Below are 114,278 nucleotides of genomic sequence, written 5' to 3'. Positions count from 1 at the left end.
TTGCGACAAAGCTCCATAGCGGCTCGCGCAAAACCCCGGCGACCACGGTTAGCGGATCGCCGATGATCGGCATCCAGCTTAACAGGAGCGACCATCTTCCATAACGGCGATACCAGTTCGTGGCGCGGTTGAGCCTCGCTGGACGCAGCGGAAACCAGGGCCTGTCCCGGAAGCGTTCGATCCCTCGACCAAGCCCCCAGTTCACCGCCGAGCCCAGGATGTTGCCTATGCTGGCGACGAGAACCAGCATTGCGGGTGAGAAGGAACCCGTAGCGAGGAGCCCTGCAAGGGCGGCCTCCGACTGCGCCGGAAGGATGGTGGCCGCGGCGAAGGCAAGAGCAAACAGGCCGCCGTAGATGGCAAAGATATCCATCTACGTTTCGCCTTGCGGAGCGGGCTTCAGGGTTGCACATCGATCACGACCGTCAGTCCGCCACCGCCCTTCTCTTCGACATTGTTGTTGGTCGTATGATGCCCGATGTGGCAGTGGATCAGCCATTTTCCGGGGCGACGTGCCTGCCAGACGACATCGTAGCGTTGCCCTGGTCCGACGTTCACTGTGTCGGCAAGGAAACGCGCCGACTCCGGGATAGTCTCGCCGTCCCGGGCGACAACTTCGAATGGACCGCCATGGATGTGCATCGGGTGGATAAACCCGTTATTGGTGCCGATGAAGCGCACTTTCAGAGTTTCGCCGACCTTCATCCTGATCGTGTCCGTCGAAGGATAGGCGCGGCCGTTGATGGTGAAATAATTCGGCTGCCCGCCGTCCATCGGCATCGACGGAAAAGTCAGGCCCTCCCGCATCAGCCATTCCTGAAGCTGAATAACATAGTCGTGGTCTGCCGCAATCTCGTCCTGGGGATTGGCGGGATCGATGATGAGTGCGCCGTAGAGTCCGAGCGCCTGCTGGCGATCGACATGGTCATGCGAGTGATAGAAGTAGGTCCCCGATTGGCCCGCCGTGAATTCATATACGTAGCTGCCGCCAGGCGGGATGGGCTCCTGCGTGATCTCGGCCGGGCCATCCATTTCGTTCGGCAGGATCAACCCGTGCCAGTGCAGGGTCGTGCTCTCCGGCAGGCGGTTCGTGACGTTGATGCGCACCCGGTCGCCTTGCCGGATATGCAGCCGCGGGCCCGGAACCTGACCGTTGATCGCATAGGCGTCGACTTTCACATCCGGCAGGATCGCCCAGCGGATGACCGAGGTTTCCAAATCGAACACCTTCACCCCGTTCTCCATCCTGGCTTGCAGTTCCCGGTCGCCGCGAACCTCCAAGCCATGGCTGGCCGTGATCAGGCGAGGATGCACGGCGGCCATGTCCAGCATCGCTGCAGCCGGCGTGTCGCGGTCCATGATCATGCCGGGCGGCATGATGGCGCCGCCGACGTCTCGCGCGCTGAGGGTGAGGTTCACCCAATTGGCCGGAGCGATCATGCCGAGCGCCAGCGCAAGCACGGACACGCCGCCGAAGGCCGCGAGTTGCGGGACAGTTGCGTCCGGCTCCATCCCGTGACCGCCATGCGGACCACGCGACCCGCCTCCCCCATTGCCGTGGGAAGAGCCATGGCCGGATCCATAATGGCCGCCGGCACCGGGGTTACCGCCTGGGCCGCCATGGCCGGGGTTGGCGTGCTCGTCGAGGCGCGCGTGAGCGTGACGGTGCCTCGCTACCCCGGCTTCCGCGCCGCCATGCGCGTGCTCGCGCCTGCCTTCCCTCGCCTTATCGAACTCCGGTTCGCGTTCGGTCATCAGCCCGTGCTTCAGGCCACGGACCACCATCCACACGTTGGCAGGATATGCAGTGATGAAGCCAACGATCACGCCGAACGACATCACGCCCCAGAACAGGAGCTCGGTCGGTTCCATGGCCCGCATGTCGCTGCCCATCATCAGGAAACTCATGACCGGAGCCATGCCCGCCATCATGAAATTCATGCTGATGAATTCCGGCATGAAGCTCTTGCGGACGTTCTCCCAATAGGTGCCGCCCATCATCGATTTCATGAACAGCGACTGAAAGATGAACAGGCCGAAGGCGAATCCGGCAACGTACTCCACGATGAGATCGATCCACATCGGCAGCCCAAGCGCGGCGGTGATTGCGGCCGCGAGGATGATGCCGGTGGCGTCTCCGGCGACGCAGTGGATCGTCGAGCCGACGCCTTGCTTCCAGAGCGGCTTCGTGAACGCCTCGTGTTCGCCCGGTCGCGGCTCCTTGTCGGCCAGCACGTAAATCAACAGCCCCAGCGGTCCCATATAGAGCGTGACCAGGATGAAGCCCCATTTCATCACCACGGGTTCGGGATTGTTGCGGAACTGATCCCACGCCACGTAAGCCGTACTGAGGGCCGCTAGAACGAACCAGACTGCAAGAAAGTAGTCGACGGGCTGTACGAACACTGCAGAACTCCTGTCGGTTTTCTCTCCACTGACCTAGAGCGACGGACTTTTCGGCCGCCTCCTTGAACGCGCCACGTCATAGGCCACTCCCTAGAAACTCCCGGAGATGGCGTTGGCGGCGAAACCACGCGATAAGCCTTCCCGTTGCTGGAAGGTCAAGAGTTGCCGTCCAGCCATGGCCGATCCGTCGTTTCCAAGAAAGTCACTGAGAATGAGTTCCATGGGCGTTCTCTGCTGCTTGACTCTCCGATTTTTTCGCGGCACTTTCGATCAATAGGTCAGACCAATTTACCGATCCGGGATCAGCCGGATGATTCTGTTGAAGTAGAACTGGGTGACAATGCCGATCCAGGCCGTTGAACCGCGTCGACTTTACCGACAGATCGCCGATCAGCTCAGGCAGCTGATCGACGCGGGCGAGTTCGCAGTCGGCGATCGCCTGCCAACCGAGCGCGAACTGGCCGATCAGCTTGGCATCTCCCGTCCGACCGTCCGTGAAGCGCTGATTGCGCTCGAGGTCGAGGGGCGCATACGCATCCGCGTCGGCTCCGGCATCTACGTCACCGACCGGCCGCGTGCTGACGTTTTGACGGCAGAGATGGATGAAGGCCCGTTCGAGCTGTTGCGGGCACGCGAGTTCATCGAAGGGGCGATCGCCGCCGAAGCCGCCCTCCATGTTCGGCCGATCGACATCGAACATATGGACGACGTGCTGCGCCGGATGGAGGACATACCTCACCCGACCAAGACGACGATCGCGCTCGACCGCGAGTTCCATACGATGGTGGCGGGTATTCTCGGAAACGCCGTCCTTGTGCGCTGCATCGGCGAGCTTTTCGACCAGCGCATGAACCCATATTTCGAACGCCTGTCGAGCTATTTCGAGAACAGGGAATCCTGGCGGGCCGCCGCGGAGGAGCATCGCGCGGTGCGCGACGCGATCGCGGCGCGCGAGCCCGAACGGGCCAAGGCCGCCATGCAGGAACATCTGCGTCAGTCGCAATTGAGATTCTCACGCAATTTCGGTGAGAAATCCGCGGCCAGGGAGGTCGCGGAATAGGAGTCAGCCGACCGGGAGGATCCTGTCGGAACAGTCAATTTCAATCACAGGGAGGAATATGATGTTGAGAAAATACGCCGTTCTGCTCGGCACGATCGCCGCAATCGCTCTGCCCATGGCTTCGGCCTCTGCACAAACCGCGCTGAAATGGGCTCACGTCTACGAAACGTCCGAACCCTTCCACACCGAGTCGGTGTGGGCGGCGGAAGAGATCAAGAAGCGCACCGACGGCCGCTATACGATCGACGTCTTCCCGGCCTCGCAGCTCGGCAAGGAAGCCGACATCAACCAGGGGCTGACCCTCGGCACGGTTGATATCATCATCTCCGGATCGAGCTTCGCCGCCCGCGAATTCCCGCCGATCGGCGTGACCTACTTCCCGTTCACTTTCCGCGACGCCGATCATCTGCTCGCTTACACCAAGAGCGACAAATACAAGGAGTTGACCGGCGGCTACGAAGAGGCGTCCGGCCATCACATCACGGCGACCACCTACTACGGCACCCGTCACACGACCTCCAATCGGCCGATCGAGAAATGCGCCGACATGCAGGGCCTGAAGATCCGCGTGCCCGATGTGCCGGCCTACCTCGCCATGCCGCGCGCCTGCGGTGCCAACACCGCGCCGATCGCCTTCGCCGAGGTCTATCTCGCCTTGCAGCAGGGCACGGTGGAAGCGCAGGAAAACCCGCTGACGACGATCGACGCCAAGAAGTTCTACGAAGTGCAAAAGCACATCGTCCTGACTGGGCACATCGTCGATCATCTCAATACGATCGTGTCGCAATCGCGCTGGTCGCAACTGTCGGACGAGGACAAGGCGATTTTTACCGAGGTGATGCAGGAAGCCGCCGCGCGAGCGACAAAGATCATCGTCGATCGCGAGAAAGCCTTGGTTGAAACCTTCAAGGAGCGCGGTCTCACCGTCACCGAAGTCGATCGCGCCGATTTCGAAAAGAACGTGATGGAGAAGGTGACGTTCGAGGAGTTCGGCTACCGCAAGGAGGATTGGGAGGCGATCCGCGCCGTCAAGTAACCCGCATCAATCCGGGCCCGGCGCGACAGGCGCGTCGGGTCTGTTGAGCCCGCTGTCCCAACGGTTTCCGGAGCTTGCCGATGACCCAAGAGGTCCACACCCAGGTTACCCCCGAAGAACTGGCGCATGCCTTCGAGGAAGAAACCGCACCCGTCGATCTGTCGCGATACGCGGTGGAGGACTGGGTCACGCTGGCCGTGTTCTGGGGCATGTCGCTCTGCGTGTTCCTGCAGTTCTTCACCCGCTACGTCATGAACAACAGTTTTGCCTGGACCGAGGAGATCGCCATCAACTGCCTCGTCGTCGTGGTCTTCCTGGGCTCGGTCATGTGCACGCGCACCACGCGCCACATCCACGTCGACGTGCTCTATCACTATCTCCCCGCTGGGGTGGGGCGCTACCTGGCGCTCGCGGTCAATCTGATTACCATTTGCTTCTTCGCCTATATGTCCTGGCTCCTCTGGCGCTATGTCGGGATCGTCCACCGCGAGCGGATGGTCACCATCAACCTGCCGCGCAACGTCGTCTTCTACGCCGTCTTCGCCGGTTTCGTGCTGATGATGCTGCGCGCCATCCAGGTATTCATCGGCAACATCCGCCGTGGCTACTCGGCGCTGGAGCGCCCCGCCGCGTTCGACGGACTGGGGGAATAGGCCATGCTGCTTCTGATCGGAGCCTTTCTCGTCCTGATGCTGGTCGGCGTGCCCGTCGCTGTGTCGATGGCGGTGTCGTCGCTGCTCTATCTCGTCTTCTATGGCGTGGCGCCCGACATCATTGCCGCGCAGCGCATGATCGCCGGTGTCGAGAGCTTTCCGCTGCTTGCCGTGCCGTTCTTCATCTTCGCCGGCAATCTCATGAACATCGCCGGCGTCACCGGGCGTATCTATTCCTTCGCGCTGGCGCTTGTCGGCTGGATGAAGGGCGGCCTCGCCCAGGTGAACATAGTCGGATCGGTGGTCTTCGCCGGCATGTCGGGCGCAGCCCTTGCCGATGCCGCCGGCATCGGCACCATCGAGATCAAAGCCATGCGCGACCACGGCTATCCCGTGGAGGCGGCCGTCGGCGTCACCGCGGCGTCCTCGACGCTCGGCCCGATCTTCCCGCCGTCGCTGCCCTTCGTTATCTACGGCATGATGGCCAACGTCTCGATCGGCGCGCTGTTCATGGCCGGCATCCTTCCCGGCGTCGTCATGACGGTGCTGATGATGGTGACGGTCGCGATCTTCGCCCACCGTCGGGGCTGGGGTTCGGACACGCCGTTCAAATTGAACCGGCTCGCCGCCGCGTCGATCGAGGTGGCCGTCGTATGCTGTTTTCCGCTGGCCGTTTATGCCCTTGTCGAGATGGGACTGTCGCTCAATATTGCCGTCGGCATCGCGCTCGTCATCCTGATCGCCTGCGACTGGTACTTCGACTTCTCCGCCGTTATGGCGCTCATGACACCGATCATCCTGATCGGCGGCATGACCATGGGCTGGTTCACGCCGACCGAAGCGGCCATGGCCGCCGTCATCTGGTCGTTGTTTCTGGGGCTCGTGCGCTATCGCACGATGACACTTTCAGCCCTGGCCAAGGCGAGTTTCGATACGATCGAGACGACAGCGTCGGTCCTCTTCATTGTCACCGCAGCGTCGATCTTCGCCTGGTTGCTCACGGTCAGCCAGGCGGCGCAGCTCTTCTCGGTCTTCATCACATCGCTGACCGAAAACAAATGGGTGTTCCTGATCCTGGTGAACATCCTGATGCTGGTAGTCGGCTGTTTCCTCGACACGATCGCCGCGATCACGATCCTTGTGCCGATCCTCCTGCCGATCGTGGTCCTCTACGGCATCGATCCGGTGCATTTCGGTCTGATCATGACGCTCAATCTGATGATTGGTCTCCTCCATCCGCCGCTCGGCATGGTGCTGTTCGTCCTCTCGCGGGTCGCCAAGCTATCGGTCGAGCGTACGACCATGGCGATTTTGCCCTGGCTCGTCCCGTTGATTGTCGCGCTGATCCTGATCACCTTCATCCCCGCCATCACGCTGTGGCTGCCGACGCAAATGGGACTGATCCGATGATCGACAGCGCAGTCGCCGCGACGCTGTTCGGCCCCGAGGATCTGCGCGTCGTCGAGCATCGGCTCGGCCCCCTCGCGCCGGGAATGGTGCGCGTGCGTTTCGGCGCAGGCGGCATCTGCGGTTCCGACCTGCACTATTTCCGCCATGCGCGGACCGGCGATTTTGTCGTCACATCGCCGCTCGTGCTTGGCCACGAGGTCGCCGGGGAGATTGTGGAAATCAGAGCGGACGCGCCCGGACTTGCCGTCGGTGATCGCGTGGCGGTCAACCCGTCGCGCTGGTGCGGACAATGCGCCCGATGCGCGGAGGGCCGCGCCAATCTCTGCGAAAACATCTACTTCATGGGTTCGGCGTCGAAAACGCCGCACATGCAAGGCGGTTTTGCCAGCGTATTCGACGCCACGCCTGCGCAATGCGTCAAGGTTCCGCATGATATCGCCTACCAGGCAGCGGCACTCGCCGAACCGCTTGCCGTCAGCCTGCACGCACTGGCGCGGGCCGGCGACATTGCCGGCCGCAACGTCATCCTGTTCGGCGCCGGCCCCATCGGGCTCCTGACCATGCTCGCCGCCAGGCTCAAGGAATGTGGCGAACTCACCGTCGCCGACATAGCCGAGGCGCCGCTCGCCTTCGCCAGCAAACTTGGAGCAAACAGGACGATCGACCTGTTCGGCGGCGACGACGAGCTCAAGGCGCTCGCGGCCGACAAGGCGATCGATGTCGCGTTCGAGATTTCAGGCACCGCAGCGGGCCTCGCGGCGGCGATCGCCAGCGTCCGGCGCGGCGGCACGGTCGTTCAGGTCGGCAATCTTCCGGGTGGTCAGATCCCAGTGGCGGCCAATGCGGTGATGGCCAAGGAAATCGACCTGAAAGGCACGTTCCGCTTCGGCACGGAATTCAACCAGGCGGTCGATCTCATCGTCGGCGGGGATATCGACGTCCTGAAGCTGGTGACCGCCGAACGCCCCCTTTCCTCGGCCCATGATGCGTTTCGCCTGGCCGCCGACCGCTCGCAGAGCGTCAAAGTCGTGCTGACCGCCGACTGAGGAGCTTTTTCCGGCGCTTCCCACCAGGGGTCGGTTCCGGTAGGGGGCGAAATGACACTCTAAGCGTTCTGCTCCTTCGGCCACAGATACTCGCCAGTCAGTAAAATGTGCGCCCAGCCCAGCGGCGAGATGTGCGCCAGAAGCTCCGGCGGTACATCGTATCCTTCTTTCCGTCGTTCCGCGACGGCATGGCCGAGGCGCGAGCGTCGCGCCATCAATGGCCGCGCGGTCACTTGGTCCCGATGCCAATATTGACGGGGTTTCTCAGGATGGCCGAGCCGTCATCGCCGGCCCGGTCGCGCACCATGCGATCGAGCGTCTGGCGAATGACTCCGCGCTCGCCTTCGCTCAACGCGAGGCTGCCAAGCACTTCCTCGACAATTGGATTGCTCCACACGATCCAATCCCATAGCTCAGCACCTGACTTGAACGCCGTGCTCTCGGTGATCGTCTCGACATTGACGTCCTTCAGTCCGGCCTTCGCCAGTTCGCGGGCAAGCCGCTCCGGATCGCTGAGCTGAAACGGCACTGGCGGCGGGTCCATTGGCGGACCATTAAACTCCGGGCGTACCGATTGAACAGCCCCAACCAAGAAAGCGAGGAAGTCAATTCGATTCGGGTCGCCATAGGCATTGACCAGCACCCGCCCTCCAGGTTTGACGACCCGCGCCATCTCCCGAATGCCCCTCGGCATGTCGGGAAAGAGCATGACCCCAAACTGAGATCCCGCCACTTCGAAGCTGTCGTCGTCAAAGGCGAGCGCATGCCCGTCCATTACGCGGGTATCGATTTCCAGGCTTTCCCGGCTGACGCGCTCTCGCAGCAGGCGGAGCATGACGGGCGACTGGTCGACGGCGACCACCTCGGCACCGATCCGAGCTGCCGGGATACTGAGCGCGCCGCTGCCGGATGCAATGTCAAGAAGGCGCATACCCGGGCGGAGCCCTGCCCTGACCAGACTCTCATTGCCAAGCCACATCTGTGTTTCGGTATTCGTACGATCGTAACCCGAGGCAATTCGGTCCCAAGCCTCACGTGTGTCCGGCAGCGCCTGAGGAGCCGCGGATTCGGCCTCGTTAAGCGCAGCGCGTAGCACCTTGACAAATGCGGCAGGCTGCTCGATCGGCGGATCGTCGGCTGCGCCGTCGATAATGTGGAGCGGCCACCTGTAGCCGGAGGCTCGCTGCTTCGGCTACAGGCGATGGAGTGGCAAGGTCATGCCGCCCCCAGATCAGGACGGTCGGGATTCTGATGCGCGCCAGTTCCTCTGATGGGATTGCAGGAAATCCAAATTGCTCCATCAGACTTTGCTGGGTCGGCTTCAACTCCGGCGCCTGCGCGCGATCGAGATTGTAGGCCCGCAGATGGTCCCAGCTTTCGCCCATCCGATCGCGCAGCGAGTCGAGGTCGAAGGCGCACCGCTGCCAGAGGCGATCATGGTTTTCCGGACTTGGCTCGATGATGAACGCGGAGAGCGCCGCGCCAAATTCAGGCGCCGGCTGAAACGGCGCGAGGCCGAGCGCATCCGACAGCACCAGGCAGCGGAGCTGGTTACCGTGCTTGGCGGCAAAGCGAGCGGCAATTGCGGCGCCGAGAATTTGGCCGACAAGAATGGGCGGTGTCGGGCAGGTGCGTTCGATGAGTTCGCCAAGCCACGCGAGAACACGATCGGGATGGACCGGACCCTCGATGGTCCCCGACGTGCCATGGCCCGGCAGATCCGGCGCGATCACGTGATGTGTTCTCACAAGATCCGGAAGAATTCGCAGCCACTTTGCTGCATATTCTCCTGGGCCGTGCAAAAGCACGACCGGTGGTCCCGCGCCGCCTTCCAGTAGCACGGTCGAGATGCCGGCCAATTCGAGCCGCCGTTCGGTAATCGACAGCCCGGCGAGCAACCGCTTGCGGGCAGCTTCTCCGGATATGCGGTTCGATTCAAATGCCGCCGGAGTGGCGGTGTAGTCTTCAACGTGAGTCATCAATGGCCTCCCTCATGTTGATAGGACGATTTCGTCTTGCACGTGCCGCCTGGCCTCTTGGGTTGCTCACGCGCTGGAGCGCGCGCTGCGAGCGGTTGACGCGCTGTTCTCGGCTCGCGCGAGCCCCAACCCGAACCACAACGTCCAAAGGGCCATCACGAAGGACGACGCAACCCAGACGAGGCTGCCCAGCCCGATTCCGAACCACATGCCCAACGGCCAGCCGACAAAGGCCGCAAGCCCGGCCACAACTCCGACCAGTGACGCCCAAGTCGGCGTTACCTGTTGCCGGCTCAGCGCCTCATTGCCGGCGATCACGGCAACTGCCAGACACAGGAACATAAAGCCGTTGGCTTTGCCTTCGGCAAACGCCCACCAGGTCGTGAATCGCGCCATATCGTTGGCGGCGACGGCATCGGCGACGGTGGTGGCCTCGACCACGGCGGTGGTCATCGTCCAGAGGGCGCCGACCGGCACCACCGCCCAGGCGGATAGGGTCCACCAGCGTTCGGTCAGGCGAGAGCCCGCGGTGAGCACGATCAGGCTCGCGACTACGAACAGCGACAGTGCTGTCGCGGCGGCCCAATGCACGACCACCCACAGGGTGACGCCATTGGCGATGACCTGCATTTGATGGGCGAGGTCGGGATGGATTGGCCCGTGGCCGATAAGGACCAATCCCAGGAGAACAGATGCGATCGCGAGCCAGGCGCCTGCGACCCGCATCCCGTTATCGGCATTTGACATCGCTTGCTCCTTTCGTTGTGGTCGGATGTTTGCAGCGCTATCACAGTGCGTCCCGCGATCTGTGGGCGACCCGCGCCGAGGCGCCGCGCGTCCATGACCGGTCAGTTTCAGGTGCAAGCTAGGTTAAGGCGGAAGGGAGGCGGCGCTTCGGGCGAACCACCCAATCGGCGCCGGCGATGCGTGGGTGATTCCACCCACGCCAGACGCGATCAGATGAGGCGGTGTTCGTAAGCCCAGGCGGTGGCTGCGGTGCGAGTGGGGACATCGAGCTTGTTGAAAATATTGCTGACGTGCCTGTCCACTGTCTTCCCGCTCAAATGCAGTTCGTTGGCGATTTCCTTGTTGGTTTTACCGGAAGCGATCAGGCGGAGAACCTGCAGTTCGCGGGCAGAGAGGCCGCGGGCTTCGTCCGGCCGCACGTCAAGCAGGCTATCGACGCGAGAAACGTCCGGCGTGGCACCGAGCTGCTGGAACACTGTCCGGGCTGCCTCCAACTCCAGTGCCGCACCGTCGTTGTCACCGAGCGCGCGGCAAGCCTGGCCTATCATGACGCCTACGCGCGCTGCTTCGTATGGCGCTTCGACTTGCTGCCACCCCTCGAGTGCCTGGCGCAGCCAAACCACCGCAGCCTGCGCTTCGCCTTCTGCCATTTCCACCGCCCCCCGCGCGTGGGCGGCAAGGGCGCGCAGCGGTTCGGTTCCGTAGCTTTCTGCAACGTCCGCCAGTTCGTGGCAGGCACCCCGTGCTTCCTCGATGTCGTCAGCCGCCAGCATGATCTCGACGTGAGCAGGCAGCAGCCGAATGCGCTTCACTTGGTCGGTCGTCGCCGCCATGACGCGCCGGATTGCGGCCGCAGCCGCATCGATGTGCCTTTCGGCCAACCGCAACAGGGCAAGGCCCGGCTGCGGTTCGAAGCCATATTGGCTTGCACTCCGATATGCCTGCTCGGCCGCGTCAAAGTCTCCGCGAAGGCGGTGTACTTCCGCCAGCTGATACCACGCCCCAGCAGTATCTTTCCGATTGTTCGACTGCGTCAAACGCTCTACGGCCTGCTGCGCTTCGTCGACCGCGTCCTGCCATGCGCCGCTGAGCCGCTTGATCTCGGCGCGATGCATCAGGCAGGTGCCGCTGAAACTGATCAGCTGGGACTGTTCGGCGCACCATCGCCCCAGGGCGGAGGTCCATTCGCGTGCGCGGCCCAGAGCATGGACTTGCTGACACGCTTCGATCACGCTGCAGTAGATCAAGCCGGTAAGCAGCGGCGACAATTCGCCGGCCGTGACCGAAACCATCGCCTCGTCGAGGAGCGCGAAACCTTCCGCGGTTCGCCGCTGTCGCAACAGAACACGGCCCTGCAAGTGCCGTGCACAGGCCACCAGATCCGCGTCCGCAAAGCGCTCGCCAATCTCGACTGCGCCGCTCGCCGCAGCGTAGGCCGCTTCAAGGTCGCCCAAAGCAAGATGCTGTTCGACGTGGGGCAGCATCAGGTAACCCTGTTCGGCACAATCATCTGGCTCGCGTTCGAGCAGCCGATGCGCCCGCCCAAACCAGCCGGCCGCCTGAGCCATCTCCCCGCGAAAGACAAGGCGCAGGCCAAGCCAGAAGGCGCAACGGGCGGCGCGATGACACTTGCCAGCGTCGAGATATGCACGATGGGTTCGCTCCAGCACCCGCAGGTACTCCTCGTCGCGCCCGGTCAAATAGGCCGACATCGCAAGCCGTTCGAGATCGTCCACTGCGAGCGGAGCCGCTTCATCGGCGTGCGAGAGGAACCGATAGGCGTCGTCCCACGCCCTTTCTTCGTAAGCCTCACGACCGAGGGCGAGCTGATCCGTCTCGTCCAAGGACCCGCTGTTGAATTGCTGTCGATCTGACCTGCCCATCGGCATTGGTTCCGGAGACGAACAGAAATCCTAGCCATCAATGGCTGCTTTGGAGCCAGGGTGAAGTATAGCATGCACGAACGCGAATGACCCGGAATGCACTTAAAAGCGCTCTGAATGGGAACGTCCCGGACGACAGCAATGAGTCGCACCATGCCCGTCTACTAGGTGCCCGTCCAATCACCGTTGTATGGCGGAAACCGGCCATATCCCCGTCGTGGGAACGTTGCCATGGCGCTTGGGGTGTCATTTCGCCCCCTACCGGAATCGACCCCCCACCATCTGTTATCAACCGCTTCAGACTCAGCGCGCCGGCCCGGTTTCCTTCCTGTCCGCCTGCTTGCGCGCCCGCGCAAACTGCAGCCCGGCGACGCCGGTGGCCGCAGCGAGCGCCAGGCCGATCGGAATGAGGCTCGAGGGCTGGTCGGCCTTTCTGAGCACGGCCACGACGTCATATCCGACATCCAGCCCAATGCGTTTGGCGTAGGATCCGAAATCGACATTGCTGATCATCAGCGCGTCGCCCGCTTGCGTGATGGTAAGACCGATGCCGCGCAGCCGCTCCAGCGGCTCGCCCGGCTCGCCGAGCGGCACGTTGACCGTTTTGCGTACATCTTCGCCCATGAGGTCGACGCCCTCGACGACGAAATTGATGCGGCCATCGGCCGGCGTCTGCGCGACCGCCGACAGGAACTCGCTCGCCGGCAATTCCTCGTAAGGCGGCGACACCTGATTGAGCCACCAGTCCGGCCGAAACAGCGTGAAGCAGATGAGCAGCAGCGCCGCACTTTCCCACAGACGGCTTTTGATCACGAACCAGTTCATGGTCGCGGCCGAAAACAGCAATATTGCAATCAACGACACGGTAGCCACCCAGATCGTCTGGGGCCAGGTGTCGACTCCGATCAGCAGGATCGCCGGATTGAAGATGAAGACGAACGGCAGGATCGCCGTGCGCAGCGAATAGAGCGCGCCCTGGAAGCCGGTGGCGATCGGGTCTTCCTTGGAAATCGCCGCCGCAGCGAAGGCCGCCAGCCCGACGGGCGGGGTGATGTCGGCCATGATGCCGAAGTAAAAGACGAAGAGATGGACCGCGATCAGCGGGATTGGCAGTCCGGCCTGCGCGCCGAGATCGACCACCACCGGCGCCATCAGCGTCGCGACCAGGATGTAATTTGCGGTGGTCGGAATACCCATGCCGAGCACAAGGCTGATCGCGGCGATGAGGATCAGCATCAGGATGACGTTGCCGCCGGAGATGAACTCGACGAGTTCCGTCATCATCAGGCCAAGACCGGTCAGCGTGATCGTGCCGACGACGATGCCGGCGGTGGCCGTGGCGATACCGATGCCGATCATGTTGCGGGCGCCGAGCGCCAGCCCGTCGATCAGGTCGTCCCAGGCAGCCCGCACTGAGGCGGCGAGGTTTTCTTTACGGAACACGGCCATCAGCGGCTTGCGGGTGGCGACGATACCGAGGATCGACAGGGTCGCCCAGAATGCCGAGAGGCCGGGCGACATCTGCTCGACCATCAGGCACCACAGAAGCACCGCGATCGGGATGAGGAAATCGAGCCCGGTCCGCGTGACGTCCCAGGCGCGCGGCAGTTCCAGGATTGGCGCGTTCGGATCGTCGAGTGCGAGGTCCGGATAGCGGGAGGAATACCAGACGGAGGTGACGTAGAGAGCGACGCCGGCGATTGCGAGCACCGGCGGCGCGGTCCCGCCGAAGACAGCCTGGATCGCAACGATGCCGTAATAGACGATACAGACGGCGAGAACGCTGCCGGACAGTCCCAGCCCCATCCGCAGCATCCGTTCTCTTGCCGGCGTCGGACGCTGCGGGATCGTCTTCAGGCCCATCTTTATCGCTTCGAGATGAACCATATAGAGCAGCGCGATATAGGAGAAGACCGCCGGCAACAGCGCGTGCTTGACGATCTCCGAATAGGGAATGCCAACATATTCGACCATCAGGAAGGCGGCCGCACCCATGACCGGCGGCATGATCTGGCCGTTGATCGAGGCTGAAGCCTCGATGGCACCCGCCTTGACGCCGGAAAGGCCGGTGCGCTTCATCAGCGGGATGGTGAAGATGCCGCCTGAAACCACATTGGAGACGGACGAGCCGGACACGACGCCGTTGAGAGCCGATGAGACCACGGCGACTTTCGCAGGGCCGCCGCGCAGATGGCCGAGCAGCGCGATGGAGATCTGCATCATCCAGTTGCCTGCGCCTGCCTTTTCCAGAAGCGTACCGAACAGGACGAAGAGAAAGACGAAGCTCGTCGACACACCAAGTGCAATCCCGAAGACGCCTTCGGTGGTCAGCCATTGATGGTTGAGAAACTTGTTGAGCGATGCGCCGCGATGCTGAATCACGTCCGGCATGTACTGGCCGGCAAAGGTGTAGAAGATGAAGACACATGCCACGACCACCATCGGAAGGCCGAGCGCGCGGCGCGTCGCCTCGAGAAGCAACAGGATGCCAACGGTGCCGGTAACGAGATCGAGCGTGGTCGGCTGCCCCGGCCGTCCGGAAAGCTGGACGTAAAAGAGAAAGAGGTAGGCGCCGGCAAACCCGCCGACCACGGCCAGCACCCAGTCAAGCAGCGGCACACGATCGCGGGGAGAGGATCTCAGCGCCGGATAGGCGAGGAACGTCAAAAACAGCGCGAAGCCGAGATGGATGGCGCGCGCTTCCGTATCATTGAGGATGCCGAAGCCGAACACGAACGGCAAAGGCGAAGCGTACCAGAGCTGGAAAAGCGACCAGGCAACTGCAACCCAGAGCAGGATTCGAGCGACTATTCCGCTCGGATGCCGGCCACCCGTATCAGCCTCCGCGACAAGCTGTTCGAGCTCTTCGAGATCGACGCCGGCCGGTTGTCCCCTCACTTCGCTCATGACGCCTCCTGTTGCGGATGGCCCGGCGGGTCCGCTGGATCCGCCGGACTGTCGTCAGGTCACGAAGCTTACTTCAGCCAGCCCTTCTCCTTGAAGTATTTTTCAGCGCCCGGATGCAGCGGCGCGGAATTCCCCTCCGACACCATCTTGGCCGGATCGAGATTGGCGAAGGCTGGATGCAGCGACTTGAACTCGTCGAAATTCTCGAACACCGCCCTGGTCAATTGATAGACGCTCTCATCGGGAACCTTGGCCGAAGTCACCAGCGTGGCGAGCACGCCGAAAGTCCCGGTATCGTCGGGATTGTTTGCGTAAAGGCCGCCTGGGATGATCGCCTTGGCGTAGTAAGGATTCTCGGCGACGAGCTTGTCCACGACTTCTCCAGTCAACGGCACCAGCTTGGCACCGCAGGTGGTCGTCGGATCCTGGATGTTCGCGGAAGGATGGCCGACGCCGTAGAAGAACCCGTCGATCTTGCCGTCGCAGAGCGCCGGGCCGTGCTCGTCAGCCTTCAACTCCGATGCGAGCGAAAAGTCGGCCAACGTCCAGCCCATCGCACTGAGCAGACGTTCCATGGAAGCGCGTGTCCCGGAACCGGGATTGCCGACGTTGAAACGTTTGCCCTTGAAGTCCTCGAATTTCGTCACGCCGGCATTCGGATGCGCCAGGACCGTGAACGGCTCCGGATGGATCGAGAAAACCGCGCGCAGGTCGGTATGGGCGCCACCGTCCTTGAATGATTCCAGCCCCTTGTAGGCGTTGTACTGGACGTCGGACTGGGCCATGCCGAAGTCGAGTTCGCCTTCCTTGATCGTGTTCACGTTGAATGCCGATCCGCCGGTCGATTCGACCGAGCAGCGGATGCCGTGTGTCTTACGATCCTTGTTGAGCAGGCGGCAGATAGCACCGCCGGCGGCGTAGTAGACGCCGGTGACGCCACCGGTCCCGATGGTAACGAAATTCTGCTGCGCCATTGCGCTGGCCGAAAACAGCAGCGCGGCCGACAAGGCGGCGATCTGCGCTCCATGGCGTGCAGTCCGGGCATGTTTCATCTGGTTCTCCCTTGGTACTTTGCGTGCCGTCGCGGCCGTCCGGTGTTTTAGTGTCAAGGCACGTCGATGCATGCTACGATTGTTGCGCTTTATCAATCAAGGGAAATGCTTGTTACAATGAATACGCGGGAGATGGGTTTCGACGCGATTCTGGCGCGCATATTGACCGAACTCCCCGAATTGAGCTCAGAACTGCGCAAGGCGGCGCGATTCCTGGTCGATCATCCCGACGAGGTGGCGCTGGTTTCCATGCGGGTTCTGGCCGCGCGATCAGAGGTGACACCGACGACCTTCGTGCGATTGGCGCGGCGGCTGGGCTTCGGTGATTGGGCGGCGCTGCGCAAGCCGTTCGAGGACCGGCTGCGCTCCGGCAAGGCGCCTTTCGCGGCAAGGGCCGATGCGCTTGTCAAGCGCGGGTCGGAGGCGATTTTCGCGGAATCGCTGAGGACGACGGTTGCCAATCTGGCGGCGGCCGAAGCGGCCAACGGCAGCGAAGAAATAGCAAGGGCTTGCGCGATACTGGAGAAGGCACAGCGCATACGCGTCGCCGGGTTCCGAAGCTGCCGCGCGCCCGCCCACGCGCTCGTCTATCTCTGCCGGATGTTTCGGCGCGACGTCACGCTGCTCGGCGGCGACGGCGGTGCGATCGAGGCGGAACTCGCAGCGCTTGGAAAGAGGGAAGCGGTCGTCGCGATCGGCTTTTCGCCCTATTCGCGTGAACTCGGGCCGGTGATGGAGGCTGCGCAACGACACAGCGTTCCGATTATCGCGATCGTCGACAGCGTGGCTGCTCCGATCGCGCGGCATGCGGACGTTACATTGCGATTCTCTACCGACAGCCCGTCTTTCTTCCCGTCGGTAGCCGCAGCTATGGCTATCGTGGAAGCGCTGGCTGCAACGATGCTGGCGCGCAGCGGGCCGGCAGCCGCGGCTCGTGTCAGGGAGACGGAATTGGAGTTACAGGCGTTCGGTGCCTATCTGCCGGAATGAAGGGCGCTGGCGCTATGCCACTGCAGCGTCTATCGCGTCGCCGAGCCGTTCGACAACCGCATCGATTGCTGCGGCGTCTATGATGAAGGGCGGCGCAAGCAGCACATGATCGCCGCGGACGCCGTCGATCGTGCCCCCCGCGGGATAGACCAGCAGTCCGCGCGCCATCGCCTCGCGCTTGACGCGCCCATTTAGTTTGCGGTCCGGATCGAACGGCTCTTTCGACGACCGGTCTTCGACCAGCTCAAGTCCCATGAAAAGGCCACGCCCGCGAATGTCGCCGATATGGGCATGGTTGCCGAACCGTTCGCCCAGTCGCCGCGAAAGGTGTGCGCCCATCGCCCGAACATTGGCGAGCAGATCGTCGCGAGCGATCACCTCCTGGACGGCAAGGGCTGCTGCGCAGGCCATCGGATGGCATATGTAGGTGTGGCCGTGCTGGAAAAAGCCGGAGCCTTCGGCGAACGCGTCGAAGATGCGGCGTGAAAGCAGCACCGCACCAATAGGCTGGTAGCCTCCGCCGAGGCCTTTGGCGATTGTCATCAGGTCGGGCGCGACACCGTCCTGCTCGCATGCGTGCAGCGTCCCGGTGCGGCCCATGCCGCACATCACCTCGTCGAGGATGAGGAGCACACCGTAGCGGTCACAGATTTCCCGGATGCGCCCGAAATAGCCAGGAACGGCAGGCACCGCTCCTGCTGTCGCGCCGACGACAGGTTCCGCGACGAAGGCCATGACGGTGTCCGGACCGAGTTCGAGAATTTTATCCTCGAGCGCCTTGGCGGCGCGCAGGCCGTAGGCCCCCTCGCTCTCACCGGCTTCCTGGAAGCGGTAGGCATAGCATGGCTCGACGTGATGCGTGTCGATCAGCAACGGGCGGAATTGGGCGCGGCGCCACTCATTACCCCCGACAGCAAGAGCGCCGAGCGTGTTGCCGTGATAGCTTTGTCGGCGGGCGATGACGTTTCGCCGCTCGGGTTTGCCAGTTTCGACGAAAAACTGCCGTGCCATCTTGAGCGCCGCCTCCACCGCTTCGGAGCCGCCGGACACGAAATAGGCGTGGCTAATACCTTGCGGTGCGCCAGCGACGAGCTTGTCGGCCAATGTCTCGGCCGGCTCGTTGGTGAAGAAGCTGGTGTGGGCATAGGCGAGCTTGTCGGCCTGTGCGTGGAGCGCGGCCGTCACGTCGGGATGGCTGTGGCCGAGGCAGGAAACCGCCGCGCCGCCTGACGCGTCGATATAGGCGCGGCCATCGCGGTCGAAGAGTTCGATACCCTTGCCGCCAGCCGCGACGGGCAGGGTCGCATGGATCTGGCGATGCAGGATGTGTGTCATGCTTTCCTCGATTGACGATGGCGCGATTTGGAGCGAACCTATCATGCAACATATGTTACATAGTGCGCAATACTGAAACGATTGGACTGCACCTATGACCGTCGACAGGGACGTGACCGGCCCCGGGTTTATCGCACCGACGGCGATCGCCGTTGCGCCGAATGGTGGACGGCGTGGCAAGCAAGACCACCCTGCCCTGCCGATCGACCCCCAGGAACTGGCCCGGACCGCCGCCGCCTGCCTCGAGGCGGGTGCCGCTATGATCCATACGCATGTCCGCGATCGCGATGGCGGCCATTTGCTCGACGCGCACGCTTATCGCGAGACGACGAAAGCGATACGCGATGCGGTAGGCGAGCGGCTGATCATCCAGATCACCAGCGAAGCGGTCGGCCGATACCAGCCGGCCGAGCAGATGGCGATTGTTCGCGCTACCCGCCCTGAGGCGGTTTCGCTGGCGCTGCGCGAACTGGTGCCGGACGCTGCCCACGAGACCGCTTTCGCGGAGTTCCTGTGGTGGCTGAAGAGCGAGCGGATCGCCCCTCAGATGATCCTCTACGCGCCCGAAGAGGCTTCGGCCCTAGCCGCCATGCAGCAGCGCGGGCTGGTGCCTTTCGACGACATCCCGGTGCTCTATGTGCTCGGCCGCTACACGCCGGGACAGGTTTCGCGACCGGCCGACCTGCTTCCCTTCCTTGCGCATGACCGCCCACGCTTCGCGCACTGGATGGTCTGCGCCTTCGGTCGGGAAGAAACCGCTTGCGTTACGGCCGGTGCGCTGCTGGGCGGCCATGCCCGCGTCGGGTTCGAGAACAATTTTACTCTGGCCGACGGCACAACCGCCAAGGACAATGCCGCGCTCGTAACGGCGACCAAAGGCGCCCTGACTGCTTGCGGCCTCAGGACCGCCCAGGCCAACGACCTGCGCGCCGCTTGGTCCATCCAGCGCTAACCCTCGCCCGTCACCTTGACGCAGGTTTCCTTTTCTCATCAAGCGCGGCGGCAAGATCTCGAGATGTAAGCGATCCGTAAGCGGCCTTCCGTCAATGCCGACCCCGACGGATGAGAGCTTGGGCCATCTCTGCCGTTCTCGGAACGGCCGAGCAGCGGCCTCGTCGGTTCGTCACATTTGTCAAAAATCTCTTTGCTACGCTGCAACCGAACGCTTTGACCGACGTTAAAGTTGCAGCGGGCCTGGGGAGGCATTATGCGGACATACCTCGTCGAACAAATGGAGGGCGATGATGTGATCGCGGCGCGTATCATCAACGCGCCGAGCCCCTTCAGAGCCGCCGCCATGTCGACAGATCGACATGTTACTCTCCGAACGTGGGAAAAGGATTGGATTCGCGTAACTGACGAGAACCGGGGACATATCTTTGCATACTGCTTTGTCTCCGCCGAAGACTCAGACACCAGCGGGCCTACAAAAGCACCGAATAAACCAAGAAAAGGCCAAAAAGCTGATCAGAGGGCCGGGTAAGCGCAAACCACTGATCTTTTTGCCCCTCGCTGCGTGATATCGCCCAGAACCGCGAACGCGACGAATTAAGCCAATAGCGGCGTCGCTGGCGGTACGCCAGGCGCGATCGGCTGCGCCGCGATGTGACAGCCAACGGGAAGCAAGCGCGGCCGTTTGGCGAAGATCGCGGCTTCATCAGAATGATCGATGAAAAGATTTCGGCCGGGGGCGATGGTGCGGTCGAGCAGATCCGCCGCGCTCAGTCTGCGGGTCATATAAGACTTCTCGGCCATTCGCTCGGCGGCGCGGTCGCATTCGAAGCTGCGGCACGAATGCTGACAGCTGGGGCGATCCGTGAAGTTCGTGGGAATCCTGGCGTTCCGGACGAGTTGTTCGGACAAGCGGTGAAAGCCTTCGTCGTGATCGAGCAAGGAAGAATCGTCGGCGAAAGGCAGTTGCAGAAAGAATGCCAGAGACGATTGGAAAACTTCATGGTGCCGAAGTCCATCGTGATCGTACCCAGCCTAACGATGACGGACACGGGCAAACTCAAAAAAACGGCACTGTCATGAGGCGGTTTCTGGATGAAATTGATCAGCATTCATCGTTTGTATCGGAGGAGAATTCAATGTTGTCTACCAAGGATAGAGCCGAAACCTGCAAGGATCAGATCCGCGCTTTCCTGGCGTCGAATTTCTACATGGCCGACGCGGATGCTCTGGAGAGCCACACGTCCCTTCTCGACCAAGGCATCGTCGACTCGGCAGGGGTACTCGAGGTTATCGGCTTCATCGAGGAGACCTTCGGTATCACCGTCGAAGACAGCGAACTCCTGCCGGAGAATCTCGATTCCATCCAAGGAATTGCGCAATATATTCTCCGCAAGCAAAACTGATTGCCGACATCTTGCCTAGCGTTGTTCTACGCCGCCGACAGCGTAACAGAGCCTGCCGCAGTCTCGCCACGCTCACGCTTGCGGCGTGGTATGTCCCATAACCACCCTGCCCTCGCCGGCTTCGTTCGTGACCACGCGGATAGTTTCGTACGCCTTGGAACGCTCCAGCAGACTGATGACCTGCCGGTCCTGGCCGAGGCCTACCTCAAAGAGCAGGATGCCTCCGCGCCGCAAGTAACGTGGCGCGTCCTTGATCACCCGCATATGGATGCTCAGGCCGTAGGGACCGGCCGCAAACGCTTCCCGCGGCTCGAGTTCGGTCAGATGCGCGCGGTCGCCCTCGAGCCGCTTTTCCGAAATGTAAGGGGGGTTGCAGATGATCACGTCCATCGTGCCATCTAGCTTCAAGCCCGAGAAAGCACTGAACAAGTCGCCCTGAAGCACCGACACGCGATCCGCCATGACGTGATGGGCGACGTTGCGGCGCGCGACTTCGACGCATCCATCGGTGAGATCGCTCGCCCAGACAAGCGCGGTGGGGGCGTAATGCGCGATGGCGCAGGCCAGATTGCCGGCCCCGCAGCACATGTCGATAACGCGCGGCGCCGGCAGGTTCATTTGACTCAGAACATCAAGTGCGGTCGTGCCGAGCAACTCCGTCTCCGGCCGGGGAACGAGCGCACCGGGCGCGATGAGCAACTCCAGCCCCATGAAGATGGTGCGGCCTTTGCTGTAGGCTTCGGCGACACTGATCTCTTCGCTCACTGACAGACCCCCTTCCTGACTTGCCGGTCCCGGTGTCCGACAATTGCGTACCCATTAAGTGTATCTCAAATTCATTAAAATTCTCGATGGGCAATCGAAAAACACTCGTCGCCATAGGCTTGAAGACATGATGCAACGGAAGGGGTGATCACAAGCCTCTCATCTGTCGCATGACTAGGAATATTGCCTCATGATTGGGGATATCAGCTTTTCCCACCTCCGCTATCCCAGCCTTGTAAAGGCAATCCCAGAATTCTCGGTCCTGCGTCACGATTTTGCTACATTTTAATCAAAAGGCACATATACGTAAGCAAATCATAATGTTTCGGTAGCTAACGGAAAGCAGCCGCTTCCCGCAAAGGCGAGAGGGTTTACCGATCATCGACAGGACCAACAAGTTCGCGCCGCAATTTCGCACGAAAGATCGCAGATCATGAAGCCAACGCAAGGGCGCTCGCTCTACGTTCCACTGTGTTCGGCTCAATGCGCGGGCTGATCGGCGGCACCGGAACCGGGAAGTCGCACCTGGCCATCGCCACAAGGGGGTCAAAATTGGACGCCGATCGGGGGCCAGTTTTGCAAGCCGTTTGACACATGCGACGACGTCAGCGGCTCTCGTTCACAGGGTCAAAAAAAAGAGGAGCCTTACCTGTTATTTAGGATTATATTAACAATCTGACGCGTGCGGTGTTGGGGCACCGCGGCGTTGACTGGATGAATCGACGAGTGATTGGCCACGACTTTAAGGCCCATGACCGTTCCATCCGTCTAGGTTTGGTTGGGGTAGTTCAATGTATCGAATCGTCATCGCCGACGATCACGGCTTGTATCGTCGTGGCTTGCGATTGGCACTGACCGCAGGCATTCCAGGTGTGGAAATATTTGAGGCGTCGTGTTTCGATGCCGTACTCAATCTGTTGGCGGAACAGGCGTCCGTTGATCTTGCGATCTTGGACTTGAACATGCCGGGATTGTTCAATCAGGAAGTGCTCAGCGGCATTCTGTCGGCTTATCCGGATACGCGATTTGCGATTGTTTCCGGAAACGATTCACGCTCGGAGATACTCACGGCTCTCTCGATCGGACTTCACGGCTATATCGTAAAGTCGCAAAGAGACGAGGAGGTCGTTATGGCCGTCAACGAAATCCTCTCGGGCCGCATCTACGTGCCTGCACTTTTGTCGCGCCCGGGTGCCGCGCAGGCAACTCACGTACCTACTCCCTCCGAGCATATCCCACCCCGACGTACCACCAGTGGCAATCTTGGCAGGCTGACCTCTAGGCAAAAGGAGGTCCTCAAGCTGATGGCGGAAGGGTACTCGAATAAGGAAATTGCGCGCGATCTGGAAATCGCCGAAGCGACGACGAAAATTCATGCCGCTGCGGTTCTGCGTGAGCTTGGGGTACGGAATCGAACAGAGGCTGCCGTTATGCTGAAGACCTGGCTAACGAGGGATGTCAATTAGAGCGCCGCATCCTGGACGCGCAAGGGACGCTCTAAAGCTTTGAACCTGCGCGTTATGCCTTCTAGAAACGAGCCCGATTTTTGCGTCAAAGCGTTAAGGGCCGATTTCCTTGCGCGACAGCCGCAGCGAATATCGCAGCCCGTGATCCGACATTTCCAACTTAGGCGAGTAACCGACAAGCGGCGCCCCATCCACTCCGATTATCATGGAACCGAATCCATGACGGACAACTTTTGAAGTCCGCCGCCGCCCCGATTCCACCCACTCGAACACGATGTCACTGCGTGCGTCTTCAGACGCGAATGTCCAATTTACCTCGACCCGGCCTTTTGAATCGCCAAGCGCTCCATGTTTCAGGGAATTGGTCGCAAGCTCGTGAACAATCATCGCAAAGCTCTCGGCGGCGCCGCCTGACATCGCAACGGAGGGACCGCTGACTGATATATCGCGTGTCCCCATGTACGGTTGCAACTCCTGAACAACGAGATCGTGGAGCATTCCCGACGCGCTACTGTTGCCTGAAAGGAGCAGATGCGTTGCCTCAAGCGAACGAATCCGGTCGATGAGCGTCTCCTTGTACTTGGCGACATTGTTCTCCGGAACATTGACCATTTTCACCAGCGCCGTGATCACAGGAAATAGGTTGCTGAACCTGTGGCGTTGTTCGAGCATAATGCGCTCCCGCTTCTTTGCCGCGGCGCGCAGCAGCGTGGTTTGTCGTCGCTCGGTCAGGTCGGCGGCCACGCCGAGCCGCTGTAGACGATCATCGTATTTCTCTTCCCTTCCGCGCAGGGCAACCCAGCGGATATGTCCGTCCGGTCGTCGGACGCGAATCTCGACGTCGTAGTTCGTGACTGATGCGAGCTTTCTCGATGCTACCAGCTTTGGCCAGTCCACCGGATGGACGACGGCTGACAGTTCCTCCAAACGGCGGCTAGCGGCCGGGGGCAGGCCGAGAATGTCCCAGAACGTGCCCGAGCCGGTGACGATCCCGTCTTTAAGGTCGATCCGCCACGTGGCCAAACGTCCGGCAGACAAAGCGAGATCCAGCCACTCCTTCTGAGCCCGAAGCGCTTCGTGTACGGCTCGTCGTTCCGAGATATCGTCGACCACCACGAAGATGCTCTCTGAGAGAACCCCGTCAGGCACGGACGAAGACAGGGTTAGCCGCGCCCAGAATGCCGAACCGTTCTTTCTTAACAGACGAACCTCCGAAGCGAACGAAGCAGAGTCGTTACCCAGGCCCGCCAGCAACTGCTCCAAGGCATCACGGTCGTCCGGATGAACGAGTGTCTCGAGCCGCAAATGGGCAAGCTCCTCCTCCTCGTAGCCAGTCATCTCACTGAGGCGTCTGTTGGATTGCAGCAGCTCACCTTTCTCGTTGGTGTTTGCGAATCCCATGGCGGCGCGTTCGAAAGCCCAACGGTAGCGGCTTTCAGTTGCTTCGACGGCGGCGAGTCTGGCTTCTGCTACTTCCAGCAGCTCACGCAAGTCCTGCCGCAGCCGATGAAACGTCACGGCAATCACGCCGCCCGAAACCACAAGCAAAATGGCGCGCGCCCAATCTTCGCTGGATATCTGACCATGCAGGGTGCTTCGTGCCCATAGGCCGGCAGCCACCATCAGGATTGTCGCCGCAAGCGCAGGCCCACGGTCTTCAAGGTAGGAAATGATAATAATAGCTGGTATAAACTCCAGAAAACTCGATCCCTCCCCAATATATACTGACGCTCTTGTTTCAAAAATCAGTGTAGCAGCCAGCACCAATACGGAGGCAATGTGAGTTAGCAGTCTGACTGATGGGTTCGAATCCGACCTGCGCGACTGCGAGTTCATGGGCATAGACTACAACCTTTTGACTAGGCCGTCGAGACTAGAGCAAAAAACGTACAACCTAGTACGACTGCCGGATTGCCATACCACTATCACAGCGCGCATTTTATCTCGCGGGGGGAGCATGACTTGGTCATAACTCCTCAGAATAGATCGAATTTCAAGGTAGTAGGGCCCGTTTTTTTACGAGCCCTTTGCAAGAAGACTGTTCGTAAATCACGAACGATTTACTACGGGCTGACGAACCTTTGGGGAGGTTAAAAATGACTATGATCGAGAGACACAGTGATGCCGTCGCGGGCAACCGGAACGTTACAATAGGAGCCAAGTATAACCCAGGCGCAAAGATGATGCGGCCGGCATATGCTTATCATTCGATTGGTGCATCAGATCGACCGGACGCAGGGGTCGACGAACCGCGGAGACGCAGCCTGGAATCCGTCACCGGGATGCTTGATCGCATCGGCTGTGGCTATCTCGTACTGAACCGCGAAAGAAAAGTCATCGAATGGAATGCCGCCGCTCAAACCACGCTGGAGCGCCAGGGCGAGCCGGCTGATACAGCCAGCGAGCTTTCGGTAGCCCTAAAACGGCTGATCGCGAATGTTCCGGCCCATTTCCTGCCGGGCTCCCTCTCTTGGGTGGTGATCCGCAGCAGAGGTGACAGGCCGGTGGTACTGAAAGAGAACGGCCTTATCGCTCCTGACGGAACGAGCATTGTGGCATTGTTGGACCGTGAGAACAGGTCGGGGCCAAATCCTCAGACACTGCAAAGGATGTTTGGCTTGACGAGCGCAGAAACGCACCTTGCGCTGCGCTTGGCTCAGGGCGATGCGCCGTTGGAGATCGCCCGCAGTTGGCGCCTCAGCCGCACCACGATCCGCTCCCAGCTCGCCTCGCTGTTCGCCAAGACCGAAACGAGACGTCAGGCGGAACTGGTGGCTCTTCTCGGGCGCATTTCGGTCTTGCCATAAGGGCCGGCTTGGATCCAGGCACCCGGGCATCGGCCCTGCAGATCGCGCGTCGCGTTGCGCGGTTCGGGGGCACCGGCTTGCTCAGCTAAGCCAGGCTCCGACAAGCAGAGGCCAACCTCAGCAGTCGCGACGTCTATCGCCTCGGCGCGTATACGCTGTCCATCTTTTCGCCGCCCATCGGCAGCGCCATGTCGTCATCCAGCAGCCGGGTGATCCGGGCAAAGCCCGTAAAAGCCTTTCTTGCTTCCTCGGCAGACATCTGGCCCGCCAGAGCCGCAGCGCAGCAGTTCAGCGCGCATTGGTACACCGGGCCGCGCCGCCCTTTCGGCCAATGGCGCAAAAACGTCATCGCTTCGTTGACACTGTCGATTTCTTCGACAGGTTTCCCCTGCCCGCACGAAATTCGCACCGGCGTAAAGAACTGCAGGCGATTCATCGTTTCCTCCCGGTCGATCGCGATGCGTTCGATCGAACCTAACTAAATTCACGGCCAGCCAATTGGTTCCCGGCAAAAAATGCCCACCCTTGCTAAATGGCAACGGGTCGGCTGAGTGAATCGCCAGTCATCGCCCGACTTCTTGCCGTGGCGGGAACGTTCGGGGGGGTGATGCATTTCGACTTCAGCGATGATCTTTGAGGGAAATGCCAGACTATGAGAATAGCCCATGTGGCGCCGCTCCATGAATCCGTACCGCCTCGGCTCTATGGAGGTACGGAGCGCATTGTCTCCTATCTGACCGAAGGATTGGTCGAGCTTGGCCATGACGTAACCTTGTTCGCCAGTGGCGATACAAAAACGTCGGCAAAATTGGTGCCGTGTCGCGAGCGTGCGCTGCGTCTTGACCCACGCCCGCTGAAATCCGAGACAGCCGCGCACCTTTCGATGCTTTCCGAGGTGAGGAAACGATCTCAAGAATTTGATATCATTCATTTTCACCTCAGCCATTTCCTGCATTTTTCTTTTTTCGAGCACATGCCCGAGCGGACGGTGACGACGCCGCATGGCAGGCTCGACTATGTCGATCTGGCGCCGGCCTATGAGCGTTTTCCGCGCTTTCCGATGATCTCCGTTTCCCGTAGCCAAAGAACGGGGCTCGCCAACGCCAACTGGCTGACGACGATCCACCACGGGCTGCCTATCGAGCTCTACAAACCGGTTTTCGAGCCGAGCCCAGGGGAGCCCTACCTCGCCTTCCTTGGCCGGATGTCGCGCGATAAGCGTCCGGATCGTGCCATCGAGATCGCGCTGCGCTCGGGGCTGAAACTGAAGCTTGCGGCAAAGATCGGCGACGACGACCGCGCCTATTTCCGAGAGATGATCGAACCGCTGGTCGACGGTGACCGTGTCGACTATGTCGGCGAGATCGAGGAGGACAAGAAGGCGGAATTCCTCGGCAAGGCGGCCGGCCTCGTATTCCCGATCGACTGGCCCGAGCCGTTCGGTCTTGCCGTCATAGAAGCGATGGCCTGCGGCACGCCGGTGATCGCCTGGAATTCCGGCGCCATGCCGGAAATCGTCGATCAAGGCATAACCGGTTTTATCGTGGATTCCATGGAAGGCGCCGTCGCATCGGTGCCGGGCATGCTGCGGCTCGACAGGAGGAAGGTGCGAGCTGTTTTCGAAACGCGGTTTTCCGCCAAAAGAATGACCCGCGACTACGTTTCCGCCTACGCGCGCCTGATTGGTGCCTCGGCCGAAGCAAGAGCGGTCGTGAGCGGCATTACCTCGGGGGGCGAAACGAGAGAGATATGTAGCGAATGGCCCAACTCGACGAGCGCAAGCTTGATCCCGCCGTAGCACTTGCGTCCCTGGACGCCACCGCACCTCGAGAGCCGCATCGGCTGTTCGCCCTCAAGCAAGGCGATTGCTTCGCCGTGGCCGACGCCTACGGCGATATCCGCGGCGCCGGCGACGGTTTCTTCCGTGACGACACGCGAGTGCTTTCCGAATTCCGGCTGACCGTCGGCGGCCGGCAGACATCGCTGCTTGGTGCATCGCTCAGCCAGGACAATGTGCTCTTCACCTCCAACCTGACCAATCTGCCGATGCAGAGCGTCCGCGGCCGGGACATTCCGCAGGGCGCGATCGATATCGAACGCGTCAGGCTGCTTTGGCAGGACCGGCTGTTTGAACGCATCAGCCTTTCCAATTACAGCCAGGAACACTCCACCATCCGCGTTTCGCTGCATTTTGCCGCCGATTTCCGCGACATGTTCGAAGTGCGCGGCTCGACAAGGCTGAAGCGCGGCATGGCCCATACTGCCGAGATGGAGGCGAGCTCCGTCCTGCTTCGCTACGATGGGTTGGACGGGCTGGCGCGGATGTCGGCGATATCGTTCTCGCAGGCGCCGGACCATCTGACGGCCGACCGTGCGGATTTCCTGATTGCCGTGACGAGGCGCAGCAGCAAGGTGCTGTATGTCGAAGTCGGTCCCGAAGTGGCGGAAGCGCCGAACCGCGATCGCTTCCGCGCCGCCGCGGCCCGGGCTCGCTTCGGCATGCGGGCCAAGCGCCGCCATGGTGCCACGGTGCACAGCTCCGGGCGCGTCTTCAACGATTGGGTCGAGCGCGCTCGCGCGGATGTGGCGCTGCTGACCACGGAGCTTTCGACAGGACCCTACCCCTATGCTGGCATTCCTTGGTTTTCGACGGCGTTCGGCCGCGACGGCGTGATCTCCGCTTTGCAGATGCCGTGGCTCAACCCGGGCCTGGCGCGAGGCGTGCCGGCCTTCCTTGCCCAGCACCAAGCCACAGAGACATCGCCGTTCAGCGATTCGCAGCCGGGCAAGATCATGCACGAGACCCGCAAAGGCGAAATGGCGGCGCTGCGGGAACTCCCGTTCGGTCGCTACTATGGCGGTGTCGATACGACGCCGCTCTACATCCATCTCGCCTGCGCCTATGCGGACCGCACCGGCGACATAGCCTTCGTCGACAGCCTGTGGCCGTCGGCGGTCCATTTCAACATGCGGCTGCCCGAACTGTTCTGCGGTTTTACCCGCGCGCCGGGCGAAGCGCCGATCGCCTATCCCGTCGCCTGCTTGCCGCAGGCGTGGTCGGCTGGGTCTGCCTTCATGCTGATGCAGGCCTGCCTCGGCCTGCAGATCGACGGCTGGGACGGCGAAATCCATGTCACCCGGCCCAGGCTGCCGATTGGTATCGACATGCTCACGCTGAGGCATCTGGGCGTTGGCGCAAAGGCGGTGGATCTCACCTTCCAGCGCGTCGGCGACAGGATCGTCGCCTTTCTCGCCGACCGGCACGAGGGCTTAGTGCCGCTCATCGTACGGACCTAGTTTGGCTTTGCGCATCGAATTGACCGCGTCGCTCCAACTACCGGAACCGATGGCCCCATCCGTGCGTTGCAAAACCATGCCGGCGCACAGCGGCCTGTCACCAGTGGCCGGCTTCGAAAAAACAAGAAAAACGGCCGACCGGCCGGAGGAAAATCGTTGTTCTGATGTCGGACTATGGCTTAGAGGTACCATGGTTTCTGATCCTTGCAAGCCTGGGCCTTTCCGTTGTTGCCGTGGTGTTCTCGATATTCCATCGTCGCCACCGCCACACACCAGCGGTCTCACACACCGCCGGCGAGGACGTGGCTTCGGAAGCGGCTCGCAAAGTGCTGCGGGAGTTTGAAAAGAACGGCCACTCGGCCGATGCAGCGCTGATCACATGGTCACCGGACACCTTGCGCAAGATCCTGGCCGACGATCTGCCGGAGACGCAGGTGATCGTGGTATCCAACCGAGAGCCCTACATCCACAACGTCAAGGATGACGGCGTCGAGCTCTTGGTACCGGCCAGCGGGCTGGTTTCGGCGCTTGAGCCGATCACCCGAGCCTGTGCCGGCACCTGGATCGCCTATGGCGGCGGAACAGCGGACCGTCTCACGGTCGACAAGAACGACCGGATTGAAGTGCCGCCTGGCAATCCGTCCTACGCGCTGCGAAGGGTCTGGCTGACGGAGGAAGAATACCAGGGCTATTATCTGGGCTTCGCCAATGAAGGTCTGTGGCCGCTTTGCCATATCGCCTTCACCCGCCCGATTTTTCGCGCGTCGGATTGGGAAGCCTATGAGGCCGTCAACCGGAAGTTCGCCGATACGGTGGTTGCCGAAGCGCGCAACGAGCGGCCGATTGTGCTGGTCCAGGACTACCATTTCGCGCTCTTGCCGCGCATGATCCGCGAGCGCCTGCCCGAGGCAATCGTCATCACTTTCTGGCATATCCCGTGGCCCAACTCGGAAGTGTACAGCATCTGTCCATGGCGTGAACGGATCCTGGAAGGCTTGCTCGGCAGCTCCATCATCGGCTTTCATACCCAGTTCCATGCCAACAATTTCGCTGAAAGCGTCGATCGCTTCCTGGAAAGCCGTATAGAGCGTGCCGATGCGGCGATCTCCTACGGCGGACGGACGACGCTGGTGCACGCCTACCCCATCTCCATAGAATGGCCGGCCGAACTTTTGGCGAAACTGCCCGATGTCGGCGAATGCCGCGCCCGCGTGCGCGAGAGGATCGGACTGAAAGCGGATGTCAAACTGTGCGTCGGCGTCGAGCGTCTCGACTATACGAAGGGTATTCTCGACCGTTTCCAGGTGCTGGAAGAATTGTTCACGAGACATCCCGAATGGATCGGGAAACTAGTTCTCCTGCAGATCGCAGCGCCCAGCCGGGGCACGCTCCCGGCTTACAAGCAACTCCACGATGAATGCCGCCGCTATGTCGAACAGCTCAACCAACGCTACGGCAGCGAGGACTACAGTCCTGTCCTGATGGTGGACAAGCATCACAACCAGGAACAGGTCTACGAGATCTATCGAGCCGCCGATATATGTATGGTCACCAGCCTGCATGACGGCATGAACTTGGTGGCCAAAGAATTCGTCGCGGCGCGCGACGACGAACAGGGCGTGCTGTTGCTCAGCACCTTTGCCGGCGCTTCGCGCGAACTTCTGGAGGCATTGATAGTCAATCCCTACGATACGGCCATGACGAGCGAAGCGCTGCTGCAGGCGCTGACCATGACGCCGGAGGAACAGCGCGAGCGTATGCGGCCCATGCGCGAGATGGTCCGCGACAACAACGTCTATCGCTGGGCCGGCAGCATGCTTCTGGATGCGGCCCGCCTTCGCAAGCGCGGCGACCTCGACCGGGTGACGGGCAACGGCGAGCGGCCATCAAACAACAATGTGATTCCCATGTTCGAGCGGGCAAGAAAGGCAGTGTCGTGACGAGCATTCGCTGCCGCTGCGTCATGTTCCAGTTCTCCTGGATACGGCGCCAGTTCGACGTTCTGAGTTAAGTTAACGGTTCGTATTTCGACTGCAAGCGCCAGGCGTGCTTGAGAAACCCCATAAGGAAGGCGCCAAGGTGACCTCGATCGGATCAACGCGCCCTGCCCATCGCCTCGGCCCGCTGGAGAAGCTGATCAGCCGATCTTCCCGTCCACGATGTGAAAGCGGCGATCCATGCGCGCCGCCATGTCGAGATCATGCGTAACCGCCACGACGGTCTTGCCGCGCTCGCGCACAAGATTCTCCAGGATTGCGAAGACCTGCTCGGAGCTCTTGCTGTCGAGGCTCCCCGTCGGCTCATCGGCGAGGATAAGCGGCGGGTCGTTGGCGAGCGAGCGTGCCACCGCGACGCGCTGACGCTGGCCGCCCGAGAGCTGGTCGGGCCGCTTGTCGAGATGTTCGCCGAGCCCCAGGGATGAAAGCAGCTCCCCGGCCCGTTCGCGCATCTGAGGCCGCGCCAGGCGGCCCAGCTTGCGCATTGGGATTTCGACATTTTCGCGCGCCGTGAACTCCGGCAGCAGAAAATGAAACTGGAACACGAAGCCCAGCATCGAAAGCCTGGTCCGCGCGCGCTCCCTTTCATTCATCGGCTCGGTGTCGCGGCCGCCTATTCTCAACGTCCCAGCAGTCGGCCGGTCCAGCAGGCCGAGCAGATAGAGCAATGAGGATTTGCCGGACCCGGAGGGACCGGTGACGGCGACGAATTCTCTCTCGTTGATCGCGAGCGTGATGTCCTTGACCAGCGTGACGGGAACAGTCTCGGGCAGCACGCGCGTCAGTTTCTCGGTCTCGATGAGTGCGCTCATGACGCGCCTCTGATGATCTCAACGGGGTTCAGGCGCGCCGCGCGGCGCGCCGGCAGGTAGCCGGCCACTGCCGCAGAGCCCAGCGCGAAAGCCGACGCGATGACGTAGTGCATCAAGCTCCAGGCGATCGGCAGCTGGGTCATCTCCTGGCCGGTCGCGGCGATCTCGAAACGCACCAGCGACAGTGCATAGGTCATGGAAACTCCGAGCAGCCCGCCGAGCACGGACCCGGCCGCGCCGATCACCACGCCTTCCAGCAGAAAGAGCCGGCGCATGTCGGACTCCGGAAAGCCAAGCGACTTCATGATGGCGATGTCGCGCGCCTTCTCATGCGTGATGGTGGAGATGATGTTGTAGATGCCGAAGCCAGCCACCAGCATGATCGCGCCGACAACCGTGTACATGATGACGTTGCGCACGACGAGCGCTTCGAGGATCGATTCATTCGCCTCCTGCCACGCCACGGCCTTATAGCCCAGTTCGGCCTCGGCACGCTGCGCCACCGCCGGCGCGCGGTTGGGATCGTTGAGCTTGATGCGGATCTCGTTGATAGCGTTCGGACGCGCGGAGAGGATCTGCGCGTTCTTCAGAAGCACATAGGCCTCACCTTCGTCGCGCGCAGTGGTGCCGGTGTGGAACAGACCAGCGATCTTGAAGTTGCGTGTCAGCCCCTCGGAAGAAACCGCCGTTATCGTGTCGCCGAACCCGGCGCCGAGCCGGCTCGCCATCGTGTCGCCGATGAGCACGTTATTGCCGCCCGCGGAAAGTGCCGAAAAGCTGCCTTCGACGAAGTTTCCTACGATCGGCGACACGCCGGACTCGCGCTCCGGTTCGATCCCAATGATCGCCGCACCCACTTCGCGGCTGGAATAGCGGATCACACCCTGCGTTTTGAGGCTTGTCGCGAACCGGCCGGGAATCCAGCTCTCGAGCCAGGAAGTCGCGGCGGTCGGATTGATGATGCCGCGGCGATCGTCACGCGGCCTGAGCCCGGAGATCGCAACTGTCGCGAAGGCATCCTCGGCTGGCTGGCGGCGGGCGGTGCGCTGCTCGTCTGTGATGTCGACATGCGGCATCGTGTCGACGAGCTGCCTGACGAAATCGTCCTGCCCGCCCTGCATCAGCGCCGCCATGGCGATGGAGAATCCGACACCGACCGCAACGCCGATCACGGCAACCAGCGTCTGGCGACCGCGGCCGGCAATATGCGTGATGGCGATGTCGAAGATGAGAGGCATCGTTGCTTTATCTCTCCTGAGCGGCGGTGATACTTACGCGCCCTCCATCGGCGAGGTCGGCGGGATAGGGCGAGATGACGCGAGCCTTCTCATCGACACCCGACAGAACCTCGATGCCATTGGTGCCGCGAATGCCCGTTCGGATTTCACGTCGCCAGGCCTTGTCGCCTTCGACTACGAACACCTTGTTCCCATCCATCGCAGCGGACGGGATCAGCAGCGCATTTTTCGAAACGCGGATGACGATGTTCACGTCGGTCGACATGCCTATACGGAGCGGCGTATCGTCCGGCAGGCGGAAACGAACGCGATAGGTCTTCGTCACCGGATCGCCCTTGGGCGTGATGCTGTCGACCACCGCTTCCAGGTTCTGCCTGAGGAACGCATCGGATTTAAGCAGCGCGCGCTGGCCGACCTCGACCCGGGGTATGTCCTCCTCGTTAACTTCGGCGACCACCAGGAGCGGCTTCGGCTCGCCGACCCAGAACAACACCGTGCCGAGCTCGGCGACCTCACCCACCTCGCCGTCCTGCCTGAGCACGACACCGGCGCTCGGCGCACGTAACACGTAGGTGTCGAGTCGCGCTTTCTGTCCGGCAACCAGCGCTTCGATCTGGCCGAGCTCGCTCTGCGCACGATCGAGCGCCTGCTGGCTCGCCGCACGCCTTTCGGCAAGCACGGTCAGCCGCCGGAGCTCTTCCTGGGCAAGTGCCTGACGCGCTTCGAGCTCGCCAAGCACGGCCCGGGCCTCGCTGTCGTCGAGCTTGGCGAGCACGTCGCCTTGTGCAACCCTCGACCCCTCGCAGTTACACTGCTCGACGATCCTCTCGCGGACCACGGGAGTCACCTTGGCCCAGGTTCGCGGCTCGACGGAGCCACTCGCGTAAACGATCTCCGCCGCGTCGCCGCGTTGTGGTATCACGACCGAAACCTTGGCCGGCTGCCACAGATACCACCCGCCGACAGCAGCAGCAGCCGAAATAAGAACGATGCCGACACTCCAGCGTATCCGTCGCAAGAAACTCTCCCTTCATCATCGAATCCGAACGTCGAGCGGTGGCAGACATAGCACCAGACCGACCGTCGGTCTATAAAAGTTGCATAAAGAAACGGTTCGTGCTCCTCTTGCTCCACCTGTTCCTTACGAGGTCGATTTTGCCCCGAGTGATAAAGCTGCCGGAAATACGATCCGCCGAGCTCCTCGACTGCGCCCAGCGGCTTTTCTTCGAGCATGGCTACGACAACACGACGGTGAACGACATCATCCGCGAGGCCGGCCTGTCGAAGGGCGCGTTCTATCATTATTTCGCATCGAAAGAGGCCCTGCTGGAGGCGCTCGCCGCACGTCTCGCGCGTGACAGTTTCACCGAGTTGCAGCCCGTGCTCAACGATCCATCACTTGACGGGCTGGGCCGGCTCAATGCGCTCTTTGCCGGCTCGCGGCGGCTGAACGTCGAGCTGGCCCCGCAATTGCGCAAGACATTTTTCGTGCTGTTCCGGCCCGAGAACCTTGCCCTCTTCCATCGGGTCGACCAGGCGGCCAGGGAATTGGCCATGCCAATAATCACCGAGCTGCTCAGGAAAGGAAGCGAGGAAGGCATCTTCGACGTGCCCGACCCGGAAGCTTTCGCCGAGATGTTTTTGCAGCTGCGGCTGATCTTTCGGGATGTAATGCACCGCGCCTTGCTGAAGGCCGAGCAGGGCAATATCGACGAAGCGGCGCGGCTGCTCGACGACCGGCTGCGGCTCTATGGCATCGCAATCGACCGGCTTTTGAAGCTGCCCGATGGAACGATAGAAGCAGCGCAACCCGGATTTGCCCGGGCTTTCCTCGAAGCAGGCCCGTGAGCCGCCGAGCCCGCCAGGCAGCGCAGCAGCAATTCACCGCGTCTTGGTAGATCGGGCCCCTCGCGGCAAGGTGCAAATATGAACGTTCATCGCCTCAGCGCATGCACGCTATCAATATTTTGGCCGGCCATCGGAAGTGCCATGTCGTCTTCGAGCAAGCGTGTGATGCGGGCGAAGCCGGCAAAAGCCTTCCTTGCTTCCTCTGCCGACATCCGTCCCGCCAGAGCCGCGGAGCAGCAATTCACCGCGCACTGGTAGACTGGCCCACGCCGGCCCGTTGGCCATTTGCGCAAGAACCCCATCGCTTCGGCTACGCTATAAATTTCTTCGGCAGAGCTTTCCTGCCCGCGCGAAATCCGCACAGGCGTAAAGAATTGCAGGCGATCCATCGTTTCCTCCCGGTCGATCGCTACGTGCCTGATCGAACCTTGTTAAACTACGGCTGACAACTTGGTTCCGGCAAACAGGGCCCGACGCTAAAAAAGACCGGGCCAAGACGAAGTCTCTCATATCGTTCGACCGAAATCGAATCACCAAACGTGACAAACGTGCGACGAACGTTGTGCTCCGATAAGCGCGAGTTTCATCGAATGCCTATAAGGCCTAAGCCGGCAAATCAATCGGTTGCCGGTTCCCTCGCGTCGAGGCTCTCTACAGGGAAAATGGCGAGTTCCGCCGGAGCCGGGGCGGCGAAGGCATGACATAATTTCCCCCTTCTCCCCTTGCTTGTGGGAGAAGGGGAAGCCCTATCCACCGACCATCTCGGCCAGCCTGCGCACTGTATTCCAGTTGCGCGAGGTGCCGACCCCGAGCCGTTTATGGCTTGCCGCTGCACAACCGCGAACTTGGCGTCTCGTGGGAAAATGCGATCCAGATGTCGCCGCCGACCGCCTGCATCCGCTCATCCTTACCGACATAGGCCTCCAGCGCCGCGACGGCCTCAGCGGGAACGGGCTTGCGCATCACGCGCACCGCTACCTGATCGGCGGCGGCAGCCGATTCGGCGGGAAACGGATTGCCGGCCGCAAGCTTCAACCAGTCCTCCGCGCGGCGCACGATGATGTCGACATGGCGGCCGAAGGTCTTTTGGAACGCCGTCTCCAATCGGCGCTCCAGCGCGGCAATTTCTGTCTCTTTCGTCTCGAAGACCAGATTGCCGGTCGCCACCAGCGTGCGCGGGTTGTTCAGCCCCAGGCCTTCTGTCATGGCCCTGAGATCGGACATGACGACACGCCGCCCCTCGCCCAGGACGATGCTGTAAAGCAGAGCGACGTAGGTTTGCATGGTAGCCTGTCGGTTTAGACCAAGCGGCTCTGCTCCACCGCCGCTTCGATGAAGCTGGCAAACAGCGGGTGCGGGTCGAGCGGCCGGCTTTTCAGTTCGGGATGATACTGCACGCCGATGAACCAGGGATGGTCGGGGTATTCGACCGTTTCCGGCAGCACGCCGTCCGGCGACATGCCGGCAAAGACCAGGCCACAACCCTCGAGCCGCTCCTTGTAGTCGACATTGACCTCATAGCGGTGGCGGTGGCGCTCGGAAATCTGCGTGTCACCGTAGATGTCGGCGATTTTCGAGCCCTTGGCGAGGTCCGCCTGATAGGCACCGAGCCGCATCGTGCCGCCGAGGTCGCCGGTTTCCCTGCGCTTCTCCAGCATGTTACCTTTCAGCCATTCGGTCATCAGGCCGACGACCGGTTCCTCGGTCGGGCCGAACTCGGTCGACGAGGCATGCTCAACGCCGGCCAGCGAACGCGCCGCCTCGATGCAGGCCATCTGCATGCCGAAGCAGATGCCGAAATACGGCACTTTTCGCTCGCGGGCAAACTTCGCTGCCAGGATCTTGCCTTCCGCGCCGCGCTCGCCAAAACCGCCGGGGACCAGAATGCCGTGGACCTTTTCCAGCCACGGCGCCGGATCTTCCTTCTCGAATATCTCGCTCTCGATCCAGTCGAGCTTGACCTTGACGTGGTTGGCGAGGCCGCCATGCGACAGCGCCTCGATCAGCGATTTGTACGCGTCCTTGAGGCCGGTATACTTGCCGACGACGGCGATGGTCACCTCGCCTTCCGGATTGTGGATGCGGTTGGACACCGCTTGCCAGGGCTCCATGCGCGGCTTCGGCGCCGGATCGATGCCGAAGGCGGCCAGCACTTCCGAATCCAGCCCTTCATTGTGATAGGCCATCGGCACGTCGTAGATGTGCGGCACGTCGAGCGCCTGGATGACCGCGCTCTCGCGGACATTGCAGAACAGCGACAGTTTGCGGCGCTCTTCCTTGGGGATGGGGCGGTCGGCGCGGACCAGCAGAATATCGGGTGCGATGCCGATGCCGCGCAATTCCTTGACCGAATGCTGGGTCGGCTTGGTCTTCAATTCGCCCGCCGTTGGAATGTAGGGCATAAGCGTCAGGTGCACGTAGACGGCGTTGTTGCGCGGCAGGTCGTTGCCGAGCTGGCGGATCGCCTCCAGGAACGGCATCGCCTCGATGTCGCCGACGGTGCCGCCGATCTCGCACAGGACGAAGTCATAGTCGTCGTTGCCGTTGAGAATGAAATTCTTGATCTCGTCGGTGACGTGCGGAATCACTTGCACGGTGGCGCCAAGATAGTCGCCGCGCCGCTCCCGCTCGATGATGTTCTTGTAGATGCGGCCTGTGGTGATGTTGTCCTGCTGGTTGGCCGAGCGACCGGTGAAGCGCTCATAGTGGCCAAGGTCGAGATCGGTCTCGGCGCCGTCGTCGGTCACGAAGACCTCGCCATGCTGGTATGGCGACATCGTGCCGGGATCGACGTTGAGATAGGGATCGAGCTTTTTGATGCGTGCGCGATAGCCTCGCGCCTGCAAGAGAGCCCCAAGGGCCGCTGCAGCGATGCCTTTTCCAAGTGAGGAAACCACGCCGCCTGTGATGAATACATATCGCGCCATGGGAGTCATCGCTTAACGCGGCCGAATTGATTCCGCCAGAGAAAAAACCACCGCGAAGGCTTTTTCCCAAGAAGGCGCTCTGGTGGTGCGTGAACCAAAACAAAAGGGCCGGCGAGACCGGCCGTTTTGGGATGACCCGTTAAGGCGTCAGATGATGACGACCTTGGTGCCTACTTTCACCCGGCGGTAAAGGTCCATGACGTGCTCGTTGATCATGCGGAAGCAGCCGTTGGAGGCGCTCGTTCCGATCGACTGCGGCGCGATGGTGCCGTGAATGCGCAGATGTGTGTCCTTCTTGCCGTCGTAGAGATAGATGGCGCGCGCGCCGAGCGGATTTTCGCCGCCGCCGGGCATGCCGTCCTTGTACCGGCCGTAATTCTTCGGCTCGCGCTTCTGCATCTCGAGCGTCGGGATCCATCGCGGCCACTCCTGCTTGTCGCCGACGGCGACCGTGCCCTTGAACTGCAGGCCGTCACGACCGACCGCAATCGCATAACGGCGGGCGGTCCATGAAGATTCGACGAGGTAGAGGCGGCGCGCGCTGGTATCGATGACGATGGTACCGGGGCTGTAGCCGGTGAACTCGACCTCTTGCGGCACGAACTCCGGCTTCACCTTGAACTGCTTCTTGGCTTCCTTCCTGGCGAGTGCGGCATCGAGAGCGCGGGTCTCGGGGAGCAGCGACATCGACGAGGACGTGCCGCCGAACAGGCCGGCGAACAGCCCGACGCTCTGCGGCTTCTGTCCAACCGGCTCGCTGCGCAATTCCCCGTTGTTGCCGGTCAATGCGACGTTCATGGCCTCGGCGGAAACTGGCTCGGCCGACTGGATCGGTGCCATGGGTTGAACCGGTTCGATGATCTTGACGGTCGTCTTCTTAGCCAGCCGGGCAGCGGACGTATCCTTCCTGGCAAGGCCCTTCTTGGCAAGAAATGCCTGCCGTTCCGCGTCGGCCTTGGCTTTGGCTGCCTCGCGCATCGCCAGCTTCCTGGCCTCGAGCGCCTTGGCTCGAGCGGCCTCCTTGTCGGCCGCGATCTTGGCTTCGATCTTGCTGATCTGGGCAAGATCGTCCGCGGTCGGGTTTTTCTTCTTCTTGAGGAGCCTAAGTTGCGCCGCATCGCTTTTGGCGGCGACGTTGACGACGTTAGTTGTTACTGCGGTTTTAGAGGCCGAATTACCCGCCGGCATGGCCGCGTAAGCGGGCGCACCAAGGCTGAGCACGGCACAAAGGCCGGCTAAAATGAAGCTGCGAAGCTGCATAGCGAAGATCCGATCGTTCAATGCTTGTTGCCCACGGCGTCGCCCGGCGTCCCCCAAGGACCCCGAAAGTGCCGCGCGCAATCTATAGTCGATTAATCGGAGACGCCTCAAGCGCCCTGTCGTGCCGTGCCCGGTCGAATCCTCGCGATCGTGCGGCATTTGCCGCGACTGTGTTCAAACAACAACAGATCGCGGCGCCGAACGTCTGCTGATTACTGGTTTGGAACCTGCGGCGTTACTGGCAGGGTGACGCCGTTTGTGGCCGGCGGCGTGGTCGAACCCGCCGCAGGCGGCGCAGCCGGCGCCGGGGCTGCGGCATCATTTCCGGAAGGCGGCGTTGGCGCCGTATTGCCGGTAGGCGGCGTTGTCGCCGTATTTCCAGAAGGTGGTGTCGGCGCCGTGGTGCCAGGCAACTGGTTGAGCACGCCGCCCGCACCGTTCGTCGCAGGCACACGATCGAGAATGTCGATCGGCTTTTCGCCATAACGGGCGACGATCGACAACGTCAGCGAGGTGGCGAAGAAAGCCGCCGCCAGGATCGCCGTCGCCCGCGTCAGCGCGTTGGCCGCGCCGCGCGCGGTCATGAAGCCCGATCCGCCGCCGATGCCGAGGCCGCCGCCTTCGGAGCGCTGCAGCAGCACCACGCCGACAAGAGCGAGCACGACCATGAGGTGGACGACGATCAGTACGGTTTCCATAGTTTACCCTGGCAAAGCCTTGCGCGGCCGCGGATACGGCCGGTGATTTGGAGGCGGCTCAATACAATGCTTTGACGGCATTTCCAAGCCCGTGGCCGGAATATGGGAAGCAATGCGCCCTTTGCAACGATTTCCGCTGCGGCACAGCCTATCCGAAGTGCCCGACAGCCTTTCGATGCTACGAGATATTTCGATAGGCTTCGGCGATGCCGAGAAAGTCCGCCGCCTTCAGACTGGCGCCGCCGACCAGCGCGCCATCGACATTTTTCACGCAGAGCAGTTCGACCGCGTTCGACGGCTTGACCGAGCCGCCATAGAGGATGCGCATCTTCGCCGCCGCGCTGCCAAGCTTTTCCGACAGTTTTTCGCGAATATGCGCATGCGCCTCAGCAACGTCGGCGGCGGTCGGCGTCAGTCCCGTGCCGATCGCCCATACCGGCTCGTAGGCGATGACGGTATTCGACGCCGTGGCGTCGGGCGGCACCGAGCCGGCGACCTGGCGCGACAGCACGTCGAGCGTCGCGCCTGCCTCGCGTTCGGCTCTCGTCTCACCGATGCAGATGATGGCTACCAGTCCGGCGCGCCACGCGGCGGACGCCTTGGCCTGTACAATGGCGTCGTCCTCATTGTGATCGGCGCGCCGTTCGGAATGGCCGACGATGACGTGGCTGGCGCCCGCATCTTTCAGCATCTCGGCCGAAATACAGCCGGTATGGGCGCCGCTCTCCTTGGTGTGGCAATCCTCGCCCCCGGCCCGAACCGGGGTGCGCGACAAAATCTCTGCGGCATGCGCCAGCAGCGTCGCCGGAACGCAGACCAGCGCTTCGGTCTCCGCATCGAGCCCGCTCATGAAGCCGTTGCCGATCATCCTGAGTTCGTTGAGCGAGGCGCTGGTGCCGTTCATTTTCCAGTTGCCTGCGACCAGCGGGCGGATTCCTGGCGTCATGGGATTTGTTTCTCCGGGCAATATTCGGCTGCGTCCTCACTACCAAACTCAGCCCACAAAGCAATCGACAGTGGGCCGGAAGGACGCTATTGCGCTTGTTTCAGACTCGACGCATGCGAAAATGCGCAAAAATCGGAAGTGACCATGCTTAGTATCTTGAGAAGCGCGGCGGGGACCTGGGTCGCGAAGGCGCTGTTGATATTGTTGGTGTTGAGCTTCGCCGTCTGGGGCATTTCCGGGCAGATGGTCGGTGGTTTTGCAGGCCACGACGCAGTTGTCACGGCCGGAGGCACCAAAGTGTCGATCAACGAATATCGCCTCGCCTATGATCGCCAGATCAGCGTGATGTCGCAGCAATTCGGCCAGCGCATCAGCCGCGAGCAGGCGACGGCGCTCGGCCTCGACAACCAGGTGCTGGCGCAACTCGTGTCGGGCGCCGTCCTCGATGAGCAGGCGCGCAAGCTCGGGCTGGGGCTGTCCAAGGACCGGCTGGCCCAACTCACGCATGAAGACCCGGCCTTCAAGGGTCCCGGCGGCACCTTCGACAGAAGGACTTTCGAATACATACTGCAACAGGTCGGCATGCGGCCGGAAGACTATCTGAGGAATCGCGCCCAGGTGGCTGTGCGCCAGCAGATCGTCGAGGCGGTTTCGGACGGCCTCAAGGCTCCGGATACTTTCTTGAAGGCAGTCGCGCTTTATCGTGGCGAAGATCGCACCATTGACTATCTGACCTTGCCGAAATCGCTGGTCGAGCCGATTGAAGCGCCATCCGACACTGCGCTTTCAGCTTATTTCGAGGAAAACAAGAAGACCTATGCGGCGCCCGAATACCGCAAATTCTCCTATGTCAGGCTCGAGCCGCAAGACATCATGGATCTGAGTGCCGTGACCGACCAACAGGTCAGCGACGACTACAACAAGAACAAGGGGCGCTACACCACGCCGGAAACGCGCACCATCGAACAGCTCGTGTTCAAAACGCCTGATGCCGCGAAGGCCGCGCTCGATTCACTCAAGACCGGCGCGACCTTCGACAAGATCGTCGCCGCCGAGAGCAAGACGCAAGCCGACACGCTGCTCGGCACGCTGTCCAAGGACAAGATCGCCGACAAGGCGGTGGCAGATGCGGCGTTTGCGCTCAATGTCAACGAAGTCAGTCCGGTCGTTCAGGGCGCCTTCGGTCCCGTGCTGCTGCGCGTCACCGACATCAAGCCCGAAGTGGTGAAGCCGCTGGCCGAAGTGTCCGCCGATATCCGCAGGGATCTGGCGCTGGGCGAGGCAAGCCGCATTCTGTTGGACGTGCACGACAATTACGAAGATATCCGCGCTTCGGGCAGCACGCTCAAGGAAGCGGCCGAAAAACTCAAGCTGAAGGTCGTCACCATCGACGCGATCGATCGCACCGGCCTGAGGCCGGACGGCACCATCGTCAAGGACCTGCCGGAATCGCCGGAACTCATCAAGGCGGTATTCGACGCCGAACCCGGCACCGAGAATCCCGACCTCACCACCGCCGACAACGGCTTCGTATTCTACGAGGTGGAGTCGATCACGCCGGCCCGCGACCGCACGCTGGATGAAGTCCGCCAGAAGGTGGTGGCCGACTGGACGGCTGCGGAAACGACCAAGCGGCTCACCGCAAAAGCGGGCGAACTCGAAAAGCGTCTCGATGCCGGCGCCACGCTCGATGTGATCGCGAGCGAGCTCAAGCTCGAGAAGCAGACCAAGCGCGGCGTCAAGCGCGAGGCGGACGACGTCGATTTCGGCAAGGAAGGGGCGGCTGCGATGTTCGGTGAAGGCCAAGGCGGGACCGGATTGATCCCCTCGCCCACCGGCGACGGACAGATCCTGTTCAAGATCGCCGAAGTCTTCGAGCCTGCCGGAGCCGACGCCAGCTCGGTGCCGGATGAGGCGCAGAAATCGTTCACCGCCGGCATGTCCGATGACCTGCTCGACCAGCTGGTGGCGCAGCTGCAGACGCAATATGACATTCGCATCGACCAGACCGCCGTTGCCCAAGCCCTGACCAGATGAGCGCGCTCAAGACCCATATCGCCAAGGTCGCCGCAGGCAATTCCCTTTCCTTCGAGGAAGCGCGCGAGGCCTTCGACATCATCATGTCGGGCGACGCTACGCCCGGCCAGATCGGCGGCTTCCTGATGGCGCTGCGCGTGCGCGGCGAGACGGTGAGCGAGATTTCCGGCGCCGTCGCCACCATGCGCGCCAAGATGCTGCGCGTCGATGCGCCCGCTGACGCGATCGACATCGTCGGCACTGGCGGCGATAATTCGCACAGCGTCAACATCTCGACTGCATCCGCCTTCGTCATCGCCGCCTGCGGCGTGCCGGTGGCCAAGCACGGCAATCGTGGACTGTCCTCGCAGACCGGCGCCGCCGACGTGCTGACCGCGCTCGGCGTCAAGATCGATATCCCGCCGGAAACGATCGGCCGCTGTATCCACGACACAGGCGTCGGCTTCATGTTCGCGCCGGCGCATCATCCGGCGATGAAGCATGTCGGTCCGATCCGCGTCGAGCTCGGCACCCGCACCATCTTCAACCTGCTTGGCCCGCTCTCTAATCCGGCCAGTGTGAACCGGCAAATGGTCGGCGTCTTCTTGCCGGAATGGATCATGCCGGTGGCCGAAACGCTGAAGGCACTGGGCGCCGACCACGCCTGGGTCGCCCATGGCGACGGCTATGACGAGATCACCACCACCGGTGAAACCCAAGTGGCCGAACTGGTCGGCGGCGAGATCCGCACCTTTACGCTGACCCCGGAAGCGGTCGGGCTGAAACGGCACACCAAGGACGAGTTGCGCGGCGGCGACGCCGCCTACAACGCCCAGGCGCTGCGCGATATGCTGGGCGGCGCTGCCGGCGCCTTTCGTGATACGGTGCTGATGAACGCCGGCGCCGGACTGGTGGTGGCGGGCAAGGCGACGACGCTTACCGACGGCATGGCGACGGCGGCGCAAGCCATCGACAGCGGCCAGGCGTTGAAAGTGCTCGACCGGCTGGTCGAGATTTCGAACGGATAGAGCCGTGTCTGATATCCTGCGCAAGATTGAAGCCTACAAGCGCGACGAGATCGCCGCGGCGAAGGCGCGCGTGCCGCTTGCCGAGATCAAGGCGCGGGCGAAGGACACCGATGCAGCGCGCGGCTTTCTCTCGGCTCTTGAAGCCAAGCGCAAATCCGGCAGCTTCGCGCTGATCGCCGAGATCAAGAAGGCGAGCCCGTCCAAGGGCCTGATCCGCGCCGATTTCGATCCGCCAGCGCTGGCCAGAGCCTATGCGAAAGGGGGGGCCGCCTGTCTTTCGGTGCTGACCGACGCGCCGTCCTTCCAGGGCGCGCCTGAATTCCTCACCGATGCGCGCAATGCTGTGACATTGCCCGCTTTGCGCAAGGATTTTCTGTTCGAGCCTTATCAGGTTTTCGAAGCCCGCGCGTGGGGCGCGGACGCCATCCTGATCATCATGGCGAGCGTCGATGACGCCGTGGCCAGCGAACTCGAAACGACGGCTTTCGAGCTCGGCATGGACGCGCTGGTCGAGGTGCATGACGAGGCCGAGACGGAACGCGCGCTGAAACTGTCATCACGGCTGATCGGCATCAACAACCGCAATCTCCGGACGTTCGAAACCAGCATCGAGACCTCGGAGCGGCTCGCGACCATGGTGCCGGCCGACCGCCTGCTGGTCAGCGAGAGCGGTATTTTCTCGCACGAAGACTGCCGCAGGCTGGAACGGAGCGACATCGGTACGTTCCTCGTCGGCGAGAGCCTGATGCGGCAACAGGACGTGGCCACTGCGACGCACCTGCTTTTGACGGGCAAGGCGCCCGCCATTGCATCGGCCCGAAAATCGGAATCGATTTTCGGAGAGCACGATGCATAGATTCAATGCATTGGAGCGTACTTTGCGCGTCCAGACGGACGCACGTCGCTCTAAGGTGACCTGACGATGACGGCCGCCCTCACCCATCTTGGCGCGAAAGGCGAAGCCAATATGGTCGATGTCGGCGACAAGGCGGAGACGACGCGCACGGCAATCGCCGAAGGTCTTGTCTCAATGCGGCCCGAAACGCTGAAGATGATTCTCGACGGCGATGCCAAGAAAGGCGACGTGCTGGGCACGGCGCGCATCGCCGGCATCATGGCGGCCAAGAGGACGCATGAGCTGATCCCGCTCTGCCATCCGCTGCTGTTGACCAAGGTATCCGTTGACATCGAACCGGACGCGGCGCTGCCCGGCCTGAAGGTCACGGCGCTGGCCCGCGTCACCGCCAGGACCGGCGTCGAGATGGAAGCGCTGACCGCCGTCTCGGTCGCCTGCTTGACCATCTACGATATGGCCAAGGCGGTCGACCGCGCCATGGTGATCTCGGGCATCAGGCTGGTGGAAAAGACCGGCGGCAAATCCGGCGACTACAAGGTAGGCGCACAAGAGGCAGGCCAATAATGGCACTGCTTCCGGTCGCCGAGGCGCTCGAGCGCCTGCTTGAGGATGCTGCGCCCTTGCAGGCTGAAAGCGTCGCCCTGATGGACGCCGCCGACCGCGTGCTGGCGGAGCCGCTCATAGCACTTCGCACCCAGCCGCCGTTCAACGCGTCCGCCATGGACGGCTTTGCCGCGCGGGCCGAGGATGTCGCGTCCGTGCCCGCAAGACTTTCGGTGATCGGCATGGCGCCGGCCGGACGCGGCTTTGCCGGAACAGTCGGCCCGGCGCAGGCAGTGCGCATCTTCACCGGCGCGCCGCTTCCCGCAGGCGCCGACACCATCGTCATCCAGGAGAATGTCCGCGACCTCGGCGGCGGCAGCATCGAAGTGACCGCGTCGACAGTTGAAGGCCGCAACATCCGCCGCCTCGGGCTCGATTTCTCGAAGGGCGACGTGCTGCTGGAGAAAGGCCGCCTGCTTGATCCAGCGGCATTGTCGCTGGCGGCGTCGGCCAACCACCCGCAAGTCAGCGTGGTGAAACGGCCGCTGGTCGCCATCATCGCCACCGGCGACGAATTGCTGCCGCCGGGCAGCGACCTTGGCCCCGACCAGATCATCTCGTCCAATGCCTATGGCGTCGCCGCCGCGGCCCGCTCGGTCGGCGCCAGCGCGCTCGATCTCGGAATCGCCCCCGACCGCAAGGAGGCGATCGCCACGCTGGTGAAACAAGCGGTCGACGCAGGCGCCGACGTCATCGTCACGCTGGGCGGCGCCTCGGTCGGCGACCATGACTTGGTCCATGACGTGCTGACCGGCGAAGGCATGACGCTCGATTTCTGGAAAATCGCCATGCGGCCCGGCAAGCCGCTGATGTTCGGGCGGCTGGGTGACATCCGCTGCATCGGCCTGCCTGGCAATCCGGTGGCGAGCCTGGTCTGCACGCAGCTCTTTCTGAAGCCGCTGCTTGCGCGGCTCGGCGGCCGCGCCTTCCGGCAGGACATGCGTCAGGCGCGGCTCGGCGCCGCCATGCCGGCCAACGATCTCAGGCAGGACTATGTACGCGCCGTGGTGAGCGAAGAAGCCGGCACGCTGCTGGCGACCCCGTTCGGCATCCAGGATTCCTCGATGCTCAAAATGCTGGCCGACGCCAACGGGCTGATCGTGCGCGAGCCGTTCGCTCCCCCAGCCGCGACGGGCGCCGCGTGCAGCGTGCTGATGCTACGCTGAACAAAACGTCAACACATTCATTAAATTTTAAACGGTTGCGGAACACAACTGGAACAGATAGTGTTTGTTCTGGGTTTGTTTTTCTGATTCTGTTGGGGGTCGCGATGCTGACACGCAAACAACATGAACTGCTGATGTTCATCCACGAGCGGCTGAAGGAAAGCGGCATTCCGCCCTCGTTCGACGAGATGAAGGAAGCGCTCGACCTCGCCTCGAAGTCGGGGATCCATCGGCTGATCACTGCACTGGAGGAGCGCGGTTTCATTCGCCGCCTGCCCAACCGCGCCCGCGCGCTGGAGGTGCTGCGCCTGCCCGATTCGATCGCGCCCGGCCTCAATGCGGCGCGCAAATTCTCGCCAAGCGTCATTCAGGGCAGCCTTGGGCAGGGCAGCCTCGGACGACAGATCAAACCGGCGCCTTCGCGCATGCCCGCGGCCGGCAATGACGACGACGTCGTTGCCACCATCTCCATACCGGTGATGGGCCGCATCGCTGCCGGTGTGCCGATCGACGCCATCCAGCACCAGACGCATTCGATCTCGGTACCACCGGACATGATCACCGGCGGCACGCACTACGCGCTGGAGGTCAAGGGTGATTCGATGATCGAGGCCGGCATTTTCGACGGCGACACGGTCATCATCCGCAACGCCGACACCGCCCAGCCTGGCGAGATCATCGTCGCCTTGGTCGACGACGAAGAAGCGACGCTGAAACGGTTCCGCCGCAAAGGTGCCTCGATCGCACTGGAAGCCGCCAATCCGGCCTACGAGACACGCATCTTCGGGCCGGACCGGGTCAAGGTGCAAGGCAAGCTCGTCGGATTGATCCGGCGTTACTGAACGGCAGGCTTTTTGGGTCTCTCGGCCCTGCGGTATGGCGGCAGGCCCCTTGCCTCGCGCGAAAATCTCCGCTGCTCATGCCAAGGCCTATATGGCTGTCTGACGGCAAAGCGAATTTCTGCGCGCGTCGTCGCCGATAGCGGATCGAAGAAGACGGCGGCACTGCCCATGCGAGCGAGCTGCCGTTTGGTGACGACGAGAACCAGCGGATTGCGGCAGGGATTGTAATAGGCTGTGGCATCGTCGATGACGATCAAATCCGCAAAGGCACAGGCTGGCCGTGCGGTTTTGCGGTCGTCGGCGAGCGCGATGATCGCGCCGGACGGGTGCCGGGCGAGGCACAGGCCGGCAGTGCAGTAGAAGGGTGCTCCCGGCGGCAGGTCGGCCGGGTCGGCGATATCGAACCGCACGTCTCCTTTTTCGAATGTCTCCGGCTCGACAATGGTCGCTGAAACCAGCGCATGTTTCCAGTTGTCGGTGGTGAATTCGTTCGAACGCACCCGGTTGACGGCAAGTTCGCCGCCGCCGATCGGCAGCGCCACCAGATGTGCATCTTCCGAAATCAGCACGTCGGGGGTGCGCGTCTCGGAAATCGTCAGCAGGCCGGCGAGCGCAAAGGGAAGTGCCGCAAGCCGCAACCATGTCGTCGCCATCGTGGCGATGACCAGGGCGACCGTCACCAGCAGAACCGACTGCAACGAGATCAGTCCGACTGCATCGACCGGCGACCGCTCGGAGATCCATCCCGATATTGCAATCATGGCCGTCAGCCCCTTGCCCATCATGTATAGGAAAGGGCCGTCGAAGCCGAACGGCATTGCCAAGGCGCTGACGACGGCCAGGAACATGACGACCGTGACGATCGGCATGACGGCCAGATTGGCGAACAGGCTGAGCGGCGAGACGCGCTGGAAGTGCCAGATGGCGAAGAGCGCGGTGGCGCTGCCGGCAATGATGGAGGTCATTGCGATGGTACCTGTCCCAGCGGCGAGTTTTCGCGTGACGAAAGCGATCGTTGACCGTCGCTGTGGCGGCGCCGTGGCCTTGTCGGCACGATAGTCGGACCAGCCGGCATAGGCGCCCACGAGAGCAGCGGTCGCGGCGAAGGACATCTGGAAGCTTGGGCCGACCACCTCGTGCGGCGACACGACGATGACGGCGATGGCTGAAATCGTCAGATTGCGCATGGTAAGTGCCGCCCGGTCGAACAGCACGGCGACAAGCATTACCGCCAGCATGATAAAGCTGCGTTCAGCCGCTACCACGATACCGGAAAAGACCAGATAGGCAGCGATGGAAACGAGTGCGGCAGCAGCCGCATATTTTTTGACCGGCCGGCGCGACGAAAAATCGGGGACCAGCGCAAAGGCGCCGCGCAGCAATCCCATGATGGTGCCGGCGACAAGGGCCATGTGCAGGCCGGAAATGGAGATGATGTGGTAGATGCCGGTGCGCCGCATCGATTCGTTTATCTCTTCGGGAATGCCGGCACGCACGCCGACGATCAGCGCGGCGGCAATCTCCCCCTCGGCACCACCGATGCTGTCCCTGATATGGTCGGCGATGGTTTCGCGCGCTTTTTCGATCGAGGAAGAAAGGCGCGCGGCGAACGGTGCATCTTCGGAAACGACGATCTTCGGATTGCCGAGGAAAAAGCCACTGGCACCGATACCGGCGAAATAGCTGTCGAAGGAGAAGTCATAACTGTCCGGCCTAACCGGGCCAGTCGGAGGCAGAAGCCTCACATAGCCGGTTGCCACCGAGCCTGAAGTCATCTCAGCGGGAATTTTGCGTGCCGAAACCCTGACACGTTCCGGCGCATAACGCAGTGTCGGCCGGGCGGTCGACATCACGTCGATGGTCAGCCTGATCCGGCCGTTCGCCATCTGATCGAGCCTAACGACACGGCCGGTGAGCTGGGTCTGGATTTCCGAACCGAGCATCTGCGTTCCCACGCGCCAGGTTTCAACCTTGGCGGCGAGTACACCGAGTGCGCACAGCAACGCTGCCATGAAGCACAGATGCGTTTTGCGCCATGAGCGCGTCACCGCCGCACACAATGCCGTGAGGACCACGACGGCAATGGGCTGCGCAAAGTCCGGTTCAACTGCAAGCGAAAAATAGACGATCACCCCGCATGCCAGAAAAACCGGCACCAGCAGGAAGGCGACGCCGCGGTCTAGTTCCAGGCCGGCTGCCGAGGCCACGCTGTTGCGGATACCGGATGGTGAAAGATGGCTGAGCTGTCGGCGGAAACGAATGACAGGCCCGGGTGTTGGAGCCGGTGTTGGCGCGGCGCGGTCCGGCGAAAGAGGCTGAATGCCCGGGTGCGACGCAGGCAGCGAAACGGGTAGCGGCTCGGCGTGGGGAACGTCGGCAAACAGCGATCGTTCGCTGACGCTTGTGGTCGCGCCCTCGCTCTTGTCCGCGCCGCGGCCTGGTCCAGCCATCGGGTCTGCCCCTTGCGCCCTTGACCTCCTATGCTACATGAACGCGCGACGCGCGAAAGTCCGCGCAATCACATCCGTTTCCTGCGCTTGCCTGAGAGTTCCATGTCCGACAAGGTCGTCACCCGTTTTGCCCCCTCGCCCACCGGCTTCCTGCATATTGGCGGAGCGCGCACGGCGCTGTTCAACTGGCTGTATGCGAAACACACCGGCGGCACGATGCTGCTGCGCATCGAGGACACCGATCGTGAGCGTTCGACCGATGCGGCAACCGCCGCCATCCTCGACGGGCTCTCCTGGCTCGGCCTCACCTGGGACGGCGAGCCGGTATCGCAGTTCGAGCGCGCGCCGCGCCACCGCGCGGTCGCCGAGGAACTGGTGCGCATGGGCAAGGCCTATTACTGCTATGCGACGCCGGCTGAGCTGGAAGCGATGCGTGAGAGCGCGCGGGCCAGGGGCTTGCCTCCCCGCTATGACGGCCGCTGGCGCGAGCGCGACCCGTCGGAGGCGCCGGCCGGCGCCAAGGGCGCGATCCGCATCAAGGCGCCGGCCGACGGCGAGACGGTGGTGCATGATCTCGTGCAGGGCGAAGTCCGCTTCCCCAACAAGGATCTCGACGATTTCATCATCCTGCGCTCGGACGGCAATCCGACCTATATGCATGCCGTCGTCGTCGACGACCATGACATGGGCATCACCCACATCATCCGCGGCGACGATCATCTGACCAATGCCGCCCGCCAGATGGTGATCTATCGAGCCATGGGCTGGGACGTGCCGTCGATGTCGCATATCCCGCTGATCCATGGCGCCGACGGTGCCAAGCTGTCGAAGCGGCACGGCGCCCTAGGCGTCGAAGCCTATCGTGCCATGGGGTACCTGCCCGAGGCACTGCTCAACTACCTGGCGCGGCTCGGCTGGAGCCACGGCGACGACGAGGTCATGTCGATCGCCGACATGATTGCCTGGTTCGACATCGGCGACGTCAACAAGGGGGCCGCCCGCTTCGACTTCGCCAAGCTCGAGGCGCTGAACGGCGTGCATATGCGCCGCATGAACGACGCCGAATTGCTCGATATCTTCATCAACACCTTGCCCTATCTCGAAGGTGGCCCGGCAATCGCAGCGCGCCTCGACGACACGCGCAAGGCACAGTTGCTCGCCGCACTGCCAGGCTTAAAGGAGCGCGCCAAGACGCTGGTCGAACTGGCCGACGGTGCGGCCTTCCTGTTTGCCGAGCGGCCGCTGCCGATCGACGAGAAGGCGACTGCATTGCTCGGCGGTGAAGCGCGCGAGATCCTGCGGGGCGCCCACGCGGCGCTGGAGGCGATTACAGGGGATTGGACGGCCGAAGCGGCGGAGGCTGCGATCCGGGAATATGCGGTGGCCCGCGGCCATAAGCTCGGCGCTGTGGCCCAACCTTTGCGCGCCGCGCTCACCGGCAAAAGCACCTCGCCCGGCGTGTTCGACGTGCTTGCCGTGCTTGGCCGTGAGGAAAGCCTGGCGCGCGTCGCGGATCAAATCGATTAGCAAAACTGGCCCAAGAAGATTGGCATTGAAAGGTGGGTTTCGCAGTGCAACATTAGGTCCTGGCCCAATTTGGCACGCAAATCCAATTGCGGGCGCAAACGCGCGAACTCCGATGCTTTCGACGTGTTGCGTTGCAGATATTTCGCCTTTGCCGGCATGAGAAAACCAAAAGGAGTTTGCAATGTCCGAAGCTGCGACAAAGATGGAATTTGGCGGCAAAACCCACGCGTCGACTGCTAAACTTGAATTCGGCGGCAAAACTCACGAGCTCAAGGTGCGAAGCGGCTCGGTCGGACCTGATGTCATCGATATCGGCTCGCTTTACAGCACCACCGGGGCGTTCACCTACGATCCCGGCTTCACGTCGACGGCAAGCTGCGAGTCGGAAATCACCTTTATCGATGGCGATGCCGGCATCCTTTTGCATCGCGGCTATCCGATCGACCAGTTGGCCGAGCACGGCGACTTCCTCGAAGTCTGCTATCTCTTGCTCTATGGCGAATTGCCGACCAAGGCGCAGAAGGACGATTTCGACTACCGGGTGACGCGCCACACCATGGTGCACGAGCAGATGTCACGCTTCTTCACCGGCTTTCGCCGCGACGCACATCCGATGGCGGTGATGTGCGGCGTGGTCGGCGCGCTGTCGGCCTTCTATCACGATTCCACCGACATCTCGGACCCGTATCAGCGCATGGTCGCATCGATGCGGCTGATCGCCAAAATGCCGACGATCGCGGCGATGGCCTACAAATATCACATCGGTCAGCCCTTCATTTACCCGAAGAACGAGCTGAATTTCGCTGCCAACTTCCTGCATATGTGCTTTGCCGTGCCGTGCGAGGAATACAAGATCAACCCGGTGCTGGCGCGTGCGATGGAGCGCATCTTCATCCTGCACGCCGATCACGAGCAGAACGCCTCGACCTCGACCGTCCGCCTCGCCGGCTCGTCAGGCGCCAACCCGTTTGCCTGCATCGCCGCCGGCATCGCCTGCCTGTGGGGACCGGCCCATGGCGGCGCAAACGAGGCGGCCTTGAACATGCTGGGCGAGATCGGCCATGTCGACCACATCCCGGAATTCATCGCCCGCGCCAAGGACAAGAACGATCCGTTCCGGTTGATGGGCTTTGGCCACCGCGTCTACAAGAACTACGACCCGCGCGCCAAGATCATGCAGAAGACCGCACATGAGGTTTTGGGCGAACTCGGCATCAAGGACGATCCGCTGCTCGACATCGCCATGGAACTGGAAAAGATCGCGCTGACCGACTCCTATTTCATCGAGAAGAAGCTTTATCCGAACGTCGATTTCTATTCCGGCATCACGCTGAAGGCGCTGGGCTTCCCCACCACCATGTTCACCGTGCTGTTCGCGGTCGCCCGTACCGTCGGCTGGATCGCACAGTGGAAAGAGATGATCGAGGATCCGCACCAGAAGATCGGTCGCCCGCGCCAGCTCTATACAGGTGCGCCGGAACGCGACTACGTGCCGATTGCGAAGCGGTGAATGGTGAATGGTGAAAGAACTATTCACTATTCACCACCGCTTGATACACTTCATCACGACCCCCGCAGCGATATCGCCGGAAGGTCTGTCGACAGCCATGCGTCTGGCCACCTCGGCAAAACCGTCCTTCTGCCATGCGCGATAGGGGGTATCGGAAAAAAGCGCCTCCAGCTGCCGCGCCAGATAGTGCGGCCGCACATATTCGTTGTAGCTTTCCGGCACGATCGGGCGATCGGCGATGAGATTGGGCAAGGCGGCGCTCCATACGGTGATCAGGCGCTGGGCCATCCGCATGACCGGATCGAGCCGGTAGCAGGAGATCATCGGCACCCCCGACAGCGCCAGTTCCAGCGATACCGTTCCCGATGCGACCAGCGCTGCATCGGCTTTGCCGAAGGCCTGCCATTTGCGTTCGGGATCAAGGATGATTTCCGGCTTCTCGTCCCAGCTTGCCACCGAAGCCCTGACCAGGTCGGCGACATGCGGCACCGTCGGCAACAGCAGGCGCAAGCGGTGTCCGCGTGCGCGCAGGATCGAGATTGTCTTGCCGAACGGGCCGACTAGCCGTCGCACCTCGCCGCGACGCGAGCCGGGCAGCACAAGCAGTGTCTTCACACGATCGTCGGACAGGTCGCGCGGCAGGCTTTGCGCCTTGGCAGCGCCGATCACGCCCGGATCGTGCGTAAGGCGATGGCCGACATAGGTGCCGGGCGGACCACCGAGGCGGGCGAGTTCCTTCACCTCGAAGGGCAAGATGCAGAGGATATGATCGACATACGGTTTCATCGCCACCGCCCTGCCCGGCCGCCAGGCCCAGACGCTCGGGCAGACATAGTGGACGATCGGGATTGCCGGATCGGCGGCACGCACCTTCTTAGCCACGCGCAGCGAAAAATCCGGGCTGTCGATGGTGATGAGACAGTCGGGCTTTTCACCGGCGACCGCATTGGCCGTCTGGCTGATCCGCCGCATCAGGCGCGGCAGGTCGCGCAGGATGGCGCTCAGACCCATCAGCGCGATCTCGCCGCTGTCGAAGAGCGGAGAGAGGCCGAGCGCCTGCAAATGCCGGCCGCCGATGCCGACGAGCCGAACCTCGCGGCCGGTCGTGCGCTTCAGCGCCGCTACGATGTCGGCGCCAAGCAGGTCGCCGGATTCTTCGCCGGCGACGATGGCGATCTTCAGCGGTTTCTCAGTCGCCATGCGCCGGCTCCGCAGCAGGCAGGCCGATCACGAACAGGCCGAGCGCATTGGCACGAGCGACGACCGTAGGGCCTTCCAGAACCAGCGAGCGACCGGCCTCGACGGCAATGCCGGCAAGTCCGGCGGCATGCGCCGCCTCGACCGTCTGCGGGCCGATGGAGGGCAGGTCGGCGCGCAACTCCTGGCCGGGCTTGGCGCATTTGACCAGGACGCCGCGCGTTCTGCCGGCCAGCCTGCCATGGCCGCGCAACTGCTTTGTTCGATCGAGCAATCCGTCAGTGCCCTCGACGCCTTCCAGCGCGATGGCGCGGCCGCCGATCGCAACAGCCGCCTGGCCGATATCCAGCGCGCCGATGGCCTTTGCCGCCGAATGCGCCGCTTCGATGTCGCGCCAGTCGGATTTCCGCGGCACAGCCCTGGTCAGCGTCCCTTCGGCCGCGACCAGTTCCGGCACGATCTCATGGGCGCCGACAACCTTGATCCCGCTGCGCTCGACCCTTCGCACGAACAGTTTCAACACGGTGTCGTCGCCTTGGGTTACACCGACAAGAAGGCTGGGCACCCAGGCGAGCAGGCCGAGATTGAGGCGCATGGCGCGCAGCCTGGGGCGGCGTGTGATATGGCCCGCTGTCACCAGATGGGTAACATGATGGTTCTTGAGCGTCGGCAGCAGTGAGCCGACATCCTCCAGCCTCAACGTCGCCTGCTCGTAGGCGTCGAAGTCGGCTATGCGGTCGACCTCGCCCGCCACTATTACCACGAAGGGAGACTTGCCTTGCCCAGCAAGCGCCCTGGCGACTTCGACCGGCAAACTGCCGCCGCCGGCAATGATGCCGACCTTGGCGTCTGGCGCTAGATCAAGGCCCGTCCGGGTGGCCTCAATCTTCGTCATCTGCATCGTCGCCGTCGCCAGCCTTGAGCGACGGGACGGCATAGTGCCGCTTGCCGCGACTGACGATGAAATCGATGATTTTCATGGCGGTCGGTGACGAGGCGAATTCCGCCTTGGCGAACTCGACGTTTTCGCCGACGGTTCGGGAGCGATCGAAGATCGTCCTGTAGGCCTTGCGCAGCGTGTGGATCTCGGAGCGCGGCAGGCCGGCGCGCTTCAGGCCGATGATGTTGAGGCCGCGAAGGCTGGCGCGATTGCCGACGGCGATGGCGTAGGGAATGACATCGCCGACGAATGCCGAGCAACCGCCGAGAAAGGCGTTGTCGCCGACGCGGACAAACTGATGAACGGCGCTGAGACCACCGATATAGACGTTGTCGCCGATCTCGCAATGGCCGCCCAACGTCGCCTGATTGGCGAAGGTGGCGTTCTTGCCGACAATGCAATCATGGGCGATGTGGGCGTAGGCAAGGAAGTTGCCGTTGTCACCGATCGTCGTCTCGCCGCGGCTGGAATCGGTGCCGAGGTGCATGGTCACGCCTTCGCGGATCGTGCAGTTCTCACCGACGACCAGCGTGGTGCGGCCGCCCTTGTGCTTGGTATTCTGCGGCGGCGCGCCCAGTGTCGCCATCGGATACACCTTGGTCGACGCACCGATGGTGGTCGCGCCCATCACCGAGATGTGGCTGACCAGTTCGACGCGGTCGCCGAGCACCGCGTCGGCGCTGATGTGGCAGAATGGCCCGATGCGGACACCTTCGCCGATTTTTGCGCCTGCCTCGATGACCGACGATGGATGGATGACTGTCTGGATTTTCATAAGCATTCGATCGTCAGTCGCTCGCGACCATCATCGCCGAGATCTCGGCTTCCGCGGCCTTGACGCCGTCGACCAGAGCCTCGCAGGCGAATTTGAGAAGGTTGCCGCGTTTCTTGATTTTCTTCACATGGATCTTCAACTGGTCGCCGGGAACGACCGGTTTACGGAATTTGGCATTGTCGATGGTCAGGAAATAGACCAGCGACGGTTTTTCGGTGCCTAGGCTGCGGATGCAGATGGCGCCGGCCGTCTGCGCCATCGCCTCGACGATCAGCACGCCGGGCATGACCGGCTGATCCGGGAAATGACCCTGGAAATGCGGCTCGTTTATGGTCACGTTCTTGATGCCGATAGCCGACTCGTCGCCATCGATGTCGATGATGCGGTCGATCATCAGGAACGGATAACGATGCGGGAGGAGCTTCATCAGCCCCAATATGTCGATCGCCTCGAGCGTCGTCGCCGCCACCATCTCAGCTCTTCCCCCCGTCGCCCGATTTCCGCGCCTTGGCCAGTCTTCGCAGAGCCGCGATCTCCCGCATCGCCTCCGCCATCGGCTGCGCCGGGTACCCTCCCCAAATCTCGCCCGCGGGGACGTTGCTCATGAACCCGCTTCTTGCAGCAAGCTTGGCCCCAGTCCCAACGGTCAGGTGATCCGCAAGACCGACACCGCCACCCATGGTGACGTTGTCGCCCACCGTTACGGAACCGGAAATACCCGAAAGGCCGGCGATTATGCAATTGCGGCCGATGCGGACGTTGTGAGCGATCTGCACCAGATTGTCGATCTTCGTGCCTTGACCGATGATCGTGTCTGACATGGCGCCACGATCGACCGTTGTGTTCGAGCCAATCTCGACGTCGTCCTGGATAACGACCCGGCCGATTTGCGGCACGCGCTCCGGGCCCTTGGCGCCGGCCACGAAGCCAAAACCGTCCTGGCCGATGCGGGCGCCGCCATGGATGATGACGCGGTTGCCGATCAGCGCGTACTGGATGCTGGCGCCTGGACCGACATAGCCGTCGCGGCCGAACTGGCAGGAGGGACCGATAACGGCATGAGGAGCGATGACGGTTCCGCTGCCGATGGAAGCGCGGGGGCCGATGATCGCGCCGGCCTCGACGATCGCGCCGGCCTCGACATGCGCCGATGGATCGATATGGGCATGCGGCGAGATACCGGTTTCGCCGGTCATCGGCGCCGGTGTCGCGGCCGCCGGGAAAAGAAGGCGTCCGACCATCGCGAAAGCCTGTTGCGGGCGCGGATGGACCAGAACCGCGATGCCCGCCGGCGCTTTGCCGGCAAATTCGGCGGGACAGAGAACCGCCGCTGCCCGCAGCGATTGCATCAGCGCGAAGTTGCGCCTGCCATCGACGAAGACAAGAGCGTGCTCGCCGCCTTCGCTTGCCGGCGCCAAGGCTTCGATCGATATTTCCGAGAGGCCGGAATCGACAAGCACCGAGCCGGTCAGATTCGCGACTTCGCCAGCCGTATACCGGCGTGATGGCGCGAAGAACACCGGATCGGTCATTCCAGAAGCTATATCCAGCTAGCGCATGACCCCGAAAATCGGAATCGATTTTCGGAAAGGATCATGCGCAAAATCAAAGTCCTACAGCGTCCTTTGCGCGTCCAAGAGGACGCGCGGCGCTGTAGTGTCGAATTACTTTCTTCCGACCCCTACAGCCCGGAAGTATCGTTGCCCGCCGATTAGAAGCGGGAAGATATGCCGAAGTTGAATTCCTGCACGTCGTCGGTGTCCTCCTTGAGGACGGGGATCGCATAGTCGATGCGGATCGGGCCAAAGGGCGACGCCCACATTAGGCCGACGCCGACAGAGGCGCGCCACTGCATGTCGACCGTCGACTGATCGACCAGTGAAGGATCGATCTTGCTGCCATAGAGCGTCGCCGCATCGGCGAACACCGCGCCGCGCAGGCCGAAGCTCTCAGGGATGACCGGCATTGGAAACTGGGCTTCCGCCGACGCATTGAAATAGGTGGTTCCGCCGAGATGGTCGTCGGCGTCGTCAGCGATCGGGCCAATGCCGCCATAGGCGAAGCCACGGATCATGCGGTCGCTGCTCTGGAAGTGATCGAAGATGCGCAGGTCCTCATTTCCGTAGCCCTGTATATGGCCGGCCCCGCCCGAAATCAAACCAACCAGATCAAGCTGCTCAGACAATGTCTGGTAGACGCTGCCACGCGCTGTCACCTTGACGAATTTGGCGTCGCCGCCGAGACCAGCGAATTCCGTGGCGACATTGGCGAAGATGCCTTCATGCGGATTCTTCATGTCGTCGATGGTGTTGTAGACCAGGCCCAGACTGACCGACGACTTGAGCCATGGGCTTTCCTCAATCCCGTTTAGGACGGCCGTAGAGATGTCGCAGCCAGCCAGTGGATCGCAGCCATCGTCGAGCTTATACTTCTCCTGCGAGATATTGTACGCCAGTTGCGTCGAGATGTCGTCGGTGATCGGCAGGCCAAAGCGCACTGTCGCGCCTAGGGTCTCGCTCTTATAGTCGTCGTATTCCCTGGTCCGGTTGAAGATATCGAATCCGGCGGCAATGCGCCGCCCGAGGAAATAGGGCTCGGTGAAGGAGAAGCTGTAGTCGCGCGAATTCTTGCCGCCGCCCGCCGAAAGCTTGATGAACTGGCCGCGTCCGAGGAAGTTGCGTTCGGTGATCGATCCTTCGACGGATGGGCCTTCGGTGTCGCCACCGCTCGAATAGCCGGCGCCGACGGAGAACTCGCCGGTCGATTTCTCGACCACGTCGACCACCAGCACCACCTGGTCCGGCTCAGAGCCGGGCACGGTGGAAACCTCGACTTTCTCAAAATAATCGAGCGCTTCCAGCCGTTTCTTCGCGCGCTGAATGAGAACCTGGTTAAAGGCATCGCCCTCACTCACGTCGAATTCGCGGCGAATGACATAGTCGCGTGTCCGGTCGTTGCCGCGAATCTCGATGCGCTCGACATAGGCCTTGGTGCCCTGGTCGATCGTATAGACCACTGAAATCGTGCGGTTCTCGAAATTGCGGTCGCCGCGCGGCGTCACCTGGGCGAAGGGATAGCCGGAACCGGCGACCCTCTCGGTCAGCGCAATGATGGTGTCTTCGACATCCTCGGCGTTATAGACCTCGCCCTTGCGGGTCTCGACCACCGACTGCAGCGATGCAGCGTCGACCTCGGGAATCGTGCTCTCGACGCTGACGTCGCCGAAGGTGTAGCGATCGCCCTCCTGTACGGTGATGGTCACCGTATATTTGTTGGTGGTCTCATCGAGTTCGCCGACCGCGGAAATCACCTGGAAGTCGGCATAGCCGTGGTTGTAATAGAAACGGCGCAGCAACTCCTGGTCGGCGCGCAGCTTGTCTTCGTCATAGACATCGTCGCGCAGCACGAACGAAAGGATGGACGAGCGCTTGGTGGAGATGACGTCGGACAGACGACGGCTCGAATAGGCGCTGTTGCCGACGAAATTGATCGCGGCAATCTGCGTGCGGCCGCCTTCGTTGATGTTGAAGACCACGTTCACGCGGTTGTCGCCGAGATCCATGATCTGGGTGGTCACGGCGGCGTCATCGCGACCGATACGCCTGTAGGCGGCCTTGACCGCCTCGACGTCGGCATCGAGCGCCTGCTGCGAGAACGTTCCACGCGGCTTCAACTGGACCGCGGCCGCAAGGGCGTTGTCCTTAAGCTTCTTGTTGCCCTGGAACAGCACCTGGTTCACGACCTGATATTCGGAAACCTTGATTACCAGCGACGAACCGACCTGGTTGATCTGGACGTCCGAGAACAACCCAGTGCCGAACAGCGCCTTGACCGCATCGTCGATATCGGAGCTGGAAAAGGGCTTACCGGGCTTGATCGTGACGTAGTTGCGGATCGTGTCGGCGTCGACCCGCTGATTGCCGCTGACTTCAACTCTTGAAACAACAGCGGCCTCGGCCGCCGATGTGGCAACGAACTGCACTGCGAGCGCACCTGGTACGACCAGGGCGGCGGACAGGGCCACCGCGGACGCGGCGCTCAGAAACTTGGATGCTGCCTTCATCGGGCTTTTGTACCTTTTCTCGAAGTCCCCACGGCGAGAAAACCGGACGTGCGGTAATTTCCCCCACCGTATTAACCGGATTTTCCCTACACGCAAGGCTCCTGGTTAATTTGTATTTACTTAACCCTGTTGCGTGGCTTTCGCGTCACGCATATCCCCATGCATGGTAAACGGCGTCTCAACATTGGCTGTGCCGAAGCCAAATTTCTTCATGATTTCAGCATCCAAACAGGTCGTTCCAGAAAACGAACCCCATGAAGCCCAAGACGAGAAGCAGGCCAACTCTGTAACCCATCTCCATCATCCGTTCCGACACCGGTCGCCGAATGACGGCCTCCACGCCGTAGAACAGGAGATGGCCGCCGTCGAGGGGAGGAATCGGCAAAAGGTTGAGAATACCGATCCCGACCGACAACAGCGCAACAAGTTGCACAAGCCAGTCGAAGCCCAGTTTTGCCGCCTGCCCCGACATCTTTGCGATTTTGATTGGGCCGCCCAGCTGGCATTTGTCTTCGCGACCGACGACGAAACGCTGCAGGAACTGGCCTGTACCCTGGATGATGTGGCCGGTTTCCTGGACCGCGGCAGCCAGTGCGCCAGCCGGGCTGTAGGTGATCAGGCGGGGTTGGCCGAACTCCTGGTTGTTGACGACGCCGATCACGGCCACCTTGACCTTGTTGCCCAGCGCGTCCTCCTGTTCCATCAATCGCGGCGTCGCCGTAACCGTGATCTCCTTGCCGTCGCGCAACATGACAAAGGTGATGGCGTCGCCGCCGCGGCCCGAGACCCGGCGCTGGACGTCGGCGAAGGTCTGGACCTTGCTGCCGTCGACGCTGACGAATCGGTCACCGGGCAGGATGCCGGCCTGTGCCGCTGGGCTGTCGGCGGTGACTTCAGCCACCATCGGCTCCATCACGGGGCGGCCATAGGCGGTAAACAGCACCGCGAAGACGGCGATCGTCAGCAGGAAATTGAACAGCGGGCCGGCCACCACAGTCGCCGCGCGCTTCCAGACCGGCTGCGTATGAAACGCAACTTTGCGCTCGGCATCGGTCAGCGTTTCGAGCTCCTCCGAGCTGGGCTGGCTCGAGGTGGCATTCATGTCGCCGACGAATTTGACGTAGCCGCCGAGTGGAATGGCGCAGAGTTTCCAGCGCGTGCCATGGCTGTCATTAAAGCCGAAGAGTTCCGGGCCGAAGCCAATAGAAAAGACCTTTACGCCGATGCCGCACCAGCGACCGACGAGATAATGGCCCATCTCGTGGACGAACACGACTACGGTCAGCACGAACAGGAACGGCACCAGCGTGCCAAGGACAAAGCCTTCCGTGCTGAAAACCGCGTGAAGAATCTCGTTCAACTCATATCCTCAAAATTCGTCCGCAGCACGGTCGTACCGCGACTGTGGCATCAATCCAGGCGAATCCATGGCGCATCCCGCGCAGTTCAAGAAACCAGGCCCGGAATCAATGCCGATCAAGCTGGAAACAACCCCTGTGCCGGATGGTCGGCGGTCGCCGAAATCCAGCCGATGACGTACAGGGCGAAAGCCGCTGCGACAAGCCCGTCGACCCGGTCCATGACGCCGCCATGGCCTGGTATCAGCGTGCCCGAATCCTTGCGGTTGTGGCGGCGCTTCACCCATGATTCGAAAAGGTCGCCAGCCTGGGAGACCAGCGAAAGCACGAGTGCAACGACGCCGAGCACTGCGAGATTGCCGGCTCCGGCCGCAGCGGCCAAAAGCAGCCCGGCAACCACGCCGCCGACAGCGCCGCCGAGCGCCCCGCTCTGGGTCTTGCCAGGCGAGATCGATGGCGCCAGCTTCGGACCGCCGACAGCGCGGCCGACGAAATAGGCTGATACGTCGGTCGCCCAAACCACCGCGAACAGGAACAGAATGGCGACGAGGCCGGGATGGTCGCCGTCGCGCAAAAGGGCAAGTGACAGGCCGGAAATGCCGGCATAGGCGAGGCCGGACGCGTCCCACTGTCCCGTTTGATGCATCGAAGTCTGGCCCGTCGAAGTCTGGCGCATCGAATCCACGACCGCGGTGACTACGACCATCACTGCCACAAGTAGCAGCAGCCATGACGCCGGCAGGCCGGCGACCAAACCGCCGACGAAAACCAGAAGCAGCGCCTCCGGCAGAAAACCAAGACCCGTGGCGGCGACCGGGCGGCACATTCGCGTCCATTCGTAGAAGATCAGGATCGTCATGGCGGCGCAAAGCAACCGGAAGGGCAGTCCGCCAAGCCAGGTCAGGCCGAGTGTGACGACCGCAAGCACGACGGCAGAAATGACGCGAAGCTGGAGGTTGCTCATCCCTTGGCCGTCACGGCGACGTCTTGAGCGCCAAGCCCGCCGAAACGGCGCTCGCGACTGGCAAAGTCGCGCAATGCGTCGGCCAGATGCTCGCGGCTGAAATCGGGCCAGTAGCAAGGCAGGAAGACAAGCTCGCTATAGGCCGCTTGCCACAGAAGGAAATTCGACAGCCTGAGCTCGCCGCTGGTGCGGATGACCAGTTCCGGATCTGGAATACCCTGGGTGTCGAGAGAGCCGGCAAAGGATTCGGCCGTGATCGCCTCGCTGTCGAGCTCGCCGCGCGCCACCGCCGAGGCAAGCTTGCGCGCCGTGCGCACGATCTCGTCGCGTCCGCCATAGTTGAAAGCGATAACCAGGGTCAGCGCGTCGTTTTGGACGGTGAGCGTTTCGGCCTCTTCAAGCAGGGTCCTGATGTCAGGCTGCAGCCCTGCCCTGTCGCCGATGATCCTGACCCGCACGCCGTTTTGGTGCAGCTCGGCGAGATCGCGGCGGATGAAGATTTTCAAGAGGCCCATCAGGTCGCTGACTTCGGACTTCGGCCGCGACCAGTTTTCCGACGAGAAGGCGTAGACGGTCAGGAAGGAGATGCCGAGGCCAGGAGCGGCGCGCACCGTGTTGCGCAGCGCCTCGACGCCGGCACGATGGCCGGCAAGCCGTGGCAGGCCGCGCGCCTTGGCCCAGCGTCCGTTTCCGTCCATGATGATCGCGACATGCGCGGGGCTTGTCATAGTCTCGCTTTCGGGTCGGTCACCTACCCTTAAACCTGCATGATTTCTGCTTCCTTATCGGAAAGCAGATGGTCGATGGTGCCGATCATCTCGTCTGTGAGCTTTTGGACCTGGTCGGACCGCTTGCGATGATCGTCCTCGCTGATATCGCCGTCCTTTTCCGCCTTTTTGAGAAACTCCATGCCGTCCCGGCGCACGTGGCGCACGGCGATGCGCGCATTCTCGGCATAGCCATGCGAGATCTTAACCAGCTCCTTGCGGCGCTGTTCGTTAAGTTCGGGCAGCGGAATTCTGAGATTGGTGCCATCGACGATCGGATTGAAGCCGAGATTGGATTCACGGATGGCGCGATCGACCGCACCGACCATCGACTTGTCCCAGACCGAAACCGAAATCATGCGCGGCTCCGGCACCGACACGTTTGCCACCTGGTTGATCGGCATGGTGGTGCCGTAGGCCTGCACCTGGATCGCGTCGAGCAGGTTGCTTGAAGCGCGGCCGGTCCGCAGCGAAGCCAGATCGTGCTTGAACGCAGCGATCGCCCCGTCCATGCGCCGTTTGAGATCATCGTATTCGCCACTCATCATCATCTCCTCGACCCGTTAGCCCGGGTTCACTGTTCAGGGGTAACCCCGTATTCAAGCCTCAATCCGAAAACCGGTTCCCGCTTTTCGCCTACGGGAAACCTTCGGTTCGGGATCGGGCTCCCGATCAGTCGTCCGTGACGACCGTGCAACGGCCGCCGCCCCTCAGAATATCACCGAAACCACCCTTCTCGTGGATCGAATAGACGATTATCGGAATGTTGTTTTCGCGCGCAAGTGCAATCGCGGCCGTATCCATGATCGAAAGACCGCGTTTTATGACTTCGCCATGGCTGATGCGCTCAAAGCGTGTCGCGTTTGGGTCCTTCTTGGGATCGGCCGAATAGACGCCGTCAACCTGAGTGCCCTTGAACAGTGCGTCGGCGCCGATTTCCGCCGCGCGCAGCGCCGCGGCCGAATCGGTGGTGAAGAACGGATTGCCGGTGCCGCCGGCGAAGATGACAACCTTGCCCTGGTTCATGTAGGCGGTCGCCTGGCGCTGCGAAAAGCTCTCGCAAAGCTCAGGCATGGCGATTGCCGACAGCACCACCGCGTCGACGCCGATCTTGTTCAGCGAAGTGCGCAGCGCCAGCGAGTTGATGACGGTGGCGAGCATGCCCATGTGGTCACCGGTGACCCGGTCACCTCCCTTGGAAGCAACGGCCACGCCACGAAAGATGTTGCCGCCGCCGATGACGACGCCGACTTCGATGCCCAGGGCGCGGGCCTCGGCGATGTCGGCGGCGATGCGATCGACTACCGACACGTCGATGCCGAAATGCTGCTCGCCCATCAACGCTTCGCCCGACGCTTTCAGCAAGACACGTCGGTAGAGGGGCTTCACCGTCATCTGGTCCTCATTATCGTGCGTGTGACGCGCCTCGGGCTGCCGCCGCGCAGACGCTGCCCGAAACATTGGGTTCCGATACACGAAGGGCGCCGCGATGTCACGCGGCGCCCGAACCGGAAAACTCTCTTCCAGTCGTTAGCTTACGCCGGCAAATGCATCTTGCACGATCAGATCCGGGCACGAGCAGATCCGGCAGATAGCCAGCCGGCTTACCGCCGACAGCCTGGCCTTCATCGATACCGCGCAAGAAATCGGCCGGGCATCCTCGCGGACACCCGGCCGTAAAGTTTTTTCAGAAAATAGAGTGCGGTTTACTTCTTGACCGCCGCCGCGACTTCCGCCGCGAAATCGGTTTCTTCCTTCTCGATGCCCTCGCCGAGCGCGAAGCGCAGATAGGCAGTGATCTTGGCCGGTGCGCCGATTTCCTTTTCGGCATCCGTTAGCGCCTTCTCGACGGTGATGTCGGGATTGAGCACGAAAGCCTGCTTGAGCAGCACGACCTCTTCGTAAAACTTGCGCAGACGGCCCTCGACCATCTTCTCGATGATCGCCTCCGGCTTGCCGGACTGGCGCGCCTGGTCGGCGAAGATCGCCTTCTCGCGCTCGACCGCGGCCGGATCGAGCTGCTCCGTCGTCAGCGCCATCGGGTTGGTGGCGGCGACATGCATAGCGACCTGACGGGCAAATGCGTTGGCCGTCTGCGCGTTGCCTGTCGTCTCGATGGCGACCAGCACGCCGAGCTTGCCAAGGCCGTCGGCAACCGCATTGTGGACGTAGGTTGCGACAGCGCCGTGCTCTACGGTGAGCTTGGCCGAACGGCGGAAGCCAAGATTCTCACCGATCGTGCCGACAGCATCCTTGATGGTGTCGGCGACCGACTTGTCCGAACCCGGATACGGTGCGGCTGCGACGGCCTCGGTCTTGCCGCCATAGGCGAGCGCGACCTTGGCGACGTTGGCGACGATCTCCTGGAAAGCGGCGTTGCGGGCAACGAAGTCGGTCTCGGAGTTGACCTCGACGACCGCCGCCTCGCGGATACCGGAATCGACGCCGATCAGGCCTTCGGCCGCGGTACGGCCGGCCTTCTTGTCGGCCTTGGAAATGCCCTTCTTGCGCAGCCAGTCGACGGCCTCTTCCATGTTGCCGTTGGTCTCGTTCAACGCCGCCTTGCAGTCCATCATGCCCGCGCCGGTCAAGTCGCGGAGTTCTTTGACCTGTGCAGCCGAAATGCTCATTGTCGCCTCTTTGTTTAAAATGCACCGACGCACCACCGGTCCTCGATGATGCGCCTGGCGCCAGCGCTTAGCGCGCCAAAATATGAGAAAGATGAAGGCCGAAACCGGCCTTCGCTGTTACGCTTCCGGTGTCTGGGCGGCCGGTGTCTCGGCGGTCGGCGTCGGCTCGAGTGCCGGCTCGACCGGAGCCTCGGCCAAAGCGCCGACGTCGACGCCGAGCGCGCCCTGCTGGCGAGCGATGCCGTCGATTGCAGCCTTGGCGATCAGATCGCAATAGAGCTGGATGGCACGGGCCGCGTCATCATTGCCAGGGATCGGGAAATCGATCTTGTCCGGGTCGCAGTTGGAATCGATGATGGCGACGACCGGGATGCCGAGGCGCTTGGCCTCAAGGATGGCGATCGCTTCCTTGTTGGTGTCGATCACGAACATCAGGTCGGGGGTCGAGCCCATGTCCTTGATGCCGCCCAGCGCCTTGTCGAGCTTCTCGCGCTCGCGATCGAGGTTGAGGCGCTCCTTCTTGGTGAGCCCCTGGGCCTCGCCGGCCAGCATCTCGTCCAGCTTGCGCAGGCGCTGGATGGAATTCGAGATCGTCTTCCAGTTGGTCATCATGCCGCCGAGCCAGCGGGAGTTGACATAGTACTGGGCCGAGCGCTGCGCAGCGTCGGCGACGATGTCGGACGCTTGGCGCTTGGTGCCGACGAACAGCACGCGGCCACCCTTGGCGACGGTGTCGGAAACCTGCTTCAGCGCCTGGTGCAGCAGCGGCACCGTCTGCGAGAGGTCGATGATGTGGATGTTGTTGCGGGCGCCATAGATATAGGGCGCCATCTTCGGGTTCCAGCGGTGAGTCTGGTGGCCGAAGTGAATGCCAGCTTCCAAAAGCTGGCGCATGCTGAAATCAGGCAGAGCCATTCTTGAGTATCCTTTCCGGTTAGCCTCCACGGACACAGGCATTTCTGGACTTTGTCCTCGAACGCCACCGGAGGTTTCAGCCGGATTTCTCCCGGGCAGACACCAAAGTCCGTGTGTGGAATGAGCGCGCATATAGAGGGGATGCGCGGCAAACGCAAGCGCTGCAGTGTCTTGCGGCTCAGCGTGCGGCGATCAGCGCACCGGTGCCGATCATGGCGCCGCCGGCAAACCTGTTCATCAAGCGCATCCGCCTTGGCGTCTTGAACCAGCTCGAAGCCTGCCCGGCAAGCACCGCATAGACGCCCATAGTGATAATGTTGACGCCGATCACGACCGCAACCACGAGCAGCCCCTCAGCGAAGGTCATTGCGTTGAGATCGAGGATCAACGGCATGATGGAGGCGTGGAACAGGATCGCCTTGGGGTTGCCCAATGCGATGGAGATGCCGAGGTAAAACGATCGAGACAGTCTTGCCTGCGTTACCTCCAGTCCATTCGATCGCGCGGAAGCCGATAGCCACATCCTGATGCCAAGAAACATCAGATAGGCAGCACCCGCATATTTCAGAATGAGAAAAACCCATTCGAAGGTCTGTGCCAGTGCCACCAGACCGAGCAGCGCCAAAGTCACCAGCACCGCGTCGCCAGCGGCGATACCGAGGCCAGCCAGGAACGCGCGAACGAACCCGCGCGAGACGCCGTTGGTAATGACAGTGAATACCGCCGGGCCAGGCGTGGCGGCGGCAAATGTGATCGCAGCGCAGTAAGCCAGAAATGCCGTCAACGTCATGGTCGTATCTTCCCCTTCGGCACCCGGACACGCCGGAAAACAGCAACGATCTCTTCGCGGCTGCATTCGATGGCGCCTAGCCGCACCGCGCGGTCGCGCTCGAAGCCGGTTATGTCATAATGCGGCGCCGATGTCTTCGGCGGTCCCTGATAGGACGAACGCTTGATGCCGAGCTGTGCTGCAAAACGATGCAGCTCATCGGTGTCGTCGGCCAGCAGGTGACACCAGCGGTGGCCGACCCATTTCCAGATCGCCGCGTCGACATAAACCGCCATGAGGCTTGCCGCACTCCTTCATCTTGCGCCGACCAGCGGAGCCGCAGTTCACCTGGGGCCAGGATCCAAACGTTAGCGATGATAGAAGGGATTCGGATAGAAAATGAAGCCGCCGGCGGCTTCGAGTTCGGCTACTGTCGTGGTGACAGCCGCCTGCAGACGGCTGTGCAGTTCGGCGAGCGCATCGTCGATCGAGCCCGGAAAGGCGTGCAATCCCAACGGTTCCGGCACCCGGATATGCGCGCAGCGCGGCCCGGCCGGCTGCGGCACGAAGCGGTTGATCGTGTCGCGCAGCGTGCCCTTGCAATAGTCGTTGCGGATGCGCTTCAGATGTTCGGCGATCTCCTCTTGCGTAATGCGCGAGTTGGCTGAGGCCCACGGTCCGACGCGTTGGAGACGCTGGATCGTGTCCGCCAGAGTGCGGACCTGTTTTTGTCTCTCAGCGTCGCCGGTGTTTTCCCGCAGCCAGCGGCGCGACCGGCGCAAAAGCTCGGCGAACTCGTTGGCGCTGGGATCGACCGAAATACCCTCCCCCAGGCGCCGGCTCAATTCGAGCAGCAGTTGCGTCTGACGCGCTGCATACGAAGCCCGTTCGTCGGGCACCATGCCACAGGCAATCTCATCGCGCGACAGCAGCGTCGCATAGATATGGTGGACGCGCTCCGGCAGCGTATCGGCGGCACGGCGTTCGATCTTCAGGCTCTTCTCGACATAGGCGCATTCCTGCGCCAGCGCCGGCTCGACATTTTTGGTGAAGGCGAGCTTCCAGACAACCGGCGCGATCCAAACCCTAGAATCCTGATCCGTGGCGCGACCGCGCTTGAGCGCTTCGAACCCCATCTCGACCGCCCCCGGAAGAAGCGGACCGACGACATTGGCATGCCAGCCGACGCCGCCTTCAGGATGCAAGAGAACACCATGCCCCTTCAGCGCCCAGGCGATCGAGTGTTCCTTGGCAGCCCCACTGTTGCCGGGAATCTGGGCGATCAGATTGTTGGCCAGCCAGAATTTCTGCATGATCCGGCCGAGGCCGTTGACGACGCCATGCGTGGCCCAGGATGCCGCGAGCGGACTGACCTGAGAGACGATCTCCTTGTCGATCATCCAGTCGGTAAAGAATTCCGGATGGTTGGGCGTGATGAACGTCGCCTTGCCGGCGCCGCAACAGGCCTTCAGCCGCTGCCGGTCGTCGTCGGGAAAGTCGATATGACGGACATTGGCGACGCCGCGCAATCCGGCCAGGCGGTTGAACGGCAACAGGTCGCGAAACCCGGGAATGCCATGCAGCATGACAACCCGGTTGACTACAGTCATGATCCTGATCAGCGCCGGATTGGGCCTCGGCGCCACGAACACATCGATTCTGCTCAACCCACCCCCCGATCGACCCATCGGCGTAGAAGTTGAGATGCAATTGCGGCGTGTTCAAGTCATTCGCCGCCGCCTTGCAGGCGTGGTTAACCTGAAGCCTATTTCGGCGGACAGGCTTTCGACTGATCGAACAACGACAGATTGACCAGCTTGCCGGTCATCGAGAACTCGCCATAGTCCATGACGAGGTCGCGCGTGATGCCGTTGTCATGCAGCTTGAAGCTGATCCGGTACTCCGGCACCTCCTCGCCTGACTTGTCGGTGCCGTCGAAATAGGCGATGTCGACTGGCCAGTATTTGTCGGTGGCGAGTTTCGCCAGTGCCGGCGCTTCCGGATCAGCCTTGTCGGCATCGGCTTTCTTGCCGACGACGACGGTGGTGGTCATCACCTTGTCGGCATCTTCCGAGCCGTCGAACAGGTTGGTTTCGTAGAAATTTTCGCCCTTTTCGGCCTTGTCGATCAGTTCGGCCAGATGCTGGGTCGGAAACTGGGTGGCGGCGAGTTCAAGGCTGCTCTTCTCCGGCTTGTCGATGTCGACCTTGAGGCCCTTCGCCTCCTTCGTCGCGGTGCCCTTGACCTCCTTGTCGAGGTTCTGGTCGACGAAGGATTTTGTCACGAACGAGAACGTCTTGCCTTCGGCGTCCTCGAAAGTGGTCGTCTGCTGGTCGGTCAGCTTTGTTGCATTGTCGTTGGTGGCAATCTGGGTGACGAAGCGGAACTTCACCGTGTAGCCTTCGCAAGGCGAACCGTTGAACTCATAGACCATGCGGCCGGAAATGCCGGTGATGCCGGAGCGATCGGAGGCTTTGTCCAGGCTCAGATCATAAACCGCGCGATGCGCCTGCAGCACCGGTACGGCAAAAGCCGGCGCCATCGAGAACACCGCCGGCAGCAGGACGGCGTGGAATGCGAGGCGTGTTGCGCGCATGAGGGGCTCCGATCATCGCGCCTGATGGCAGGCCGCAGGGAAAGAGGGTCCAGCTTAAAAAAAGTCGTGGCGGAAGCGAGGCAAAAATAGCAATTTCGGCCCGGCCTGCGCGGCGTCATCAAGCAATAGGGAAATACCATGAGTGAAACAATCGAAAAGCGGCTAAGCGATCTCGGCGTGACGCTTCCGGTCGCCGCCGCGCCCGCCGCCAACTACGTGCCCTATTCCAGGTCGGGCAATCTGCTGTTCACCGCCGGGCAGCTGCCGCTCAGCGAGGGCAAGCTGCAGGCGAGCGGGCTGCTCGGCCGCGATGTCGACACCGCAAGCGGCAAGGAAGCGGCAAAATACTGCGCGATCAACATATTGGCGCAGGCCAAGGCAGCCCTTGGCGATCTCGAGAAAATCCGCCGCCTGGTGAAGATCACCGTCTTCGTCGCCTCGGCGCCGGATTTTGTCGAACAGCACCTGGTTGCCAACGGCGCCTCGGATTTTCTGGTTGCAGTGCTCGGCGATCACGGCAAACATGCCCGCTCCGCCGTCGGCGCCGCCTCCCTGCCGCTTAATGCCGCAGTGGAAATCGAAGCCATTTTCGAAGTCGAATGAGCCTGTCATGACCGATCTTTCCTGGCTGACCGCCAGACCCGTTGCCCATCGCGGGCTCCACGACATGAACAAGACGCGCTGGGAGAACACGCTTTCCGCCTTTGCCGCGGCAGCCGAACGCGGCTATGCGATCGAATGCGATGTGCATCTGTCGTCTGACCGCATCCCGGTCGTCATTCACGACAGCGATCTGAAGCGGCTGACCGGCCAGGACGGCTTCGTCTGGCAGCGAACGGCAGCGGAGATGACGGCGCTCAGGGTTGGCGGCACATCAGACCATCTGCCGACTCTGCAGCAGGCACTCGACCTGGTCGATGGTCGTGTGCCGATGGTCGTCGAGCTGAAAGGGGTCCCCGGCCGGGACGAAGGCTTGGTGGAAAGCGTCGGCAAGATGCTCAAGCACTACAAGGGCAAGGCGGCGATCATGTCGTTCGACCACTGGCTGATCCGCGATTTCCCGAAACACGCGCCCGGCATTCCGGGCGGGCTGACCGCTTATGGCAATGACGTCAAGCTGATCGAGGCGCATTTCGCCATGCTGGCGCACGACATCGCCTTCGCCTCCTACGCCGCCGGCGACCTGCCGAACCGGTTTGTCAGTTTCGTGCGCGAAAGGCTCAAAATGCCGGTCATCACCTGGACCGTGCTCGACCAACCGGCCGTCGACTTGACCTTTAGATACGCCGACCAAATGACATTCGAAGGATTCGAACCCGATCTTGTACAGGTCGCTTGAAACCGAGCTTGCATGGACCGGCACGGAGCTTAAATAAGCCTCATGGATCAAGGCGATGAAGGCGACGGGCAAACGGCGAATGGAGCGTATGCGATTCGGGTTGCCTCCGGCATCGGAGCCTTCACCTGCGCGGAATGGGATGGCCTCGGCGGTACCGCACGCGGCGATACAGAAAACGGCTACAACCCCCTCGTTTCATTCGCTTTTCTGAGCGCGCTTGAGGATTCGGGCTGCGCCGTGCGGCGCACCGGCTGGCAGGGCCATCATCTCAGGCTGGAGACAGCGCAGGGAAAGCTGCTCGGTGCCGTTCCCTGCTACCTGAAATCGCACAGCCAGGGCGAGTATGTTTTCGATCACGGCTGGTCGGATGCGTTCGAGCGCGCCGGCGGGCGTTACTACCCAAAACTGCAATGCGCCGTGCCGTTCACGCCGGTCACCGGTCCTCGCCTGCTGGTCAACAAGGGCGAGGACAGTCGCGCCGTGAAAGCCGGCTTGGCAGCAGGCCTGAAGGCGGTGACCGACAAGCTCGGCGTTTCTTCCGCGCACGTAACCTTCGCGCAGCAGAAGGATGTCGGGGCGCTGGAAGCGGCGGGCTTCCTGCACCGCACCGACCAGCAGTTCCACTTCTTCAATGAAGGTTATTCGACCTACGACGATTTTCTCGCCACTCTGGCATCGCGCAAGCGCAAGGCAATGAAGAAGGAGCGGCGCGAGGCGCTCGCTCACGGCATTTCGATCGACTGGCTGACCGGCAGGGATCTCACCGAAAGGATCTGGGACGACTTCTTTGCCTTCTACATGGATACCGGCAGCAGAAAATGGGGGCGGCCCTACCTCAGCCGCGAGTTTTTCTCGATGATCGGCGAGCGCATGGCCGACGACATCCTGCTGGTGATGGCCAAGCGCAATGGACGCTACATTGCCGGCGCTATCAATTTCATCGGTTCCGATGCGCTCTACGGCCGCAACTGGGGCTGCATCGAAGACCATCCGTTCCTGCATTTCGAGGTCTGCTATCACCAGGCGATCGACTTCGCGATCGACCGTAAGCTGAAAGTGGTCGAAGCGGGCGCGCAAGGCGAGCACAAGCTGGCGCGCGGCTATAGGCCGGTGACCATGCATTCCGCGCATTACATCGCGCATCCGGGCTTGCGCAACGCGGTCGCCGATTATCTCAGGCGCGAGCGGCGCGAAGTGGAGCGGATGAGCGACTATCTTGAAGAGCACACGCCGTTCCGCAAGGATATGGCGGACAATTAGGGCGACGTGCGTCCAATTGGACGCACAAAGTACGCTCTAACACTTTGAATCTCCGCATCGTACTTCCGAAAATCGATTCCGATTTTCGGGTCGATACGGTAGAGCAAGGCACAATCCGGAGCGCACGCCATGGCCGAAGCCACCTACGACAGCAACAATATCTTCGCGAAAATCCTGCGCGGTGAAATCCCGTCGCATCGCGTCTATGAAGATGACGCAGTTGTCGCCTTCATGGATTTGATGCCGCAAGGGCCGGGTCATACGCTGGTTGTGCCGAAGGCGCCGTCGCGCAACCTGCTCGATGCCGATCCGGCAGTGTTCGGCCCGCTCTTCGCAAATGTCCAGAACGTTGCGCGGGCAGTAAAAAAGGCCTTCGATGCCGATGGTGTCACAGTCATGCAGTTCAACGAGCCTGCTTCGGGCCAGACCGTCTTTCACCTCCATGTTCACATCATTCCACGCTTCGAGGGCATCCCCTTGAAGCCGCATAGCGGCCAGATGGAGAAGCCAGAAGTGTTGGCTGAGAACGCCGGCAAGATACGAGCGGCGCTGGGGACCTGAAGCCGGGCGTCGCACACAACGCCTTCGGCCACTCTTTATCCAATAAAAAAAGCCCCGTTGCCGGGGCTTTTTAGCTTTCAGGTCATCACCCCTTGCGGGGCAGTTGCGGCACCAGGCTGCGCTTGCCGCCATCCTTGCCCTTAGGCTCCGCCTTCTGCGCGATCGCCTTTTTCGCGATGGGCTTCTTGATGGCAGCTTTCTTGGGCTTCGGGGTGTCGTCCGGTTCTTCCTTCTTCGGCTTGACCGGCGCCTCGTCGGCGAGTGACTCGAGCTTCAGGCCGGTCTCGCCGGTCTCCTTCTTCTCGACGGTGACGCGCACCGTGCCGCCCTTCTTGAGCTTGCCGAACAGCACCTCGTCGGCCAGCGGCTTCTTGATGTGCTCCTGGATGACGCGGCCGAGCGGCCGTGCTCCCATGCGCTCGTCATAGCCCTTCTCGGCCAGCCAGGCGATCGCCTCCTGCGACAGGTCGAAGGTGACGCCACGCTCGGAGAGCTGGGCCTCGAGCTGCATGACGAACTTCTGCACCACCTGGTGGATGACCGGAATCGGCAGCGAGCCGAACGGGATGATCGCATCGAGACGGTTGCGGAACTCCGGCGTGAACAGCCGGTTGATCGCCTCGACATCGTCGCCTTCGCGCTTGGTCGAGCCGAAACCGATCGCCGCGCGCTGCGCATCCGAGGCGCCCGCGTTGGTGGTCATGATCAGGATGACATTGCGGAAGTCGATCTGCTTGCCGTTGTGGTCGGTCAGCTTGCCGTGGTCCATGACCTGCAACAGGATGTTGAACAGGTCCGGATGCGCCTTCTCGACCTCGTCCAGCAACAGCACGCAATGCGGATGCTGGTCGACGCCGTCGGTCAGCAGGCCGCCCTGGTCGAAGCCGACATAGCCGGGAGGCGCGCCGATCAGCCGCGAGACGGTGTGGCGCTCCATATATTCGGACATGTCGAAGCGGATCAGCTCGACACCGAGCGAGGCGGCGAGCTGCTTTGCCACTTCGGTCTTGCCGACGCCTGTCGGTCCCGAGAACAGATAGGAGCCGATCGGCTTCTCCGGTTCGCGCAGGCCGGCCCGCGCCAGCTTGATCGCCGAGGTCAACGCCGTGATCGCGGTGTCCTGACCGTAGACGACGCGCTTCAGCTCGACGTCAAGGCCGGCCAGCACCTTCTCGTCGTCGGCGGAAACCGTCTTCGGCGGAATGCGGGCGATGGTGGCGATCGTCGCTTCGATCTCCTTGATGCCGATGGTCTTCTTGCGCTTGGCCTCCGGCACCAGCATCTGCGAGGCGCCGGTCTCGTCGATCACGTCGATCGCCTTGTCCGGCAGCTTGCGGTCATTGATGTAGCGCGCCGACAATTCGACCGAAGCCTTGATCGCCTCAGCCGTGTAGCGAACCTTGTGGAACTCCTCGAAATACGGCTTCAGACCCTTCATGATCGCGATGGCGTCCTCGATGGTCGGCTCGTTGACGTCGATCTTCTGGAAGCGCCGCACCAAGGCGCGGTCCTTCTCGAAGAACTGGCGGAACTCTTTGTAGGTGGTCGAGCCGATGCAGCGGATCGTTCCGGACGACAGCGCCGGCTTCAACAGGTTCGACGCATCCATGGCGCCGCCCGACGTCGCCCCTGCCCCGATCACGGTGTGGATCTCGTCGATGAACAGCACCGCGCCCGGATAATCCTCGAGTTCCTTGACGACCTGCTTCAGCCGCTCCTCGAAATCGCCGCGATAGCGGGTGCCGGCCAGCAATGTTCCCATGTCGAGCGCGAAGATGGTGGCATTGTGCAGCACTTCAGGCACGTCGCCCTCGACGATGCGCTTGGCAAGGCCTTCGGCGATCGCCGTCTTGCCGACGCCTGGGTCGCCGACATAGAGCGGATTGTTCTTGGAGCGGCGGCACAGCACCTGGATGGTGCGGTTGATCTCGGACTCGCGGCCGATCAGCGGATCGATCTTGCCGGCCTTTGCCTTGTTGTTCAGATTGACGCAATAGGCGGTCAACGCGTCCTGCTGCTGCTTTTTCTTGCCGCCGTCCTCTTGCGGCTCGGCTCCGCTCTGGCCGCCCTGCTCGTCGTCGGCGCCGCGCGGCGACCGCGTCTCGGATGCGCCGGGACGCTTGGCGATGCCATGCGAGATGTAGTTGACCGCGTCGTAGCGGGTCATCTGCTGCTCCTGCAGGAAATAGGCGGCATGGCTCTCGCGCTCGGCGAAGATGGCAACGAGCACGTTGGCGCCGGAGACTTCCTCGCGGCCGGACGACTGAACATGGATCACCGCACGCTGGATGACGCGCTGGAAACCGGCCGTCGGCTTGGAATCCTCGTCGTAGCCGGTGACGAGATTGTCGAGCTCGGTGTCGATATAGGTGAGAACCGTATGCTTCAGCTCGTCGAGATCGACGTTGCAGGCGCGCATGACCGCGGCCGCCTCGGTGTCGTCGATAAGGGCGAGCAGCAAATGTTCAAGGGTTGCGTATTCGTGGTGCCGCTCATTGGCGAGCGTCAGCGCCTGGTGAAGCGCCTTTTCCAGGCCTTGGGAGAAAGCCGGCATGTTACCTCACTTCTTCTCCATCACGCATTGCAGCGGATGCTGATTCTGTCGGGCGAAATCCATGACCTGAGACACTTTGGTCTCGGCCACCTCGAATGTATAGACCCCGCACTCGCCCACTCCATGATTGTGAACATGGAGCATGATGCGGGTGGCGGCTTCACGGTCCTTCTGGAAAAAACGCTCCAGCACGTGAACCACGAATTCCATGGGCGTGTAGTCGTCGTTGAGAATGAGGACCCGATAAAGGCTAGGCTTCTTGATCTTGGTCTTGGTGCGCGTGATGACGGCCGTGCCGCGACCGGCCTCATTGCCGTCGCTGCCGTTTTGCATCCGCACTACATCTCTCGTGGCAGTCAAACCAATCGTCACGTAGCCCTGCCTTTTCGAATCCCCATATGAGTTCGACATGTAGGTCTTCGATGGACGATTTTAAGCCCTTCTGTTTAGCTGACAATATGGCTAGGTGGCCAAACTTGACCGATTTTTCGAAATCGTGAAGGCAGCAGAGCCCTGTGATTTCAAATTGCCATGAAAAAACCCGGCCGCGCGTTCGCGACCGGGTCTGTCTTGCAGGCCCGAGGGCCATCTTCACGTTAGCGAGATTATTTCGCTGTTGCGACCATTGATTCGAACGGCTTGTAGGCTTCTTTGGCGAGGTCGGCATAGAGATCGCCGAGCTTGGTGGCTTCGGTGACGAAGGCTTCGTACGACTGCTTGGCAAAATCGGACTGGATCTCGATCGCCTTCTCCAGCGACTTGGCCGACAAAAGTTTCTCGGCTGCTGCGCTGCCGGCCTCGAAGCTTTTCTTGGTGTACTCGCCCGCCTCGGTGGCGATGGCCTGCGCACCCTTGGAAAGGGATGCGAAGCTCTTCAAGCCAGTGTCGGCAAACTCCTTGCCGTATTTGCTGAAATCTTCATAGGTCTGGGTCATTTCACGCTCCCTTGACAGTTGCCGTTGAACGGTGGACGCGCCCTGTCCGGGGCCGCGTTGTGCAATGCAAGTTATATATTGTGCACTGCACAAAAAGTCAATGTTTCACCGAGCGCGGTTCCAGCCGACCGGCGCGGCATACAGGCCCAGCCACCGACAATGGCTAAAATTCGAATAAAGAGAAGCTCAAGCCCGAAGAAAATGGTGAACACGGTGGTTACCATAAACGGATTGGTAACGCTGACCGCGATAGCTTGGCTTGAAGTGAGGCAGGACCTTTGCCGCCTCCAGCAACAAAAAATTCAAAGGAACCATCGGTGCGTCAGGCGTTGTCGGGCATTCTCTCCAAATCCTCGTCCTCTTTGAAAATGATCATGATCCTCGCTTTGGCGATGACATTCGTCGTTGCCGACGCTGCTTCGTCCATGGCAGCGAGGTCGGCGGCCATCGTCATCGATGCCAAGACCGGCAAGGTGCTTTATTCTTCGAATGCCGATGGTCGCCGCTATCCGGCCTCGCTCACCAAGATGATGACGCTTTACCTGGCCTTCGAGGCCATGGCGAACGGCAAGATCAGCAAGAACTCCAGGGTCGTCTTCTCGGCCAATGCTGCTGCTGAACCGCCGACGAAACTCGGCGTCAGACGGGGCGGCGCGATCACGGTCGAGACCGCGATCCTGTCGATGGTGACCAAGTCGGCAAACGATTCGGCAACAGCGCTCGGCGAGCTTCTCGGCGGCAATGAAGCCAATTTCGCCCACATGATGACAGCCAAGGCGCGGGCGCTGGGCATGAAGGGGACCGTTTTCCGCAACGCCCACGGCTTGCCAAATCCCGGTCAATTCACGACCGCGCGCGACATGGCGGTGCTCGGCATCGCGCTGCGGGAGCATTTTCCCCAGTATTACGGCTATTTCTCGCAGCGTTCCTTTCTCTACGGCCGCAAGCGCATCAACGGCCATAACCGCCTGCTTGGGCGCATCAAGGGCGTCGACGGCATCAAGACCGGTTATACCCGCGCCTCCGGCTACAATCTCGTTTCCTCGGTCGACGACGGCGATCGCCGCATCGTAGCGGTGATCATAGGCGGGAAATCCGGCGGCAGCCGCGACAACCAGATGGCCGCATTGATCAACACCTATATGCCGAAGGCGTCCTCGCGCGGCAGCGGCATGCTGATCGCCAAGGCCGGCGGCGGCAACCCGATCACCGCTCTGACAAAAGTGTTCCTGCCCAAGCGCGACGCGCCGATGCCGGACAGCAGGCCGGACGACGATGCCCCGGACGGCGATGCCATTGCCTCGCTAGTTGAGGAAACCGAGCCCGCCGTTGAAGAAACCATCCCCGTCGTCCAGACCAGGCCCGTCTCTCAGACCAAGAAGGTCAACACAGTGGCCACGGCGGACGATGTGGCGACGGCACGGGTCGCAGCAGCCTACGCCGAACCGGCGGCGGTCGATCCCGTCAACACGGCATCGGTGCCGTCCGGCTGGGCAGTCCAGGTCGCCTCTTCGCCAAAACAATCCGAAGCCCAGGCTCTCCTGGACGAGACGAGCAAGCAGGCGCCTTCGATCCTCGCCGATGCCACAGGCTTCACCGTCGCCTTCGAAAAGGACGGCGTCACCTACTACCGCGCCCGGTTCGGCTTTGGTTCGAAGTCTGCTGCCTGGAAAGCCTGCAACGCCCTGAAGAAAAAGAAAATCGAGTGCTACGCCGTCCAGCAATAGACGGCGTCGAAAACATCTCCCGGAAAAATTCTGCGTCGAAGGAGACTAGTTGTGATCGGAGAGCAAGACGTCCTTGGCTTCATTGATCCGCGCCGCCAGAAAAGAAGTGCCGCCGATATCGGGGTGCAGGCGCTGCATCAGGCGGCGGTGCGCCTTGCGGACATCCGCCGCGGCGGCCCCCGCTTCAAGACCAAGGATCTTGTAGGCCTCCTCCTTAGTCATGGCGCCAGAACCTGGCGAAACACCCAGCCCGTCGCCACCATTCGCCTCAGAGTCTTTGCGCCAGATGGGAAATCTGCCGTCAAGATACGTCTCTAGCAACTGGCGGCTCTCCGGGTCGCCGGGGAGTTCGCGATAAAGCTGCTGCAATTCCGCAAGGCTCATCGTGCCAAGCATCTTGCCTTCATGGCGGCCGGCGAGCACGAGCCCCTCCAGACTGCCGGTATCGTGATCAAGCTCCATTTCGAGTGCCGCAGTGCGCACCGTCGAATGCTTGCCCGGCTCCAGTTTCGCCGTCGGCCGCTTCATCCGCATGGAGCCATACCAGGCGAGCGCCGTCGACAGGATCAAGCCGCCGATGCCTTCGCGTCCGACCAGAAGCACGGCGACGCCGATCAGCGCCAGCAGGACAGGCCCAAGTGTTCTCATCCCGCTTGCGAGTCTCGCGGGGTCGGCGCGGAGAAAGACCGTGGCCGCGCCGAGCAGCACCAAAAGCAACGCCACGAATGCGATAATCGCGCCCATTATTTCCTGCCACCCCGCAGATGCTCGATCATCAGCCGGTCTTCCGGCCTGCCCCTCGCCTCCAGCGCCTTCAGCCCGCCGGTTGCAAACACGGCGACCGCGGAAAGCAGGCTGGCCAAGGTTGCGGCGGCCCGCCGATCAAATCGGAACCAAGCACCTTTGGACAGCCGCGCAATTTCCTTAAATGCCTTTTCTGCGCCGGCATCATGGCCCTCCTGAAAGACGAAGACAGGAACGCCGTGCAGGCCGAGGCTGCCGGCCTTTTCGGCCAGATCGTCTATGTTTTCTTCCATCGCATCGCCGATATAGACCAGCGCGTTGACCTTGGCCGCCGCCGTCTGTTTCAGCGCATGGGCCAGCACCTTGCCGATCTGGGTATGACCACTGCGGCATTCGATCCGCGTCATCAGCTGCTTCAGCGCGTCCGTATCTGTGACGAATGCGGATGAGCGGCACTCGCCAAGACCACGAAAATAAACCAATTGAACCTTGAGCGCTCCGGCCTTGCCGACGGCGTCGAACATCTCCCCCTGCAGCGCACAGGCCAGGTCCCAGGTCGGCTGGCGGCTCATCGTCGCGTCGAGCGAGAGAATCAGCCTGCCAGAACCGGTCGCGGACGCAGCGAGCGTCCTTGCCTGACGGATAAAGGCGTCGATCTCGCCGGTGCTCGATTGGGGTTCGACCGGCGCAGGATTGGCCTTTGCGGGCACGGGCTGCTTCTTGTCGCTCATCACATTCAAGATGTGGCGTTGTCGCACAGCTTGCAAGCCCAGCATGAGGCGCTTTGAAGAGCCAGGATCGCGGCAGCTTTGAATTTGGGGGCTTTCCTAGAGAAGGCCGAGATCGGCAAGCTCGCGCCTGAGTTTCGGCGGCATCTCGACCAAGCCCGCCTTACCCTTGCCGAGATCGGCCGGTGCGTCCGACGGTTTCAGGTAGCGCCAGCCTTGAAAGGCGCGGCGCGGCTGCCATTCGGTGCGCACGACCGCGGGATCGAGCATCAGATGACAGCGGCCGATGCCGTCGTCATCGGTGAAAGGACGGATCTCCGTGATCAACTGGCGGCATTGCACATTGCCCTTGATCACCCAGTAGAGGGAACCGCCATCGGTGACCTCGGCGCCGCGCGTCGGCATCATGCGGGTGGTGTGGTAGTGCTCGACCGGTTCACCGGCGCGCCGCCGTTCGTCGAGGCGGAAGGCGATCCACTCTTCGAGGTCCTCGACGCTGTCGCAGCCGACACAGAGCTTTATGAGATTGAGAGACATGGATTAAGGTTTAGTCCGGCGTGCGAAGGCGTCAACGGTCGGGTCGACTTTCTCCACAGTGCCAGTGTTCGCAGTGCCGGGTCTGGGTCAGCATTCCACGATATTGACGGCCAGTCCGCCGAGGCTGGTTTCCTTGTATTTCTCGTTCATGTCGAGGCCGGTCTGGCGCATGGTCTCGATTGCGGCATCGAGCGGCACGAAATGAACGCCGTCGCCCTTGATGGCCAGCGAAGCAGCGGTCACCGCCTTGACGGCGCCGAGCGCGTTGCGCTCGATGCAAGGCACCTGCACCAGCCCACCGACCGGATCGCAGGTCATGCCGAGATGATGTTCAAGCGCGATCTCGGCGGCGTTCTCGACCTGCTCGGGCGTGCCGCCCATGACGGCGCACAGCCCCGCTGCCGCCATCGCCGAGGCCGAACCGACCTCGCCCTGGCAGCCGACTTCGGCGCCCGAGATCGAAGCGTTGGTCTTGATGATGCCGCCGATCGCCGCCGCGGTCAGCAGGAAATCGCGGATGCTTGGCTGGTCGGCCTCGGGATGGAAATGCAGCCAGTAGCGCAGCACCGCGGGCAGCGTGCCTGCAGCACCATTGGTCGGCGCGGTGACGACGCGCCCGCCGGCGGCGTTCTCCTCGTTCACCGCCATGGCATAGATCGACAGCCAGTCGTTGGCGAGCAGCGGATTGGGCCGGTTCTGCTGCCACTGCTCCTGCAGCTTGTCATGCAATCGCCGCGCGCGTCGGCGCACCTTCAACCCACCCGGCATGATGCCGTCCTGCGACAGGCCACGCTCGATGCAGCTCTTCATGGCGCTCCAGATGCCGTCGAGGCCAGCGTCGAGTTCCTCGCGCGGCATCTGCGTCTCTTCGTTGACGCGCTTCATGTCGGCGATGGAAAGGCCGCTTTTCGCCGCCATCGACAGCATCTCGACGGCGTTCTTGAAGGGATATGGAACCTTCTTGCCTTCCGTCGTCACCGAGCCCTTCACCTTCATCCGCTGCAGTTCTTCCTCGGAAACCACGAAGCCGCCGCCGATCGAATAATAGATGCGCTTGAGCAGCAGGCGATCGTCGGCATCATAGGCGGAGAAGGCCATGCCATTGGCGTGGCCGGAAAGCGGCGTCTTGCGGTCCAGCACCAGGTCCGTTGCCGGGTCGAAGCGATAGGAGGGATGGCCGGGCGGCGAAATCCGCTTATCGGCGGCAATACGGTCGACGATGCTGTCCGCCTGATCGGGGTCCACCGTCTGCGGCATCTGGCCGGCAAGGCCGAGCACGACGGCACGATCGGAACCATGGCCGATGCCGGTATAGGCAAGCGAGCCGTGCAGGCTGGCAGCGACGCGGTCGACCTTGGCGCCGGCCGGGCGTGGCCAGTCATCTCCCGCGACCTCGTCGAGAAAACGCCGGGCAGCCGTCATCGGCCCCATCGTGTGCGAACTCGATGGTCCAATGCCGATCTTGAACAGGTCGAAAACCGAAAGGAACACGCGCCGCTCTCTCCTATTGGAATTTACATATAGGAATTCCTGTGATGTTTCCGCTCTTTCGAAGATCGCGGCGCTGCACGTGCCGACCTTATTTGCTCCGGCAGCGACATCATTGCGTTCCGCCATCGAAGCGGCGCCACCGCTTGTGGTAAAAGGGTCGCATGGGCGATTCCTTTCATTTGTCGACGGCCGACCTCGTGGCGCTGGCCTTCTTCCTTTTCGTATGGGTGCTGCATACGCTCGCCTCCGACGGGAAGCTGGTCAGCCGCATGTCGCTGACGACAGCGATGAACGTCCAGCGCGAAGCCTGGATGCGGACCATGGCCGAACGCGAGATCCGCATCGTCGACACCGCCATTATGGCAGGTCTTCAACAGGGAACCGCCTTCTTCGCCTCCAGTTCGCTGATTGCGATCGGCGGCTGTTTTGCCCTGGTCGGCGCCTCCGATCAGGTTGTTTCGATGCTGAGCGATCTGCCGCTCGGCGCGACATCATCCCGCTCCGCCTTTCAGATGAAGGTGTTCGGATTGGTGCTGATCCTTGCCTATTCCTTTTTCAAGTTCGGCTGGGCCTACCGGCTGTTCAACTATTGCTCGATCCTGATCGGTGCGGTGCCGATCCCGCACGGCGAGGCTTCACGCAACCCGGTCAGCGAAACCGCGGTATGGCGGGCCGCGCGCATGAACATGCTGGCCGGAAAACATTTCAATTCCGGCATGCGCGGCGTCTTCTTCTCGATCGGCTATCTCGGCTGGTTCGTCGACCCAACGGTGTTCGTACTGTCGACGCTGCTGTTGCTGGCGGTTCTGGTGCGTCGCCAGTTCTTCTCGGCGGCGCGGCAAGCCGTGATCGGTCAGCCGCCCGAACCAACACCCGGTCCGGGGAAAAGCCGATCGATGCGGCCCGACAGCCAGTAGGCGACGAGCCCGATCCATTCGCGGACCGCCGTGCTGGCGGTTTGCAGCGAACCGAAGGGATCGTCGCGGAACAGGCCGATGCCTTCCTTGCCGGAGGTGCGGTAATCGACCGGCCAAGGAATGGTGGCAAAGCCGGCCTTGTCGAACAGCGCCTTGGCGCGCGGCATGTGGAAGGCCGAGGTCACCAGCAGCCAGGTCTCGCCCGGTTTCGGGGTGACAAAGTTCCCGGGTGAAGACGGCGTTCTCGTAAGTGTTGCGGGATTTTTTCTCGAGGATCAGCCGATCGGCCGTCACGCCAAGCGCGGCGAACAGACGCGGCGCCGTCTCTGCATCGCCCTCGCCTTCGCCGATCATTGCGATGGTGCCCCCTGAGATGACGACTTTCGCTGTCGGAACATGCCGTGCCAGCACGGCCGCCGCGAGCATCCGATCGCCGCTTGCACTCAGTTCATAGCCGCCGCGCACGAAATTGATGGCGCCCTCCATGCCGCCGCCGAGAACGACGATGCCATCGACCTTTTCCGGCAGCGGCGGGCGCGGAAACCGCTCTTCGAGCGGGTTGAGCATCAGCGAGGTCCAGGTCGAGAGGGCGAGGATGAGAAAGGCCAGCCAGCTGCCGGTGGCAAACAGCTTTCTACGCCCCACCAAGGCGGCAAGCAACGCAACCAGCAGCAGGATGATCGCCAGATTCAACGGCTGGACGAGGAGCCAAAATACCTTGGAAAGATAGTAGAACATCCCTCACCCTTCAGATGGGAGACGACACTACCACCACTTTTCTGGCTGGAACGTACCCGCCGCTTGTTCGATGACATGGGCCGTCTGGAACAAAGTTTCCTCGTCGAAGGGCCGGCCGATGAGCTGCAGGCCGAGCGGCAGGCCCTTGGCGTCTAGCCCTGCGGGCACGGCGATGCCCGGCAGTCCAGCCATGTTCACCGTCACCGTGAAGATGTCATTGAGGTACATCTTGACGGGATCGGCGGCCATGTCCTCGTCGGCGATGCCGAAGGCCGCCGATGGCGTTGCCGGTGTTAGGATGACATCGACGCCCGCCGCGAATGCATTCTCGAAATCCCGCTTGATGAGATTCCGCACCTTCTGCGCCTGCAGATAGTAGGCATCGTAGTAGCCGGCAGAGAGGACATAGGTGCCGATCATGATGCGGCGCTTGACCTCGCGGCCGAACCCGGCGGCTCTGGTCTTTTCATACATGTCGACGATGTCCTTGCCCGGCACGCGCAGCCCGTAGCGGACGCCGTCATAGCGGGCGAGGTTTGATGAGGCTTCGGCGGGCGCGACGATGTAATAGGCCGGCAGCGCATATTTGGTATGCGGAAGCGAAATGTCGACGATCTCAGCACCGGCATCTTTCAGCCAGGCAATGCCTTTCTGCCACAGCGCCTCAATCTCCTCAGGCATGCCGTCGACGCGGTATTCCCTGGGGATCCCGACCTTCATGCCCTTGATCGGCTTGCCGATCGCCGCCTCGTAATCCGGCACCGGCCGGTCGACCGAGGTGGTGTCCTTCGGATCGACCGAGGCCATGGACTTCAAAAGAATCGCGGCGTCACGCACATCGCGGGCGATCGGTCCGGCCTGGTCGAGCGACGAAGCAAAGGCGACGATGCCCCAGCGCGAGCAGCGGCCGTAGGTCGGCTTGATGCCGACCGTGCCGGTGAAGGCGGCGGGCTGGCGGATCGACCCGCCGGTGTCGGTGGCGGTGGCGCCGGCACACAGGAGCGCCGAAACGGCGGAGGCCGAGCCACCCGACGAGCCGCCCGGCACAAGCTGGGCATTGTCGAGCGTACGTGCAGTCCGGGTACCGCCGGCCGAGACAAAACCGCCATCGCCCTGATGCGTGGTCGGCATCACTACCGTGTCGAGGCGCGAACGCCGCCACGGATTGACGACAGGGCCGTAGTAGGAGGTCTCGTTGGAGGAGCCCATGGCGAACTCGTCCATGTTGAGTTTGCCGAGCATGACGGCGCCGTCGGCCCACAAATTGGCGGTGACGGTCGATTCGTAGTGCGGCTTGAACCCATCCAGCACATGGCTGCAGGCCTGGGTGTGAATGCCTTCGGTGCCGAACAGGTCCTTGATCCCGAGCGGAATGCCTTCGAGCGCCCCGCCCTCGCCCTTCGCCAGCTTCGCGTCCGAGGCCCTGGCCATGTCGCGCGCCTTGTCGTCGGTAACGACGACATAGGCGTTGAGCGCCGGATTGGCCCGCTCGATCGCCTGGAGATAGGCTTCGGTGATCTCGGTTGCGGTGATTTCCTTGGTGCGCAGCATGGCGCGGGCCTGCGAAATCGTCAGGTGGGTCAGGTCGCTCATCAGGCAAGGCTCTTTTCGTAAAACACCGACCACTCGGTATCAGGGTAGTCCAGCACCGGGCCGCAGCGCGAAAATCCGGCGCGTTCATAGACGGTCCACGCAGCCGGATGGCGGTCGCCGGTTTCCAGCACCAAACGCTTCAGCCCTTCATTGCGCGCCAGCGCTTCGATCCGCTCGACGATCCTGGCGCCGATCTTCTGTCCGCGATGCGAAGGCCGCGTGTACATGCGCTTGACCTCGCCGACGGCGCCATCGTGGCGCTTCAGCGCGCCGCAGCCGATGGCAAGGCCGTTGTCGCGAGCGATGAAGACAGTTGTGTCATTGTCGGCCATCTGTTCGACGGTCATGTGGTAGCAGTGCTCCGGCGGCGTCAGTTCCAGCAGCGTGTCGTTGAGTTCCTTAACCAGCCCGCGCACGTCGTCCTGCAGCGGCGTCTCGATGGCGATCTCGATTGCCATCGGCCCGCTACTCCACGACCTTCGGAACGAGGAAGAAATTCTCTTCGGTGGCAGGTGCGTTGGCGACGATGTCGGCCGCCTTGCTGCCGTCGGTGACGACGTCCGGGCGCTTCTTCATCTCCATCGGGATAACTGAAGTCATCGGCTCGACGCCGGAAACGTCGACCTCGTTCAATTGCTCGACAAAGCCCAGAATGGCGTTCAACTCGCCGGTCATGCGCTCGGCATCTTCCTCGCTCACCGCAATACGGGCGAGACGCGCGACGCGCTTCACAGTCTTGACATCAACGGACATATTTGTTTGTGCCTCGGGAAAACCAGTCCGCGCTATAGCGGCGCGGCGCGTGCCGCGCAACATGCATCGTGCCGAGAACCGGCCCAGAAGGTCCATGGCAGGGCCACGCCGTCGCAGAGGAAATAGCTGCCGGCTTTGGCATCCTCTACAAGGCGATCGTCCCGCCGATCTCCGGCAACGCCACCTTCACGCCGGATCCCTCCAACCCCGCGACGAACTTGTCGGCGGTCTGCTCGATGATCGGGAACGTGCCGAAGTGACTGGGGATGACGGTCTCGAACTGAAAGAAGCGCCGGCAGGCAAGGGCTGCCACTGCGCCACCCATGGTGAAGCGGTCGCCGACCGGCACGATGCCGATCTTCGGCTCATGCAATTCGTTGATCAGCGCCATGTCGGAAAAGATGTCGGTGTCGCCCATGTGATAGAGCGTCTTGTCCTCCGGAAAATGCAGGACGAGACCGCCTGGATTGCCGAGATAAGTGTTCTGGCCATTGTCACCTGGAAACGACGATGAATGCAGCGCCTGGACGAAGGTGGTGGTGAAACCGCCGCAATCGACGGTGCCGCCGATATTGCCGGGATTGATCTTCTTGTCGCTGGCGCCCTTGCCGACCAGGTACATGCAGACCTCGAAATTGGCGACCAGCATGGCGCCGCTTTTCCCAAGAACTTCCAGCGCACCGCTGATGTGATCGCTATGGCCGTGGGTCAAAAGGACATGCGTCACCCCTTCCGCCGGCTCTTCCCAGCCGCCCGTCCATGACGGATTGCCGATCAGATAGGGATCGATGAGGATTTTCGCGTCGGTGGTTTCGATGCGAAATGCGGAATGTCCGTACCAGGTCAGTTTCATGAATGCCTTCCTCGATTTTTGCTTCCCCAAAGGATAGAACGCCGGCAGTGAAATTAAAGTCCCGCAGCGTCCTTCGCGGGCAGCAGTCGAAGGAAAGCCGGTGAGCATCATCACCATCGAAGAGTTGCCGGCGCGGCTCAGCGGCGGCAAGACGCTGGCCGGGCTCGACCTCGGCGACAAGACCATCGGCGTCGCGGTTTCCGACCGGGGCTTTGCCTTCGCCCACCCGCGTCCCGTCATCATGCGCAGGAAATTCTCGCTGGATGCAGCGGTACTGCTCGCCTTGCTGCAGAAAGAGAACGTCGGGGCCGTGGTGCTCGGCCTGCCGGTCAACATGGACGGGTCGGAAGGCCCGCGCGCCCAGAAATCCCGCGCCTTCGCCCGCAACATGGCTGCTGTGACCGACCTGCCCTTCGTTTTGTGGGACGAGCGACTGTCGACGGTGGCGGCTGAGCGGACGTTGATCGAGATGGATTTTTCGCGCCGCAAACGCGCCGGCAAGATCGATTCGGCCGCGGCGGCCTTTATTCTGCAGGGCGTTCTCGACCGGCTTCAGGCGCTCGGCGTCGGTGCCTGGTCGAAATAGCGGTCGCGCATTATCCTGATCCAGCCACCGATCACCCGGCGGCGGCGAAACGCCCAAAACGCCATGAGCAGCAGACTGTCGAGGAAGCAGGCCTTTGCCACCATGCCGGGAATGAGCGCCGGATCGATGCCAAGCATTTCCCCATAGAGCTGGAAGACGAGGTCATGCAATTGGCGGCTCAGCATGACGTAGCCGAAATTGATATCGTTGAGCGACAGGAAGAACCAGCCCCAGAACAGGGCGAGCGGGGCCGCCCATAGCGCGAACAAGGTGCGCATCAGCGGCCATCCCTCAAGTTCGTATCCGGCCCGAAGCTTGCGTCCGGCCGGCCGGAAATGCGCGAGAGCGCCGAGTTGTGCGCCGCCGCCTTCGCCATCACATGCGCTGCGGCATGGACTTCACCGGTGCCCGGAACCGTTGCGGCAAGGGCCGACCGCCGCTCTGCGAGCATGGCGACATAGGAAGCCAGCAGTGCCGCCAGTTGCACCGCGATAGCCATGAACAGCCCGTTGATGCCTTGCGCGGCGCCGCCGACGACAATCAGTGACAGTACGCCGGAGGCGGAGATGAAGGCGACGCGCACGACGCTGTCGGTGGCGTCCGGATTTGTCGGGTCGCTAAACAGAGTCTCGACAAAAGCCCAGCAGAACAGCACCGCTACAACAAGCAGCGCTACGGCAAGCGGTGCCACGACGACGGCCTTTTCGAGGTCGACGAAGCGGATATTCTGGACGACGACGCCGAGCACGCCAAGCGCTGCCGCAACACCGCGATTCCCGTCGATGCAGATGAACGCCAGCAGGGCGAAAACGACCGCCCAGTGCAAGGCCAGAAAGGAGCTTAATGTATGCCGCATGGCGTTCCTGCTTTCGTAAACAGGACAGTGGGCTTTGCCGCCCGCCATCGCAATGGAAACCATTTGTTAAGGTTAACGGTCATCCACAGCGGTGCGACAGACGAGAAACCCTCCCAAGTCTCTTCTCAGGTGACCGGCGGATAGAGCGTGTCGACGATCATACGCGCGTCATGGCGTGAATCGAGCATGCCATAAGTGTTGCGCCACTGGCCGGCGAGGCGCGTCTCGACGAAGGCGTCGGCGATCCGTCCTGCCCCCAGCCTGCGAAGCTCCGCCGCTGCCGCCGACAGCGCCAGTTGCTCGGTGAGCAGGCGGGCCGAGCCCTCGTCGGTTGCCGCCACCTGCATTGCCGCCTTGAGCACACCGACGGTGCCGCGTCCGCCGGCGCCGAGATCGCGATCGATGCCGGCCAGCACCTCCTCGAACAGGCCGGGTGCACGCCCCAGCACGCGCAGCACGTCGAGCGCCATGACATTGCCGGATCCCTCCCAGATCGCGTTGACCGGAGCTTCGCGATAGTAGCGGGCGAGCGGCGCCTCCTCGACATAGCCATTGCCGCCGAGGCATTCCATCGCCTCATAGAGCAGCGGTGGTGCGATCTTGCAGACCCAGTATTTGACGACCGGCGTCATGGCGCGAGCGAAGGCCGCCTCGCCGCGGTCGCTGGCCGCCTCGTCGAAGGAGCGCGCCAGCCGGAACGACAGCGCGGTGGCCGCAGCGACGTCGAGCGCCATGTCGGCCAGCACACGCTGCATCAGCGGCTGCTCGATCAGATTGGTTCCAAACACCTGGCGGTGACGGGTGTGGTGGACGGCCTCGGCCAGCCCGGCACGCATGATCGCCGACGAGGCGATCGCGCAGTCGAGCCGTGTCAGCGTCACCATGTCCATGATCGTCTTGACGCCCGCCCCTGGCTCGCCGACCATCTCGCCGATGGCGTTGACGAATTCCACTTCGGACGAGGCGTTGGAGCGGTTGCCGAGCTTGTCTTTCAGCCGCTGGAAGCGGAAGCCGTTGCCCGATCCATCGCCGAGAATGCGGGGAACGAGAAAGCACGAGAGTCCTTCCGGCGCCTGTCCAAGCACCAGGAACGCATCCGACATCGGCGCCGACATGAACCATTTGTGGCCGGTCAGCCGATAGAAACTGCTGCCGGCGCGCTCGGCCCTGGTGACGTTGGCGCGGACGTCGGTGCCGCCCTGCTTCTCGGTCATGCCCATGCCGAGCGTCAGCCCGGCCTTTTCGACCGGCGGCTTTTGGCCCTGGTCGTATTTGCGTGTCGTCACACGGGGCGCCCATTCGCGAAAAAGCTTCGGGCTTGCCATCAGCGCTGCCAGCGATGCGCTGGTCATGGTGATGGGGCAGAGATGCCCGGTTTCGAGCTCGGCCGTCAGGTAGAAACGGGCGGCGCGCACCTGATGACGGCGGCCGATCTCGGCATCGCCATTTTCCCAGACCGACGAATGCAGCCCGTTCGCCACCGACCGGCGCATCAACGCGTGATAGGCTGGATGGAACTCGACCAGATCGATGCGCCGGCCCTGCCGGTCATGGGTCCTGAGCTTCGGCGTCTCGACATTGGCAAGGCGGGCCAGCTCCTGCGCCTCGTGCGACAGCACGAAGCGGCCGAGCCCATCGAGATCCTTGCGCACCGGATCGGAAAAACGCTCGGCAAGCTGGATCAGCAACGGATCGCCCCGCCAGGCGTTGCCGCCTGCCAGCGGCGGCGGCTGGTTCGTCACGTCGTCGGTCACGCACTGTCCTTATCATCACAAGGCCACGAATCCGAAGCCATCGGCGGTTTATAGCCCAAGCCGCGCAACGCGCGCGACGAAAATACCGGGGAGAAAGGCCGCAATCCAAAGCTGGTGCTTGCAGCCAAAGGTCCTCCACCCTATAGCAGCGCCTTGAGATGACCGACGCTTCGTCCCTGCCACTCTATCCCCACCGCCATCTTCTGGGCATCCGCGATCTTTCCCCCGCCGACATCGAGCTTTTGCTGGACAGGGCGGACCGGGCGGTCGCGATCTCGCGGCAGTCGGAGAAGAAGACCTCGACGCTGCGCGGCCGCACCCAGATCAACCTCTTCTACGAAGCCTCGACCCGCACGCAGTCGTCGTTCGAGCTGGCCGGAAAACGGCTCGGTGCCGACGTCATGAACATGTCGGTGGCCAGTTCTTCGGTGAAGAAGGGCGAGACGCTGATCGACACGGCGATGACGCTGAACGCCATGCGGCCGGACATATTGATCATCCGCCACCAGTCGGCGGGTGCCGCCGCCCTGCTGGCGCAAAAGGTCGGCTGCTCGGTGATCAATGCCGGTGACGGCGCCCATGAGCACCCGACGCAGGCGCTGCTCGACGCGCTGACCATCCGCCGCGCCAGGGGCCAGCTGTCGAAGCTGATCGTGGCGGTCTGCGGCGATATCCTGCATTCGCGCGTGGCGCGTTCCAACATCATGCTGCTCAATGCGCTCGGCGCCCAGGTCCGGGTCGTGGCGCCGTCGACGCTTCTGCCCGCCGGCATCGAGAAAATGGGCGTGATCGTCACCCGTTCTATGGCCGAAGGGCTCAAGGACGCGGATGTGGTGATGATGCTGCGGCTGCAGCGCGAGCGCATGGAAGGCGCTTTCGTGCCTTCGGTGCGCGAATATTTCCACTATTTCGGCCTCGATGCGGAGAAGCTGAAGGCGGCCAAGGACGGCGCTCTGGTCATGCATCCCGGGCCAATGAACCGCGGCGTCGAGATCGCCTCGGAAATCGCCGACGGTCCGCAGAGCGTCATCCAGGAACAGGTGGAGATGGGTGTTGCCGTGCGCATGGCGGTGATGGAAGCCCTGCTCGACCCCCGCCGCAATTATGAGGGCCGCGGCGCATGATCACAACGGTCTTCAGCCGGGCCCGCATCGTCGATCCGTCGCGCGGCATCGACGAGGTCGGCACGGTCATCGTCGAGGGCCGCAAGATCGTCGCTGCCGGCAAGTCGGCCTTGAACCAGGGCGCTCCGCAAGATGCTACCGTCATCGACTGCGCCGGCAAGGCTGTTATCCCCGGTCTGATCGATGCGCGCGTCTTCATCGGCGAACCGGGCGGTGAGCACCGCGAAACCATCGCTTCGGCCAGCGTGGCGGCGGCCGCCGGCGGCGTCACTTCCATCGTCATGATGCCCGACACCGACCCGGTGATCGACAATGTCGCGCTCGTCGAATTCGTGCTGCGCACCGCCAAGGACACGGCCATCGTCAACATCTTTCCGGCGGCTGCGATCACCAAGGGCCTCGAAGGCCGCGAGATGACCGAATTCGGCCTGCTGCGCGAGGCCGGCGCGGTCGCCTTCACCGACGGGCGGCACACCATATCAAGCGCACTGGTAATGCGCCGCGCGCTGACCTATGCGCGCGATTTCGGCGGCGTGATCGCGCACGAAACCCAAGACGCCGACCTCGCCTCATCAGGCGTCATGAATGAAGGCCTCTATGCCAGCTGGCTCGGCCTTGCCGGCATTCCGCGCGAGGCCGAGTCCATTCCGCTGGAGCGCGACCTTGCGCTGGCGCGGCTGACCGGCGGCGCCTATCACGCGGCCAAGATCTCGACGGCCATGGCGGCAAACGCGGTAACGCGGGCGAAAGCCGACAGCGCGAATGTCACAGCAGGCATCTCGATCCACAATCTGTCGCTCAATGAGAACGATGTCGGCGAATACCGCACCTTCTTCCGGCTGACACCGCCGCTGCGCGCCGAGGAAGACCGGATGGCGATGATCGAGGCGGTCAAGGACGGCACGATCGACCTCATCGTATCCTCGCACGACCCGCAGGACGTCGACACCAAGCGTCTGCCCTTCGCCGACGCCGCGGCCGGCGCCATCGGCCTGGAAACGCTGCTGGGTGCGGCGCTGCGGCTCTATCACAATGACGACGTGACGCTGCTTAGATTGGTCGAGACATTGTCCACCGCGCCGGCAAGGTTGTTCGGCCTGCCCGGCGGCACGCTGAAGCCAGGCGCGGTCGCCGATCTTGCGCTGGTCGATCTCGACGAGCCATGGATCGTCAGCGAAAGCGATATCCGTTCGCGCTCGAAAAACACCTGTTTCGAAGGCGCGCGGCTGCAGGGCAAGATCTTGCAAACGATGGTGGCGGGCCGCACAGTGTTTTCAGCCTAGGGCATATCTGGGGGAACAATGGCTTACGGCATCGTCTTGGCGCTGGTGTTCGGTTATCTCCTCGGCTCGATCCCGTTCGGGCTCCTGATCACCCGCGCCGCCGGCCTTGGCGACGTCCGCAATATAGGCTCCGGCAATATCGGCGCCACCAACGTGCTGCGCACCGGCAACAAGGGCTTGGCTGCCGCCACGCTGCTGCTCGACGCGCTGAAAGGCACGGCGGCCGTGCTGATCGCCGGTCGCTTTGCACCGGAACTCGGGCCCTGGGCCGGCCTTGGCGCCTTCCTCGGCCATCTCTTTCCGGTCTGGCTCGGCTTCAAGGGCGGCAAGGGTGTCGCCACCTATCTCGGCGTGCTGACCGCCCTTGCCTGGCAGGTGGCGCTGATCTTCGCCGTCGTCTGGCTCGCCGTCGCTTTCCTGTTTCGCTATTCCTCGCTGGCGGCGCTGACGGCTGCAGTCGTCGTGCCGATCGCGCTCTATGTCCTCGGCTCGCCTGAGATTGCCGGGCTGTTCGTGCTGATGAGCCTGATCGTCTTCATAAAACACCGGGCCAACATTGCGCGGTTGCTGGCCGGCACCGAGAGCAAGATCGGGGCCAAGGAGTGAGCCAGCGCGCCGCCGGGCCGCGGCTCAGCGACCGACAGCGGTTGAGCTGGCTTCGTTTGATCCGCACGCCGAATGTCGGCCCGGCCACCTTTCGCGACTTGATCAACCGCTTCGGCTCGGCCGAGACGGCGCTCGAGATGCTGCCCGAGCTGATGATTTCGGGCGGCGCCAGAAAGAGCGTCCGCATCCCTTCGATGGCCGAGGCCGAGGCGGAGCTGGAGACAGCCCGGCGGGCCGGCGCCCGCTTCGTCGGCATCGGCGAGGCCGACTATCCGCCACTGATGAAAAGCATGGACCACCCGCCGCCGCTGCTCGCGGTCAAGGGCGAAGGCGCGGTGTTCCGCTTGCCGGCGGTTGCCATCGTCGGCGCCCGCAACGCCTCGCTGGCCGGCATCAAGATGGCGCGGACGCTCGCCGCCGAACTCGGCCGCGACGGCTACGGGATCGTCTCCGGCCTGGCGCGCGGCATCGACACGGCAGCACATCAGGGCAGCCTTGCGTCAGGCACGATCGGTGTGCTGGCCGGCGGCCTCGATCTGCCCTACCCGCCCGAGAATGCCGGGCTGTGCAACGAGATTGCCGAGCGCGGCGGCGCCATCATTTCGGAAATGCCGTTCGGCTGGCAGCCGCGCGCCCAGGATTTTCCGCGCCGCAACCGCCTTGTCGCCGGCGCAGCATTGGGGCTGGTCGTGGTTGAGGCCGCGCAACGCTCCGGCTCGCTGATCAGCGCAAGGCTTGCCGGCGAGATGGGCCGGCTGGTCTTCGCCGTCCCCGGTTCGCCGCTCGATCCGCGCGCCGCCGGCGCCAACGCCTTGCTCAAGGACGGCGCCACCCTGGTCACCGAGGCATCGGATATTACCAATGCAATCGCCCCCTTAGTCGGAGTGCATACACGAGAGGCGCCGCCGCTCGAAGAGCCGCCCGACTTTTCCGCAACGCCGCCACCCGGCGAACACGACCGCGCCCGCGTCATCGAAGCCCTCGGCCCAACGCCGGTGGCGGTCGACGAAATCATCCGCCACACCGGCCTGCATCCCGCCCAGGTTTTCATGGTGCTGTTGGAACTCGACCTCGCCGGCCGGCTGGAGCGCCACGCCGGCGGGAAGGTCTCGCTGGTGTGATCGAAGTCTTCCGGATCTCTCAGCACACGATTCTTGGGAGAACCTGCCCCGATGCTCGCCGCCTCTTGCCGGTCGCGTTTGTCGTGGCAGTAATCCGCGGATAAGCCTAAGTAACTGAATTTTAACGTGAAACAATGGTGAGCGCGCAGGGATTCGAACCCTGGACCTACTGATTAAAAGTCAGTTGCTCTACCGGCTGAGCTACGCGCTCCCGCGGGCTCAGAATGCCGCCCTCGAAATTGCGCGGAACATAGGGAGAGTGCCTCGACCGGTCAACCGGAAAAGTGGGCACGTAAGCCGGGCTTTTCGCGGCCTCATGGCGCCTCGCAAAACGTCTCGACAAGGTCGGAGTTGCTGTCTCGCACAAAAACCGAGACGCGTTACAAATCAGCAGCTTGCTATTTTTCGCGGAACAATTGCGCAACCTGCCCGTTTTTATCGCTACAAGGGACGACGCTTTCAAGGAGAAGATCATGAACAGGATCATGTCGGGCTTGCTGGCGACCGCGTTGTCAGCGTCATTCGCTGTAGCGGAGATCGTGCCCGTCAACGCCCAGCCTATCTACGTGCCGCTGGGTCAGAACGTCTCGTCGGATGTCCAGACCGTCGAGCACAGGCGGTGGAGGAAACGCAGTTTCAACCGCGATTTCTCTCGTCGCGATTTCTCCCGTCGCGATTTCCGCCGTGAGTTCCGTCGCGATTTTTCCCGTCGCGATTTCCGCCGTGATTTCCGCCGTGATTTCCGTCGCGATTTCGCCCGTGACGATTTCAGGTATTGGCGCGGCCATCGCGGCTATCGCTACTATCGTCCCGGCTATCGCCGTTACGGCGACTACTGGTTCCCGCTGGCTGCCTTCGCCGCTGGCGCGCTGATCACCGGCGCGATCATCAACAACCAGTACCGCCCCGTCTATCGAGGCGGTTCACACGTGGAGTGGTGCTACAGCCGCTACAGATCTTACCGGGCCTATGACAACACGTACCAGCCTTACTACGGCCCCCGCCGGCAGTGCATCTCGCCCTATTGATCAAGCCCGGGCAGAGTTGAGTAAGGGTTGTTGAAGAGCCCGCGCCGGCAACGGCGCAGGCTTTTCGGTGCGCGAACTTACAGCATGCTCAGCGTCCGGCGCACAGCATCGCGCCAACCCGCCAGCTTTGCGGAACGGACCGAAGCTCCCATATCCGGCTTGAATCTCCGTTCGAGAGCCCAGCTCTTGGCGAATTCCCTTGTCTTAGGCCAGACGCCCGCCTTCGAGCCGGCCAGCCAAGCCGCGCCGAGTGCCGTCGTCTCCAAAATGGTTGGACGGTCGACCGGCGCATCGAGGATGTCGGCAAGCCGCTGCATCGTCCAGTCCGACGCCACCATGCCGCCATCGACCCTGAGAACGGTCTTCGCTGAAGCGCCCTTCCAGTCCTTGCGCATGGCATCGAGCAGGTCGCGGGTCTGGAAAGCCACGGATTCCAATGCGGCGCGGGCAAATTCGGCCGGGCCCGAATTGCGGGTCAACCCGAAGATGGCGCCGCGTGCGTCGGCGTCCCAATGCGGCGCGCCAAGCCCGACGAAAGCCGGCACCAGATAGACTTCTTGAGTCGGGTCGGCGCTCGCCGCCAACACGCCGCTCTGCTCGGCCTTGCCGATCACCTTGATGCCGTCGCGCAGCCATTGCACGGCTGCCCCGGCGATGAAGATCGACCCTTCCAGCGCATAAGTGGTCTTGCCGTTCAGCCTGTAGGCAATGGTCGTCAACAGCCGGTTCTTCGAGCGCACCAGATCGCTGCCGGTGTTGAGCAGCGCGAAGCAGCCGGTGCCATAGGTGGACTTCATCATGCCCGGCTCGAAACAGGCCTGGCCGATGGCCGCCGCGTGCTGGTCGCCAGCCACGCCGAGGATTTTTATCTCTGCGCCAAACAGGCTTTTCTCTGTGATTCCATAATCGTCGGCGCAATCCTTCACCTGCGGCAGCATTTTTCGGGGTATGCCGAAAATGGCCAGAAGCTCGTCGTCCCATTCATTCTTTTCGATGTTGTAGACTAGCGTGCGCGAGGCGTTGGTGGCGTCGGTGGCGTGAACTTTTCCGCCGGTCAGCCGCCAGATCAGAAAGCTGTCGATGGTGCCGGCCAGCAATTCGCCGTTCTCGGCGCGTTTTCTGGCGCCCTTCACCTTGTCCAGCATCCAGGCGATCTTGGTGCCGGAGAAATAGGGATCGAGCAGCAGGCCGGTCTTTCTGGTGAACTTCTTCTCCAGTCCCTGCTTCTTCAATTTCTGGCACAGCGGCGCGGTGCGGCGGTCCTGCCAGACAATCGCGTTGTGGATCGGCTTGCCGGTCGCCCTGTCCCAGATGATGACGGTCTCGCGCTGATTGGTGATGCCGATTGCCGCGATGTCGGCGGCCTTTCGCCCGGCAGCAGCCAAGGCTGCCTTGCAGGTCGAAACGACCGTGTCCCAGATTTCCTCTGGATCGTGCTCGACCCAGCCGGAGGCCGGATAGTGCTGGGCAAACTCCTTTTGTCCGCTGCCCACGAGTTTCATGGACCCGTCGAACACGATGGCGCGGCTGGACGTGGTGCCCTGGTCGATCGACAAGATGTATCCGGTCATGCTGTCTACCCCTCAGTTACAACGAAGGGAGACGGCTCGCGCCGCCTCCCTGTGGTCTCTTTCCGCTTTGGCGGTTCGGCAAGCCTACTGGGTGGTCCAGCGCTTTATCAGTTCCTCATAGACGATGGTCTCGCCTTTCGGCTTCTCGTTCTCGAGTTTGGCCTTAGGACCGTTCGGCTTGCCCAACCATTCGGCCGGATCTTTCGGCTCGTTGAGGCGCGGACCACAGCCGCCATAGACCTTAGCGGACTCGTCGGCGGCCTGCATGCGGGCCATCGTGATGTCCATTTCCTCAGCGAGGCGGTCCATCGCCTGCTGCGGCGTGAACGCCCCGGAGTTCACATCGCCGATCTGCTGCCACCAGATCTGGGCGAGCTTCGGGTAGTCGGGCACGTTGATGCCGGTCGGCGACCAGGCGACCCGGTCTGGAGAGCGGTAGAACTCCACCCAGCCGCCGAGTTTGGGCGCACGGTCGGTAAACGACTGATGCCGAATGTCGGAATCGCGGATCAGAGTGAGCCCGACATGGGACTTCTTCAAAGACACGGTCTTCGACACGACGAACTGCGCATAAAGCCAGGCGGCCTTGGCACGATCGGCCGGGGTCGATTTCAGGATCGTCCAAGAGCCCACGTCCTGATAGCCGATCTTCTGTCCTTCCTTCCAGTACGGGCCGTGCGGCGACGGGGCCATGCGCCACAACAAATTGCCCTCATCATCGACCGTGTTGTTGCCTTCCGACTTGGGCTTCACCATGTCGGCGAGGAAAGCCGTGTACCAGAAGATCTGCTGGGCCACGTTGCCTTGGCTCAGCGCGGGCAGCGACTGGTAGAAATCGTAGCTCGCTGCTCCGGGAGGCGCAAAGTTGCGCAGCCACTCGTCCCACTTTGCGATGGCATAGACCGACGCCGGACCATTCGCCTCGCCACCGCGCGAAACGCTCGCGCCGACCGGATTGCAGGTGCCCGCCTCCATGCGAATGCCCCATTCGTCGATCGGGATGCCATTCGGCTCGCCGGGGCTGCCGGTGCCGGCCATGGACAGCCACGCGTCAGTCATGCGCCAACCGAGATCGGGTGCGCGCTTGCCGTAGTCCATATGTCCGAAGACCTGCACGCCGTCGATTTCCTTCACGTCCTTGGAGAAGAATTCGGCGATATCCTCGTAGGCGGACCAGTTCACCGGGACGCCGAGATCGTAGCCATACTTGGCCTTGAACTTTTCCTTGAGTTCCGGCTTATCGAACCAGTCCTTTCGGAACCAGTAGAGGTTGGCGAACTGCTGGTCCGGGAGCTGGTAGAGCTTGCCGTCCGGGCCGGTCGTGAACTTGATGCCAATGAAGTCTTCGAGATCGAGCGTCGGAAGGGTGACATCCTTGCCTTCGCCGGCCATGAAATCGGTGAGATTCACGGCAAGCTGCAGCCGCGAATGGGTGCCGATCAGGTCGCTGTCGTTGACATAAGCGTCATAAAGGTTGCGGTTGGTCTGCATCTGGGTCTGCACGGCCTGGACGACTTCGCCCTCGCCGAGGATCTGGTGGTTGACTTTGATGCCGGTGATCGCCTCGAACGCCTTGGTGAGCACGGTCGATTCATAGGTGTGTGTCGGGATACCTTCCGACAGCACGTTGACTTCCATGCCGGCGAAGGGTTTCGCGGCATCGACAAACCATTGCATTTCGGCTTCCTGAGCCGCGCGATCAAGGGTCGAAAGACCATTGATTTCCGTGTCAAGGAATGTCTTGGCTTCGTCCATGCCTGCGTAGGCCTGACTGGCCCCGAGCAGCAGGACTAGTGCCGTTGTCGATGTTAGTAGGTGACGTCGCATGAGGTTCCTCCCATTTCGGTTTCAAGTGCGATCGGAGCGGTCGTTGTGCGGCCGCTCCAACAGTTTCTCCCCCTAGACGAATCGAAAAACGCCGATGGCGTAGACGATCGAGAGGGCGAGTGCCCACCACAGGTTGGGTCCGACAAGACCCAGCCAAGCGAGATGGATGTAGGCGCTGCCTAGCAGCGAAATAAACAGTCGGTCGCCACGCGTAGTATCGAGGCCGAGAACGCCATGGCGCGGCGCTCCGCCAGGACTGGCCCACTCCCACACGGTCATCCCGACCAGAAGAAGCAGGATCACGCCGAAGAAGGTGGCGGTCTGCCAAGTCCAGGCCATCCATGACAGATCCATCGTCTTTACTCCTTCCCTGCGCCGCCGCTAGACGCGGCCGAGCGCAAACCCCTTGGCGATATAGTTTCGGACGAACCAGATGACGATCGCGCCCGGAACAATGGTGAGCACGCCGGCGGCCGCGAGCAATCCGAGTTCGTAGCCCGATGTGCTCGCCGTCCGGGTCATCACGGCGGCGATCGGCTTCGCGGCGACAGACGTCAGCGTCTTGGCGAGCAACAGCTCGACCCAAGAAAACATGAAGCAGAAGAACGCCGTGACACCGATGCCGGAAGCGATCAGCGGCATGAATATCTTCACGAAGAACCGCGGCCAGGAATAGCCGTCTATGAAGGCCGTCTCGTCGATCTCCTTCGGCACGCCGGACATGAAGCCTTCGAGAATCCACACTGCGAGCGGTATGTTGAACAGGCAGTGCGCCAGCGCAACGGCCCATGGCGTGTCGAAGAGATTGATGGCCGAGTAGAGCTGGTAAAACGGCAGCGCGAAAACCGCCGGCGGCGCCATGCGGTTGGTCAGCAGCCAGAAGAACAGGTGCTTGTCCCCAAGGAAGCGGTAGCGCGAGAAGGCATAGGCAGCGGGCAGCGCCACGCTGACCGAAATCGCAGTGTTGATAAATACATAGCTGATGGAGCTGATGTAGCCATTGTACCAAACGGGGTTGGTGAGGATCTCGACATAGCTCGCCACCGTGAAACTGCGTGGCCACAATGAAAAGCCGCCGAGGATTTCGTTCGTCGTCTTGAACGACATGTTGAGCAGCCAGTAGATCGGCAGCATCAGGAAGATGATGTAGACCGTCGGCACGAGCCAAAGGAAGCGCGCCTCCCGGCCGCGTCCGCTCATTACGCTCGCCGACCGGAGACCCGCCGCATTCGACGCCGGCGGCGGCGTTGTCTGCTCTCGCATCAAAACGTCGCCCCTTTTGTCCCCAAGGCCTTCCTTCACCGATGTCATCTCAGCCCTCCGCTTCGGATTGGGTCATCAGGGTGTAGAAGAGCCACGACACCAGCAGCGTCATCAGGAAGTAGATGATGCTCATGGCCGCCGCGATTCCGAGGTTGAATTCGCCGAGCGCTGCCTTGACAAGATCGATCGACAGGAAGGTCGTGGCATTGCCCGGTCCCCCGCCTGTCAGTACGAACGGTTCAGTGTAGACCATGAAGGAATCCATGAACCGCAGCAGCATGGCAATGGTCAGCACGCGCTTCATCTTGGGCAGCTGGATAAAGCGGAACACCGACCAGCGTGATGCACCGTCAATCTTTGCAGCCTGATAGTAGGCGTCGGGTATCGAGACGAGGCCTGCATAGGCAAGCAGCACAACCAGCGAGGTCCAATGCCATACGTCCATCAGGACGACGGTGAACCACGCCGACAGCGGCTGGCTGGTGAAATTGTAGCTGATGCCCATCGCGTTGATAACATAGCCGAGCAGCCCGATGTCCGGCAGCGCAAAGATGTTCCACATAGCGCCGACGACGTTCCATGGGATCAGCAACGGCAGCGACATCAACACCAGGCAGACCGCGACCCATGGGCCGGAACGCGGCATGGCAAGCGCCACCGCCACGCCTAGCGGCACCTCGATCAGCAGGATTAACCCGGTGAAGGCGAACTGGCGCAGGAGCGATGCGTGGAAGCGCGGCGAATTAAGCACTTCCTGGAACCACTTAACGCCTTCAAAGAAGAACAGGTTGTTTCCGAACGTCTCCTGAACTGAATAGTTGACCACCGTCATCAGCGGGATGATTGCGTTGAACGCCACCAGCACCAGCACCGGCAGCACCATGAACCAAGCCTTGTTGTTCCAGGTCTTATCCATGGAGTTCAGCCTCCCATCTCGACGCGCCAGGAATCGGCATAGATATTGATGCCGGCCGGGTCGAAAGCGATTTTCGGATCGGCGGGAATGTCCTCGTCCTCACCGACGATCGCCGCGATGTCGCGGCCTTCGAAACTGGCGCGCACCACCTTGTGGCGGCCGATATCCTCGACCTTCCGGATTGAAACCGGCATGCCGCTGGCGCCAAGCCTGACATATTCGGGGCGGATGCCGAGTTCGATCGCGCCTGTGATTCCAGCTTTAGGTGCGCCCGGCAATTCGATCGTCTGGCTGCCGAGCCGCGCACTCCTGCCTTCGACCGCGACCGGCATGACGTTCATGCCCGGCGAGCCGATGAAATAGCCGACGAATGTGTGCTTGGGACGCTCGAACAGCTCGGCTGGAGAGCCGATCTGCACGATCTCGCCCTCATACATGACGACGACGTTTTCGGCGAAGGTAAGCGCCTCGGTCTGGTCGTGCGTGACATAGACCATGGTGAAACCGAAGCGCCTGTGCAGCTGTTTCAGTTGCGAGCGCAGCACCCACTTCATATGCGGATCGATGACGGTCAGCGGCTCGTCGAACAGGATCGCGTTGACATCGGAGCGCACCAGCCCGCGCCCGAGCGAGATCTTCTGCTTCTGGTCGGCGGTCAGCCCCCTCGCCTTTCTCTTAGCCATATCGGCCAACCCCGTCATTTCCAGCGTTTCGCGCACCTTGCGGTCGACGTCGGGTTCCGGAACGCCGCGGTTGCGCAGCGGGAAGGCCAGATTGTCGTAGACGGTCATGGTGTCGTAGATGACCGGGAACTGGAACACCTGCGCGATATTGCGCTCCTGCGTCGACAGATTGGTCACGTCCTTGCCGTCGAACAGAAGCTCGCCATGCGACGGATACAACAGGCCGGAAATAATGTTGAGCAGCGTGGTCTTGCCGCAGCCCGACGGCCCCAGCAGCGCATAGGCGCCGCCGTCCTCGAAGGCGTGATGCACCTCCTTCAGCGCATAGTCCTTGTCCGATTTCGGATGCGGCCCGTAGGCGTGGCGGATATGGTTGCAGTCGATGCGCGCCATGTGCCCTCCTCCCTCAAGCCGCCAGCATCGGTGGCGGCGCGGCCGAGCGGCCGTTCGCGTCGAAAACCATGATGTGCCGCGGATCGATGAACACCTCGATTGTCTGGTCCGGCTCGAACACCAGGATGCCGTGCTCCAGCATCACCCAGCGGACATCGGCGAAGTCGAGATGCACAAAGCTTTCCGAACCGGTGATCTCGGTGACCGAGACCTTGGCTCTCACCGGAACCGCCGACGGGCTCGGCCGGGCAAGAGAGAGATGGTGGGGCTGGAAGCCGATCGTATAACTCGTATCGGCAATACCAGCGAGCTCAGCCGGCACCGGGAGGTTCACCCCACCATCAAGAAGGAAGCTTGAACCGCTCTTCTTCAGCACGATCGTGTTGAGCGGCGGATCGGCGAATGTCTTGGCCGTGACGAGGTCGTTCGGCCTGCGGAAGACGTCGATTGTCGGGCCGAACTGAGTGATGCGGCCTTCGGAAAGCGTCGCAGTGTTGCCGCCGAGCAGCAAGGCTTCGTGCGGCTCCGTCGTGGCGTAGACAAAAATGGTGCCGGTCGCCGCGAATATCCTGGGCAATTCCGCGCGCAACTCCTCGCGCAGCTTGTAGTCGAGGTTGGCGAGCGGCTCGTCGAGCAGCACGAGGCTGGCGTTCTTGACGATGGCGCGCGCCAGCGCGGTGCGCTGCTGCTGGCCGCCGGAGAGGCTGAGCGGTGTGCGGTCGAGGAAGGGCGTCAGCTTGAGCAGGGCTGCGGCATTGCGCACCTCCTTGTCGATCTTCGCCCGCTCGGTCCCGGCCACCCTCAGCGGCGAGGCGATGTTCTCGTAAACGGTCATCGCCGGATAGTTGATGAACTGCTGGTAGACCATGGCGACGTTGCGCTTCTGCACCGGGATGCCGGTGACATCCTTGCGATCGAACCAGACCGAACCGGATGTCGGCACATCAAGGCCGGCCATCAGCCGCATCAGGCTGGTCTTGCCGGAAAGCGTCGGTCCGAGAAGGACGTTGAGCGAGCCGTGCTGGAGCGTCAGCGACACGTCGCGTATATGCTCCGTCGCGCCGATCGTCTTCGTCACGTTTCTCAGTTCCAGCATGATGCCTCCTCCCAGGCTTTCTGCATCACTATTCGGCAGCCGCGACATGGCGCCGGCTTATCCCGCGCATGAATTCGTCGAGCGCTGCCGCCTGCTCGCGGCTCAGATGCAGGCCGCGCTTGGTCCTGCGCCACAATACATCTTCGGCCGTCATCGCCCATTCATTTTGAACGAGGTAGCGCACCTCGGCCTCGTAGAGATCGGCGCCAAAGTTGCGGCCAAGGTCGGCATTCGACCTGGCGAGGCCCAGCAGCATCCTTGCGCGAGTCCCGTAAAGCCGGGTCAGGCGGCGCGCCAGACGCGCATCGAGGAACGGATAGGCCGTCTTCAGTTTCGCCACTTCGGCGTCGAAGCCGCTGGCCGGGAAATCGCCGCCCGGCAACGACGCGTTTGCCGTCCACGGTTTGCCGCGCTTGCCGAGAAAACCCTCGATTTTCTCGAGCATCGATTCCGATAGCCGGCGATAGGTGGTGATCTTGCCGCCGAAGGTGTTGATGATCGGCGCCGTGCCATCGCCGCCGTCGGTCTTCAGCACATAATCGCGGGTCGCTTCCTGCGCCTTCGAGGCGCCGTCGTCATAAAGCGGGCGCACGGCGGAATAGGTCCAGACGATGTCCGAACGCTTGACCGGTTGCGCGAAATATTCGCTCGCCGCAGCACAGAGATAATCGATCTCGGCGTCGCTGATCTTCACGTCGTGCGGGTCGCCAGAATAGTCCTGGTCGGTGGTGCCGATCAGCGTGAACTCTTCCTCGTAGGGGATAGCAAAGATGATGCGGCCGTCCTTATTCTGGAAGAAATAGGCGCGCGGATCGTCGAACTTCTTGCCGATGACGATATGGCTGCCCTGTACCAGCCGGACATTGTGCACATCGTTCAAGCCGACCGTAGCGGACAGCACGTGGTCGACCCATGGACCGGCGGCGTTGACCAAAAGCCGCGCCTTGACCTCTTCGGTGTCGCCGGTCTGCATGTTTTCCAGCCTGACCGTCCAAAACTCGCCTTCACGGCGTGCGCTGATGACTTTCGTGCGGGTTCGGATCGTTGCGCCGCGATCGGCGGCGTCCCGGGCGTTCAGCGCCACCAGCCGCGCATCGTTGACCCAGCCGTCGGAATATTCGAAGGCCTTTCGAAACAACGGCTTCAGCGGCTTGCCGGCTGGGTCCCTTGCCATGTCCAGCGTCTTGGTCGCCGGCAGCAATTTGCGCCCGCCGATGTGATCGTAAAGGAAAAGGCCGAGCCTGATCAACCAGGCCGGACGCAGGCCCTTGGCATAGGGCAGCACGAAGCGCATCGGCCAGATGATGTGCGGCGCGTTTTTCCAGAGAACCTCGCGCTCCATCAGCGCCTCGCGCACCAGGCGGAATTCGTAGAACTCGAGATAGCGCAGGCCGCCATGGATCAGCTTGGTCGAGCCGGAGGAGGTTCCGCTGGCCAGATCGTTCATTTCGGCAAGGAAGACCGAGAAGCCGCGCCCAACCGCATCGCGGGCGATGCCGCAGCCGTTGATACCGCCACCGATGACGAAGATGTCATGGATCGGGGGTGCGCTCACAATAGTCCTCCCGGATTTCGCATTGCAGCATTTTTAGGTTTTTACGAAACCGTGATGGGATTATTTCGAAATGAGAACGAATGTCAAACGAAATATAAACGGCGACAATTGCCGCAACGGCACCCACTAGGAGAGCGACGTTTCGATCAGTTGAACCTCTGCCTCCTGGCAGATCTTGCGCACCGACGGGATGTCGCAGCGGTCGGTGATGAAGGTGTTGACCTGCGACAGATGGCCGATGCGAACCGGCGCTGTCCGTTCGAACTTGGTCTGGTCGGAAACGAGAATGACATGCCGCGCATTGGCGATGATCGCCTGCGCCACCTTCACTTCACGAAAATCGAAATCGAGCAGCGCGCCGTCATGGTCGATCGCCGAGGCGCCGATCACCGCGTAGTCGACCTTGAACTGCCTGATGAAATCAACCGCCGCCTCGCCGACCACGCCACCGTCTGAGCCGCGCACCACGCCGCCGGCGATCACCACTTCGATCGAAGGATATATGCGCATCCTGTTGGCAACATTGATGTTATTGGTGATGACCATCAGGCCGCTGTGATCAAGGAGCGCCTTGCTGACCGACTCCGTCGTGGTGCCAATATTGATGAACAGCGAGGCATTGTCTGGGATCAGCCTGGCTGCTGCGCGGCCGATCGCCTCCTTCTCCTCGGCAGCGATCTTGCGCCTCGCTTCATACTCCATGTTCTCGATGCCGGACGGAAACAGCGCCCCGCCATGGATACGGGAAAGCAGCCGCTGGTCGCACAAATCGTTAAGGTCCTTGCGGATGGTCTGCGGCGTCACGTTGAAATGCGTTGCCAGATCGTCGACCAGCACGCGGCCATTGTCCTTGGCCATCTGGATGATTTCGGAATGACGCGGCGACAGATACATTGGGGACCTCCCGTTTTCGTTTTTCTTGTCTATAGCGGAAAACGAAAATAATGAAAAGGCATGAGCCGGCTAACGAAATTACATGCGTCCAAAGACAAAACCTCGCCGCAACTTTGCCGACCAATTCAACTCAACCCAGACGGCGGGCGATTTCGGTGACAACCTCGAAAGCGGTGTCGACATCCGCCGCCGTTGTCTCGAACTGACCGACCTGAAAGCGGATCGCGATCTGCCCGTCCACCCGTGTCTGTGTCAGGTAGATGCGGCCATCGTCGTTGATCGCGTTGACCAGTCGCAGATTGTGTTCGTCCGAATCGATGCCGGCCGCCGCCAGATGCCGGAACGAGAACAGCGACAACATCGGTTGCGTGACGATTTCAAAATCCGGTTCCCGAGCCAGCCGCGCGGCAAGGCCCTCGCTCCAGGCGACGTGATTGCGGATCATGGTCCGCAGATTTTCCAGTCCGTGGGCGCGCAGCAGGAACCACAGTTTCAGTGCGCGAAAGCGCCGCCCGAGCGGCACCGACCATTCGGAATAGTTGATGATGCCGTCGCGCCCATGCGTCTTCAGGTAATCCGGCTTGATGGCGAGCGTCCGTACCAGGTCTTCCGGCCGGCGGATGAACTGTATCGAGCAGTCGAACTGCGCGCCCAGCCATTTGTGCGGGTTGAAGACGATGGAATCCGCCTGCTCCACGCCCGCCCAGAAATGCCGGTATTCCGGACATATCATCGCCGATCCGGCCCAGGCGGCATCGACGTGCAGATAGAGCCCGTACCGTTTCGCCACTGCGGCGACGCTGGCGATGTCATCGGTGCCGCCGGTGCTGGTGCCACCAACACAAGCGATGATGCCGGCCGGCAGCATGCCGGCTTCCCGGTCGGCGACGATCGCCGCTTCGAGGGCTGTGACATCCATGGCGCGCAGGCGCCCGGCAACCGGAATGCGCACGAGATTGTCTTCGCCGATGCCCGATACCCAGATTGCCCGGTCGATAGAGGTATGGACCTGGTCGGAAGAATAGACGCGCAATATCGGCTGGCCTTGCAGGCCCTTCTTGTTGCCCTGCCAGTCGAGCGCGCGCTCGCGCATGGTCAGCACGGCGGCAAGCGTCGCCGACGATGCCGAATCCTGCATGACGCCGGAAAACCCTTCCGGCAGGCCAAGCGCCTGACGCATCCAGTCGACGACGCGCGTCTCGAGTTCGGTCGCTGCCGGCGAGGTCTGCCAGAGCATGCATTGCGCGGCCATCACCGAGACCAGATATTCGGCCACCACCGAGACCGGTGCGGCGTTGGCCGGGAAATAGGCGAAGAAGCGCGGATGCTGCCAGTGCGTCATGCCCGGCAGGATTTCTTGCTCGAAATCGGCGAAGATTGCCTGCATCGTTTCGCCTTCTTCCGGCGGCGTGACATCGATGCTTCTAGAGATTTCGCCCGGTTCGACAAGCGGCCGCACCGGCCTTTCGCGAAGTGTGCTCCTGTAGTCGGCACCCCATTCGGCCGCGTATAGCGACCATTCCCGGAATTCGTTGCTATTCATTTTCCTCTCCGTCGCGTCGAGCCCAGCAATCAAAGAGCACGAAAAACGGAGGCTTTCATTCGGGAAAATCGGGCAGGCTCGCAAAAGCAGCCTTCAGTGCATTCGACCAGCCGTCCGAGATGGTGCGATAGTATTGATCGTCCTGGGCTATCCGCTTCTTCAGGCTGACCTTGAAGGCGTCCTTTTCATAGAACAGCAGGTCGAGCGGCAGACCCACCGACAGGTTCGATTTCAGCGTCGAGTCGAACGACACCAGCAGCAGTTTCACCGTCTCGGCGAAACTCATCGTCTTTTCATATGCGCGGATGATGATCGGCTTGCCGTATTTGGTCTCGCCGATTTGGAAGAACGGCGTGTCGTCGGTCGATTCGATGAAATTGCCTTCCGGATAGATCATGAACAGCCGCGGCGCGCTGCCCTTGATCTGGCCGCCGAGTATGAAGGAGGCATTGAAATAGGAATCGGCCTTCTCGCCCGCCGGCGACGAACTGGCGATGACTTCCTTGACGGTGTCGCCGACCATCCGTACCGTCTGGTACATAGAAGGCGTTTCGAGCAGCGTGGCGTGGCGATCGGCCACCGCCTTGGTGCGTTCGTCGAGCAAACTGACGACGGCCTGCGTCGTCGCCAGATTGCCGGCCGACATCAGCACGATGACGCGCTCGCCCGGCTCCTCCCAGACATGCATCTTCTTGAAGGTCGAGATCGAATCCATGCCGGCATTGGTACGCGTGTCAGACATGAACACGAGCCCACGATCGATCTTCAGGCCGACGCAATAGGTCATCGAATCTCTTTGGTAGCAATCTTGCCGTGGATTACTGCTCCACGGTGACCATGACCGCAAGCTGTTCTTCCGCTTGTCCCAGCCGAATCCCTGATACGGGCGTGGCGTCGCGGTAATCACGGCCGGTCGCCACCTTTACATAGCGTTCGTCGGGCGAAATGCCGTTGGCGACGTCGAACGCGACCCAGCCAAGGCCCGCAACATGCGCCTCGGCCCAGGCATGGCTAGCCGCCTGCTCGACCGCCGCATCCATCATCAAATAACCGCTGACGTAGCGGGCCGGAAAGCCCATGGCGCGTGCGGCGGCGGCAAAGATGTGGCTGTGGTCCTGGCAGACGCCGGTCTTGAGCGCCAGCGCGTCCTCGGCCGGCGTCGCCGCATTGGTGGTGCCCGGCGTATAGGCGACGCGCTCGCCGATCACGGCCATCAGCCGGTGCAATCTTTCGATATCGGTCCCCTCGCCGACCGAGGCCGCGAGTTCGCGAATGCCGCTGCCGACCGTGGTCAACGGGGTTTCATGGCCAAACAGCCAGAGCGGCGCGAAACCCTGATGTGGCCCGGAGACGCCAGCGGTGTCGCGTGTCACCACCTCGCCCGATGCCTCGACGGTGATGAAATCGCGCTCGCCTTCGACGCTCAACAGCCGCGTGTCGTTGCCGAAATGGTCGGTGAAGCGAACTTCCTCGCGCGCCCCTTCGATCGTCAGCGCCCAGGACAAAACGGTCTGCGTCGGTCCGCTGACCGGAAGCAGCCGCAACCGCTGCAACAGATAGTGCACCGGCGCATCGTAGCGGTATTCGGTCCGGTGGGTGATCCTCAGCCGCATTGCTCTCGTCCCCTGAGCATGATCTTTTCCGGAAACAGGCTTTCACTTTCCGGGATCATGCTCAATAGAACCTGTAGTCCTGCGCGATCTCGTCGCCGAGCCTGGTGTTATCGCGAATGAAATTGGCCAGGAATTCATGCAGGCCGGCGTCGAATATGTCCTTGATCGAGCCGGCCGTCAGCATGGCCTGGGTCTTGCCCGCTGTCACATGACAGGCATGGCGCTCGCCATAATCGTCGCCCAGGAATCTGAGGTGCTCCGTCAGGAAACGGTAGCAGAATGTCAGCGAGCGCGGCATGCGAACGTTGAGGATTAGATAGTCGGCGATGTTGCTCGGCTTGTAGTCGGCCTCGTAGACCCAGCGATAGGAGCGGTGCGCCGACACCGAACGCAGGATCGATTCCCACTGGTAGTTGTCGAGCGTCGAGCCGACCCACGAGATCGACGGCAACAGCACGTAATATTTCACGTCCAGGATGCGCGCCGTGTTGTCGGCGCGTTCGACATAGGTGCCGAGCTGCGAGAAATCGAAGATCTCGTTGCGCAGCATGGTGCCGTAGAACGAACCGCGGATCAGCGCCGTTTCGCGCTTGATCGCGTCGAGCACGCTGGGCAGGTCGCGTTCGTCGATCGGCTTGGCCAGCATGCGCTTCAGCGACATCCAGGCCTCGTTGATGCTTTCCCAAGTTTCGCGCGTCAGGGCTGTGCGCACCATGCGGGCGTTGTTGCGGGCCGTCTCGATCGACGCCATCGTGCTCGACGGGTTCGATGTGTCGCGCAGCAGGAAATCCGCGACATTGGCGGCGGTATAGTCGGAATATTTCTGCGTGAAGGCGGCGTCCGAACCGGCGCTGAGCAGCACCGAATTCCACTCTTCGGAGGCGTTCTGGGTACGAGTCAGCGCCATGCGCAGCCCGGCATCGACCAGCCGCGCCATGTTTTCCGCCCGCTCGATGTAGCGGTTCATCCAGTAGAGCCCGTTGGCGGTGCGGCCGAGAAGCATGGAAAGCGGCCCTTCGGGCTAGTGAGTAGTGAGTGGTGAGTAGTGAATGGTGAATGTTTGGATTTCGACGGAGTATGACATTGTGCTTTCCCTCTACTACTGACTACTGACTATTCACTACTTACTCGTCTCAATCATCCAGCACCCACGTATCCTTGGTGCCGCCGCCCTGGGACGAATTGACCACCAGCGAGCCCTCCTTCAGCGCCACGCGCGTCAGCCCGCCCGGCACGATCTGGATGCGGTCGGAAACCAGCACGTAGGGCCTGAGGTCGACATGGCGCGGCGCCAGCCCTTTGTCGGTCAGGATCGGACAGGTCGACAGCGCCAGCGTTGGCTGGGCGATGTAGTTCGACGGTTTTGCCGCGAGTTTTTTGGAAAAATCCTCGCATTCCTTTTTGGTCGCCGCCGGCCCGACCAGCATGCCGTAGCCGCCGGAGCCGTGCACCTCCTTCACCACTAGATCGTCGATATGTTCGAGCACGTATTTCAGGCTGTCCGGCTCCGAGCAGCGCCAGGTCGGGATGTTGCCGAGGATTGCCTTGCGGCCAGTGTAGAATTCGACGATCTCGGGCATGTAGGAATAGATCGCCTTGTCATCGGCGATGCCGGTTCCCGGCGCATTGGCGATGGTGATGTTGCCGGCGCGGTAGACATCCATGATGCCCGGCACGCCAAGTGCTGAGTCCGGACGGAAGGTCAGCGGATCGAGGAAAGAATCGTCCACCCTTCGATAAAGCACGTCGATCTGCTTGTAGCCTTCGGTCGTGCGCATCGCGACGTGGCCATCGACGACGCGCAGATCCTGCCCCTCGACAAGCTGCACACCCATCTGGTCGGCAAGGAAGGCATGTTCGAAATAGGCGGAGTTGAAGCTGCCGGGCGTCAGCACGGCAATGGTCGGCGCACCCTTGGTGCTTTGCGGCCGCACCGCAGCCAGCGACTGGCGCAAGAGCTGCGGATAGTTTTCCACCGGCCGCACCTTGATCTGCTGGAACAGCTCGGGAAAGAGCTGCATCATCGTCTCGCGGTTCTCCAGCATGTAGGAGACGCCGGACGGCGTGCGCGCATTGTCCTCCAGCACATAGAACTCGTTCTCGCTGATGCGCACGATATCGACGCCGATGATATGGGTGTAGACGCCGGCTGGCGGCCGCACTCCGATCATCTCCGGCAGGAACGCCTCATTCTTGGCGATCAATTCCTTGGGGACGCGCCCGGCGCGCAAGATCTCCTGGCGGTGGTAGATATCGTCGAGAAAGGCGTTGAGCGCCTGGACGCGCTGCTCGATGCCTTGCGTCAGCCGTCGCCATTCATTGCCGGAAATGATGCGCGGAACGATGTCGAACGGGATTAGCCGCTCCGACGCTTCCTGCTCGCCATAGACGGCAAAGGTGATACCGGTCTTGCGAAAGACGCGTTCGGCGTCCTGCATCTTTTCGGTAAGCCTGGCCGGATCCTGCTCCTTCAGCCATCGATCGTAAGCCGAATACGGTTTTCTCAATCCGGAGATTTCCGGAAGCATTTCGTCGAACGCTGCCAATCGCATACTCCCCTGTGAGGCCATTTCACTGGCGTCACGGGAGAAAATCAAGCGCAATCGGTGATTTGGAGGATGCTGGCGATCAGTATGTCGCGACCTGCCTAAAATTAGGGCAGCGCCGATATAGCTGGGTCAGGCTTTGCCTTGTGCCCGGGCAGGCGGCCGGCGCCGCTCAGAAGGCTCGGAAGGTGACGACCGTAAACGTGTCCTTGATACCTGGGAGAATCTGTACTTTCTCGTTGACGAAATGGCCAATGTCTTCCTCGTCATCGACATAGAATTTGGCGAGCAGATCGTAATCGCCGGCTGTCGAGTAGATTTCCGAGGCGATCTCGGCATCGGCCAATGCGCCGGCAACGTCATAGGACTTGCCCAGATCGCACTTTATCTGCACGAAAAATGCCTTCATTGCCCGGTCCTGCTCAAGCTTGCACGCATTGGCGGCCCTTGTGGCAGACTGCCGCCCGGCTTTCAAGCATCAGGACGGCGCTCAGGCAGAACCCGACTTAATTGCAGCCAATTGCCGAACTGTCCGCGCCTGCTGATCGCCGGGCCGGACGGCAAGGATTACCCGACGACAGTTTCCGCATCACTGGCTGCAACCTGCGCGCGGTACTTCGCTGGGCACCTGAGCGCTCCCTCACATCACCGGGATATCGCCTCTTGCCCAGCCTTCGGAAATCTCTGCCACCCGCACATCGAACGCACCGGCTTCGATGGCAGCACGAACGTCCTGCATCAGCTTCTGGTAGTAGGAAAGGTTGTTCCAGGTCAGAAGCATCGCGCCGAGCGCCTCTTGCGAGCGGACCAGATGGTGCAGATAGGCGCGTGAATAATCTCTGGTCGCCGGGCAGTCGCTCTCCTCGTCGAGCGGACGCGGATCGTCGGCATGGCGGGCGTTGCGCAGATTGACCTTGCCGCGCCTTGTATAGGCGAGGCCATGGCGACCGGCACGCGTCGGCATCACGCAGTCGAACATATCGATGCCGCGCGCCACCGATTTCAATATGTCGCCAGGCGTGCCGACACCCATCAGATAGCGCGGCCTGTCCGCCGGCAGCTCCGGGCAGGTGATGTCGAGCATTTCGAGCATCACCGCTTGCGGCTCGCCGACCGCCAGCCCGCCGATCGCATAGCCCTTGAGATCCATCGCTTTCAGCGCCTGCGCCGAGCGCAGCCGCAACGCCGGTATGTCACCGCCCTGGACGATGCCGAACATCGCCTTGCCCTGCTGGTCGCCGAACGCCGTCTTGCACCGCTCGGCCCAGCGCAGCGACAGCTCCATGGCCCGCTCGATCTCCTTCTCCATGGCCGGCAGCGCGGTGCACTCGTCGAGCTGCATCTGGATGTCGGAATCGAGCAGCCCCTGGATCTCGATCGAGCGCTCAGGCGACATCTCATAGGCAGCGCCGTCGATATGCGAACGGAAGGTGACGCCTTTTTCGGTCAGTTTCCTCAGCTTCGACAGCGACATCACCTGGAAGCCGCCGCTGTCGGTCAGGATCGGATACGGCCAGCGGGCGAATTCATGCAGGCCGCCAAGCCGCGCCACACGTTCGGCGCCAGGCCGCAGCATCAGATGATAGGTGTTGCCGAGGATGATGTCCGAGCCGACGCCGCGCACCTGATCCATATACATGGTCTTGACCGTACCGCCGGTGCCGACCGGCATGAAGGCCGGCGTGCGGATTTCGCCGCGCGGCATGGTGATCGAACCGCGCCGCGCCTTGCCGTCGGTCGCCAGCACCTCGAAGATGAACGCCTTAGTCATTGAATTCCTTGTTCTATACCGGGGCGCGTCCATCGTTCTCCTCCTTGAACAGCAGACTTGCGTCTCCGTAGGAATAGAACCTGTAGCGGTTCTCGATGGCATGCGCATAGGCCGCACGCATTGTTTCCAAACCGCAAAACGCCGAAACCAGCATGAACAGCGTCGAACGCGGCAGATGGAAATTGGTCATCAGCATGTCGGCGGCCTTGAAACGATAACCGGGCGTGATGAAGATGTCGGTCGGACCCGACCATCCGGCCAATGTGCCGTCCTCCCGCGTGGCGCTCTCCAGCAGGCGCAGCGACGTCGTACCGACGGCGATGATGCGCCCGCCGCGGGCCTTCGCCGCGTTGAGCGCCTCGGCGGTTTCCGGGCTGACAGAACCGATCTCGGCATGCATCTTGTGGTCGGCGGTGTCGTCGACTTTCACCGGCAGGAACGTGCCGGCGCCGACATGCAGGGTGACGAAGCGCCGCTCGACGCCCTTGGCATCGAGAGCGGCGAAAAGCTCGGGCGTGAAATGCAGGCCGGCAGTGGGTGCCGCCACAGCCCCCTCCTCCCTGGCATAGATGGTCTGGTAGTCGCTGCGGTCGCGTTCGTCGTCGTCGCGTTTCGAAGCGATGTAAGGCGGCAGCGGAATGTGGCCGACGGCGTGCAGCGCCTCGTCGAGGGATGGACCTGAGAGGTCAAAACCAAGCAAAGCCTCGCCGGCCTCGCCCTTCTCGATCACCGTGGCATCGAGCTGGCCAAGAAAGCAGGAATTGGCGTCATGGCCGAAATGGATGCGGTCGCCAACGGCGATGCGCTTGCCCGGCCGCATGAAAGCCAGCCAGCGGTCGGGAGCCACCCGCATGTGCAGCGTGGCTTCGACCTGCGCCGCTGCTTCGCCGCGCCGCCTGATGCCTTTCAGCTGCGCCGGGATGACCTTGGTATCGTTGAAGACCAGCACGTCACCGGTCTCGAGCAGGGACGGCAGCTCGCGCACCGTCCGGTCCTCAAGTCCCTCACCCGGCCTGACAACCAGCATTTTGGAACTGTCGCGCGGTTCCGCCGGTCGAAGCGCGATGCGCTCCTCCGGCAGATCAAAGTCGAATAGATCGACGCGCAAGAAAACCCCGCCTCAAAATTCCGGGCAGGTCACCGCCCAGGCGCCAACACCGTCGATGCTCAGCGTGCCGCCCATTGCGAAATTGGACTGTTCGCTGGCCTTGACCAGTCGCAATTTGGCTACGATCGAGCTGATGCCCTCATCGGTGAGATCGATCGCCATGTGCTGGTCGTCCTCGAATGCCTGTCCGACGATGACTTTCGTCGAACCCGGCTGACCGTCGGTGGTCCAGTTCCTGCCGCCGGCATCAGCCATACGCGCGCAACCGCGATGACGGCAGTGTGCCCCATCAGGACGTCGATCGATGCCGCGTCGCCTTCAGCGCTGCAAACAATCGATTCTGTAGCCAGCGCCGGAGTAGCCGCCGCGACAAGCATCAGAGTGATCGCCGCGACAGCCCGGTAGGTCATTTTACGTCGGCCGCCACCTTCAGCGACACGATCTTGTCAGGATCCGGCACCGGCTCGCCGCGCTTGATCTTGTCGACATTGTCCATGCCTTCGATGACCTGGCCCCA

The 114,278-nt window shown here is 62.1% G+C and carries 106 protein-coding genes, 1 tRNA gene and 4 pseudogenes (2 of these 111 running past the window's edge); 35 read left to right on the top strand and 76 right to left on the bottom strand.

Features of this window, described 5'->3' with window-relative positions:
- The 3 genes from CIT26_RS12800 to CIT26_RS38280 all read right to left on the bottom strand — a co-directional run.
- Window positions 1-373, bottom strand: partial view of a YqaA family protein gene (locus CIT26_RS12800; RefSeq protein WP_095492913.1) — the 5' portion only. 65 nt of this gene lie to the left of the window's left edge; only the first 373 of its 438 coding nucleotides appear in the window; its start codon is at window positions 371-373; the stop codon falls past the left edge of the window.
- A gap of 26 nt (window positions 374-399) precedes the next feature.
- A complete protein-coding gene (locus tag CIT26_RS12795; RefSeq protein WP_095492912.1) occupies window positions 400-2,406 on the bottom strand; it encodes a multicopper oxidase domain-containing protein in 2,007 nt (668 codons plus the stop codon).
- 90 nt (window positions 2,407-2,496) lie between these two features.
- Window positions 2,497-2,628, bottom strand: a complete 132-nt coding sequence (locus CIT26_RS38280) for a hypothetical protein (RefSeq protein WP_280951111.1) — start codon at window positions 2,626-2,628, stop codon at window positions 2,497-2,499.
- 118 nt (window positions 2,629-2,746) lie between these two features.
- On the opposite strand from CIT26_RS38280, the gene CIT26_RS12790 reads away from it, so the two are divergent.
- The 5 genes from CIT26_RS12790 to CIT26_RS12770 all read left to right on the top strand — a co-directional run bounded on the left by CIT26_RS12790 (window position 2,747) and on the right by CIT26_RS12770 (window position 7,611).
- Window positions 2,747-3,466 carry a FadR/GntR family transcriptional regulator gene (locus CIT26_RS12790; protein ID WP_095492911.1) on the top strand — a complete coding sequence of 240 codons (720 nt, stop codon included), beginning with the start codon at window positions 2,747-2,749 and terminating at the stop codon, window positions 3,464-3,466.
- A 61-nt stretch (window positions 3,467-3,527) separates the two neighbouring features.
- Window positions 3,528-4,502, top strand: coding sequence for a sialic acid TRAP transporter substrate-binding protein SiaP (locus CIT26_RS12785; RefSeq protein ID WP_095492910.1), 975 nt, complete (start codon window positions 3,528-3,530; stop codon window positions 4,500-4,502).
- Between the two features lie 80 nt (window positions 4,503-4,582).
- Window positions 4,583-5,155, top strand: coding sequence for a TRAP transporter small permease (locus CIT26_RS12780; RefSeq protein WP_095492909.1), 573 nt, complete (start codon window positions 4,583-4,585; stop codon window positions 5,153-5,155).
- Window positions 5,156-5,158: 3 nt separating this feature from the next.
- Window positions 5,159-6,565 carry a TRAP transporter large permease gene (locus tag CIT26_RS12775; protein WP_095492908.1) on the top strand — a complete coding sequence of 469 codons (1,407 nt, stop codon included), beginning with the start codon at window positions 5,159-5,161 and terminating at the stop codon, window positions 6,563-6,565.
- Window positions 6,562-7,611 carry an L-idonate 5-dehydrogenase gene (locus tag CIT26_RS12770; protein ID WP_095492907.1) on the top strand — a complete coding sequence of 350 codons (1,050 nt, stop codon included), beginning with the start codon at window positions 6,562-6,564 and terminating at the stop codon, window positions 7,609-7,611. The genes CIT26_RS12775 and CIT26_RS12770 overlap by 4 nt, the downstream gene beginning before the upstream one ends.
- A gap of 59 nt (window positions 7,612-7,670) precedes the next feature.
- On the opposite strand, the pseudogene CIT26_RS38745 reads toward CIT26_RS12770, so the two are convergent.
- The 7 genes and pseudogenes from CIT26_RS38745 to CIT26_RS12740 form a co-directional block, all read right to left on the bottom strand.
- Window positions 7,671-7,808 (bottom strand): annotated as a pseudogene (locus CIT26_RS38745) (Tn3 family transposase); the annotation flags it as partial.
- 32 nt (window positions 7,809-7,840) lie between these two features.
- Window positions 7,841-8,707 (bottom strand): class I SAM-dependent methyltransferase, encoded by an 867-nt coding sequence (locus CIT26_RS12765; RefSeq protein WP_206072757.1) that lies wholly within the window; start codon window positions 8,705-8,707, stop codon window positions 7,841-7,843.
- Window positions 8,688-9,590 carry an alpha/beta fold hydrolase gene (locus CIT26_RS12760; RefSeq protein WP_206072756.1) on the bottom strand — a complete coding sequence of 301 codons (903 nt, stop codon included), beginning with the start codon at window positions 9,588-9,590 and terminating at the stop codon, window positions 8,688-8,690. Before CIT26_RS12760 ends, CIT26_RS12765 begins: the two co-directional genes overlap by 20 nt.
- A gap of 66 nt (window positions 9,591-9,656) precedes the next feature.
- Entirely contained in the window at window positions 9,657-10,337 is a 681-nt protein-coding gene (locus tag CIT26_RS12755) for a hypothetical protein (RefSeq protein ID WP_095492906.1), read from the bottom strand.
- Window positions 10,338-10,546: 209 nt separating this feature from the next.
- The gene (locus CIT26_RS38275) at window positions 10,547-12,181 is read right to left on the bottom strand and encodes a response regulator transcription factor (protein ID WP_280951110.1); all 1,635 of its coding nucleotides are present in this window, start codon (window positions 12,179-12,181) and stop codon (window positions 10,547-10,549) included.
- 342 nt (window positions 12,182-12,523) lie between these two features.
- A complete protein-coding gene (locus CIT26_RS12745) occupies window positions 12,524-15,031 on the bottom strand; it encodes a TRAP transporter permease (RefSeq protein WP_167391394.1) in 2,508 nt (835 codons plus the stop codon).
- A 164-nt stretch (window positions 15,032-15,195) separates the two neighbouring features.
- Window positions 15,196-16,179: a TAXI family TRAP transporter solute-binding subunit gene (locus CIT26_RS12740; protein ID WP_095492903.1), complete on the bottom strand. Its 984-nt coding sequence runs from the start codon at window positions 16,177-16,179 to the stop codon at window positions 15,196-15,198.
- A 117-nt stretch (window positions 16,180-16,296) separates the two neighbouring features.
- Between CIT26_RS12740 and CIT26_RS12735 the strand changes: the two genes are divergently transcribed.
- Window positions 16,297-17,169: a MurR/RpiR family transcriptional regulator gene (locus tag CIT26_RS12735; RefSeq protein ID WP_167391384.1), complete on the top strand. Its 873-nt coding sequence runs from the start codon at window positions 16,297-16,299 to the stop codon at window positions 17,167-17,169.
- A gap of 12 nt (window positions 17,170-17,181) precedes the next feature.
- Here the strand turns inward: CIT26_RS12735 and CIT26_RS12730 are convergent, their stop codons facing one another.
- The gene (locus CIT26_RS12730; RefSeq protein WP_095493064.1) at window positions 17,182-18,504 is read right to left on the bottom strand and encodes an aspartate aminotransferase family protein; all 1,323 of its coding nucleotides are present in this window, start codon (window positions 18,502-18,504) and stop codon (window positions 17,182-17,184) included.
- Window positions 18,505-18,598: 94 nt separating this feature from the next.
- On the opposite strand from CIT26_RS12730, the gene CIT26_RS12725 reads away from it, so the two are divergent.
- The 3 genes from CIT26_RS12725 (at window position 18,599) to CIT26_RS12705 (ending at window position 20,861) form a co-directional block, all read left to right on the top strand.
- Window positions 18,599-19,456, top strand: a complete 858-nt coding sequence (locus CIT26_RS12725) for a beta-keto acid cleavage family enzyme (protein ID WP_095492901.1) — start codon at window positions 18,599-18,601, stop codon at window positions 19,454-19,456.
- A gap of 710 nt (window positions 19,457-20,166) precedes the next feature.
- Window positions 20,167-20,538, top strand: a complete 372-nt coding sequence (locus CIT26_RS37545; RefSeq protein WP_245319381.1) for an AMP-binding enzyme — start codon at window positions 20,167-20,169, stop codon at window positions 20,536-20,538.
- A 56-nt stretch (window positions 20,539-20,594) separates the two neighbouring features.
- On the top strand, window positions 20,595-20,861 hold the full coding sequence (locus CIT26_RS12705; RefSeq protein WP_095492900.1) for an acyl carrier protein: 267 nt from the start codon (window positions 20,595-20,597) through the stop codon (window positions 20,859-20,861).
- Window positions 20,862-20,933: 72 nt separating this feature from the next.
- Here the strand turns inward: CIT26_RS12705 and CIT26_RS12700 are convergent, their stop codons facing one another.
- Window positions 20,934-21,626, bottom strand: coding sequence for a N5-glutamine methyltransferase family protein (locus CIT26_RS12700; protein ID WP_095492899.1), 693 nt, complete (start codon window positions 21,624-21,626; stop codon window positions 20,934-20,936).
- A 791-nt stretch (window positions 21,627-22,417) separates the two neighbouring features.
- On the opposite strand from CIT26_RS12700, the gene CIT26_RS12695 reads away from it, so the two are divergent.
- Window positions 22,418-23,092 carry a LuxR C-terminal-related transcriptional regulator gene (locus CIT26_RS12695; RefSeq protein ID WP_095492898.1) on the top strand — a complete coding sequence of 225 codons (675 nt, stop codon included), beginning with the start codon at window positions 22,418-22,420 and terminating at the stop codon, window positions 23,090-23,092.
- 93 nt (window positions 23,093-23,185) lie between these two features.
- Here the strand turns inward: CIT26_RS12695 and CIT26_RS12690 are convergent, their stop codons facing one another.
- The gene (locus tag CIT26_RS12690) at window positions 23,186-24,715 is read right to left on the bottom strand and encodes a PAS domain S-box protein (protein WP_342587010.1); all 1,530 of its coding nucleotides are present in this window, start codon (window positions 24,713-24,715) and stop codon (window positions 23,186-23,188) included.
- Window positions 24,716-25,188: 473 nt separating this feature from the next.
- Here CIT26_RS12690 and CIT26_RS12685 point away from each other — a divergent pair, with 473 nt between their 5' ends.
- Window positions 25,189-25,899: a helix-turn-helix transcriptional regulator gene (locus CIT26_RS12685; RefSeq protein ID WP_095492897.1), complete on the top strand. Its 711-nt coding sequence runs from the start codon at window positions 25,189-25,191 to the stop codon at window positions 25,897-25,899.
- A gap of 133 nt (window positions 25,900-26,032) precedes the next feature.
- Here CIT26_RS12685 and CIT26_RS12680 read toward each other — a convergent pair whose 3' ends face one another.
- A complete protein-coding gene (locus CIT26_RS12680) occupies window positions 26,033-26,335 on the bottom strand; it encodes a DUF982 domain-containing protein (RefSeq protein WP_095492896.1) in 303 nt (100 codons plus the stop codon).
- A 216-nt stretch (window positions 26,336-26,551) separates the two neighbouring features.
- On the opposite strand from CIT26_RS12680, the gene CIT26_RS12675 reads away from it, so the two are divergent.
- The 3 genes from CIT26_RS12675 to CIT26_RS12665 all read left to right on the top strand — a co-directional run bounded on the left by CIT26_RS12675 (window position 26,552) and on the right by CIT26_RS12665 (window position 31,136).
- A complete protein-coding gene (locus CIT26_RS12675; protein ID WP_095492895.1) occupies window positions 26,552-27,697 on the top strand; it encodes a glycosyltransferase family 4 protein in 1,146 nt (381 codons plus the stop codon).
- On the top strand, window positions 27,658-29,196 hold the full coding sequence (locus CIT26_RS12670; protein WP_095492894.1) for a glycogen debranching N-terminal domain-containing protein: 1,539 nt from the start codon (window positions 27,658-27,660) through the stop codon (window positions 29,194-29,196). The genes CIT26_RS12675 and CIT26_RS12670 overlap by 40 nt, the downstream gene beginning before the upstream one ends.
- Window positions 29,197-29,360: 164 nt before the next feature.
- On the top strand, window positions 29,361-31,136 hold the full coding sequence (locus tag CIT26_RS12665) for an alpha,alpha-trehalose-phosphate synthase (UDP-forming) (RefSeq protein ID WP_095492893.1): 1,776 nt from the start codon (window positions 29,361-29,363) through the stop codon (window positions 31,134-31,136).
- 197 nt (window positions 31,137-31,333) lie between these two features.
- Here CIT26_RS12665 and CIT26_RS12660 read toward each other — a convergent pair whose 3' ends face one another.
- The 3 genes from CIT26_RS12660 to CIT26_RS12650 are packed head-to-tail and all read right to left on the bottom strand — an operon-like array spanning window position 31,334 to window position 34,261.
- Window positions 31,334-32,005 (bottom strand): ABC transporter ATP-binding protein, encoded by a 672-nt coding sequence (locus CIT26_RS12660; protein WP_095492892.1) that lies wholly within the window; start codon window positions 32,003-32,005, stop codon window positions 31,334-31,336.
- Entirely contained in the window at window positions 32,002-33,243 is a 1,242-nt protein-coding gene (locus CIT26_RS12655; protein ID WP_095492891.1) for an ABC transporter permease, read from the bottom strand. The genes CIT26_RS12660 and CIT26_RS12655 overlap by 4 nt, the downstream gene beginning before the upstream one ends.
- Before the next feature lie 7 nt (window positions 33,244-33,250).
- Entirely contained in the window at window positions 33,251-34,261 is a 1,011-nt protein-coding gene (locus CIT26_RS12650) for an efflux RND transporter periplasmic adaptor subunit (protein WP_095492890.1), read from the bottom strand.
- A gap of 146 nt (window positions 34,262-34,407) precedes the next feature.
- Here CIT26_RS12650 and CIT26_RS12645 point away from each other — a divergent pair, with 146 nt between their 5' ends.
- Window positions 34,408-35,091: a TetR/AcrR family transcriptional regulator gene (locus tag CIT26_RS12645; RefSeq protein ID WP_245319401.1), complete on the top strand. Its 684-nt coding sequence runs from the start codon at window positions 34,408-34,410 to the stop codon at window positions 35,089-35,091.
- Between the two features lie 86 nt (window positions 35,092-35,177).
- Here CIT26_RS12645 and CIT26_RS12640 read toward each other — a convergent pair whose 3' ends face one another.
- From CIT26_RS12640 to tpiA, 6 genes and pseudogenes are all read right to left on the bottom strand, one after another.
- Entirely contained in the window at window positions 35,178-35,480 is a 303-nt protein-coding gene (locus tag CIT26_RS12640; protein WP_095492888.1) for a DUF982 domain-containing protein, read from the bottom strand.
- 357 nt (window positions 35,481-35,837) lie between these two features.
- Window positions 35,838-36,375 (bottom strand): annotated as a pseudogene (locus CIT26_RS12635) (DUF1697 domain-containing protein).
- A gap of 14 nt (window positions 36,376-36,389) precedes the next feature.
- Window positions 36,390-38,027, bottom strand: a complete 1,638-nt coding sequence (locus CIT26_RS12630) for a CTP synthase (RefSeq protein ID WP_095492887.1) — start codon at window positions 38,025-38,027, stop codon at window positions 36,390-36,392.
- Between the two features lie 138 nt (window positions 38,028-38,165).
- A complete protein-coding gene (locus CIT26_RS12625; RefSeq protein WP_095493062.1) occupies window positions 38,166-39,278 on the bottom strand; it encodes a L,D-transpeptidase in 1,113 nt (370 codons plus the stop codon).
- Window positions 39,279-39,490: 212 nt separating this feature from the next.
- A complete protein-coding gene (gene secG, locus CIT26_RS12620) occupies window positions 39,491-39,976 on the bottom strand; it encodes a preprotein translocase subunit SecG (RefSeq protein WP_095492886.1) in 486 nt (161 codons plus the stop codon).
- Window positions 39,977-40,154: 178 nt separating this feature from the next.
- Window positions 40,155-40,922, bottom strand: coding sequence for a triose-phosphate isomerase (gene tpiA / locus CIT26_RS12615; RefSeq protein WP_095492885.1), 768 nt, complete (start codon window positions 40,920-40,922; stop codon window positions 40,155-40,157).
- A gap of 144 nt (window positions 40,923-41,066) precedes the next feature.
- On the opposite strand from tpiA, the gene CIT26_RS12610 reads away from it, so the two are divergent.
- The 6 genes from CIT26_RS12610 (at window position 41,067) to lexA (ending at window position 47,433) form a co-directional block, all read left to right on the top strand.
- Entirely contained in the window at window positions 41,067-42,959 is a 1,893-nt protein-coding gene (locus CIT26_RS12610) for a SurA N-terminal domain-containing protein (protein WP_095492884.1), read from the top strand.
- Complete coding sequence (gene trpD, locus CIT26_RS12605) at window positions 42,956-43,966, top strand: anthranilate phosphoribosyltransferase (RefSeq protein ID WP_095492883.1); 1,011 nt, start codon at window positions 42,956-42,958, stop codon at window positions 43,964-43,966. The genes CIT26_RS12610 and trpD overlap by 4 nt, the downstream gene beginning before the upstream one ends.
- A 4-nt stretch (window positions 43,967-43,970) precedes the next feature.
- Entirely contained in the window at window positions 43,971-44,822 is an 852-nt protein-coding gene (gene trpC / locus CIT26_RS12600; RefSeq protein WP_095492882.1) for an indole-3-glycerol phosphate synthase TrpC, read from the top strand.
- A gap of 66 nt (window positions 44,823-44,888) precedes the next feature.
- Window positions 44,889-45,386, top strand: coding sequence for a cyclic pyranopterin monophosphate synthase MoaC (moaC, locus tag CIT26_RS12595; protein WP_095492881.1), 498 nt, complete (start codon window positions 44,889-44,891; stop codon window positions 45,384-45,386).
- Window positions 45,386-46,591 carry a molybdopterin molybdotransferase MoeA gene (locus CIT26_RS12590; protein ID WP_095492880.1) on the top strand — a complete coding sequence of 402 codons (1,206 nt, stop codon included), beginning with the start codon at window positions 45,386-45,388 and terminating at the stop codon, window positions 46,589-46,591. Before moaC ends, CIT26_RS12590 begins: the two co-directional genes overlap by 1 nt.
- A 104-nt stretch (window positions 46,592-46,695) precedes the next feature.
- Entirely contained in the window at window positions 46,696-47,433 is a 738-nt protein-coding gene (lexA, locus tag CIT26_RS12585) for a transcriptional repressor LexA (protein ID WP_095492879.1), read from the top strand.
- Here the strand turns inward: lexA and CIT26_RS12580 are convergent.
- Complete coding sequence (locus CIT26_RS12580; protein ID WP_095492878.1) at window positions 47,427-49,883, bottom strand: ComEC/Rec2 family competence protein; 2,457 nt, start codon at window positions 49,881-49,883, stop codon at window positions 47,427-47,429. The two genes, lexA and CIT26_RS12580, sit on opposite strands and share 7 nt — an antisense overlap.
- A 102-nt stretch (window positions 49,884-49,985) precedes the next feature.
- On the opposite strand from CIT26_RS12580, the gene gltX reads away from it, so the two are divergent.
- Both gltX and gltA read left to right on the top strand, forming a co-directional pair.
- On the top strand, window positions 49,986-51,410 hold the full coding sequence (gene gltX / locus CIT26_RS12575; protein WP_095492877.1) for a glutamate--tRNA ligase: 1,425 nt from the start codon (window positions 49,986-49,988) through the stop codon (window positions 51,408-51,410).
- A 181-nt stretch (window positions 51,411-51,591) separates the two neighbouring features.
- Entirely contained in the window at window positions 51,592-52,920 is a 1,329-nt protein-coding gene (gene gltA / locus CIT26_RS12570) for a citrate synthase (protein WP_065009590.1), read from the top strand.
- 30 nt (window positions 52,921-52,950) lie between these two features.
- On the opposite strand, the gene lpxB is transcribed toward gltA, so the two are convergent.
- The 17 genes and pseudogenes from lpxB to CIT26_RS12480 all read right to left on the bottom strand — a co-directional run bounded on the left by lpxB (window position 52,951) and on the right by CIT26_RS12480 (window position 69,894).
- Window positions 52,951-54,120: a lipid-A-disaccharide synthase gene (lpxB, locus tag CIT26_RS12565; RefSeq protein ID WP_095492876.1), complete on the bottom strand. Its 1,170-nt coding sequence runs from the start codon at window positions 54,118-54,120 to the stop codon at window positions 52,951-52,953.
- Window positions 54,110-55,012, bottom strand: coding sequence for an LpxI family protein (locus CIT26_RS12560; protein ID WP_095492875.1), 903 nt, complete (start codon window positions 55,010-55,012; stop codon window positions 54,110-54,112). The genes lpxB and CIT26_RS12560 overlap by 11 nt, the downstream gene beginning before the upstream one ends.
- Window positions 54,999-55,832, bottom strand: a complete 834-nt coding sequence (gene lpxA / locus CIT26_RS12555) for an acyl-ACP--UDP-N-acetylglucosamine O-acyltransferase (RefSeq protein WP_095492874.1) — start codon at window positions 55,830-55,832, stop codon at window positions 54,999-55,001. The genes CIT26_RS12560 and lpxA overlap by 14 nt, the downstream gene beginning before the upstream one ends.
- Before the next feature lie 13 nt (window positions 55,833-55,845).
- Window positions 55,846-56,304 (bottom strand): 3-hydroxyacyl-ACP dehydratase FabZ, encoded by a 459-nt coding sequence (gene fabZ / locus CIT26_RS12550; RefSeq protein WP_095492873.1) that lies wholly within the window; start codon window positions 56,302-56,304, stop codon window positions 55,846-55,848.
- Window position 56,305: 1 nt separating this feature from the next.
- Entirely contained in the window at window positions 56,306-57,364 is a 1,059-nt protein-coding gene (gene lpxD, locus CIT26_RS12545) for a UDP-3-O-(3-hydroxymyristoyl)glucosamine N-acyltransferase (protein ID WP_095492872.1), read from the bottom strand.
- A gap of 179 nt (window positions 57,365-57,543) precedes the next feature.
- Window positions 57,544-59,895: an outer membrane protein assembly factor BamA gene (gene bamA / locus CIT26_RS12535; RefSeq protein WP_095492870.1), complete on the bottom strand. Its 2,352-nt coding sequence runs from the start codon at window positions 59,893-59,895 to the stop codon at window positions 57,544-57,546.
- Window positions 59,896-60,112: 217 nt separating this feature from the next.
- Window positions 60,113-61,255, bottom strand: a complete 1,143-nt coding sequence (gene rseP, locus CIT26_RS12530; RefSeq protein ID WP_095492869.1) for an RIP metalloprotease RseP — start codon at window positions 61,253-61,255, stop codon at window positions 60,113-60,115.
- A gap of 116 nt (window positions 61,256-61,371) precedes the next feature.
- Window positions 61,372-62,217 carry a phosphatidate cytidylyltransferase gene (locus tag CIT26_RS12525; protein WP_095492868.1) on the bottom strand — a complete coding sequence of 282 codons (846 nt, stop codon included), beginning with the start codon at window positions 62,215-62,217 and terminating at the stop codon, window positions 61,372-61,374.
- Window positions 62,214-62,957: pseudogene (locus CIT26_RS12520) on the bottom strand (isoprenyl transferase); the annotation flags it as partial. The pseudogene CIT26_RS12520 and the gene CIT26_RS12525, both read right to left, overlap by 4 nt.
- Window positions 62,958-62,974: 17 nt before the next feature.
- Complete coding sequence (gene frr, locus CIT26_RS12515) at window positions 62,975-63,529, bottom strand: ribosome recycling factor (protein ID WP_077384157.1); 555 nt, start codon at window positions 63,527-63,529, stop codon at window positions 62,975-62,977.
- A 127-nt stretch (window positions 63,530-63,656) separates the two neighbouring features.
- A complete protein-coding gene (gene pyrH / locus CIT26_RS12510; RefSeq protein ID WP_095492866.1) occupies window positions 63,657-64,379 on the bottom strand; it encodes a UMP kinase in 723 nt (240 codons plus the stop codon).
- A gap of 311 nt (window positions 64,380-64,690) precedes the next feature.
- Window positions 64,691-65,614: a translation elongation factor Ts gene (tsf, locus tag CIT26_RS12505; RefSeq protein ID WP_095492865.1), complete on the bottom strand. Its 924-nt coding sequence runs from the start codon at window positions 65,612-65,614 to the stop codon at window positions 64,691-64,693.
- Between the two features lie 117 nt (window positions 65,615-65,731).
- Window positions 65,732-66,529 (bottom strand): 30S ribosomal protein S2, encoded by a 798-nt coding sequence (rpsB, locus tag CIT26_RS12500; RefSeq protein WP_095492864.1) that lies wholly within the window; start codon window positions 66,527-66,529, stop codon window positions 65,732-65,734.
- Window positions 66,530-66,707: 178 nt separating this feature from the next.
- Window positions 66,708-67,319 (bottom strand): LysE family translocator, encoded by a 612-nt coding sequence (locus CIT26_RS12495; protein ID WP_095492863.1) that lies wholly within the window; start codon window positions 67,317-67,319, stop codon window positions 66,708-66,710.
- Complete coding sequence (locus tag CIT26_RS12490) at window positions 67,316-67,594, bottom strand: DUF4031 domain-containing protein (RefSeq protein WP_095492862.1); 279 nt, start codon at window positions 67,592-67,594, stop codon at window positions 67,316-67,318. The genes CIT26_RS12495 and CIT26_RS12490 overlap by 4 nt, the downstream gene beginning before the upstream one ends.
- Before the next feature lie 72 nt (window positions 67,595-67,666).
- Window positions 67,667-68,965, bottom strand: a complete 1,299-nt coding sequence (locus CIT26_RS12485; RefSeq protein WP_095492861.1) for a hypothetical protein — start codon at window positions 68,963-68,965, stop codon at window positions 67,667-67,669.
- Between the two features lie 98 nt (window positions 68,966-69,063).
- Window positions 69,064-69,894, bottom strand: coding sequence for a cell envelope integrity EipB family protein (locus tag CIT26_RS12480; protein ID WP_095492860.1), 831 nt, complete (start codon window positions 69,892-69,894; stop codon window positions 69,064-69,066).
- Between the two features lie 138 nt (window positions 69,895-70,032).
- Here CIT26_RS12480 and CIT26_RS12475 point away from each other — a divergent pair, with 138 nt between their 5' ends.
- From CIT26_RS12475 to CIT26_RS12460, 4 genes are all read left to right on the top strand, one after another.
- Window positions 70,033-70,497 (top strand): RidA family protein, encoded by a 465-nt coding sequence (locus CIT26_RS12475; RefSeq protein ID WP_095492859.1) that lies wholly within the window; start codon window positions 70,033-70,035, stop codon window positions 70,495-70,497.
- A 7-nt stretch (window positions 70,498-70,504) separates the two neighbouring features.
- The gene (locus tag CIT26_RS12470; RefSeq protein ID WP_095492858.1) at window positions 70,505-71,233 is read left to right on the top strand and encodes a glycerophosphodiester phosphodiesterase; all 729 of its coding nucleotides are present in this window, start codon (window positions 70,505-70,507) and stop codon (window positions 71,231-71,233) included.
- A 42-nt stretch (window positions 71,234-71,275) separates the two neighbouring features.
- Window positions 71,276-72,493 carry a GNAT family N-acetyltransferase gene (locus tag CIT26_RS12465; protein ID WP_095492857.1) on the top strand — a complete coding sequence of 406 codons (1,218 nt, stop codon included), beginning with the start codon at window positions 71,276-71,278 and terminating at the stop codon, window positions 72,491-72,493.
- 129 nt (window positions 72,494-72,622) lie between these two features.
- A complete protein-coding gene (locus CIT26_RS12460) occupies window positions 72,623-73,054 on the top strand; it encodes an HIT family protein (protein ID WP_095492856.1) in 432 nt (143 codons plus the stop codon).
- Between the two features lie 85 nt (window positions 73,055-73,139).
- On the opposite strand, the gene clpA is transcribed toward CIT26_RS12460, so the two are convergent.
- From clpA to CIT26_RS12445, 3 genes are all read right to left on the bottom strand, one after another.
- A complete protein-coding gene (gene clpA, locus CIT26_RS12455; RefSeq protein ID WP_095492855.1) occupies window positions 73,140-75,608 on the bottom strand; it encodes an ATP-dependent Clp protease ATP-binding subunit ClpA in 2,469 nt (822 codons plus the stop codon).
- Window positions 75,609-75,614: 6 nt separating this feature from the next.
- Complete coding sequence (gene clpS / locus CIT26_RS12450; RefSeq protein ID WP_165848388.1) at window positions 75,615-75,941, bottom strand: ATP-dependent Clp protease adapter ClpS; 327 nt, start codon at window positions 75,939-75,941, stop codon at window positions 75,615-75,617.
- Between the two features lie 272 nt (window positions 75,942-76,213).
- A complete protein-coding gene (locus CIT26_RS12445; protein ID WP_095492854.1) occupies window positions 76,214-76,543 on the bottom strand; it encodes a phasin family protein in 330 nt (109 codons plus the stop codon).
- 317 nt (window positions 76,544-76,860) lie between these two features.
- Here CIT26_RS12445 and CIT26_RS12440 point away from each other — a divergent pair, with 317 nt between their 5' ends.
- Window positions 76,861-78,270, top strand: coding sequence for a D-alanyl-D-alanine carboxypeptidase (locus tag CIT26_RS12440; RefSeq protein ID WP_095492853.1), 1,410 nt, complete (start codon window positions 76,861-76,863; stop codon window positions 78,268-78,270).
- 45 nt (window positions 78,271-78,315) lie between these two features.
- On the opposite strand, the gene CIT26_RS12435 is transcribed toward CIT26_RS12440, so the two are convergent.
- The 4 genes from CIT26_RS12435 to CIT26_RS12420 form a co-directional block, all read right to left on the bottom strand.
- Window positions 78,316-79,014, bottom strand: a complete 699-nt coding sequence (locus CIT26_RS12435) for a DnaJ domain-containing protein (protein ID WP_095492852.1) — start codon at window positions 79,012-79,014, stop codon at window positions 78,316-78,318.
- A complete protein-coding gene (locus CIT26_RS12430) occupies window positions 79,014-79,745 on the bottom strand; it encodes a vWA domain-containing protein (RefSeq protein ID WP_167391381.1) in 732 nt (243 codons plus the stop codon). Before CIT26_RS12430 ends, CIT26_RS12435 begins: the two co-directional genes overlap by 1 nt.
- Window positions 79,746-79,841: 96 nt before the next feature.
- Window positions 79,842-80,279, bottom strand: a complete 438-nt coding sequence (locus tag CIT26_RS12425) for a DUF1489 family protein (protein WP_095492850.1) — start codon at window positions 80,277-80,279, stop codon at window positions 79,842-79,844.
- A gap of 87 nt (window positions 80,280-80,366) precedes the next feature.
- The gene (locus CIT26_RS12420) at window positions 80,367-81,770 is read right to left on the bottom strand and encodes an L-serine ammonia-lyase (protein ID WP_095493060.1); all 1,404 of its coding nucleotides are present in this window, start codon (window positions 81,768-81,770) and stop codon (window positions 80,367-80,369) included.
- Between the two features lie 161 nt (window positions 81,771-81,931).
- Between CIT26_RS12420 and CIT26_RS12415 the strand changes: the two genes are divergently transcribed.
- A complete protein-coding gene (locus CIT26_RS12415) occupies window positions 81,932-82,687 on the top strand; it encodes a DUF599 domain-containing protein (RefSeq protein ID WP_095492849.1) in 756 nt (251 codons plus the stop codon).
- On the opposite strand, the pseudogene CIT26_RS12410 reads toward CIT26_RS12415, so the two are convergent.
- The 5 genes and pseudogenes from CIT26_RS12410 to CIT26_RS12390 all read right to left on the bottom strand — a co-directional run bounded on the left by CIT26_RS12410 (window position 82,624) and on the right by CIT26_RS12390 (window position 86,624).
- Window positions 82,624-83,425 (bottom strand): annotated as a pseudogene (locus tag CIT26_RS12410) (YdcF family protein). The gene CIT26_RS12415 and the pseudogene CIT26_RS12410 overlap by 64 nt on opposite strands.
- 27 nt (window positions 83,426-83,452) lie before the next feature.
- Entirely contained in the window at window positions 83,453-85,018 is a 1,566-nt protein-coding gene (locus CIT26_RS12405; RefSeq protein ID WP_095492848.1) for an amidase, read from the bottom strand.
- Window positions 85,018-85,476 carry a GNAT family N-acetyltransferase gene (locus tag CIT26_RS12400; RefSeq protein ID WP_095492847.1) on the bottom strand — a complete coding sequence of 153 codons (459 nt, stop codon included), beginning with the start codon at window positions 85,474-85,476 and terminating at the stop codon, window positions 85,018-85,020. Before CIT26_RS12400 ends, CIT26_RS12405 begins: the two co-directional genes overlap by 1 nt.
- Before the next feature lie 7 nt (window positions 85,477-85,483).
- Window positions 85,484-85,771 (bottom strand): Asp-tRNA(Asn)/Glu-tRNA(Gln) amidotransferase subunit GatC, encoded by a 288-nt coding sequence (gatC, locus tag CIT26_RS12395; protein ID WP_095492846.1) that lies wholly within the window; start codon window positions 85,769-85,771, stop codon window positions 85,484-85,486.
- Between the two features lie 145 nt (window positions 85,772-85,916).
- Window positions 85,917-86,624, bottom strand: coding sequence for a metal-dependent hydrolase (locus CIT26_RS12390; protein ID WP_095492845.1), 708 nt, complete (start codon window positions 86,622-86,624; stop codon window positions 85,917-85,919).
- A gap of 100 nt (window positions 86,625-86,724) precedes the next feature.
- Here CIT26_RS12390 and ruvX point away from each other — a divergent pair, with 100 nt between their 5' ends.
- On the top strand, window positions 86,725-87,210 hold the full coding sequence (gene ruvX / locus CIT26_RS12385) for a Holliday junction resolvase RuvX (protein WP_095492844.1): 486 nt from the start codon (window positions 86,725-86,727) through the stop codon (window positions 87,208-87,210).
- On the opposite strand, the gene CIT26_RS12380 is transcribed toward ruvX, so the two are convergent.
- From CIT26_RS12380 to CIT26_RS12370, 3 genes are all read right to left on the bottom strand, one after another.
- Complete coding sequence (locus tag CIT26_RS12380) at window positions 87,177-87,488, bottom strand: DUF6105 family protein (protein ID WP_095492843.1); 312 nt, start codon at window positions 87,486-87,488, stop codon at window positions 87,177-87,179. The two genes, ruvX and CIT26_RS12380, sit on opposite strands and share 34 nt — an antisense overlap.
- Complete coding sequence (locus tag CIT26_RS12375; protein ID WP_095492842.1) at window positions 87,488-88,066, bottom strand: hypothetical protein; 579 nt, start codon at window positions 88,064-88,066, stop codon at window positions 87,488-87,490. The genes CIT26_RS12380 and CIT26_RS12375 overlap by 1 nt, the downstream gene beginning before the upstream one ends.
- Before the next feature lie 125 nt (window positions 88,067-88,191).
- Complete coding sequence (locus CIT26_RS12370; protein WP_095492841.1) at window positions 88,192-89,820, bottom strand: DNA alkylation response protein; 1,629 nt, start codon at window positions 89,818-89,820, stop codon at window positions 88,192-88,194.
- A 158-nt stretch (window positions 89,821-89,978) separates the two neighbouring features.
- Here CIT26_RS12370 and CIT26_RS12365 point away from each other — a divergent pair, with 158 nt between their 5' ends.
- The 4 genes from CIT26_RS12365 to dprA are packed head-to-tail and all read left to right on the top strand — an operon-like array spanning window position 89,979 to window position 93,954.
- The gene (locus CIT26_RS12365) at window positions 89,979-90,944 is read left to right on the top strand and encodes an aspartate carbamoyltransferase catalytic subunit (RefSeq protein WP_095492840.1); all 966 of its coding nucleotides are present in this window, start codon (window positions 89,979-89,981) and stop codon (window positions 90,942-90,944) included.
- Window positions 90,941-92,227 (top strand): dihydroorotase, encoded by a 1,287-nt coding sequence (locus tag CIT26_RS12360; RefSeq protein ID WP_095492839.1) that lies wholly within the window; start codon window positions 90,941-90,943, stop codon window positions 92,225-92,227. Before CIT26_RS12365 ends, CIT26_RS12360 begins: the two co-directional genes overlap by 4 nt.
- A gap of 18 nt (window positions 92,228-92,245) precedes the next feature.
- Window positions 92,246-92,833, top strand: a complete 588-nt coding sequence (plsY, locus tag CIT26_RS12355; protein WP_095492838.1) for a glycerol-3-phosphate 1-O-acyltransferase PlsY — start codon at window positions 92,246-92,248, stop codon at window positions 92,831-92,833.
- On the top strand, window positions 92,830-93,954 hold the full coding sequence (dprA, locus tag CIT26_RS12350; protein ID WP_095492837.1) for a DNA-processing protein DprA: 1,125 nt from the start codon (window positions 92,830-92,832) through the stop codon (window positions 93,952-93,954). The genes plsY and dprA overlap by 4 nt, the downstream gene beginning before the upstream one ends.
- Before the next feature lie 135 nt (window positions 93,955-94,089).
- Here dprA and CIT26_RS12345 read toward each other — a convergent pair.
- Window positions 94,090-94,165, bottom strand: a tRNA-Lys gene (locus CIT26_RS12345).
- A 262-nt stretch (window positions 94,166-94,427) separates the two neighbouring features.
- On the opposite strand from CIT26_RS12345, the gene CIT26_RS12340 reads away from it, so the two are divergent.
- Window positions 94,428-94,982 carry a BA14K family protein gene (locus CIT26_RS12340; protein WP_095493059.1) on the top strand — a complete coding sequence of 185 codons (555 nt, stop codon included), beginning with the start codon at window positions 94,428-94,430 and terminating at the stop codon, window positions 94,980-94,982.
- A 77-nt stretch (window positions 94,983-95,059) separates the two neighbouring features.
- On the opposite strand, the gene glpK is transcribed toward CIT26_RS12340, so the two are convergent.
- The 19 genes from glpK to CIT26_RS12245 form a co-directional block, all read right to left on the bottom strand.
- Complete coding sequence (gene glpK, locus CIT26_RS12335) at window positions 95,060-96,553, bottom strand: glycerol kinase GlpK (protein WP_095492836.1); 1,494 nt, start codon at window positions 96,551-96,553, stop codon at window positions 95,060-95,062.
- A gap of 84 nt (window positions 96,554-96,637) precedes the next feature.
- On the bottom strand, window positions 96,638-98,380 hold the full coding sequence (locus CIT26_RS12330) for an ABC transporter substrate-binding protein (RefSeq protein WP_095492835.1): 1,743 nt from the start codon (window positions 98,378-98,380) through the stop codon (window positions 96,638-96,640).
- Window positions 98,381-98,452: 72 nt separating this feature from the next.
- The gene (locus CIT26_RS12325; RefSeq protein ID WP_065007667.1) at window positions 98,453-98,734 is read right to left on the bottom strand and encodes a DUF2160 domain-containing protein; all 282 of its coding nucleotides are present in this window, start codon (window positions 98,732-98,734) and stop codon (window positions 98,453-98,455) included.
- 27 nt (window positions 98,735-98,761) lie between these two features.
- A complete protein-coding gene (locus tag CIT26_RS12320) occupies window positions 98,762-99,580 on the bottom strand; it encodes a carbohydrate ABC transporter permease (protein WP_065007668.1) in 819 nt (272 codons plus the stop codon).
- A gap of 112 nt (window positions 99,581-99,692) precedes the next feature.
- Window positions 99,693-100,559, bottom strand: coding sequence for a carbohydrate ABC transporter permease (locus tag CIT26_RS12315; RefSeq protein ID WP_065007669.1), 867 nt, complete (start codon window positions 100,557-100,559; stop codon window positions 99,693-99,695).
- A gap of 5 nt (window positions 100,560-100,564) precedes the next feature.
- Window positions 100,565-101,635, bottom strand: coding sequence for an ABC transporter ATP-binding protein (locus tag CIT26_RS12310; RefSeq protein ID WP_095492834.1), 1,071 nt, complete (start codon window positions 101,633-101,635; stop codon window positions 100,565-100,567).
- A 13-nt stretch (window positions 101,636-101,648) separates the two neighbouring features.
- Entirely contained in the window at window positions 101,649-102,731 is a 1,083-nt protein-coding gene (locus CIT26_RS12305) for an ABC transporter ATP-binding protein (RefSeq protein ID WP_095492833.1), read from the bottom strand.
- A 28-nt stretch (window positions 102,732-102,759) separates the two neighbouring features.
- Entirely contained in the window at window positions 102,760-104,286 is a 1,527-nt protein-coding gene (gene glpD, locus CIT26_RS12300; protein WP_095492832.1) for a glycerol-3-phosphate dehydrogenase, read from the bottom strand.
- A 126-nt stretch (window positions 104,287-104,412) separates the two neighbouring features.
- Complete coding sequence (locus tag CIT26_RS12295; RefSeq protein ID WP_095492831.1) at window positions 104,413-105,180, bottom strand: DeoR/GlpR family DNA-binding transcription regulator; 768 nt, start codon at window positions 105,178-105,180, stop codon at window positions 104,413-104,415.
- A gap of 130 nt (window positions 105,181-105,310) precedes the next feature.
- The gene (locus CIT26_RS12290; protein WP_095492830.1) at window positions 105,311-106,723 is read right to left on the bottom strand and encodes a pyridoxal phosphate-dependent decarboxylase family protein; all 1,413 of its coding nucleotides are present in this window, start codon (window positions 106,721-106,723) and stop codon (window positions 105,311-105,313) included.
- Window positions 106,724-106,778: 55 nt separating this feature from the next.
- Window positions 106,779-107,510, bottom strand: coding sequence for a proteasome-type protease (locus CIT26_RS12285; protein ID WP_095492829.1), 732 nt, complete (start codon window positions 107,508-107,510; stop codon window positions 106,779-106,781).
- 31 nt (window positions 107,511-107,541) lie between these two features.
- A complete protein-coding gene (locus CIT26_RS12280) occupies window positions 107,542-108,336 on the bottom strand; it encodes a transglutaminase family protein (protein ID WP_095492828.1) in 795 nt (264 codons plus the stop codon).
- A 61-nt stretch (window positions 108,337-108,397) separates the two neighbouring features.
- Window positions 108,398-109,339 carry an alpha-E domain-containing protein gene (locus CIT26_RS12275; RefSeq protein ID WP_095492827.1) on the bottom strand — a complete coding sequence of 314 codons (942 nt, stop codon included), beginning with the start codon at window positions 109,337-109,339 and terminating at the stop codon, window positions 108,398-108,400.
- Window positions 109,340-109,469: 130 nt separating this feature from the next.
- Window positions 109,470-110,882: a circularly permuted type 2 ATP-grasp protein gene (locus tag CIT26_RS12270; protein ID WP_167391380.1), complete on the bottom strand. Its 1,413-nt coding sequence runs from the start codon at window positions 110,880-110,882 to the stop codon at window positions 109,470-109,472.
- Between the two features lie 172 nt (window positions 110,883-111,054).
- Window positions 111,055-111,291 carry an Lrp/AsnC ligand binding domain-containing protein gene (locus tag CIT26_RS12265; protein WP_095492825.1) on the bottom strand — a complete coding sequence of 79 codons (237 nt, stop codon included), beginning with the start codon at window positions 111,289-111,291 and terminating at the stop codon, window positions 111,055-111,057.
- Between the two features lie 231 nt (window positions 111,292-111,522).
- On the bottom strand, window positions 111,523-112,653 hold the full coding sequence (tgt, locus tag CIT26_RS12260; protein ID WP_095492824.1) for a tRNA guanosine(34) transglycosylase Tgt: 1,131 nt from the start codon (window positions 112,651-112,653) through the stop codon (window positions 111,523-111,525).
- A gap of 13 nt (window positions 112,654-112,666) precedes the next feature.
- Window positions 112,667-113,761 carry a tRNA preQ1(34) S-adenosylmethionine ribosyltransferase-isomerase QueA gene (queA, locus tag CIT26_RS12255; RefSeq protein WP_095492823.1) on the bottom strand — a complete coding sequence of 365 codons (1,095 nt, stop codon included), beginning with the start codon at window positions 113,759-113,761 and terminating at the stop codon, window positions 112,667-112,669.
- A gap of 12 nt (window positions 113,762-113,773) precedes the next feature.
- The gene (locus CIT26_RS12250) at window positions 113,774-114,016 is read right to left on the bottom strand and encodes a hypothetical protein (protein WP_095492822.1); all 243 of its coding nucleotides are present in this window, start codon (window positions 114,014-114,016) and stop codon (window positions 113,774-113,776) included.
- A gap of 151 nt (window positions 114,017-114,167) precedes the next feature.
- Window positions 114,168-114,278, bottom strand: the 3' portion of a protein-coding gene (locus CIT26_RS12245; protein ID WP_095492821.1) for a peptidylprolyl isomerase. 402 nt of this gene lie beyond the right edge of the window; 111 of the gene's 513 nt are visible here — the last part of the coding sequence; its start codon lies beyond the right edge, outside the window; it ends in the stop codon at window positions 114,168-114,170.

It is taken from the genome of Mesorhizobium temperatum (assembly GCF_002284575.1).
In the GTDB taxonomy this organism is placed as follows: domain Bacteria; phylum Pseudomonadota; class Alphaproteobacteria; order Rhizobiales; family Rhizobiaceae; genus Mesorhizobium; species Mesorhizobium temperatum.
The sequence above is the reverse complement of the archived record's forward strand: the minus strand, read 5'-3'. Positions and strand labels throughout refer to the sequence as shown.

Bases quoted from the DNA above. Each gene is read 5' to 3' on its own strand.
- CIT26_RS38280 (WP_280951111.1), bottom strand. From the start codon at position 2,628: ATGGAACTCATTCTCAGTGACTTTCTTGGAAACGACGGATCGGCCATG.
- CIT26_RS12790 (WP_095492911.1), top strand. From the start codon at position 2,747: ATGCCGATCCAGGCCGTTGAACCGCGTCGACTTTACCGACAGATCGCC.
- CIT26_RS12785 (WP_095492910.1), top strand. From the start codon at position 3,528: ATGTTGAGAAAATACGCCGTTCTGCTCGGCACGATCGCCGCAATCGCT.
- CIT26_RS12780 (WP_095492909.1), top strand. From the start codon at position 4,583: ATGACCCAAGAGGTCCACACCCAGGTTACCCCCGAAGAACTGGCGCAT.
- CIT26_RS12775 (WP_095492908.1), top strand. From the start codon at position 5,159: ATGCTGCTTCTGATCGGAGCCTTTCTCGTCCTGATGCTGGTCGGCGTG.
- CIT26_RS12770 (WP_095492907.1), top strand. From the start codon at position 6,562: ATGATCGACAGCGCAGTCGCCGCGACGCTGTTCGGCCCCGAGGATCTG.
- CIT26_RS12760 (WP_206072756.1), bottom strand. From the start codon at position 9,590: ATGACTCACGTTGAAGACTACACCGCCACTCCGGCGGCATTTGAATCG.
- CIT26_RS12755 (WP_095492906.1), bottom strand. From the start codon at position 10,337: ATGTCAAATGCCGATAACGGGATGCGGGTCGCAGGCGCCTGGCTCGCG.
- CIT26_RS12740 (WP_095492903.1), bottom strand. From the start codon at position 16,179: ATGAAACATGCCCGGACTGCACGCCATGGAGCGCAGATCGCCGCCTTG.
- CIT26_RS12735 (WP_167391384.1), top strand. From the start codon at position 16,297: ATGAATACGCGGGAGATGGGTTTCGACGCGATTCTGGCGCGCATATTG.
- CIT26_RS12730 (WP_095493064.1), bottom strand. From the start codon at position 18,504: ATGACACACATCCTGCATCGCCAGATCCATGCGACCCTGCCCGTCGCG.
- CIT26_RS12725 (WP_095492901.1), top strand. From the start codon at position 18,599: ATGACCGTCGACAGGGACGTGACCGGCCCCGGGTTTATCGCACCGACG.
- CIT26_RS37545 (WP_245319381.1), top strand. From the start codon at position 20,167: ATGATCGATGAAAAGATTTCGGCCGGGGGCGATGGTGCGGTCGAGCAG.
- CIT26_RS12705 (WP_095492900.1), top strand. From the start codon at position 20,595: ATGTTGTCTACCAAGGATAGAGCCGAAACCTGCAAGGATCAGATCCGC.
- CIT26_RS12695 (WP_095492898.1), top strand. From the start codon at position 22,418: ATGTATCGAATCGTCATCGCCGACGATCACGGCTTGTATCGTCGTGGC.
- CIT26_RS12690 (WP_342587010.1), bottom strand. From the start codon at position 24,715: ATGGTGGCTGCCGGCCTATGGGCACGAAGCACCCTGCATGGTCAGATA.
- CIT26_RS12685 (WP_095492897.1), top strand. From the start codon at position 25,189: ATGACTATGATCGAGAGACACAGTGATGCCGTCGCGGGCAACCGGAAC.
- CIT26_RS12680 (WP_095492896.1), bottom strand. From the start codon at position 26,335: ATGAATCGCCTGCAGTTCTTTACGCCGGTGCGAATTTCGTGCGGGCAG.
- CIT26_RS12675 (WP_095492895.1), top strand. From the start codon at position 26,552: ATGAGAATAGCCCATGTGGCGCCGCTCCATGAATCCGTACCGCCTCGG.
- CIT26_RS12670 (WP_095492894.1), top strand. From the start codon at position 27,658: ATGGCCCAACTCGACGAGCGCAAGCTTGATCCCGCCGTAGCACTTGCG.
- CIT26_RS12665 (WP_095492893.1), top strand. From the start codon at position 29,361: ATGTCGGACTATGGCTTAGAGGTACCATGGTTTCTGATCCTTGCAAGC.
- CIT26_RS12660 (WP_095492892.1), bottom strand. From the start codon at position 32,005: ATGAGCGCACTCATCGAGACCGAGAAACTGACGCGCGTGCTGCCCGAG.
- CIT26_RS12655 (WP_095492891.1), bottom strand. From the start codon at position 33,243: ATGCCTCTCATCTTCGACATCGCCATCACGCATATTGCCGGCCGCGGT.
- CIT26_RS12640 (WP_095492888.1), bottom strand. From the start codon at position 35,480: ATGGATCGCCTGCAATTCTTTACGCCTGTGCGGATTTCGCGCGGGCAG.
- CIT26_RS12630 (WP_095492887.1), bottom strand. From the start codon at position 38,027: ATGACTCCCATGGCGCGATATGTATTCATCACAGGCGGCGTGGTTTCC.
- CIT26_RS12625 (WP_095493062.1), bottom strand. From the start codon at position 39,278: ATGCAGCTTCGCAGCTTCATTTTAGCCGGCCTTTGTGCCGTGCTCAGC.
- secG (WP_095492886.1), bottom strand. From the start codon at position 39,976: ATGGAAACCGTACTGATCGTCGTCCACCTCATGGTCGTGCTCGCTCTT.
- tpiA (WP_095492885.1), bottom strand. From the start codon at position 40,922: ATGACGCCAGGAATCCGCCCGCTGGTCGCAGGCAACTGGAAAATGAAC.
- CIT26_RS12610 (WP_095492884.1), top strand. From the start codon at position 41,067: ATGCTTAGTATCTTGAGAAGCGCGGCGGGGACCTGGGTCGCGAAGGCG.
- trpD (WP_095492883.1), top strand. From the start codon at position 42,956: ATGAGCGCGCTCAAGACCCATATCGCCAAGGTCGCCGCAGGCAATTCC.
- moaC (WP_095492881.1), top strand. From the start codon at position 44,889: ATGACGGCCGCCCTCACCCATCTTGGCGCGAAAGGCGAAGCCAATATG.
- CIT26_RS12590 (WP_095492880.1), top strand. From the start codon at position 45,386: ATGGCACTGCTTCCGGTCGCCGAGGCGCTCGAGCGCCTGCTTGAGGAT.
- lexA (WP_095492879.1), top strand. From the start codon at position 46,696: ATGCTGACACGCAAACAACATGAACTGCTGATGTTCATCCACGAGCGG.
- CIT26_RS12580 (WP_095492878.1), bottom strand. From the start codon at position 49,883: ATGGCTGGACCAGGCCGCGGCGCGGACAAGAGCGAGGGCGCGACCACA.
- gltX (WP_095492877.1), top strand. From the start codon at position 49,986: ATGTCCGACAAGGTCGTCACCCGTTTTGCCCCCTCGCCCACCGGCTTC.
- gltA (WP_065009590.1), top strand. From the start codon at position 51,592: ATGTCCGAAGCTGCGACAAAGATGGAATTTGGCGGCAAAACCCACGCG.
- lpxB (WP_095492876.1), bottom strand. From the start codon at position 54,120: ATGGCGACTGAGAAACCGCTGAAGATCGCCATCGTCGCCGGCGAAGAA.
- CIT26_RS12560 (WP_095492875.1), bottom strand. From the start codon at position 55,012: ATGACGAAGATTGAGGCCACCCGGACGGGCCTTGATCTAGCGCCAGAC.
- lpxA (WP_095492874.1), bottom strand. From the start codon at position 55,832: ATGAAAATCCAGACAGTCATCCATCCATCGTCGGTCATCGAGGCAGGC.
- fabZ (WP_095492873.1), bottom strand. From the start codon at position 56,304: ATGGTGGCGGCGACGACGCTCGAGGCGATCGACATATTGGGGCTGATG.
- lpxD (WP_095492872.1), bottom strand. From the start codon at position 57,364: ATGACCGATCCGGTGTTCTTCGCGCCATCACGCCGGTATACGGCTGGC.
- bamA (WP_095492870.1), bottom strand. From the start codon at position 59,895: ATGAAGGCAGCATCCAAGTTTCTGAGCGCCGCGTCCGCGGTGGCCCTG.
- CIT26_RS12525 (WP_095492868.1), bottom strand. From the start codon at position 62,217: ATGAGCAACCTCCAGCTTCGCGTCATTTCTGCCGTCGTGCTTGCGGTC.
- frr (WP_077384157.1), bottom strand. From the start codon at position 63,529: ATGAGTGGCGAATACGATGATCTCAAACGGCGCATGGACGGGGCGATC.
- pyrH (WP_095492866.1), bottom strand. From the start codon at position 64,379: ATGACGGTGAAGCCCCTCTACCGACGTGTCTTGCTGAAAGCGTCGGGC.
- tsf (WP_095492865.1), bottom strand. From the start codon at position 65,614: ATGAGCATTTCGGCTGCACAGGTCAAAGAACTCCGCGACTTGACCGGC.
- rpsB (WP_095492864.1), bottom strand. From the start codon at position 66,529: ATGGCTCTGCCTGATTTCAGCATGCGCCAGCTTTTGGAAGCTGGCATT.
- CIT26_RS12495 (WP_095492863.1), bottom strand. From the start codon at position 67,319: ATGACGTTGACGGCATTTCTGGCTTACTGCGCTGCGATCACATTTGCC.
- CIT26_RS12490 (WP_095492862.1), bottom strand. From the start codon at position 67,594: ATGGCGGTTTATGTCGACGCGGCGATCTGGAAATGGGTCGGCCACCGC.
- CIT26_RS12480 (WP_095492860.1), bottom strand. From the start codon at position 69,894: ATGCGCGCAACACGCCTCGCATTCCACGCCGTCCTGCTGCCGGCGGTG.
- CIT26_RS12475 (WP_095492859.1), top strand. From the start codon at position 70,033: ATGAGTGAAACAATCGAAAAGCGGCTAAGCGATCTCGGCGTGACGCTT.
- CIT26_RS12470 (WP_095492858.1), top strand. From the start codon at position 70,505: ATGACCGATCTTTCCTGGCTGACCGCCAGACCCGTTGCCCATCGCGGG.
- CIT26_RS12465 (WP_095492857.1), top strand. From the start codon at position 71,276: ATGGATCAAGGCGATGAAGGCGACGGGCAAACGGCGAATGGAGCGTAT.
- CIT26_RS12460 (WP_095492856.1), top strand. From the start codon at position 72,623: ATGGCCGAAGCCACCTACGACAGCAACAATATCTTCGCGAAAATCCTG.
- clpA (WP_095492855.1), bottom strand. From the start codon at position 75,608: ATGCCGGCTTTCTCCCAAGGCCTGGAAAAGGCGCTTCACCAGGCGCTG.
- clpS (WP_165848388.1), bottom strand. From the start codon at position 75,941: ATGCAAAACGGCAGCGACGGCAATGAGGCCGGTCGCGGCACGGCCGTC.
- CIT26_RS12445 (WP_095492854.1), bottom strand. From the start codon at position 76,543: ATGACCCAGACCTATGAAGATTTCAGCAAATACGGCAAGGAGTTTGCC.
- CIT26_RS12435 (WP_095492852.1), bottom strand. From the start codon at position 79,014: ATGGGCGCGATTATCGCATTCGTGGCGTTGCTTTTGGTGCTGCTCGGC.
- CIT26_RS12430 (WP_167391381.1), bottom strand. From the start codon at position 79,745: ATGAGCGACAAGAAGCAGCCCGTGCCCGCAAAGGCCAATCCTGCGCCG.
- CIT26_RS12425 (WP_095492850.1), bottom strand. From the start codon at position 80,279: ATGTCTCTCAATCTCATAAAGCTCTGTGTCGGCTGCGACAGCGTCGAG.
- CIT26_RS12415 (WP_095492849.1), top strand. From the start codon at position 81,932: ATGGGCGATTCCTTTCATTTGTCGACGGCCGACCTCGTGGCGCTGGCC.
- CIT26_RS12405 (WP_095492848.1), bottom strand. From the start codon at position 85,018: ATGAGCGACCTGACCCACCTGACGATTTCGCAGGCCCGCGCCATGCTG.
- CIT26_RS12400 (WP_095492847.1), bottom strand. From the start codon at position 85,476: ATGGCAATCGAGATCGCCATCGAGACGCCGCTGCAGGACGACGTGCGC.
- gatC (WP_095492846.1), bottom strand. From the start codon at position 85,771: ATGTCCGTTGATGTCAAGACTGTGAAGCGCGTCGCGCGTCTCGCCCGT.
- CIT26_RS12390 (WP_095492845.1), bottom strand. From the start codon at position 86,624: ATGAAACTGACCTGGTACGGACATTCCGCATTTCGCATCGAAACCACC.
- CIT26_RS12380 (WP_095492843.1), bottom strand. From the start codon at position 87,488: ATGCGCACCTTGTTCGCGCTATGGGCGGCCCCGCTCGCCCTGTTCTGG.
- CIT26_RS12375 (WP_095492842.1), bottom strand. From the start codon at position 88,066: ATGCGGCATACATTAAGCTCCTTTCTGGCCTTGCACTGGGCGGTCGTT.
- CIT26_RS12365 (WP_095492840.1), top strand. From the start codon at position 89,979: ATGACCGACGCTTCGTCCCTGCCACTCTATCCCCACCGCCATCTTCTG.
- CIT26_RS12360 (WP_095492839.1), top strand. From the start codon at position 90,941: ATGATCACAACGGTCTTCAGCCGGGCCCGCATCGTCGATCCGTCGCGC.
- plsY (WP_095492838.1), top strand. From the start codon at position 92,246: ATGGCTTACGGCATCGTCTTGGCGCTGGTGTTCGGTTATCTCCTCGGC.
- CIT26_RS12340 (WP_095493059.1), top strand. From the start codon at position 94,428: ATGAACAGGATCATGTCGGGCTTGCTGGCGACCGCGTTGTCAGCGTCA.
- glpK (WP_095492836.1), bottom strand. From the start codon at position 96,553: ATGACCGGATACATCTTGTCGATCGACCAGGGCACCACGTCCAGCCGC.
- CIT26_RS12330 (WP_095492835.1), bottom strand. From the start codon at position 98,380: ATGCGACGTCACCTACTAACATCGACAACGGCACTAGTCCTGCTGCTC.
- CIT26_RS12325 (WP_065007667.1), bottom strand. From the start codon at position 98,734: ATGGATCTGTCATGGATGGCCTGGACTTGGCAGACCGCCACCTTCTTC.
- CIT26_RS12320 (WP_065007668.1), bottom strand. From the start codon at position 99,580: ATGAGCGGACGCGGCCGGGAGGCGCGCTTCCTTTGGCTCGTGCCGACG.
- CIT26_RS12315 (WP_065007669.1), bottom strand. From the start codon at position 100,559: ATGGATAAGACCTGGAACAACAAGGCTTGGTTCATGGTGCTGCCGGTG.
- CIT26_RS12310 (WP_095492834.1), bottom strand. From the start codon at position 101,635: ATGGCGCGCATCGACTGCAACCATATCCGCCACGCCTACGGGCCGCAT.
- CIT26_RS12305 (WP_095492833.1), bottom strand. From the start codon at position 102,731: ATGCTGGAACTGAGAAACGTGACGAAGACGATCGGCGCGACGGAGCAT.
- CIT26_RS12295 (WP_095492831.1), bottom strand. From the start codon at position 105,180: ATGTATCTGTCGCCGCGTCATTCCGAAATCATCCAGATGGCCAAGGAC.
- CIT26_RS12290 (WP_095492830.1), bottom strand. From the start codon at position 106,723: ATGAATAGCAACGAATTCCGGGAATGGTCGCTATACGCGGCCGAATGG.
- CIT26_RS12285 (WP_095492829.1), bottom strand. From the start codon at position 107,510: ATGACCTATTGCGTCGGCCTGAAGATCGATCGTGGGCTCGTGTTCATG.
- CIT26_RS12280 (WP_095492828.1), bottom strand. From the start codon at position 108,336: ATGCGGCTGAGGATCACCCACCGGACCGAATACCGCTACGATGCGCCG.
- CIT26_RS12275 (WP_095492827.1), bottom strand. From the start codon at position 109,339: ATGCTTCTCGGCCGCACCGCCAACGGGCTCTACTGGATGAACCGCTAC.
- CIT26_RS12265 (WP_095492825.1), bottom strand. From the start codon at position 111,291: ATGAAGGCATTTTTCGTGCAGATAAAGTGCGATCTGGGCAAGTCCTAT.
- tgt (WP_095492824.1), bottom strand. From the start codon at position 112,653: ATGACTAAGGCGTTCATCTTCGAGGTGCTGGCGACCGACGGCAAGGCG.
- CIT26_RS12250 (WP_095492822.1), bottom strand. From the start codon at position 114,016: ATGGCTGATGCCGGCGGCAGGAACTGGACCACCGACGGTCAGCCGGGT.